Origin of the sequence: Chryseobacterium sp. 22532, assembly GCF_052044665.1 — a bacterium.
In the GTDB taxonomy this organism is placed as follows: Bacteria; Bacteroidota; Bacteroidia; order Flavobacteriales; family Weeksellaceae; genus Chryseobacterium; species Chryseobacterium lathyri.
In genome coordinates this window covers 288357-403699 of the sequence record NZ_JBQENJ010000004.1, presented here as the reverse complement: position 1 = coordinate 403699, position 115343 = coordinate 288357, and the positions used below count along the sequence as shown (strand labels likewise).

The 115343-nt window shown below is 37.3% G+C and carries 106 protein-coding genes and 1 tRNA gene (2 of these 107 cut by a window edge); 54 read left to right on the top strand and 53 right to left on the bottom strand.

Annotated elements, in window-relative coordinates; genetic code table 11:
- From ACTJIV_RS13155 to amaB, 4 genes are all read right to left on the bottom strand, one after another.
- Positions 1 to 439, bottom strand: the 5' portion of a protein-coding gene (locus tag ACTJIV_RS13155) for an N-acetyltransferase family protein (RefSeq protein ID WP_440627979.1). The gene continues 74 nt to the left of window position 1, outside the view; only the first 439 of its 513 coding nucleotides appear in the window; it begins with the start codon at positions 437 to 439; the stop codon falls past the left edge of the window.
- A gap of 290 nt (positions 440 to 729) precedes the next feature.
- Entirely contained in the window at positions 730 to 960 is a 231-nt protein-coding gene (locus ACTJIV_RS13150; protein ID WP_111953226.1) for a DUF2007 domain-containing protein, read from the bottom strand.
- 62 nt (positions 961 to 1022) lie between these two features.
- Positions 1023 to 2348: an L-lysine 6-transaminase gene (lat, locus tag ACTJIV_RS13145; protein ID WP_111953224.1), complete on the bottom strand. Its 1326-nt coding sequence runs from the start codon at positions 2346 to 2348 to the stop codon at positions 1023 to 1025.
- A gap of 102 nt (positions 2349 to 2450) precedes the next feature.
- Entirely contained in the window at positions 2451 to 4001 is a 1551-nt protein-coding gene (gene amaB / locus ACTJIV_RS13140; RefSeq protein ID WP_223559616.1) for an L-piperidine-6-carboxylate dehydrogenase, read from the bottom strand.
- A gap of 135 nt (positions 4002 to 4136) precedes the next feature.
- Between amaB and ACTJIV_RS13135 the strand changes: the two genes are divergently transcribed.
- Positions 4137 to 4289, top strand: coding sequence for a histidine kinase (locus ACTJIV_RS13135; RefSeq protein ID WP_040995320.1), 153 nt, complete (start codon positions 4137 to 4139; stop codon positions 4287 to 4289).
- A gap of 94 nt (positions 4290 to 4383) precedes the next feature.
- Here the strand turns inward: ACTJIV_RS13135 and ACTJIV_RS13130 are convergent, their stop codons facing one another.
- The 3 genes from ACTJIV_RS13130 to ccsA form a co-directional block, all read right to left on the bottom strand.
- Positions 4384 to 4581 carry an Arc family DNA binding domain-containing protein gene (locus ACTJIV_RS13130; RefSeq protein ID WP_111953220.1) on the bottom strand — a complete coding sequence of 66 codons (198 nt, stop codon included), beginning with the start codon at positions 4579 to 4581 and terminating at the stop codon, positions 4384 to 4386.
- 159 nt (positions 4582 to 4740) lie between these two features.
- Positions 4741 to 5604: an SPFH domain-containing protein gene (locus tag ACTJIV_RS13125; protein WP_111953218.1), complete on the bottom strand. Its 864-nt coding sequence runs from the start codon at positions 5602 to 5604 to the stop codon at positions 4741 to 4743.
- 212 nt (positions 5605 to 5816) lie between these two features.
- Entirely contained in the window at positions 5817 to 9086 is a 3270-nt protein-coding gene (ccsA, locus tag ACTJIV_RS13120; protein WP_440627975.1) for a cytochrome c biogenesis protein CcsA, read from the bottom strand.
- 557 nt (positions 9087 to 9643) lie between these two features.
- Between ccsA and ACTJIV_RS13115 the strand changes: the two genes are divergently transcribed.
- The 5 genes from ACTJIV_RS13115 to ACTJIV_RS13095 all read left to right on the top strand — a co-directional run bounded on the left by ACTJIV_RS13115 (position 9644) and on the right by ACTJIV_RS13095 (position 16140).
- On the top strand, positions 9644 to 12190 hold the full coding sequence (locus ACTJIV_RS13115; RefSeq protein WP_440627973.1) for a DNA translocase FtsK 4TM domain-containing protein: 2547 nt from the start codon (positions 9644 to 9646) through the stop codon (positions 12188 to 12190).
- A 65-nt stretch (positions 12191 to 12255) separates the two neighbouring features.
- Positions 12256 to 12903: a LolA family protein gene (locus tag ACTJIV_RS13110; RefSeq protein WP_223559619.1), complete on the top strand. Its 648-nt coding sequence runs from the start codon at positions 12256 to 12258 to the stop codon at positions 12901 to 12903.
- A 111-nt stretch (positions 12904 to 13014) separates the two neighbouring features.
- Positions 13015 to 14469, top strand: a complete 1455-nt coding sequence (locus ACTJIV_RS13105) for an LptF/LptG family permease (RefSeq protein ID WP_111953210.1) — start codon at positions 13015 to 13017, stop codon at positions 14467 to 14469.
- A gap of 149 nt (positions 14470 to 14618) precedes the next feature.
- Positions 14619 to 15410, top strand: a complete 792-nt coding sequence (locus ACTJIV_RS13100) for a hypothetical protein (RefSeq protein ID WP_440627970.1) — start codon at positions 14619 to 14621, stop codon at positions 15408 to 15410.
- Positions 15411 to 15498: 88 nt separating this feature from the next.
- Positions 15499 to 16140 (top strand): hypothetical protein, encoded by a 642-nt coding sequence (locus ACTJIV_RS13095; protein WP_440627968.1) that lies wholly within the window; start codon positions 15499 to 15501, stop codon positions 16138 to 16140.
- Positions 16141 to 16190: 50 nt separating this feature from the next.
- Here ACTJIV_RS13095 and frr read toward each other — a convergent pair whose 3' ends face one another.
- Both frr and pyrH read right to left on the bottom strand, forming a co-directional pair.
- Entirely contained in the window at positions 16191 to 16745 is a 555-nt protein-coding gene (gene frr / locus ACTJIV_RS13090; RefSeq protein ID WP_111953204.1) for a ribosome recycling factor, read from the bottom strand.
- A gap of 125 nt (positions 16746 to 16870) precedes the next feature.
- The gene (gene pyrH, locus ACTJIV_RS13085) at positions 16871 to 17578 is read right to left on the bottom strand and encodes a UMP kinase (RefSeq protein WP_111953202.1); all 708 of its coding nucleotides are present in this window, start codon (positions 17576 to 17578) and stop codon (positions 16871 to 16873) included.
- Positions 17579 to 17744: 166 nt separating this feature from the next.
- Between pyrH and porQ the strand changes: the two genes are divergently transcribed.
- The 5 genes from porQ to ACTJIV_RS13060 all read left to right on the top strand — a co-directional run bounded on the left by porQ (position 17745) and on the right by ACTJIV_RS13060 (position 20826).
- Positions 17745 to 18737 (top strand): type IX secretion system protein PorQ, encoded by a 993-nt coding sequence (gene porQ / locus ACTJIV_RS13080; protein ID WP_440627966.1) that lies wholly within the window; start codon positions 17745 to 17747, stop codon positions 18735 to 18737.
- An 83-nt stretch (positions 18738 to 18820) separates the two neighbouring features.
- Entirely contained in the window at positions 18821 to 19495 is a 675-nt protein-coding gene (gene cmk, locus ACTJIV_RS13075; protein WP_440627964.1) for a (d)CMP kinase, read from the top strand.
- Between the two features lie 91 nt (positions 19496 to 19586).
- Positions 19587 to 19937, top strand: coding sequence for a YtxH domain-containing protein (locus ACTJIV_RS13070; RefSeq protein WP_040999207.1), 351 nt, complete (start codon positions 19587 to 19589; stop codon positions 19935 to 19937).
- Between the two features lie 79 nt (positions 19938 to 20016).
- Positions 20017 to 20325, top strand: coding sequence for a phage holin family protein (locus ACTJIV_RS13065; RefSeq protein WP_111953196.1), 309 nt, complete (start codon positions 20017 to 20019; stop codon positions 20323 to 20325).
- Positions 20326 to 20328: 3 nt separating this feature from the next.
- Positions 20329 to 20826 (top strand): phosphoribosyl-ATP pyrophosphatase, encoded by a 498-nt coding sequence (locus ACTJIV_RS13060; protein ID WP_223559622.1) that lies wholly within the window; start codon positions 20329 to 20331, stop codon positions 20824 to 20826.
- Positions 20827 to 20966: 140 nt separating this feature from the next.
- Here ACTJIV_RS13060 and ACTJIV_RS13055 read toward each other — a convergent pair whose 3' ends face one another.
- Positions 20967 to 21692: a TrmH family RNA methyltransferase gene (locus ACTJIV_RS13055; protein ID WP_111953192.1), complete on the bottom strand. Its 726-nt coding sequence runs from the start codon at positions 21690 to 21692 to the stop codon at positions 20967 to 20969.
- On the opposite strand from ACTJIV_RS13055, the gene tamL reads away from it, so the two are divergent.
- Positions 21678 to 24284, top strand: a complete 2607-nt coding sequence (gene tamL, locus ACTJIV_RS13050) for a translocation and assembly module lipoprotein TamL (protein WP_111953190.1) — start codon at positions 21678 to 21680, stop codon at positions 24282 to 24284. The genes ACTJIV_RS13055 and tamL overlap by 15 nt on opposite strands.
- Here the strand turns inward: tamL and ACTJIV_RS13045 are convergent.
- Together ACTJIV_RS13045 and ACTJIV_RS13040 are read right to left on the bottom strand one after the other, a co-directional pair.
- Complete coding sequence (locus ACTJIV_RS13045; RefSeq protein ID WP_223559625.1) at positions 24281 to 24871, bottom strand: SanA/YdcF family protein; 591 nt, start codon at positions 24869 to 24871, stop codon at positions 24281 to 24283. The two genes, tamL and ACTJIV_RS13045, sit on opposite strands and share 4 nt — an antisense overlap.
- Before the next feature lie 23 nt (positions 24872 to 24894).
- Entirely contained in the window at positions 24895 to 26019 is a 1125-nt protein-coding gene (locus ACTJIV_RS13040; protein ID WP_111953186.1) for a ferredoxin--NADP reductase, read from the bottom strand.
- A 32-nt stretch (positions 26020 to 26051) separates the two neighbouring features.
- Between ACTJIV_RS13040 and ACTJIV_RS13035 the strand changes: the two genes are divergently transcribed.
- The 12 genes from ACTJIV_RS13035 to ACTJIV_RS12980 all read left to right on the top strand — a co-directional run bounded on the left by ACTJIV_RS13035 (position 26052) and on the right by ACTJIV_RS12980 (position 37107).
- Positions 26052 to 26612 (top strand): TlpA family protein disulfide reductase, encoded by a 561-nt coding sequence (locus tag ACTJIV_RS13035; RefSeq protein ID WP_111953184.1) that lies wholly within the window; start codon positions 26052 to 26054, stop codon positions 26610 to 26612.
- Between the two features lie 22 nt (positions 26613 to 26634).
- Complete coding sequence (locus ACTJIV_RS13030; RefSeq protein WP_111953182.1) at positions 26635 to 27606, top strand: iron ABC transporter permease; 972 nt, start codon at positions 26635 to 26637, stop codon at positions 27604 to 27606.
- A gap of 95 nt (positions 27607 to 27701) precedes the next feature.
- Positions 27702 to 28625, top strand: coding sequence for an ABC transporter ATP-binding protein (locus ACTJIV_RS13025; RefSeq protein ID WP_440627959.1), 924 nt, complete (start codon positions 27702 to 27704; stop codon positions 28623 to 28625).
- Between the two features lie 166 nt (positions 28626 to 28791).
- Positions 28792 to 29244 carry a MarR family winged helix-turn-helix transcriptional regulator gene (locus ACTJIV_RS13020; RefSeq protein ID WP_034727924.1) on the top strand — a complete coding sequence of 151 codons (453 nt, stop codon included), beginning with the start codon at positions 28792 to 28794 and terminating at the stop codon, positions 29242 to 29244.
- Between the two features lie 6 nt (positions 29245 to 29250).
- Positions 29251 to 31644: a 3-hydroxyacyl-CoA dehydrogenase/enoyl-CoA hydratase family protein gene (locus tag ACTJIV_RS13015; protein ID WP_440627958.1), complete on the top strand. Its 2394-nt coding sequence runs from the start codon at positions 29251 to 29253 to the stop codon at positions 31642 to 31644.
- Positions 31645 to 31691: 47 nt separating this feature from the next.
- Positions 31692 to 32045 (top strand): four helix bundle protein, encoded by a 354-nt coding sequence (locus tag ACTJIV_RS13010; protein WP_223559629.1) that lies wholly within the window; start codon positions 31692 to 31694, stop codon positions 32043 to 32045.
- Between the two features lie 47 nt (positions 32046 to 32092).
- On the top strand, positions 32093 to 33271 hold the full coding sequence (locus tag ACTJIV_RS13005; RefSeq protein ID WP_223559630.1) for a thiolase family protein: 1179 nt from the start codon (positions 32093 to 32095) through the stop codon (positions 33269 to 33271).
- A 36-nt stretch (positions 33272 to 33307) separates the two neighbouring features.
- The gene (locus ACTJIV_RS13000; protein WP_111953172.1) at positions 33308 to 33664 is read left to right on the top strand and encodes a four helix bundle protein; all 357 of its coding nucleotides are present in this window, start codon (positions 33308 to 33310) and stop codon (positions 33662 to 33664) included.
- Between the two features lie 52 nt (positions 33665 to 33716).
- Positions 33717 to 35498 carry an acyl-CoA dehydrogenase family protein gene (locus tag ACTJIV_RS12995; RefSeq protein ID WP_440627955.1) on the top strand — a complete coding sequence of 594 codons (1782 nt, stop codon included), beginning with the start codon at positions 33717 to 33719 and terminating at the stop codon, positions 35496 to 35498.
- A 166-nt stretch (positions 35499 to 35664) separates the two neighbouring features.
- Complete coding sequence (locus ACTJIV_RS12990) at positions 35665 to 35973, top strand: hypothetical protein (RefSeq protein WP_223559631.1); 309 nt, start codon at positions 35665 to 35667, stop codon at positions 35971 to 35973.
- A gap of 35 nt (positions 35974 to 36008) precedes the next feature.
- Positions 36009 to 36344 carry a YegP family protein gene (locus tag ACTJIV_RS12985; protein WP_440627953.1) on the top strand — a complete coding sequence of 112 codons (336 nt, stop codon included), beginning with the start codon at positions 36009 to 36011 and terminating at the stop codon, positions 36342 to 36344.
- Positions 36345 to 36660: 316 nt separating this feature from the next.
- Entirely contained in the window at positions 36661 to 37107 is a 447-nt protein-coding gene (locus ACTJIV_RS12980; RefSeq protein ID WP_111953164.1) for a phosphohydrolase, read from the top strand.
- Here the strand turns inward: ACTJIV_RS12980 and ACTJIV_RS12975 are convergent.
- The gene (locus tag ACTJIV_RS12975) at positions 37104 to 37820 is read right to left on the bottom strand and encodes a DUF2490 domain-containing protein (protein ID WP_111953595.1); all 717 of its coding nucleotides are present in this window, start codon (positions 37818 to 37820) and stop codon (positions 37104 to 37106) included. The genes ACTJIV_RS12980 and ACTJIV_RS12975 overlap by 4 nt on opposite strands.
- 71 nt (positions 37821 to 37891) lie before the next feature.
- Positions 37892 to 39703: a TonB-dependent receptor plug domain-containing protein gene (locus tag ACTJIV_RS12970; RefSeq protein WP_440627950.1), complete on the bottom strand. Its 1812-nt coding sequence runs from the start codon at positions 39701 to 39703 to the stop codon at positions 37892 to 37894.
- A gap of 633 nt (positions 39704 to 40336) precedes the next feature.
- Here ACTJIV_RS12970 and uvrA point away from each other — a divergent pair.
- A complete protein-coding gene (uvrA, locus tag ACTJIV_RS12965) occupies positions 40337 to 43129 on the top strand; it encodes an excinuclease ABC subunit UvrA (protein ID WP_111953162.1) in 2793 nt (930 codons plus the stop codon).
- 253 nt (positions 43130 to 43382) lie between these two features.
- On the opposite strand, the gene ACTJIV_RS12960 is transcribed toward uvrA, so the two are convergent.
- Positions 43383 to 44018: an NAD(P)-dependent oxidoreductase gene (locus ACTJIV_RS12960; protein ID WP_440627948.1), complete on the bottom strand. Its 636-nt coding sequence runs from the start codon at positions 44016 to 44018 to the stop codon at positions 43383 to 43385.
- Between the two features lie 880 nt (positions 44019 to 44898).
- On the opposite strand from ACTJIV_RS12960, the gene ACTJIV_RS12955 reads away from it, so the two are divergent.
- A tRNA-Arg gene (locus ACTJIV_RS12955) sits at positions 44899 to 44970 on the top strand.
- Positions 44971 to 45068: 98 nt separating this feature from the next.
- On the opposite strand, the gene ACTJIV_RS12950 is transcribed toward ACTJIV_RS12955, so the two are convergent.
- The 4 genes from ACTJIV_RS12950 to ACTJIV_RS12935 form a co-directional block, all read right to left on the bottom strand.
- Positions 45069 to 45896, bottom strand: a complete 828-nt coding sequence (locus ACTJIV_RS12950; RefSeq protein ID WP_440627946.1) for a hypothetical protein — start codon at positions 45894 to 45896, stop codon at positions 45069 to 45071.
- A gap of 68 nt (positions 45897 to 45964) precedes the next feature.
- A complete protein-coding gene (locus ACTJIV_RS12945) occupies positions 45965 to 46879 on the bottom strand; it encodes a helix-turn-helix domain-containing protein (RefSeq protein WP_336379388.1) in 915 nt (304 codons plus the stop codon).
- A gap of 76 nt (positions 46880 to 46955) precedes the next feature.
- The gene (locus tag ACTJIV_RS12940; RefSeq protein WP_440627944.1) at positions 46956 to 47753 is read right to left on the bottom strand and encodes an SDR family oxidoreductase; all 798 of its coding nucleotides are present in this window, start codon (positions 47751 to 47753) and stop codon (positions 46956 to 46958) included.
- Positions 47754 to 47959: 206 nt separating this feature from the next.
- A complete protein-coding gene (locus tag ACTJIV_RS12935; protein ID WP_111953152.1) occupies positions 47960 to 49018 on the bottom strand; it encodes a 3-oxoacyl-ACP synthase III family protein in 1059 nt (352 codons plus the stop codon).
- Positions 49019 to 49258: 240 nt separating this feature from the next.
- Here ACTJIV_RS12935 and ACTJIV_RS12930 point away from each other — a divergent pair, with 240 nt between their 5' ends.
- Positions 49259 to 52603: a DEAD/DEAH box helicase gene (locus ACTJIV_RS12930; RefSeq protein WP_440627941.1), complete on the top strand. Its 3345-nt coding sequence runs from the start codon at positions 49259 to 49261 to the stop codon at positions 52601 to 52603.
- A 111-nt stretch (positions 52604 to 52714) separates the two neighbouring features.
- On the opposite strand, the gene ACTJIV_RS12925 is transcribed toward ACTJIV_RS12930, so the two are convergent.
- The 5 genes from ACTJIV_RS12925 to ACTJIV_RS12905 form a co-directional block, all read right to left on the bottom strand.
- The gene (locus tag ACTJIV_RS12925; protein ID WP_440627939.1) at positions 52715 to 54013 is read right to left on the bottom strand and encodes a GEVED domain-containing protein; all 1299 of its coding nucleotides are present in this window, start codon (positions 54011 to 54013) and stop codon (positions 52715 to 52717) included.
- A 379-nt stretch (positions 54014 to 54392) separates the two neighbouring features.
- Positions 54393 to 54893, bottom strand: a complete 501-nt coding sequence (locus tag ACTJIV_RS12920) for an endonuclease V (RefSeq protein WP_440627937.1) — start codon at positions 54891 to 54893, stop codon at positions 54393 to 54395.
- Positions 54890 to 55273, bottom strand: a complete 384-nt coding sequence (locus tag ACTJIV_RS12915) for a VOC family protein (RefSeq protein WP_440627935.1) — start codon at positions 55271 to 55273, stop codon at positions 54890 to 54892. Before ACTJIV_RS12915 ends, ACTJIV_RS12920 begins: the two co-directional genes overlap by 4 nt.
- A complete protein-coding gene (locus tag ACTJIV_RS12910) occupies positions 55270 to 55719 on the bottom strand; it encodes a GNAT family N-acetyltransferase (RefSeq protein ID WP_223559640.1) in 450 nt (149 codons plus the stop codon). The genes ACTJIV_RS12915 and ACTJIV_RS12910 overlap by 4 nt, the downstream gene beginning before the upstream one ends.
- A gap of 221 nt (positions 55720 to 55940) precedes the next feature.
- Entirely contained in the window at positions 55941 to 56993 is a 1053-nt protein-coding gene (locus ACTJIV_RS12905; protein WP_440627934.1) for a M28 family metallopeptidase, read from the bottom strand.
- 88 nt (positions 56994 to 57081) lie between these two features.
- Between ACTJIV_RS12905 and ACTJIV_RS12900 the strand changes: the two genes are divergently transcribed.
- Positions 57082 to 58221 (top strand): aminotransferase class I/II-fold pyridoxal phosphate-dependent enzyme, encoded by a 1140-nt coding sequence (locus ACTJIV_RS12900; RefSeq protein ID WP_440627932.1) that lies wholly within the window; start codon positions 57082 to 57084, stop codon positions 58219 to 58221.
- Positions 58222 to 58345: 124 nt separating this feature from the next.
- On the opposite strand, the gene ACTJIV_RS12895 is transcribed toward ACTJIV_RS12900, so the two are convergent.
- From ACTJIV_RS12895 to ACTJIV_RS12840, 12 genes are all read right to left on the bottom strand, one after another.
- A complete protein-coding gene (locus ACTJIV_RS12895; RefSeq protein ID WP_223559642.1) occupies positions 58346 to 61081 on the bottom strand; it encodes a sodium-translocating pyrophosphatase in 2736 nt (911 codons plus the stop codon).
- A 243-nt stretch (positions 61082 to 61324) separates the two neighbouring features.
- A complete protein-coding gene (locus ACTJIV_RS12890) occupies positions 61325 to 61936 on the bottom strand; it encodes an inorganic pyrophosphatase (protein WP_111953138.1) in 612 nt (203 codons plus the stop codon).
- A 16-nt stretch (positions 61937 to 61952) separates the two neighbouring features.
- Positions 61953 to 62465, bottom strand: a complete 513-nt coding sequence (locus ACTJIV_RS12885; RefSeq protein ID WP_440627929.1) for a hypothetical protein — start codon at positions 62463 to 62465, stop codon at positions 61953 to 61955.
- 24 nt (positions 62466 to 62489) lie between these two features.
- Positions 62490 to 63653: a hypothetical protein gene (locus ACTJIV_RS12880; RefSeq protein WP_440627927.1), complete on the bottom strand. Its 1164-nt coding sequence runs from the start codon at positions 63651 to 63653 to the stop codon at positions 62490 to 62492.
- A gap of 84 nt (positions 63654 to 63737) precedes the next feature.
- Complete coding sequence (locus ACTJIV_RS12875) at positions 63738 to 64670, bottom strand: phytanoyl-CoA dioxygenase family protein (RefSeq protein ID WP_111953132.1); 933 nt, start codon at positions 64668 to 64670, stop codon at positions 63738 to 63740.
- 92 nt (positions 64671 to 64762) lie between these two features.
- A complete protein-coding gene (locus ACTJIV_RS12870) occupies positions 64763 to 65674 on the bottom strand; it encodes a hypothetical protein (RefSeq protein WP_440627926.1) in 912 nt (303 codons plus the stop codon).
- Entirely contained in the window at positions 65671 to 66348 is a 678-nt protein-coding gene (radC, locus tag ACTJIV_RS12865; protein WP_111953128.1) for a RadC family protein, read from the bottom strand. The genes ACTJIV_RS12870 and radC overlap by 4 nt, the downstream gene beginning before the upstream one ends.
- A 34-nt stretch (positions 66349 to 66382) precedes the next feature.
- Positions 66383 to 66961: a murein L,D-transpeptidase catalytic domain-containing protein gene (locus ACTJIV_RS12860; RefSeq protein WP_440627924.1), complete on the bottom strand. Its 579-nt coding sequence runs from the start codon at positions 66959 to 66961 to the stop codon at positions 66383 to 66385.
- Between the two features lie 16 nt (positions 66962 to 66977).
- Positions 66978 to 67646, bottom strand: a complete 669-nt coding sequence (locus tag ACTJIV_RS12855; protein ID WP_111953124.1) for an ABC transporter ATP-binding protein — start codon at positions 67644 to 67646, stop codon at positions 66978 to 66980.
- Between the two features lie 128 nt (positions 67647 to 67774).
- Positions 67775 to 68359: a DUF6705 family protein gene (locus ACTJIV_RS12850; protein ID WP_440627922.1), complete on the bottom strand. Its 585-nt coding sequence runs from the start codon at positions 68357 to 68359 to the stop codon at positions 67775 to 67777.
- A gap of 24 nt (positions 68360 to 68383) precedes the next feature.
- Positions 68384 to 68962, bottom strand: coding sequence for a DUF6705 family protein (locus ACTJIV_RS12845; RefSeq protein ID WP_440627920.1), 579 nt, complete (start codon positions 68960 to 68962; stop codon positions 68384 to 68386).
- A 10-nt stretch (positions 68963 to 68972) separates the two neighbouring features.
- Positions 68973 to 70484, bottom strand: a complete 1512-nt coding sequence (locus ACTJIV_RS12840) for a hypothetical protein (protein ID WP_440627918.1) — start codon at positions 70482 to 70484, stop codon at positions 68973 to 68975.
- A 145-nt stretch (positions 70485 to 70629) separates the two neighbouring features.
- On the opposite strand from ACTJIV_RS12840, the gene ACTJIV_RS12835 reads away from it, so the two are divergent.
- A complete protein-coding gene (locus tag ACTJIV_RS12835) occupies positions 70630 to 70992 on the top strand; it encodes a hypothetical protein (RefSeq protein ID WP_440627916.1) in 363 nt (120 codons plus the stop codon).
- A 117-nt stretch (positions 70993 to 71109) separates the two neighbouring features.
- Here ACTJIV_RS12835 and ACTJIV_RS12830 read toward each other — a convergent pair whose 3' ends face one another.
- Complete coding sequence (locus ACTJIV_RS12830) at positions 71110 to 72723, bottom strand: 2-oxo acid dehydrogenase subunit E2 (RefSeq protein ID WP_440627914.1); 1614 nt, start codon at positions 72721 to 72723, stop codon at positions 71110 to 71112.
- 87 nt (positions 72724 to 72810) lie between these two features.
- Positions 72811 to 73812 carry a pyruvate dehydrogenase (acetyl-transferring) E1 component subunit alpha gene (gene pdhA / locus ACTJIV_RS12825; protein ID WP_111953105.1) on the bottom strand — a complete coding sequence of 334 codons (1002 nt, stop codon included), beginning with the start codon at positions 73810 to 73812 and terminating at the stop codon, positions 72811 to 72813.
- A 124-nt stretch (positions 73813 to 73936) separates the two neighbouring features.
- On the opposite strand from pdhA, the gene ACTJIV_RS12820 reads away from it, so the two are divergent.
- The 3 genes from ACTJIV_RS12820 to ACTJIV_RS12810 are packed head-to-tail and all read left to right on the top strand — an operon-like array spanning position 73937 to position 76843.
- The gene (locus ACTJIV_RS12820; RefSeq protein WP_111953103.1) at positions 73937 to 74539 is read left to right on the top strand and encodes a phosphatase PAP2 family protein; all 603 of its coding nucleotides are present in this window, start codon (positions 73937 to 73939) and stop codon (positions 74537 to 74539) included.
- Positions 74540 to 74548: 9 nt separating this feature from the next.
- On the top strand, positions 74549 to 75034 hold the full coding sequence (locus ACTJIV_RS12815) for a BlaI/MecI/CopY family transcriptional regulator (RefSeq protein WP_440627913.1): 486 nt from the start codon (positions 74549 to 74551) through the stop codon (positions 75032 to 75034).
- Positions 75035 to 75052: 18 nt separating this feature from the next.
- On the top strand, positions 75053 to 76843 hold the full coding sequence (locus ACTJIV_RS12810; protein ID WP_440627911.1) for a DUF4153 domain-containing protein: 1791 nt from the start codon (positions 75053 to 75055) through the stop codon (positions 76841 to 76843).
- A 174-nt stretch (positions 76844 to 77017) separates the two neighbouring features.
- On the opposite strand, the gene ACTJIV_RS12805 is transcribed toward ACTJIV_RS12810, so the two are convergent.
- Positions 77018 to 77386: an RNA recognition motif domain-containing protein gene (locus ACTJIV_RS12805; protein ID WP_111953097.1), complete on the bottom strand. Its 369-nt coding sequence runs from the start codon at positions 77384 to 77386 to the stop codon at positions 77018 to 77020.
- 310 nt (positions 77387 to 77696) lie between these two features.
- Between ACTJIV_RS12805 and ACTJIV_RS12800 the strand changes: the two genes are divergently transcribed.
- The 11 genes from ACTJIV_RS12800 to ACTJIV_RS12750 all read left to right on the top strand — a co-directional run bounded on the left by ACTJIV_RS12800 (position 77697) and on the right by ACTJIV_RS12750 (position 89440).
- The gene (locus tag ACTJIV_RS12800) at positions 77697 to 77900 is read left to right on the top strand and encodes a helix-turn-helix domain-containing protein (protein ID WP_111953095.1); all 204 of its coding nucleotides are present in this window, start codon (positions 77697 to 77699) and stop codon (positions 77898 to 77900) included.
- 59 nt (positions 77901 to 77959) lie between these two features.
- Complete coding sequence (locus ACTJIV_RS12795) at positions 77960 to 78370, top strand: DUF6157 family protein (RefSeq protein WP_440627910.1); 411 nt, start codon at positions 77960 to 77962, stop codon at positions 78368 to 78370.
- Between the two features lie 95 nt (positions 78371 to 78465).
- Positions 78466 to 78858, top strand: coding sequence for an acyl-CoA thioesterase (locus ACTJIV_RS12790; RefSeq protein ID WP_111953091.1), 393 nt, complete (start codon positions 78466 to 78468; stop codon positions 78856 to 78858).
- Complete coding sequence (locus ACTJIV_RS12785) at positions 78855 to 79415, top strand: helix-turn-helix domain-containing protein (RefSeq protein WP_440627909.1); 561 nt, start codon at positions 78855 to 78857, stop codon at positions 79413 to 79415. Before ACTJIV_RS12790 ends, ACTJIV_RS12785 begins: the two co-directional genes overlap by 4 nt.
- 199 nt (positions 79416 to 79614) lie before the next feature.
- Positions 79615 to 82473, top strand: coding sequence for a heavy metal translocating P-type ATPase (locus ACTJIV_RS12780; protein ID WP_440627908.1), 2859 nt, complete (start codon positions 79615 to 79617; stop codon positions 82471 to 82473).
- 4 nt (positions 82474 to 82477) lie between these two features.
- Positions 82478 to 83206 (top strand): DUF72 domain-containing protein, encoded by a 729-nt coding sequence (locus ACTJIV_RS12775; protein WP_440627907.1) that lies wholly within the window; start codon positions 82478 to 82480, stop codon positions 83204 to 83206.
- 334 nt (positions 83207 to 83540) lie between these two features.
- Positions 83541 to 84407, top strand: coding sequence for a polysaccharide deacetylase family protein (locus tag ACTJIV_RS12770; protein ID WP_440627906.1), 867 nt, complete (start codon positions 83541 to 83543; stop codon positions 84405 to 84407).
- 116 nt (positions 84408 to 84523) lie between these two features.
- Positions 84524 to 85183 (top strand): YggS family pyridoxal phosphate-dependent enzyme, encoded by a 660-nt coding sequence (locus ACTJIV_RS12765; RefSeq protein ID WP_440627905.1) that lies wholly within the window; start codon positions 84524 to 84526, stop codon positions 85181 to 85183.
- Between the two features lie 56 nt (positions 85184 to 85239).
- Positions 85240 to 86424 (top strand): sigma-54-dependent transcriptional regulator, encoded by a 1185-nt coding sequence (locus tag ACTJIV_RS12760; protein WP_111953079.1) that lies wholly within the window; start codon positions 85240 to 85242, stop codon positions 86422 to 86424.
- A 103-nt stretch (positions 86425 to 86527) separates the two neighbouring features.
- Entirely contained in the window at positions 86528 to 87889 is a 1362-nt protein-coding gene (locus ACTJIV_RS12755) for an MATE family efflux transporter (RefSeq protein ID WP_440627904.1), read from the top strand.
- 537 nt (positions 87890 to 88426) lie between these two features.
- The gene (locus ACTJIV_RS12750; protein WP_440627903.1) at positions 88427 to 89440 is read left to right on the top strand and encodes a terpene synthase family protein; all 1014 of its coding nucleotides are present in this window, start codon (positions 88427 to 88429) and stop codon (positions 89438 to 89440) included.
- A gap of 396 nt (positions 89441 to 89836) precedes the next feature.
- Here ACTJIV_RS12750 and ACTJIV_RS12745 read toward each other — a convergent pair whose 3' ends face one another.
- Positions 89837 to 90340, bottom strand: coding sequence for an N-acetyltransferase family protein (locus tag ACTJIV_RS12745; protein WP_440627902.1), 504 nt, complete (start codon positions 90338 to 90340; stop codon positions 89837 to 89839).
- Positions 90341 to 90609: 269 nt separating this feature from the next.
- Positions 90610 to 91176, bottom strand: a complete 567-nt coding sequence (locus ACTJIV_RS12740) for a Crp/Fnr family transcriptional regulator (RefSeq protein WP_111953073.1) — start codon at positions 91174 to 91176, stop codon at positions 90610 to 90612.
- A 77-nt stretch (positions 91177 to 91253) separates the two neighbouring features.
- Here ACTJIV_RS12740 and ACTJIV_RS12735 point away from each other — a divergent pair, with 77 nt between their 5' ends.
- Positions 91254 to 91925, top strand: coding sequence for an HAD family hydrolase (locus ACTJIV_RS12735; protein ID WP_440627901.1), 672 nt, complete (start codon positions 91254 to 91256; stop codon positions 91923 to 91925).
- A 46-nt stretch (positions 91926 to 91971) separates the two neighbouring features.
- Here ACTJIV_RS12735 and ACTJIV_RS12730 read toward each other — a convergent pair whose 3' ends face one another.
- The 3 genes from ACTJIV_RS12730 to era all read right to left on the bottom strand — a co-directional run bounded on the left by ACTJIV_RS12730 (position 91972) and on the right by era (position 95898).
- Complete coding sequence (locus tag ACTJIV_RS12730) at positions 91972 to 94374, bottom strand: prolyl oligopeptidase family serine peptidase (RefSeq protein ID WP_440627900.1); 2403 nt, start codon at positions 94372 to 94374, stop codon at positions 91972 to 91974.
- A 152-nt stretch (positions 94375 to 94526) separates the two neighbouring features.
- Positions 94527 to 94955, bottom strand: coding sequence for a DoxX family protein (locus tag ACTJIV_RS12725; protein WP_111953067.1), 429 nt, complete (start codon positions 94953 to 94955; stop codon positions 94527 to 94529).
- Between the two features lie 67 nt (positions 94956 to 95022).
- Complete coding sequence (era, locus tag ACTJIV_RS12720) at positions 95023 to 95898, bottom strand: GTPase Era (protein ID WP_223559662.1); 876 nt, start codon at positions 95896 to 95898, stop codon at positions 95023 to 95025.
- A gap of 130 nt (positions 95899 to 96028) precedes the next feature.
- Here era and ACTJIV_RS12715 point away from each other — a divergent pair, with 130 nt between their 5' ends.
- The 3 genes from ACTJIV_RS12715 (at position 96029) to ACTJIV_RS12705 (ending at position 97479) form a co-directional block, all read left to right on the top strand.
- Complete coding sequence (locus ACTJIV_RS12715) at positions 96029 to 96361, top strand: hypothetical protein (RefSeq protein WP_336379363.1); 333 nt, start codon at positions 96029 to 96031, stop codon at positions 96359 to 96361.
- Between the two features lie 5 nt (positions 96362 to 96366).
- Complete coding sequence (locus ACTJIV_RS12710; RefSeq protein ID WP_223559663.1) at positions 96367 to 96930, top strand: Crp/Fnr family transcriptional regulator; 564 nt, start codon at positions 96367 to 96369, stop codon at positions 96928 to 96930.
- Positions 96931 to 97152: 222 nt separating this feature from the next.
- Positions 97153 to 97479: a DMT family transporter gene (locus ACTJIV_RS12705; protein WP_111953059.1), complete on the top strand. Its 327-nt coding sequence runs from the start codon at positions 97153 to 97155 to the stop codon at positions 97477 to 97479.
- 68 nt (positions 97480 to 97547) lie between these two features.
- On the opposite strand, the gene ACTJIV_RS12700 is transcribed toward ACTJIV_RS12705, so the two are convergent.
- The 5 genes from ACTJIV_RS12700 to gpmI form a co-directional block, all read right to left on the bottom strand.
- Positions 97548 to 98315: a class I SAM-dependent methyltransferase gene (locus tag ACTJIV_RS12700; RefSeq protein ID WP_223559664.1), complete on the bottom strand. Its 768-nt coding sequence runs from the start codon at positions 98313 to 98315 to the stop codon at positions 97548 to 97550.
- Positions 98315 to 99124, bottom strand: a complete 810-nt coding sequence (gene map, locus ACTJIV_RS12695) for a type I methionyl aminopeptidase (protein WP_111953055.1) — start codon at positions 99122 to 99124, stop codon at positions 98315 to 98317. The genes ACTJIV_RS12700 and map overlap by 1 nt, the downstream gene beginning before the upstream one ends.
- A 178-nt stretch (positions 99125 to 99302) precedes the next feature.
- On the bottom strand, positions 99303 to 99734 hold the full coding sequence (locus ACTJIV_RS12690) for a BT0820 family HAD-type phosphatase (RefSeq protein ID WP_111953053.1): 432 nt from the start codon (positions 99732 to 99734) through the stop codon (positions 99303 to 99305).
- A 91-nt stretch (positions 99735 to 99825) separates the two neighbouring features.
- Positions 99826 to 100806 carry an acyl-ACP desaturase gene (locus ACTJIV_RS12685; protein WP_111953051.1) on the bottom strand — a complete coding sequence of 327 codons (981 nt, stop codon included), beginning with the start codon at positions 100804 to 100806 and terminating at the stop codon, positions 99826 to 99828.
- A 152-nt stretch (positions 100807 to 100958) separates the two neighbouring features.
- A complete protein-coding gene (gpmI, locus tag ACTJIV_RS12680) occupies positions 100959 to 102500 on the bottom strand; it encodes a 2,3-bisphosphoglycerate-independent phosphoglycerate mutase (protein WP_223559666.1) in 1542 nt (513 codons plus the stop codon).
- Positions 102501 to 102850: 350 nt separating this feature from the next.
- Between gpmI and ACTJIV_RS12675 the strand changes: the two genes are divergently transcribed.
- Positions 102851 to 103174, top strand: coding sequence for a translation initiation factor (locus tag ACTJIV_RS12675; RefSeq protein ID WP_111953039.1), 324 nt, complete (start codon positions 102851 to 102853; stop codon positions 103172 to 103174).
- Between the two features lie 2 nt (positions 103175 to 103176).
- On the opposite strand, the gene ACTJIV_RS12670 is transcribed toward ACTJIV_RS12675, so the two are convergent.
- The 3 genes from ACTJIV_RS12670 to ACTJIV_RS12660 all read right to left on the bottom strand — a co-directional run bounded on the left by ACTJIV_RS12670 (position 103177) and on the right by ACTJIV_RS12660 (position 108396).
- Positions 103177 to 104076, bottom strand: a complete 900-nt coding sequence (locus ACTJIV_RS12670) for a leucine-rich repeat domain-containing protein (RefSeq protein ID WP_223559671.1) — start codon at positions 104074 to 104076, stop codon at positions 103177 to 103179.
- A 54-nt stretch (positions 104077 to 104130) separates the two neighbouring features.
- Entirely contained in the window at positions 104131 to 106284 is a 2154-nt protein-coding gene (locus ACTJIV_RS12665; RefSeq protein ID WP_440627894.1) for an alkaline phosphatase PhoX, read from the bottom strand.
- Positions 106285 to 106566: 282 nt separating this feature from the next.
- A complete protein-coding gene (locus tag ACTJIV_RS12660; RefSeq protein WP_440627892.1) occupies positions 106567 to 108396 on the bottom strand; it encodes a cytochrome-c peroxidase in 1830 nt (609 codons plus the stop codon).
- Between the two features lie 322 nt (positions 108397 to 108718).
- Here ACTJIV_RS12660 and ACTJIV_RS12655 point away from each other — a divergent pair, with 322 nt between their 5' ends.
- Positions 108719 to 109174: a hypothetical protein gene (locus ACTJIV_RS12655; RefSeq protein WP_223559674.1), complete on the top strand. Its 456-nt coding sequence runs from the start codon at positions 108719 to 108721 to the stop codon at positions 109172 to 109174.
- Between the two features lie 19 nt (positions 109175 to 109193).
- A complete protein-coding gene (locus ACTJIV_RS12650; RefSeq protein WP_223559675.1) occupies positions 109194 to 110048 on the top strand; it encodes a nucleoside phosphorylase in 855 nt (284 codons plus the stop codon).
- Positions 110049 to 110212: 164 nt separating this feature from the next.
- Here ACTJIV_RS12650 and ACTJIV_RS12645 read toward each other — a convergent pair whose 3' ends face one another.
- Positions 110213 to 110995, bottom strand: a complete 783-nt coding sequence (locus tag ACTJIV_RS12645; RefSeq protein ID WP_440627890.1) for a hypothetical protein — start codon at positions 110993 to 110995, stop codon at positions 110213 to 110215.
- Between the two features lie 576 nt (positions 110996 to 111571).
- Between ACTJIV_RS12645 and ACTJIV_RS12640 the strand changes: the two genes are divergently transcribed.
- The 4 genes in view from ACTJIV_RS12640 to ACTJIV_RS12625 are tightly spaced (at most 11 nt apart) and all read left to right on the top strand, a layout consistent with a single transcriptional unit that may run on beyond the window.
- Entirely contained in the window at positions 111572 to 113761 is a 2190-nt protein-coding gene (locus tag ACTJIV_RS12640) for a type VI secretion system Vgr family protein (protein WP_440627888.1), read from the top strand.
- A gap of 2 nt (positions 113762 to 113763) precedes the next feature.
- Positions 113764 to 114606, top strand: a complete 843-nt coding sequence (locus ACTJIV_RS12635; protein WP_440627886.1) for a hypothetical protein — start codon at positions 113764 to 113766, stop codon at positions 114604 to 114606.
- On the top strand, positions 114587 to 114859 hold the full coding sequence (locus ACTJIV_RS12630) for a hypothetical protein (RefSeq protein ID WP_111953022.1): 273 nt from the start codon (positions 114587 to 114589) through the stop codon (positions 114857 to 114859). The genes ACTJIV_RS12635 and ACTJIV_RS12630 overlap by 20 nt, the downstream gene beginning before the upstream one ends.
- 11 nt (positions 114860 to 114870) lie before the next feature.
- Positions 114871 to 115343: the beginning of a DNA/RNA non-specific endonuclease gene (locus ACTJIV_RS12625; RefSeq protein ID WP_440627884.1), read on the top strand. The gene runs 1105 nt beyond the window's last position; 473 of the gene's 1578 nt are visible here — the first part of the coding sequence; the start codon lies at positions 114871 to 114873; its stop codon lies off the right edge, out of view.

The window sequence follows — 115343 nt, the reverse complement described above, 5'->3', positions numbered from 1 at the left end:
TACTTTCAAGGATCTTCAGCATGGCATTATTATCATAATTTGTATCTACTTTTATACTTTGAATTCCATGAGATCTTGTAAAATCTTCAATGTGATCAAATAATTTTTTCACCATACCCTGGCCGGCAAATTTTCCATCAACCGCCACTCTATGTACAACAACAAATTCTCCATCGCTTAGCCAGGCTCCTTCAATAGTACTGTAGGCAGGTTCGTCATTTAAAATCAATGCTACATAAACGGCAATTTCCCCATCAATGGTAAGGACATACCCAAAGCCTTTTGCAATATCACTTTCTACGGTTCCTAAATTAGGGTATCCATTCTGCCATTGGGTACTCCCGTCCTGTTTTCTTCTTTCAATGGATTGTTGGATAATTCCCCAAATTATATCCCTGTCATTAATTTCTGCTTTTCTAAGTTTGGTCTCTGAATTCATTGTTAGTTGTTTATTGAATTGAATGATTTAAGTATTTAAAAGATTTGGATATGTTTTTAAGTTTTGGCTAAAGCCAATTGTAATTTTTTAATTTTTAAGACGGGCTAAAGCCCGCCTCTATTGAATAATGTAGTCTAATTGAGTCATGATCCAATATTTCTAATCTCTACATCTCAAATTTTTAAATACTTAAATCTTTAATAATTAATATTATTTGAATCAAAAAACCGAAAACTAATTAAAATTAATTTTCGGTTCGAAGTAGTAAAATTTAAAATTATGAAATTGTTTTATTGATTTTCACTTTGTTGAAGATAAGCATCTATAACTTCAAATGCATTCTTCTCGTCTTCCAACTTTACCATAATTTTTAATGACGTTGCGGTAGGCGTTGTCGTAAATGTAAGATAATTGTTCTCGACGCTGTTTGTAATTTGTGCATCATCCAATTTAGACTTTATTAGCTGGATTTCTGAAGGCTTGTCACTTTCAAAAACCGATACTCTCGTACTTCTTTCCATATTCTATATCGTTTGAGTATCTAAATATACGATGTATTTTTTAAAATTACAAATCTTTGAATTTAAATTTTATTAATATTGTTCTCTATTTTATCAAGAGCCAATTGAATTTCTTGCTGAGTAACATTCAGATGCGGTCTGAAGCGAAGGGAGTGATCTCCACACTGAAGAATGATCAGTCCGTCTTTGAAAAGCTCGTTCATCAAACGGTTACGCTGTTCTGCAGAAGGAAGATCAATGGCACACATAAGACCTCTTCCTCTTGCATTTGATATTTTATCTGGGTATTTCTGAGCCAGCTCTTTTAATCTTTCCAACAGATAATCTCCAACTACTCTTGCATTTTCAACCAGGTTTTCCTTTTCGATAACTTCCATCACCAATTGGAAACGAAGCATGTCAATAAAGTTCCCTCCGAACGTAGAATTGATCCTTGAACTTTCTCTGAAAACGTTATTTGGAATCTCATCAAATTTTTCTTTATTAGCCAAAACACCACAAACCTGGGCTTTTTTCCCGAAAGAAATAATATCCGGTTTCGCTGTAAAATGCTGAAACGCCCACATTTTTCCTGTGATGGCAATACCTGTCTGAACTTCATCAAAGATCAGTAAGATTTCGTTCTGATCGCAAAGTTTTCTCAGCCCCATTAAGAACTCATCTCTGAAATGATTGTCACCACCTTCGGCCTGGATAGGCTCAATGATGATGCAAGCTACTTTATCAGGGTTCATAAGAATTGCTTCTTCGATCTGAAGAAGAGCCAGCCTTTCATTCTTGATGGTTTCCTCTAAATTTTCTTCTGTAATTGGAAAAGATAGCTTAGGGTTTAAGATTCTTGGCCAGTCAAACATTGGGAAATACTGATATTTTCTAGGATCGGAAGTATTGGTTAAGCTCAAAGTATAACCGCTTCTTCCGTGGAATGCCTGTCTGAAATGGATACAGATTCCAGCTTCTGTCTGAAGGCCTTTTTCAAAATTCTTACGGGTTTTCCAGTCGAAGCATGCTTTCATTGCATTTTCTACTCCTAATGTTCCTCCTTCGATAAAGAAAGCATACTGTAGTTCTTCAGGAATCACTACTCTTTCAAAAACTTCCAGAAAGTGGGCATATTCCTCTGAATACACGTCTGCCAAAGTAGGTTTGTTGACAGCCATTTTCCCCAGCCACTCTGATCTTTCTACCAGATAAGGATGGTTGTAGCCTATTGAAGCTGATGCAAACATAGAGAACATATCCAGGTATTCTTTGTCTGTAAGCTTGTCATACAGCCATGATCCGTGAGATTTTTCTATATCCATCACAAAATCAAAGCCGTCTGCCAAAACGTGTCTTCCTACGGTTTCCTTTACTTTATTTGCTTTTATATCAATTGTTTGTTCCATAATTAAAATAGTTGTGTGATTTAATAATTGAATGATTAAAAGTCTTAAACATTCAGGTTATTAATTTTTAGTTTTTTTGTTGAATTGATTTAAACCTAATTTTTACAAATCAAATTTAATTCCTTGTGCTAAAGGAAGTTGAGCTGTATAATTTATAGTATTGGTTTGTCTTCTCATATAGTATTTCCAAACGTCAGAACCGGACTCTCTTCCGCCTCCTGTTTCTTTTTCACCACCAAAAGCACCCCCAATTTCAGCACCTGAAGTTCCGATGTTTACATTGGCAATACCGCAGTCTGAACCTGCATGAGAAAGGAATAATTCTGCTTCTCTCAGGTTCTGAGTCATGATAGCAGATGATAATCCCTGGGGAACATCGTTCTGGATAGCAATAGCTTCCTCCAATGTTTTATATTTGATCAGATACAGGATCGGCGCGAAAGTTTCGTGCTGAACGATCTCGTAAGAGTTTTTCACTTCTGCGATGCATGGTTTCACATAGCATCCTGATTCGTATTCTTTTCCGCTTAAAACACCTCCTTCAACTACAAATTTTCCGCCCTCTTTCTTACATTTCTTGATAGCTTCTTCATACTGATTCACTGCATCTACATCAATAAGCGGCCCTACATGGTTATTTTCGTCTAATGGATTTCCGATTTTCAACTGTCCATAAGCTTTTACCAATCTGTTTTTTACTTCATTGTAAACACTTTCATGGATGATCAGTCTTCTTGTTGATGTGCATCTCTGTCCTGCCGTACCTACTGCTCCGAAAACAGCTCCGATGATTGACATGTCGATATCTGCATCTTTGGAAATAATGATCGCGTTGTTTCCTCCCAATTCAAGGATAGATTTCCCGAATCTTTCTGCCACTTTGGAAGAAACCATTCTTCCCACTCTTGTAGAACCTGTGAAGGAAACCAGGGAAACCCTTTTATCATCAACCAGCTTCTGCCCGATCTCATGATCAGCAACCAGTACACTTGAAATACCTTCGGCAAGATTGTTCTCCTTTAATACTTCAGACATAATGTTCTGACAAGCGATAGCACATAAAGGTGTTTTTTCAGACGGCTTCCAGATGGTAACATTTCCGCAGATCCAGGCTAGAGCTGTGTTCCAAGCCCAAACTGCAACCGGGAAATTAAAAGCAGTGATGATTCCCACAACGCCAAGCGGATGATATTGCTCATACATTCTGTGACCTGGTCTTTCTGAATGCATGGTATAGCCGTGAAGCTGTCTGGATACCCCTACTGCAAAATCACAGATGTCGATCATCTCCTGAACTTCCCCAAGACCTTCCTGAAGAGATTTACCCATTTCATAAGAAACAAGTTTTCCAAGGTCATCTTTATATGTTCTTAATTTCTGACCTAACTGTCTAACGATCTCCCCTCTTTTAGGAGCAGGGATGGATCTAAATTCCTGAAACGCCTTCTGAGCCGTCTCAATTACTTTGTCATAATCACTTTCTCCGGAAGTCTTAATTTTAGCGATTAGCCTGCCATCTACGGGAGAAAAACTTTCTATCGTTTTCCCCGAAGCAAAATATTTTCCGCCCACTGAAGTCCCCTTATTTTCTTCTTTAATACCAAGGTTTTTGAGTGTTTTTTCGATTCCGAAATCCTTTACTTTTTTAGACATAAAATGTTTACTTTTCGTTTCCTCTAAAGATAGAAATATTATGCGAACCTCAAAATTTTAATTTTTAACATGCTTTTTATTTGGACTAATTATAAACATGCTTATCTTTGTCATGTAATTTTTTGATATTCAGACATGGAAAATTCACAGGAAAATAATAATTCGAAGTTCAAGAAGTGGTTCAAACGTGTAGGCTGGGCAGGATTTGCTTTTTTCACGATCAAAGGCTTGATTTGGCTCGTTATATTCTACTTCGGAGCTGATACGCTTCAGAGTTGTATAAAATAAAAAGCAGAGAAATTTCTCTGCTTTCCTTTTTAGTAAGGTTAATTGGAGTGTTATTGTCCTTTTATTGGATTAATAATCTTCATCTTATTTTATCCTATCCTTCTTGGTCTTTCTTTTTCCTTCCTGAATTGACCAGGCTTTGATGCAGCAGATACTCGATCTGCCCGTTTACACTCCTGAATTCATCATTCGCCCACTTTTCCACCAGCTTATAGGTCGCTTCATCGATTCTTATGACGAATGACTTTTTGCCTTTAGCTTCAGAGGATTTTGAAGTTTTTTCCGATTTCATCCTTTTCTCTTTGCCTGTTTAGTAATACTTTTTTAATAACATAAAAGACGCAAAGATTTCGTTTAAATAAACTTTTCTATCTGTTCGCAAGGCGTTTTACCCGGCTAAGTTTTTTATGAAATCTAAGTATTTATTCTTCATTTTTCTCTCTTTATTTTACTAATAAAGAGTTCCTGCATTTAAGATGGGCTGGGCTGCTTTTTCACCACATAGCACCACCATTAAATTGCTGACCATGGCTGCTTTTCTTTCATCATCAAGCTCTACGATATTTTCTTCTGAAAGCTTTTTCAATGCCAAATCCACCATTCCTACAGCACCTTCCACAATCTTGGTTCTTGCTGCAACAATTGCTGTTGCCTGTTGTCTCTGAAGCATTGCTCCTGCAATTTCCGAAGCATAAGCAAGGTGAGAAATTCTCGCTTCCTGAATCACAATTCCCGCTTTTGAAAGACGATCCGTAAGCTCCTGCTCCAAAATAGAATTGATCTTATCACCTCCTTCTCTCAAAGTAATCGGCGCATGGTCATCTTCTAAATTGTCGTACGGAAAACTCATCGCCAAATGACGTACCGCAGCTTCACTCTGCATTCTTACAAAGTCTGAATAACGCTCAACGTCAAAAGCTGCTTTGTAGGTATCTCCTACTTTCCAGACCATTACCACTGCGATTTCAATAGGGTTACCCATTTTATCGTTTACTTTCAGAGTTTGCCCTTGTAAGTTTTCTGAACGCAATGACATTTTCTGTGAAGAATACAGAGGGTTGATAAAAAACAGTCCGTTGTCTTTCACTGTTCCCACATACTTTCCAAAGAAATTCAACACTCTTGAATGGTTCGGCTGAATGATCATCAGTCCCTTCAGAAAAAAACAGAACAGCAGAAAGCACAGCATTGCAATGATCACGAATGTAATACTCTGTTCAACTCCGGAAATAAAAAAATAAACTGCTCCGGCAAATAAAACCAGACAGAATACTAACGCCAGATAGCCTGACATAGGCTTTAATACTTTTTCCATGATTGTAATTTAATTTGATATTGTTTTGATATCATAAAGATATAAATAAACTTTAAGATTTTGAGCTATAATCTAATTTTTTTTAGTGCGGATTTCTGGATGTGAGTTTGAATATTATGAGGTCATTAGTTTCAGGTTATTTAGATCCTAAAACGTGAAAAAAAAATCCCGGAAAATGAATTCCAGGATTTTGATTTTATATTGAAAGAAATCTATTTCTTCGTTAAAACTTTAAACTTGAAATAAGAAGCAGCTGATAAAGCCAGCATAGTTCCCAATCCAATGTATACCCATGCCGGAACCGGAACCGGATCTCCTGCTGCATATGAGTGAAGTCCGCTCAGGTAATAATTAACTCCGAAGTAGGTCATTACCATAGAACAGAAAGCAAACATTGTGGCTACATGGAATGCCCATCTGCTTCTCAGTCCGGGAACCAATCTCATGTGCAGGACAAAAGCATACACCATAATGGAGATGAAAGCCCATGTTTCTTTCGGGTCCCAGCTCCAGTATCTTCCCCAAGATTCATTGGCCCAGATACCTCCTAAGAAGTTTCCAACAGTCAAAGCAAAAAGACCGATCGTCAGCGACATTTCAGAAACGATTACCAGTTCTTTCAATGTGGTGTCGTGGTGAAGCTTATATGTTTCTTTATTTGAAATAATATAAAATACTAAAGAGATTACAGCAATAATCATTGACAGGGCAAAGAAGCCGTAACTTGAGGTAATAATCGCTACGTGAACAATCAGCCAGTAAGATTTCAATACCGGAACAAGTGGCGTAATCTGAGGGTCAAGTGCTGAACCTCCGTGTGCAAATCCCATCATGATAACTGCTACCATAAATCCGGCTGCAGGAATAAGAGCGTTCGCGTTTCTGTAAAGGATCAACCCGGCTGTAATACCTACCCAAGAGATAAAGATGATTGCCTCGTATCCGTTACTCCAAGGTGCGTGTCCTGAAATATACCATCTTGCTACAAGGCCTAAGAAATGGCATAAATACCCTACTATGCCTATAGCAATAATTACTTTGATTACTTTATTTAAAATCTTATTGGATTTGAACAATTCTACAAATCCTAAGATCAGAAGAAGTCCTCCGATTATAGTATAGAAGATCAATAATTTGAAGTTGATGTTCACTTTATTCATGAAAACCTCAAGATCCACTTTAGATTTTGCAGGAACTACTGCTTTACCCCACTTCTGCTGGTAGTCTGAAAGTTTTGCAAGCTCAGCATCGGCTTTACTCCAGTCTCCTGTTTTTTGCGCGGTAAGAGCTTCTGCAAAATAAGGACCCATCACTTGTTGAGATTCCATATCCGGCTCAAATTTCTGATCCAGCCATGAATGCCATGTATGGTTGGCATCGTTCTTCACAGGAACGATTCTCATAAACTGGCCGCTGAAAAACTCGTTGAAGATCTGTACTCTTTCGTTTACAGAAATCACTTCTTTATCATAATTGGTCTGCTCAGAAGGTTTCTTACGGAATGCCGTGTTGTAATCGTGTTCCAGGATATAGGTAAGATTACCGTTAGCATCTGCCGGAAAAAGGTTCATCAGTGAAGTATATCCTTCATCATCAGCCTTCGTTTTATTTTTTAATTCGTCACCTCCTTTTGTTCCTACTTTAATCATAGGAACCATAGTCCAGCTTGGCGTATCTGTATTGATCGACAGGAACCATTGGTTAGCCGTAAGAGACTTTCCATCTGTTCCCTTGAACTCGTCTTTCTTATATAATTTTCTTAAAATATCCAGTGCTTCCGTGTTGATAGGAACAATTCTTCCTTCAAAATTCTGAACCAGAAGATATCCGAATTTATCTGCATGTTCTTTGCTGATTTTGTTTCTGGCAATAATCTCGTCCGGAGAAATAGATCTCATTTTGCCCATTGGTGTTGCCAGAGAGTTCTGCTTTGGAGCAGTTCCATCAAGCGGCTGGGCAGACGGAGCCGGAGCGTGAGAATGATTGTCTCCTTCCACATGAATATGTTCTCTGCTCCCGTCTGTTGTGCCATGGGTTTCAATTTTCTGTGCATTTAATCCTAAACTTAATAGCACTAAAAGCACTGCTGCCGTCTTCTTTTTATTAACATCAGTCAGCATTTTATTCAGTTTCCAGAAGTGAGTTCCTTTCCAGAAGAAGATCACAAACATTCCTAAGAACAGAAGTCCGTATCCGATGTAAGAAATAATGGTTCCCCAGAAATCGTGGTTTACAGAAAGTACGGTTCCCATTCTGTCCGGATCAAAACTTGACTGGAAGAAACGGTAACCTTTATGGTTAAGAACGTGGTTCATGTAAATTTTATAAGGGGTTTCTTTTCCTTCATCAATGATCTTTACGTGGCTTTCATAAGCACTTGGAGATGTACTTCCCGGATAGGTTTCCATCACAAAATCATCCAATTTCAATGCAAAAGGTGTAGTATATACTTTAGGTCCGAAACCTACCATAATATTCAGGCCATCCATTGTTACCTGTTTGTATGCATTCGGGTTTCCTTTTTCTACAGAAAGATCTACCATTTGTCTTGTTTTTGGCCCTTGAAGTTCTATTCTCATTACATCCGGTACCATAGCATCTTTCTTTTTATCGCCTTCAAAAGCCATAAGCCTCCCTTTTTTAAGACCTTCAGGAACAACCAGTTTCAATTCGTTGATCGTATATAAACTTCTCAATACCAAAGGCTGGAATTCATCTTTCTTGGTACTTCCGGTAGCCTGCGTTGCCATAGTCATAAAGGCTGCATCAACAGGCGTTTTAATGAACAGTTTTCCGTCCTCTTTTTTAAATTCTACCGCACCGTCTATCGCTCTGTTGAACGTTACTAAAGTTCCGTTGATAGATTTTGTTTCTCCCGGTTTGATGTAAATATTCTGTCTTCCGGTAGTTCCTGTAGACACTAGGTGAAGATATTCTGCGCCGTTGGGCTCAGCAATTAAGCTGTCTTTTTTTCTCTGGATATAGTCTTTTGTAAACACCTTTATTTCCTTTCCGTGGAAATCATAGGTTGCCTTAAAGTCTTTATGCAAAGGAGACATCAGATAAGGAACATCCTGATAGTTAAGAACATCCCCTTTCTCTTCAATCTGGATTTTAAAGAAATTTTTGTCAGTTACAATCTCATTGGAAGTTTCACCTTCTCTGATATGCATTGTCCCTTCAAAACTGATGTATCTTGTAATAGCACCTCCTATAAATATAAGGATAAAGGCAAGGTGAAATACCAGAACCGGCCATTTTTCTCTTCTCCACAGTCTGTATCTTGCGATATTTCCTATAAAGTTGAGAATGAGCAGAAACATGATTAATTCAAACCATTTTGCTTCATAAATTAGCGCTTTAGCTGTAGGAGTTCCGTAGTCGTTTTCTAAGAACGTTGCATACGCCATTGCAAATGCATACACCAGTAACAGCACAGCCATTGTTCTGGTTGAGATAAGAATATCTTGGAGCTTCTTCATGATTTATTTTACTTGACATGCAAAAATAAGGATGATAAACAACAAAGAGGCTAAAAAAAGCTGTTTTTTGTCATTTAAAGGCCTATTTTGGTTATTTTGAATCATTCTTAATAATATATAATTCATTAAGGAAAATTCGATTTTAAGATCATGAAATTCCGGATCTAACTTACTTATCTGTGGTCAGTTCTGATTACTACAGGCAAATAATCATTTTATTACGTCAATAATTATAAGACTGTGTCCTTCATCTTCTTTATTATTTTGTGTTGATTGGTGATAACGAAATTAAGGCCAGGCAAAAATGCCGGGATGTTTTTTGACCATATTTTTTGATTTTTTTTTCACTTTTACACTTTATGGAACAAAATTAGCGGAGCAATAGCTGGTGCATTTTGAAGGAGTTTAAAAGTACCTGCTGCAGTACATTTCAGGAAAAAAAATATCTTAAAACTGATGTTTAATTTTAAAAAATAACCCTAAATTACGCTATCTTTTTTGCAGAAAAAAAGATTCTATTAATGTTGAAAAAACATTAAATTTGCCACATTGATATTATGGATAAAAAGACACAGACAAAACAGACTGAATCGCCTGATAAAGGCAGAATACTATCTAAGCCACGTATATTTTTCGGGCTTACCTTTATACTTTTCTCTGTCGTTCTGGCATTTTCGTTCATCTCCTATTTGATGAACTGGAAAGCAGACCAGAGTCAGGCAGGAACTATGACCGACAAAACGATAAAATCTTCAAATATCTTTGGGAAGGTAGGCGACTGGCTGGGAAATATTTTTATATTCGAAAGCATCGGGATCGCATCCTTCATTATTGCCTTCTTATTTTTGGTTGTGGGAACGCTTATCCTTAAAAAAAGAACCTTCAAACCATGGAAAACCATCGGACACTCTTTGTTTTTTATCTGCTGGCTTCCTATTTTTATGGGAGCTGTAACTAAAGGCCAGGGTGTTTTAGGAGGCGTTTACGGTTACCAGATCATGGATTATCTGAATGCCATCATCGGACCTGTAGGACTTTGGGTAGTACTTGTTTCAAGCATTCTTTTATATTTTATTTTAGAATTCAATCTTCGCCCAAGCTCTATTAAAGCCAAACTGGACAAGATCAATGACAGTACGATCGGCAAAGTTAAATCCATGATGCCAAGCTCAGAGGAAAACTTTGAAGCAGATGCCGAACTTGAAGAGGAAGCTGCAGAAGCCGGCCAGAATGTTACCGTTACAGACGTTTCGAATAAGGCAAAAACTAAAGAGCAGGAACCGGTAAACGTTCCTAAAGGATTTCCGGAAGTTCAGCCTGTAACAGATTTAGAACCTATTGTAACGCCTAACCAGACTTCTTTTGAAGAGGAAGAGAAACCTGTCAGCTTAAATCTGAATGCCAAACCTTCTGTTCCTACTTCAACTCCGGAACAGGCATTTGATATGACACCGGTAAGTCCGGCGATTAGTCCGGTTCCTCCAGTTTCTACTCCTGCTCAGGACAATATTAAATTTAATGTAGAGATCGCTCCGGTAGTAGATGTATTGGATGATTCTGACAGGAAATCACAGGAACTTGTAGAAAAACACGGACTGTATGATCATAAACTCGATCTGGCAGGTTTCCAAATGCCTACAGTGGAATTGCTGAAAGATTACGGAAGCGAAGAAATTTCAATCAATCAAGAAGAATTAGAAGAAAATAAAAATAAGATTGTAGGACTTTTAAAGAACTTCAATGTCGGCATCTCTGAGATCAAGGCAACGATAGGTCCAACAGTTACTTTATATGAAATTGTTCCGGAAGCCGGAATCAGAGTGTCAGCTATTAAAAAACTTCAGGATGATATTGCCCTGAACCTTTCCGCCTTAGGAATCAGGATCATTGCCCCAATGCCTGGAAAAGGAACAATCGGAATCGAGGTGCCGAGAAAAAATCCTACGATGGTTTCCATGCGTTCGGTTATTGCTTCCCACAAATTCCAGAATACCGATATGGATCTTCCTGTGGTTTTCGGAAAGACGATTTCTAATGAGGTATTCATGGCCGATCTTTCAAAAATGCCTCACTTACTGATGGCAGGTGCTACAGGTCAGGGTAAGTCTGTAGGGATTAATGCCATTCTTACTTCTCTCCTCTATAAAAAACATCCAAGCGAATTGAAATTCGTTATGGTGGATCCTAAGAAGGTTGAACTTTCATTATATTCAAAAATTGAAAGACATTATCTGGCTAAGCTTCCGGATGCTGAGGAAGCGATCATCACAGACACGAATAAAGTGATCAATACCCTGAATTCTCTTTGTATAGAGATGGATACAAGATATGACCTTCTTAAAAATGCATTCTGTAAAAACTTAAAAGAATACAATAAGAAATTTACGGAAAGAAAATTAAATCCAGAGAATGGACATCGTTATTTACCATACATCGTTTTGGTAGTGGACGAGTTTGCCGACCTTATCATGACAGCAGGTAAAGAAGTTGAGCTTCCGATCGCCAGACTCGCGCAGCTTGCAAGAGCAGTAGGAATTCACCTGATTGTTGCCACGCAGAGACCTTCTGTCAATGTAATTACGGGTATGATTAAGGCCAACTTCCCGGCAAGGGCTGCCTTCAGAGTAATTTCCAGTGTGGATTCAAGGACTATTCTGGATTCTCCGGGTGCAGACCAGCTGATTGGTAAAGGTGATATGCTTTATTTCAACGGAAATGAGATCTTAAGACTTCAGTGCGCATTCGTAGATACACCGGAAGTGGAAAGACTTGCAGAATATATCGGCGAGCAGAAAGGCTATTCATCTGCATTCCTGCTTCCTGAATTTGTTTCTGAAGATTCTACCAGTACGGTAGGCGCTTTTGATCCGAATGAGAAGGATGCTTTATTTGAAGAAGCGGCAAGAATCATTGTTTCTACACAGCAAGGATCTACTTCCATGTTGCAGAGACAGCTGAAACTGGGGTATAACAGAGCAGGAAGAATTATGGACCAGCTTGAGGCTACCGGTATTGTAGGAGGATTTAACGGAGCAAAAGCAAGAGAGGTGATTATCAGCGACCTTCATTCTTTGGAACAGTTTTTGGAAGATTTGCGTAGTTAAAGGAAAGATGCTTTATAAATTAAACCTTGAAGCATTAGAATGTTTAAAGTTTATTAAATAAAAAAATGAAAAATATTATTTCAAAAGTTATAGTCGGAAGTTTTGTAATAGGTGCTGTAGGATTTGCCGATGCACAGAAAATTGATGCGAAAGCTAAAAAAATTCTTGACGATATCACAGCCAACTACAAGTCTAAAAAGAACTCTTACTTCAAATTTTCTTTCGGAACTGGTGTGAACGGACAGGTAACCAAAACAGAACCGGGAATTTACTATTCTGCAGGAGATAAATATAAGCTGAAGATCATGGATACGGAACAGATCTTCGATGGAAGCAAAATCTACAACATCAATGCAGACGATATGGAGGTAACCATTGCAAAACCTAACGGAAGCAGCAGCATGTTCTCCCCTATCAATTATCTTTCAACCTACAGAAATGATTATAACGTAACCTATAATGGGAAAAAGAATGTAAACGGAGTGAATGCAGATTTCATTAAGTTGACCCCTGTAAAATCCAACGGAATCCAACATGTCTATCTTTTTGTAGATTCTGCTAAAAAGCAAATGGTAAAACTGGAGCAGCATGGCAACAATAAAGATGTAGCTGTAATTGCCATCAAAGAATATAAAGAAAACCAGACACTGGATCCTAATATGTTTGTTTTTGACAAAAACAAGTTCAAAAACTACATCATTACAGAGCTTTAAAAAGACAAAAATGGGACAAGAGCAATTACCTCTTTACCTGTTAATATAAAAAGTAATAAAAATTATAAGAGCCACAAGTAAACTTTGTGGCTTTTTGATTAATTTTGACACATGCTAAAAATACTAGACCGATATATCATAAAAACCTTCTTTGGTCCTTTTTTCTTTATATTCAGTGTTTTGTTTTTCATTTTTATTGTAAACATTATCTGGGTTCAGCTGGGGCAGTTTATGGGAAAAGGATTAAGCTACTGGCAGATCCTCAAACTTCTTTTTTATCTTGGGGTAAGTGTTATCAGTCTGGTACTTCCGCTTACTATCCTTTTGGCAAGCATTATGTCCTTCGGGGAATTTGGAGAACGGTATGAACTTGCTGCGATGAAGGCTGCAGGAATTTCCCTGACACGGGTAATGGCACCCCTTATGGGAGTGGCAACGGTATTGGCAGTCATGCTTTTCTTTTTCTCCAATAATATCATTCCGGACTTCCAGAAGAAGGCAAAGAATATGCTTTTCAATATTGCACAAACCAAACCTGCTTTAAACTTTACACCGGGACAATTCATTGACCAGCTTCCGGGATATATGGTGAAATTTGATAAGATCTATGGGGAAAACGGGGAAAATATTGAAGGGGTTTTTGTTCACAGAAAAGCCGGCACCTATGAAAACCAGCAGTCTATTGTCGCAGAAAAAGGGAAATTTGTCCCTGCAGCTAATAAAAACTTCCTGAAGCTGGAGCTTTATAACGGTTATATATTTGAAGATAATTTCGCAGGCAAAGGTGAAAATGTAAGGCTCAAACAACCGGATCAGGCTATTAAATTTGATACCTTAGTTTCACATTTTGATATCAGTGAAGTTATTAATAAAGCTATTGAAAAGGAGCAGATCACAGATGATTACCGTTTTCAGACGTATGGACAGCTTAATGAAACCGTTGCTAAAAACAAGAAAGAGAATGCTGAATTCTTTTCGAATATCGGTGCCGATGTTTTGAGCCAGACTAATTCGGTGATCAGCTATATGGATAAAACAAAATCCAAAGCGGTTGCCAAACAACAGATTAAGCTGGATACCGTAAAGGAACAAAAAAAGCTGGAGATTATTTCTAATGCCTATAACAGGCTGGATAATCTGAAATCTACATCCATGGGTAAAAAGAATGAATTCAGTTCAAATGTTAAATATTTCAGCAAGGTCGTTATTTACCAGCAGAGAATTGTTTCTTATTCTGTAACATGTATCATCTTTTTCCTGATTGGGGCCAGCTTAGGATCCATCATCAGAAAAGGAGGAATGGGGCTTCCGGTAATCATCGCAATCGTTATTTTTATCATTTTTTATGTAATGAATCTCGGTATTGAAAATATTGCATGGGGAGGAGGAATGAGCCCTTATCTGGCAGCGTGGCTTCCTAACCTTATCCTTCTTCCGTTCGGAGTATGGATGACGTATAAAGCCCTTACCGACTCACAGCTGTTTGATGCCGAAAAATATAAAGCGCTCTTCAAACCAATTACAAAGAGATTCTCAAAAAACAAAGAACATCAGAGATATCAGTAATTGTATTGAAAGATTAAAAATTAAATCATTTTAAAATATTCAGGCCCGGAATTTCCGGGTCTTTTTATTGGAAGTTGTGGTATTTATTTCAACTCGTCATAAGGTATAAAAAGCTATATTTACAAAAATTTGTTAAAAACGATAATTACATGAAGAAAACATTACTATTTAGCCTGTTTACATTGATGTCATTCAATGCCTATGCACAGGAAGACAACACAGATTATGAATTAAGAACCGATGAAAAATACGGTTATATCATTGATAAAGGTGGAAAGAAAATTGAAGGAATTGTAAGGCTGAACGGAGATGCCATGAGTCCGTGGAGCAATCAGAAAAAAGTAAAATTCGTGGCAGTGTCGGATATCGATAAGTCCAAGAAGAAACAAAAGTTCAAGACCCTCGATCCGGACGATATTAAAGAATATGTTGCTTTTGATGAGAATAACGATGAGAGGCATTTTGAAATGATCAAGTATACCAATACCAAAGAAGGCTTCAATACAGCCACCGGAGGTTTAAGCGGGAATATCAAAGCATTCAACAACCTTACAAAAAGTAATCAGTTTGCAGAAGTCGTGAAAGACGGTAAAATCAAAGTCTATAAATTATACGGCTACCCTACTACATTCTCTGCCGGCGGCCAGATCGCAGTAGCAGAAAAGGAAACAGAAAGAATGAGAAATTCCCCTTCTTACATTTATTCTAAGAAAGGAGGTAAGATCGAGGAACTGACTTTAGCCAAAGCCAAAATGATCATTGCAGACTGCAGCTATGCAAAAGGCAAGTTAACAAGCGGTTCTTATACTTCGCTTAAAAATGATGAAAAGAAACGATCCGGGTTAGGAAAACTGATCAAAAGCCAGATTGACGATGTGATGTCCAATGTCCCGCAAATTGTGGAAGAAGTGATCACGGATTACAACGAAAACTGTAAATAAAAACTAAGTACAGAGACTTTCCATTGAAAGTCTCTTTTTTGTTGCTGTAGATTTTTTGTAATTTTAGAAACCACCAAATAACTATCATATGAAAACAATGCTTATCGCAGCCATACTGTTGCTTGCTGTTTCGTGTAAAAATGACAAAGATAAGGCAGCTCATACGACATCTGTTTCCTCTGACAGCATGATTGTAAAAAAGGATTCACCCCAACAAAATACAGATAATCCTATAGCTGAAATCAAAAAGGAATATAGTATGCTTCTGGCACAACTGGAGACAAAAAAACTGAGGTCCAATGGTTTTACATACAATTGTAACGAAGAACCCTCAGGAAAGGTTACTTTCTTTTCCGACAAGGGTGAAATTAAGGTGATAGAGCATTTTTATACTGAGCACAGTCATTTTTCAGCATCTGAAAGATACTTTATTAAAAACGGAGAACCATTCTTCATATTCAGAGAAGAAACCGTGTGGAATTTTGATGGCGGAACTCCGGAAAAACCGATCACTAAAGATGATATTACAGAAACGCGTATTTATCTTCAGCATAATAAGCCGCTGAAATGCCTTGAAAAGAAATACAGCATAAGATCGGATAGCAAAGAAAAAAGTATTTCTGATCAGATATCCGGAAAAGAAATTCAGTGCAATACCGATGAACTGTTAAAAACCTATCAGTCCCTATTGAAACATAAAGATCAGAAAGGAGAAATAAAATGTCTGTAAACAAAAAGAGGCTTCACATAAGAAGCCTCTTTTTTATTTTAAATCTAAAATTACACTTTCATAATTTCAGCTTCCTTAGTCTTAAGATGCTCATCGCAAAGCTTCACATATTTGTCAGTAAAACCCTGGATTTCTTCCTCTACTCCTTTCACAACATCTTCAGAAACACCTTCAAGTTTTTTAAGTTCTTTCAACCCATCCTGTCTTGCATTTCTTACTGTTACTTTAGTACTTTCAGCTTCTACTTTAGCCTGCTTTGCAAGTTCTCTTCTTCTCTCCTCTGTTAAAGGCGGAACATTAAGAATAATATTTTCCCCGTTATTAGAAGGTGCAAAACCTAAGTTTGAATTGATGATCGCTTTCTCAATAGCACCAATAGCAGTTCTGTCCCAAGGCTGAATAGAAATCGTCATGGCATCCGGTACAGAAACATTCGCAACCTGGTTGATAGGAGTCGGAGCCCCATAATATTCTACCATTACATCCTGAACCATTGCCGTAGAAGCACGTCCTGCTCTAATTCTTTGAAATGCATGATCCAAGTGCTTTACAGCGGCGTCCATGTCGTGCTTTACAGATTCTAATATAAGATCTAATTCTTCCATTATATAGTTAAAATTTGATAAATTACACATTTTTATAAATGATGACTGATAAGTGATAATTGATCAGTAATGAGAAATTTTAAATTATTAAATCTTTTAATTTTTCAATTACTTTAATCTGCCACCTACAAATCAACTAAAGTTCCTACATTTTCTCCATCCACGATTTTCTCTAAATTCCCATCCTTATTCATATCAAATACGATAATCGGTAATTTATTTTCGTGACTTAAAGTGAAGGCAGTCATATCCATTACTTTAAGATTTTTAGCATATACCTCGTCGAAGGACAGTGAATTGTATTTTACAGCATCCGCATTCTTTTCAGGGTCCATATCATAGATTCCGTCTACTCTGGTTCCTTTTAAAATCACATCTGCCCCGATTTCGATAGCTCTCAAAGTCGCTGCCGTATCCGTTGTAAAATAAGGGTTTCCTGTTCCTGCCCCGAAGATCACTACTCTGCCCTTTTCAAGGTGTCTTACTGCTCTTCTTTTGATGAAAGGTTCAGCTACTTTATCCATTTCAATCGCAGACTGAAGTCTGGTTTTGATTCCTGCATCTTCCAGCGCTCCCTGAAGAGCCATCCCGTTGATCACCGTTGCCAGCATTCCCATATAATCTCCCTGTACCCTATCCATTCCTTTTGCAGCGCCTGCTACTCCTCGGAAAATGTTTCCTCCTCCAATAACGATCGCAACTTCGCAGCCTTTTTTCACTACTTTTTTGATCTCTGCTGCATATTCCTGCAGTCTTTCATTGTCTATACCATATTGTCTGTTCCCCATTAAGGCCTCACCACTCAATTTCAGAAGGATTCTTTTATATTTCATCTTTAATTTTTAATAAGCTTTACCGGAGTAATTTTCTCCGAAATTTAATTTTGCAAATATAATCATTAAAAATATTGAATAAAGAAAAATATTTACGCAGAAATAATGGCAGAAATATTTTGATAAGTACGAAAAAGGATTATTTTTGCATTAATTATAAATTGAATTGAAGAAAATTGTCATTTTTTCATTATTTCTGTCAGGAATTGTTTCTTATGCGCAAACAGGAACAAATGTTTATCCTTTCTTAAACATCCCTGTATCTGCCAGACAGGCTGCCTTAGGTGGCGATGCAATTTCCATCAGAGACTATGATGTTTCCTTTGCTATTGCAAATCCGGCCCTTTTAAATAAAGATTCAGACAAACAGCTTTCAGTGAATGCCGCAGCTTATCTTGCTGATTCAAAATATGGAACTGTTGCCTACGCCAGAGATTTTGATAATGGACATATGGCAACCATCAATGCCCGATACATGACCTACGGAAGCATTCCAAGAACCGATGAAAGCGGTGAACAAAACGGCGAGTTCAAAGCTTCAGACGTAGCAATAGGTGCAGGCTATGCTTATCAGTTCGAAGAAGACTGGACCATTGGCGGTGGCATTAATTTCATCACTTCAAAAATTGACAACTATACTTCTTCTGCGATCTCCGGAACCGCAGGAGTTACCTATCATAATAAAAAAAACAAAGAAGTTCTTTCCCTTGTGATGAGAAATTTTGGATTTCAGCTGAAATCCTTCAACGGAACCAGGGAAAACCTTCCGTTCAGGGTAGATCTCGGATATACCAGAATTCTTAAGGCTATTCCACTTGCCGTTACCATTACTGCACATGATCTTCAACAGTTTGATATTTCTTCGGAATATAACATGAACGGTCAGGAAGTAGGTTTCGGAAGAAAGCTGGCAGACCACTTTTCTATAGGAGCAGAACTTTTCCCAGAAAAAAGCTTCAATATAAGGCTTGGGTATAATGCGAAAAGAGGAAACGAACTTGCCGTGGCAGATCAGAGAAACTTTTCGGGGCTTTCGGGCGGATTTGGAATTAAATTACGAAGATTCCGCATAGATTATGCCCATATCCGTTATCATAACTCATCCAACGTGAACCAGATAGGCATCTCTATGGACCTTAGCAGCCACGCGGGAGAGTAATTTCAACACGAAAATTGACATAACAATGTAGATTTTTTTCTGTACAACCTTGATTTTTTAAAAAAATTCTTGAAATTTGCGGTATGAAAAAACCTGTAATAGCTATCGATGGGTACTCGTCTACCGGAAAAAGTTCAATCTCCAAAATCATTGCCGATAAACTGGATCTTATACATCTGGACACCGGTGCGCTTTACAGGGGGATTACATGGTTTGCCATACAGAACTGCATGAATGATGACGGCTCTATCGATCTTCAGAAATTATTCTCTTCCTTAGATCAGATCAAGCTTGAATTCAGAAACAGTGACAACGAACTGATTCTTTACCTGAATCATATTGATATTTCAAAACAGATCCGTACCACAGAAGTTTCCGATAATGTAAGTATTGTCGCAAAACAGAAAGAAATAAGAGACTTTCTTCTTCACTCACAGCGTTCATTGGCAGAAAAAGGAGGTATTATTATGGACGGACGTGACATAGGGACAGTAGTTCTGCCAAATGCGGACTATAAATTTTTTCTTACTGCCAGTATTGACGAAAGAACCAACAGGAGATATTTTGAGTTAGCAGGAATGGGAATACAGGCAGACAGAGAACAGGTAAAGCAAAACCTTACAGATCGTGACAAGATCGACAGCGAAAGGGAAATAGCGCCTTTAAGGCAAGCTGAAGATGCTATTGTTATTGACAATACGAAACTTACCAAAGAAGAAACAATAGATCTTATTCTCTCACATATCCATAAAATTTAACATTTTTTAATAATACAATGCCTCCTTTGGTATACAAATTGTACATTTTCACATAGAAAACTAATATTATTAACTATTAAAAAAGCTTAAAATGTCGAAAAACGGAAAAAATACAGCAGGTATATTGGCAGGACTTCTTGCAGGTGCTGCAGCAGGTGTAATCTTAGGAATGCTTTATGCGCCTGAAGAAGGTAAAGAAACAAGAAAAAAAATCAAAGATAAAGCAGGTGACCTAAAAGACCAGGCTAAAAACAAATATGGCGAAGTCTCTGAAAAAGTAAAAGATCAATACAGCAATATCTCTTCTACTTTCAAAGAAACAGCCAGCAGTGTAGCCCATACGGTAAAAGACGGATATGATAAATACAAAGATCAGATTGTTTCCAAAACTGCAGACGTAGTAAAGGATGTAGAAACGGAACTGAACGATCTTAAAAAATAAGTAGTTTATTTTTTGAGTAAATTATGGGAAGGAACTTTTTGCACGAAAGTTCCTTTTTTTGTAACTTTAAAAAAAAACAATGATAGAGACTATTAAAGAATATGCATCAAAGAGAATAGATCTTCTGAAAATTGAAGCTACTGAAAAATCCTCTCTTTCTGCAGGGCTCATTACCTACTTTGTAGTGCTGCTAGTTGCTTTTACTTTTTTTATTATCCTTTTTAATTTTGGAATGGCATTTCTTATCGGCAAGGCGCTGGATAATACTTCTTACGGTTTCCTGATCGTTGCCGGGTTTTATGTTGTGGTAATGGGATTTATCATTGCTTTTAAAAATAAGATTGTCAATATGGTGGCGGACCAGGTTATTAAATTTTTAAATCATTAAGCTATGGGCAGAAATTACGAAAGCATTGAAGAACTAAGAAGAAAGAAAAAACTGCTTAAAAGCGAGATCAATGATCTGGAAAACCTTCTTACCTTTAAAAACACAAAAGAAAGCCTGAGTGCATTCACCAATGGTCTTACAGATCAGTATCTGCAGGAAAAAGTAGATGATGACGGTGATGAAAAGGTTGTTCTAAGAAAAGATGTCATTGCCAGGCATCTAACTTCCGAAGTAAAAGATATGTTCATCAATAAACAAACAGCTGTAGGAATTGCAAGTACTGCATTAGGTGGTAATGTGACAGATAGCCTGATAAAACTGGGAATTACCGCTTTGGTTGGAAATTACGCCAAAAACAACATGAAAAGCCCTAACTGGAAGAAAAAACTTCTGGGTGCGGCTATGATTTATTTGGCTCCTATTGCCCTTAAATACGTCAGAAAGAAGCTGGAAGTATACCAAAAAAACAAGAGTGTTTCAAGTCTGGAACAGTTGATATAGAGAAACTAGAAGTTAGATATTAGAGGTTAGAAATTTTCATGAATAAGAAAATTTTCTCATTGTTAAATTGTTCTAAATTAATAGTGATATTTAGACTTCATCAGCTAATTTATAATATCTAACTTCTAGTTTCTTAATTTCTATTTAGAAAATAGTTGCCCTAAAATTATTCCCGCCGCCATAGAAACATTCAGGCTTTCTGTAGACTGGGATTTACCAAATCTTGGAATGGTAATGCACTTTTTAAGGAGTTTCTCCGTCTCGGGCCTCATACCGTTTCCTTCATTACCTAAAATAAGGTTGAGTTTTTCAGGTTTTTCAAAAGTATAGATATTTTCTCCTTCCATATCCGTACCGATATTGATATTCTCCGTTTTCGAAAGATATTCCACAAGATCAGTATACATAATATTTACCCGGGTGAAAGAGCCCATAGTGGCCTGAATCACTTTAGGGTTGTAAACATCCACAGTATCTTCACTGCAGATAATCTGTTCTATTCCGAACCAGTCTGCCAGCCGGATAATGGTTCCGAGATTGCCCGGATCCTGAATACCGTCCAGGACCAACTGAACATCCTTATCCTCCTTTTTTTCTTCTTCGGGCAGATAACAAACTGCTACAGAATCTTTAGGTGTTTTAAGGAAACTGATTTTTTTCAGCTCATTTTCAGTGATCTGGGTAACGGGTACATCTGTCCGGTCCAATTTTTGCGGATCGGTAGAAAATATTTCTTTAACTTTAAAATTAGATTCAGAAAGTTCACAAATGATTTTATTACCTTCAACCAAAAACAAATTGTATTTTTGTCTGAACTTCTTTTTATCTAAAGACTGTAAAATTTTTATTGTATGAGCTGTAAGCATTATAAGAATTCTCCTCAAAAATATTATAAAATTATCTCATTTGCAACATTTGTTGGTCTCCTTTATGCGTGCAGTACAACTAAAAAAGTTCCAGACGGCGAATATCTGCTTACCAGGAACAACTTTAAGTTTGAAGACAAGAAAGAATCTTTCGATGAGGAACTGAAAGATTATGTACAGCAGAAGCCCAATAAAAAGCAACTCCTTTTCATTCCGCTGGGTTTAGGATTTTACAATATGGCGAATCCTAAATATGATACTTTACTCAACGAATATATGACTTATCCCAGTGAAATGAGAAATCAAAAGCTGAGAGACTCTCTTTTCATTAAATATAATATGAAAAACAGTGTGGGAAAAACATTGTTTTTAGACCGTTTGCTTCATAGCTGGGGAACCCCGCCTGTAATCCTCGATCAGACGAGAAGTGAAAAAAGTGCTGAGTCTATTGAGAAAAGGCTTGTTTACAGAGGATTTTGGGATGCTGATGTCACTTTCAAGCATTCTATGGATTCTGCTTCCAAGAAGGCAGCCGTTAATTATTTCATCAAGCATAATGATCCCACCTATATTAAAGATTATTATTACAATATTACAGATCCCACTGTGAAAGGCCTTTACTGGCAGAAACTAGACAAGAGCCTGATAAGATCCGGACAGAGACTTGACCAGACCGTTCTTGAAAAAGAAGTAACGAGAATTACTGAGCTGATGCGGGAAAACGGTTACTATAGATTTAATAGTTCCAATGAAGAGATCTACTTCGTAGCAGATTCACTGAAAAGCAGGAAACAGGTTCCCCTTACCCTGGAGATCCATAAAGATTCTGCTGACCATCCTTATAAAGTGGCAACCATCGGGAATATTGACGTGGCCATTGTAAACGAAGCCGGCGATTTTCCGAAAAATACCATTAAGGACAGTTTAAGGAGGATAAGGTTCCATAAAATGGACGAAAGCTATAAAACATCTTCTTTATGGAGAGCCGTGATTGTAGACAGTAAGAAAGTGTATGACCAGAAAGCTTTGGATCTTACAAAAAGAAACTTCATCGCGATGAATAACTTCAGTATTCTGAAGGCAAGAGATTCTTTAAGAAGAGGTGGTGGTACTTCACCGAATGACAGCATTGTTGATGTTCTGTATCTCTTGAAACCGCTTCCTAAATATGAGCTTAAAGTGGGAACAGATATTAATTATTCTCAGATTCTGAACCTTGGGATATCCCCTTCTGTAGACCTTACCACAAGGAATGTTTTCAGAGGTGCAGAAAACCTTTCTACAAGCATTTCAGGAACATTCGGATCAATAAGAAGTACAAAAGATATTGATAAGAGAGATCTTGCTTACGAAATTTCAGCGCAGGCTTCTCTTAATTTTCCAAGACTTCTGCTTCCATTCAATTATTATAAGCTTCTTCCCAAAAGATATACCCCAACCTCTTCTATCCTGTTGGGAGCTTCAGTACAAAACAATATCGGCTTAGGAAGAGTGAACTTCAATACGGGATTGAATTACCAGGCAAACGTCAATGACCAGGTGTCACACAGGCTTACCCTTTTCAATACGCAAATTAGTCTTACGAAGAATAAGGATGCTTATTATGACTATTTCAGTAATGATGAAATTATAAAAGACGATATACTTGCGAGTTATTTTGCCTATGACCCGATTACCCAACAAAAATTCCTTTCAGGTGAACTCAGCCTTGACAATGTTTCCAGGCAGATTGTTCAAGATACAAACTATCAGGGAGCGCTTGACCAGAAGGGGCAGGATCTTCTTACAGCCTTCAAAGGAACCCTTGTGAATAAAGACAGACAGACCCAGGATGTGATTATTTCTTCCATGATCTATAATTTTGTTTATAATGAGATTGGTAAAAAAGATTATCCCAATGCCTTCTATTTTAACGGAAAAATAGAGCTTGCAGGTAATATTTTAAGCTTATTCAATCAGAAAAGAGATGACGGGGGCGTTGTGGTAAGTCCGCAGAGAACAATCTTCGGAATTCCCTATGCTCAGTTTGTTAAATTTGATATTGATACTAGAAAATATTTCAAATTCAATGGCAATCAAACGTTGGTTTTACGTCAGTTCATAGGAGTGGGTGTTCCTTACGGAAACTCTACCGATATGCCTGTTATTAAGTCTTATTTCAATGGTGGATCCAATGATATCAGAGCATGGGTAGCATTTGGAGGACTAGGTCCATCCGACTCACAGGTCGACGAAAGAGTCCGCACCTATATGACGAATAATGTAAAGCTAACCACGAATATAGAATACAGAATCCCTTTTAATGAAATGTATGAAGGTGCCATATTTACTGATATAGGAAACACCTGGAGTATTAGAAAGCCTGGTACAGACAGCAGTTATGGTGATGAATTCAAATTCAATAAGTTTTTAGGACAAATGGGAATCGGCAGTGGATTTGGTTTAAGGGTAAATGTAGCCTACATTACTTTCAGACTTGATCTTGCCTATAAGATTTATGATCCGAATAAACCTGAAGGAGACCGATGGAGATTCAAGAATTTCCAGCCTTTCAAACCAACATTGAATATCGCGTTCGGGTATCCTTTCTAATCCGGAGAAATTCCCAATATGAAGTAGACTACAGCAATCACTCTGGCGAGTATTTCCCTGAACTGATTCCTGTAGTAACTTTCCGGTTTGCTGACATCCTGCGCATCAAAACCCAAGGCATTCATAGTGTTATTCCTTGCAAAAAATAAGGCACGGAGATTATGGAAGCCTTGTGATACAATGATCACATCTTTCTTTTTGTAAACATCTTTACAGCGCAGAATACTTTTATAGGTATTGAATCCTTTCGGATCTTCTATGATGATGTCTCCCGGAACTCCTTCTTGATTGACCAAGTAATTTTTCATAGCAGCAGGCTCGTTATAGCCTTTACTTTTTTCTCCGCTTACAATAATCTTTTTAATCTTACCATGATGATAAAGAAGTGCTGCAGCATCCATTCTTTTCGTAAAATAAGGATTAGATTGGCCAGATCTCATCTTTGGAGAAGTTCCCAGTACCAGGGCAACTTCCCGTGGCGGAATTTTAGAAATCTTGGTATAGGTACGCCCATTGGTAAGTCCGAAAACCCATGCATTACAAAGACATATCAGCAGAATTCCTATTTCTGCTGATACAAACCCCAAGTTAAATATGTTCCTGATAACTCTCAACTAAGGTCAAAGTTAAGCTTTATTTTCTTACTTTTTACAATGGACATGCATGCCAGTATTTTGCCTTGTGCTTCTTCTTTTTCAGTCAGATATTCATTTTCAAGCAGCTCCACCTCTCCTTCTTCAAGATAGCATTCGCAGCTTCCGCATATTCCGGATTTGCATGAATAAGGAACCGGAAAATTCTGGATCAGAAGCTGTTGAAGAATCTTCTCTCTGTTATCAGGAAGATGGGTTGCATATTCTTTTCCAAGCATTTTAAACTTAACTTCCACATTTTCGATCAGCGGAAATTCTTTTTCTACAGGATAAATGTCATCATTATATTCTTCAAAAAGTTCAAAATGAATATTCTTTTTCGGAATTCCGTGGTGATAGCAGGCATTCGCAAGCGATTTTATCATCTCTCCTTTTCCGCATATCAATACTTCATCTACCGCATCCCAGATTGTAGATTCCTCATCCGTATCATCCAGATGAAGAATTTGATTAATAATCAAACTCAATTTCTTTTCGTCCAGCCTTCCGTAGAAAAACTGGTCCGCCGTTTTTTCCTTTGAAAAAAAGTAAAAAATCTGAAGTCTTTCACCGTGCATTCTGGCAAGATTATCCAATTGCTCTCTGTAAATAACTTCTTCAGAGCTTTTATTTCCAAAAAATAAAAAAAGCCTGGTGCGCGGTTCCTTATGAAGGATATTCTTAAAATGACTCAGGATCGGGGTAATCCCTATTCCGGCTGCAAAAGCAACAATGGTCCGGAATTCGCTTGGTTTGGAGACCAGTGTAAACCTACCGGAAGGCTCTCCTACCATCAGCTCATCTCCAACATTATAATTTCTGAACAACTCCGAAGTGGCTCCATCAGAAGAATTCACCTTGATTCCAAGGCATATTTTTTTCTCATAAGGCGCTGAAGTCATTGAATAATCGTTGATGACTTCCTCACCGTGAGCAATAAATTTTATGCTTACAAATTGTCCCGCTTCAAACTTGAAATTCTCCTTCAAATTCCCTGGAATCTCGAATTCCAGAGAAAAAGTATTTTTGGTCAGTTGTTCCTTTTTCGCTACTTTTAACGGATGAAACTGTATCAGTTTCCCTTTATAGATTTGTTGTTCCATACTTCAATTCAAAAATAGTCAAAAAATAATTTATGAAGAAGATAATTTTATCCACGCTTATTCTTACGGCTCTTTACAGCTGCAAAAAAGAAGGTCAGAAAACCGTTGAAACCACTGTGAAAGATTCAGTTTCCGTTGCAGACAATACAGCTTCTGAAACAACAGCTTATACATCTAAGGAACTTTCTCCGGATAATCTGGGAAAATATTTAGCTCAGAAGAATGACACTTTATACGTTACCAATTTTTTTGCAACATGGTGCGGACCGTGTATGAGAGAAATCCCTCATTTTAAGAACAAAATGGAGGAATTAAAAGATAAGCCGGTAAAGTTTACTTTTATCAACCTTGATGATAAGTCTGAATGGAATACTTCTGTGAAAAAATTTGCACAGGAAAATAACCTTGCAGCAAATATCATTCTTTTGGATGGTCAGAAGCTGGACGCGAATTTTTTCACAAATAATTTTAAACAATGGGACGGCGGCTCAATTCCCTTTACTTATTTGAGAAAAGGAGATAAAGTTGACGAATATTTAGGAATGATGACCGAAGAAGTATTAAATTCCAAGGTTGATGCTCTTTTAAAATAAAACATCCAGATTCTTTCTGATCATGTCAAAAAAATTCAAAATCCTGTGTTTACTGCTGACGGCTGCTATTATTCTTACTGCAGTGATCAACCTGAACACAGGGTTTTTAAATTTAAACTTTCAGGATTTCTTTCAGGATTCTGCCCAAAGCCAGATCGCCGAGATTCGTATCAACCGGGTACTGGTGATGCTTCTGGCGGGAATATCAATTCCAACATCCGGTTTTCTGATGCAGGAATATTTTCAAAATCCTCTGGCCGGTCCGGATATTTTAGGAATTACGTCTGTAGCCAGCTTATCCGTAGCTTTTTATATTTTCTTCTCCCACGATTTTCTAATCCCGGAATTTCTGCAGAACAGTTTCCTCAGTCTTTCAGCCATTGTAGGAAGCCTTGTATTGATGCTGGTTTTACTATCCATGTCGAATAAGTTTCAGGATAAATCTTATCTCATTATATTCGGTTTCCTTATTTCGGCATTTGCCGGCGCTGTCGTTTCTTTATTACAGTTCTATGCAGAAAATCAAAGTCTGAAAAACTATATTTTATGGTCTTTCGGAGCTAATAATATGGTAACCAGAAACCAAATTTATGTATTATCAATTTTAGTTTTTATAGGCGTGTTTTTCTGTTTTAAAACAATAAAGCCATTGATCGGAAATTCATTGGGAACATCGTATGCTCAGAGCTTAGGAGTCAATCTTAATCAGTTGAAGATCCTTATTATTGCAGCCTCTTCCCTGCTTTCAGCTTCTATTACGGCATTTCTGGGACCTATTTTATTTATCGGAATTATTGTTCCGCATTTTTGCAGACTGATCTATAACCCTTCCAAATTATGGCAGCAATGGATCCTGAATATGTTTCTCGGAATGCTGATCATGCTGGTATTTTCTATTACAGCAGAAAAAACCCAGATTCCCATGAATGTGATAAGCTCTGTATTTGGGATACCGGTGATTTTGCTGATGCTTTTGAAACAGAATAAAATTTAAAAGTCAATAAGTCAATGGTAAATTGTGAATTTAATCAAGCAGATTTAAAATAGTATTTTTGTAAACAATGCATCTGGGCAATTAATCAATATCCAATGTTCCTACAAATCAAACAAGCTAATATAGGCTACGATAAAACTTTAATTTCAAATGCTTATGCAGATTTGAAACTGGGTGATGTGTGTCTTTTGATTGGTAATAACGGTGTAGGAAAAACAACGCTTATCAAATCCATTTTAAATCAGATCTCTCTTTTAGGCGGAGAAATTTTAATTAATCATAAAAATATAAAAGACCTTTCCGTTAAAGAAACTGCGGAAAATATTGCTGTTGTTTTCTCAAAATCAAATGTTCCGCAACATCATACTGTTGAAGACCTTATTTCATTAGGAAAATACATCTATTACCCTTTTTATTTCGAGCTTAAAAAAGAAGACAGGGAGGAAATTTCCCATATCATAGACGAATTGGATCTTGCTCAATACAGACACACTCTTCTTAAAAACCTTTCGGATGGTAATTTGCAGAAAGCATTTATAGGCCGGGCTATCGCTCAGAATTCTCCTGTTGTTATTCTTGATGAGCCGACAACCCATCTTGATGAAAAAAATAAGCTCATCATCTTAAAAACCCTTCGCAGACTGGCCAAGGAGCAGCATAAAATCATATTATTCTCTTCCCACGACTGGCGACTGGCCAAGGAATTTGCAGACAAAATATGGTATGTAAAGGATAATCAGCTTTTTTCCGGACTTGTAGAAGATGTACTGCTTCAGCATGATGAACTTACCAATGTTTCATTGTTTCAGGTGAATGAGAATTTTGTTCCGCCTTCTATTAATGCACCGCAGGTTCACAAGGAAATGCTTTATTCTTTACTGCAGAAAAACTTCGAAAAAGACCTTTCTGCCCTGCATTTTGAATATAAGAACGGTTTTTGGGGAATTCTCACCGACACTTCCAATCAACAATACGAATCCTTTGAAGAAATAGTTGATTTCATTAAAAACATTCACTAATACAGCATTTCTGTTACGTATTTCATATACTATGCATGCATAGTATTATGCTAATCATACAATTTAATCCATTTACTATCAGTTAATTAACAAAATTTAACGTTAATAAATACTATGCATGCATAATATTTACTAAATTTGGGTAACACCATTAGTGGATAGAATGATGGATAATAATAAAGAAAAAATAGAAAACGTAGATTTAGTTTTAAAGCAGACCTGGTTGGCTGTTTCAAAAATGTACACAGAACTTGCCCAAGAGCATGATTCTACTGCTGTACAGGCCCTCACTCTTCTTAAAATTGACCCCAAGGAAGGCACCAGAAGTACCAATTTAGGTCCTAAAATGGCTATTGAACCCACCTCTTTGACCAGAATCATTAAGCTTCTGGAAGACAACGGATATATCTATAAGGAAAAGACGACTGCCGATAAAAGGGAGGTGATCATTAAACTTACGGATAAAGGTCTGAATTCAAGGAATATGTCCAAAGAAGTGGTCGTCAATTTTAACAAAAAAGTGATGGAAAAGATTGCTCCTGAGAAAATTGAAACCTTCAAGGAAGTGATGTCCGAAATCATGAAAATTGCAAACGAATTATTAAATAACAGAAAATAAATTATAATGAAAAGAAGAATCAAACATGTAACGGTTCTTGGTTCAGGAATTATGGGCAGCGGTATTGCGGCACATTTCGCCAACATTGGTGTGGAAGTGTCTCTTTTGGATATCGTTCCTTTTGAACTGACGGAAGCTGAACAAAAAAAAGGTTTGACCAAAGATGACAAGGTGGTAAGAAACAGAATTGCTTCTGAAAACTTTGAAAAACTGAAAAAAGCAAGTCCTGCCCTTCTCTATTCTCCAAAATTTGCAGATAGAATTAAAGTAGGTAACTTCGATGATGATCTTAAAAACATCAAGAATACAGACTGGATCATTGAGGTAGTCGTTGAAAAGCTTGACATTAAGAAATCTGTTTATGAAAAAATTGAACAGTTCAGAAAGCCGGGAACATTAATTTCTTCTAATACATCGGGAATTCCTATCCATTTCTTAACGGAAGGAAGAAGCGATGATTTCAAAAAATATTTTGCGGGAACACACTTCTTCAACCCGGTAAGGTACCTTCCTCTTTTAGAGATTATACCAACAAATGATACAGATCCGGAAATTGTAGATTTCTACATGACTTATGGAGCTAAATTCTTAGGAAAAACTACCGTTTTAGCTAAAGATACTCCAGCGTTTATCGCCAACAGGATCGGAGTTTTCTCGATGATGGATCTTCTTCACAATGTACAGAAATTAGGATTGACGGTTTCTGAAGTTGATAAATTAACAGGTCCTGTCATCGGACGTCCAAAATCTGCAACATTCAGAACAGCTGATGTGGTAGGTCTTGACACCTTGGTAATGGTAGCTAACGGCGTTCGTCAGAGCGGTGCTGAAGCCAATAATTTCAATGATGTTTTTGCCCTTCCTAATTATATCCAGAAAATGATGGATAATAAATGGCTGGGTTCTAAAACGGAACAGGGATTCTACAAAAAAGTGAAAAATGCAGAAGGAAAATCTGAGATCCACGGATTAAACCTTGATACATTAGAATACGAGCTTCAGGGAAAATCTTCTTTCCCTACTTTAGAATTAACTAAAAATATAGACAAGCCAATTGACAGATTCAAAGTTTTAATTGATGGAAAAGATAAGGCCGGCGAATTATATAGAAAATCTTTAGGTGCCCTGTTCGCTTACGTTTCTCATAAAGTTCCGGAAATCTCTGATGAAATCTATAAGATTGATGATGCCATGAGAGCTGGTTTCGGCTGGGAAAACGGCCCGTTTGAAATCTGGGATGCCGTAGGTGTTCAGAAAGGTATAGAATTAGCAAAAGACGCAGGCTATGAAGTTTCCGATTGGGTTAAAAATGTAGAAACTTTCTATAAAGTTAATGATGAAGGTCAAAGCATCTTCGTGGATAAAAACTCAGGAGAATACAACAAAATTCCTGGGCAGGATGCCTTTATTATCTTAGACAATATCAGAAAGAACAAAACACTTTGGAGCAACTCAGGAGCTGCTATCGAATATCTTGGTGATGGTATCATCAACTTTGAGATCCGCTCAAAAATGAACTCTCTTGGAGGCGAAGTTCTTGACGGACTAAACAGAGCTATTGATTTAGCAGAAAAAGAATACGATGGATTGGTTGTTGGAAACCAGGGAACAAACTTTTCTGTAGGAGCCAACCTTGCTATGATCCTGATGATGGCTATCGAACAGGACTGGGATGATCTGAATATGGCTATCGCCTATTTCCAGAAATCGATGATGAGAGTACGCTACTCCTCTATTCCTGTAGTGGTTGCCCCTCACGGAATGACGCTTGGTGGCGGTTGCGAAATGACTATGCATGCAGACAGAGTGGTTGCGGCAGCAGAAACTTATATCGGATTGGTAGAAACCGGAGTTGGAGTAATTCCTGGTGGTGGTGGTACTAAAGAACTTACCTTGAGAACTTCCAGAGAATTCCACAGCGATGACGTTAAAAACAACAGGCTTCGTGAAGCATTCATGAATATCGCAATGGGTAAAGTAGCTACTTCTGCTTATGAAGCCTATGATATGGGAATTCTTGAAAAAGGAAAAGATATTGTATCCGTAAGCAAAAACAGACAGATTGCTGAAGCTAAAAAGGTTGCAAAACTATTGGCAGAGCAAGGATATACACAGCCTATCGAACAGAAAGTAAAAGTTTTGGGTAAAGATGCTTTGGGAATGTTCTACGTTGGAACTGATCAAATGTTAACAGGAAATTTCATTTCTGCACACGACAAAAAAATTGCTGACAAACTGGCCAACGTTATGGTCGGAGGAAATCTTTCCGAACCAACTGTCGTAACTGAACAATATCTATTGAATCTTGAAAGAGAAACATTCCTTCAGCTTTGTGGTGAAAGAAAAACACTGGAGAGAATTCAGTACATGCTGCAGAATGGAAAACCGTTGAGAAACTAATTTTTCTGTAAAATGTAAAAAGTATTAACGTAAAAAGTATTTTTAACATGCATGATTTCAGACAGCTTGAAGTTTGGAAAAAATCAATTCAACTTTGTAAAACGTATTATTTCTTTTCAAAGGAATTTCCAAAAGATGAATTATTTGGACTTACTTCCCAATCAAGAAGATGTTTATATTCCATTCCTTCTAACATAGCGGAAGGCGCGGGAAGAGATACCAAGCCTCAATTTTCACATTTTCTGAATATTGCATTGGGTTCTTCATTTGAATTTGAAACTCAAATTATAATTGCAAAAGAATGTGAGTTTCTTCCGGAAGACAGATTTCAAAAAACACTTACTGAAATACAGTATATACAAAATATGATTATTAAACTGAAACAAGTTTATTCAAGTTAACACTTTAAAATACATTGTACATTATACATTAATACATTATACAATTTATGAAACAAGCATATATAGTAAAGGGTTTCAGAACTGCCGTAGGAAAAGCTCCAAAAGGAAGTTTAAGATTTACAAGACCCGACGTGATGGCCGCTACAGTTATTGAAAAATTAATGGCTGAGCTACCACAATTAGATAAAAACAGAATTGACGACCTTATCGTAGGAAACGCAATGCCGGAAGCAGAACAGGGTTTAAACGTTGCCCGTTTAATTTCTTTAATGGGATTAAATACCGATAAGGTTCCGGGAGTTACTGTCAACAGATACTGTGCATCAGGAAGTGAAGCTATCGCTATTGCTTCGGCAAAGATCCAGGCAGGAATGGCAGACTGTATCATCGCAGGAGGTACAGAATCTATGTCTTACATCCCGATGGGAGGTTACAAGCCGGTTCCGGAAACGGATATTGCCAAAACGAACCCTGATTATTACTGGGGAATGGGCTATACTGCTGAAGAAGTAGCTAAGCAATATAATATTACAAGAGAAGAACAAGATCAGTTCGCATTTGAATCCCATATGAAAGCTTTGAAAGCTAATGCAGAAGGAAAATTTGCCAATCAGATCGTTTCAATTCCTGTAGAATATAATTTCCTGGATGAAAACCAGAAAATGCAGTCTAAAAAGTTTGATTTCTCTGTAGACGAAGGACCAAGAAAAGATACTTCTCTGGAAGGTTTGGCTAAATTAAGACCTGTATTCGCGAACGGAGGAAGTGTAACAGCCGGAAATTCATCCCAGATGAGTGACGGAGCTGCTTTCGTAATGGTTATGAGCGAAGAAATGGTAAAAGAATTAGGTCTTGAGCCGGAAGCAAGATTAGTGGCTTATGCTGCAGCAGGTCTTGAGCCTAGAATCATGGGTATGGGACCGATTTATGCGATTCCAAAAGCTTTAAAACAAGCCGGTCTTGAATTAAAAGATATTGAATTAATTGAATTGAACGAAGCATTTGCATCACAGTCTGTAGCGATCAAAAAGGAATTAGGTCTAAACCCTGATATCCTGAATGTCAACGGAGGTGCTATCGCTCTTGGCCACCCCCTTGGATGTACCGGAACAAAACTGACCGTTCAGCTTCTTGATGAAATGAGAAGACGCGGCAACAAGTACGGAATGGTTTCTATGTGCGTGGGTACAGGACAGGGAGCAGCAAGTATTTTCGAACTTCTTTAATTAATTATAGATTTTAAATTATAAATTTTAGATGAAATGAGTTTCAAAGAAGACAATTTGATTCAGATAAAAACTTTTGACTTTGCTTTAAGAATAATTAAATTTTATACTCAATGTAAATCTCAGAATGAATTCATTTTATCTAAACAAATTCTTCGCTGTGGAACTTCAATTGGCGCAAATGTGGAAGAAGCAATTGCTGCACAATCTAAAAAAGATTTTATCTCAAAACTTTCTATAGCCAACAAAGAAGCACGAGAAACAAAGTATTGGCTAAGACTTTATCAATCTTCAAATTTAGTTCAAATTGAAATAGACTCTTATTTGAAAGAAATTGAAAGTATTATTAATATTTTGACCAAAATCATCAAAACTTCATCCGAAAATTTATAACAGAGAATCAATAATTTAAAATTTATAATCTAAAATTTAAAATCATAAAATAATGAGTAATACACTTAATAAAACACTGAAGGGAGGTGAATTCCTCATCAAGGAAATTCCTGCAAATGATATTTTCACTCTTGAAGAACTTTCAGAGGAACAAAAAATGCTTCGTGATTCTGCGAAAGAATTTATCGACAGAGAAGTAATTCCTCAAAAAGAAAGATTTGAGAAAAAAGATTATGCTTTAACTGAGGAAAAAATGCGTCAGTTGGGCGAAATGGGACTTCTAGGAGTTGCTGTTCCTGAGGAATACGGTGGTCTTGGAATGGGATTCGTGAATACTATGCTGGCATGTGATTACTGCTCAGGAGCAAATGGTTCATTAGCTACAGCTTATGGAGCTCACACGGGCATCGGAACCCTTCCTATCCTATTGTATGGTACAGAAGAGCAAAAGAAAAAATACCTTCCGGATCTGGCAACAGGTACAAAATTCGGAGCATACTGTCTGACTGAGCCTGATGCTGGTTCTGATGCTAATTCAGGAAAAACAAGAGCAAAACTTTCCGAAGACGGGAAACATTATATCATCAACGGGCAAAAAATGTGGATTTCCAATGCAGGTTTTGCAGAAATCTTTATTGTCTTTGCTAAAATTGATGATGACAAAAACATCACCGGTTTCATCGTAGAAAAAGAAGGAACCGAAGGGCTTTCTTTCGGTGAAGAAGAGCATAAACTGGGAATTCGTTCATCTTCTACAAGACAGGTTTTCTTTAATGATATGAAAGTTCCTGTTGAAAATCTTTTAGGTGAAAGAAACAACGGTTTCAAAATCGCTCTGAATGCTTTGAATGTCGGAAGAATTAAGCTGGCAGCTGCCAACCTTGACGGACAGAGAAGAATCTTAAACCACTCTCTTCAATATTCTAACGAAAGAAAACAGTTTGGAGTTTCTATCTCCACTTTTGGAGCGATCAGAAAGAAACTGGCAGAAATGGCAACTGGAATTTTCGTTGCTGAAGCTGGTTCTTACAGAGCGGCAAAAGATGTTGAAGATAAAATCAACGAATTGGTTGCTGGTGGAATGAACCATCAGCAGGCTGAATTAAAAGGAGTTGAGGAATTTGCTGTGGAAGCTTCTATTCTGAAAGTTTTCGTTTCAGATTTAACACAGCATACTGCCGATGAAGGAATCCAGGTGTACGGAGGAATGGGATTCTCTGAAGATATGCCGATGGAAGCAGCCTGGAGAGATTCAAGAATTGCAAGAATCTATGAGGGTACCAACGAGATCAACCGTCTTTTAGCAGTTGGAATGTTGATTAAAAAAGCAATGAAAGGAGAATTGGATCTGCTTTCTCCTGCAATGGCGATCAGCAAAGAACTGATGGGAATTCCTTCATTTGATGTTCCAGATTACTCAGCATTTATGGCTGAAGAAAAAGCGATTATCGCTAACCTTAAGAAAGTATTTCTTATGGTTTCCGGAGCGGCTCTTCAGAAATACATGATGGATATTGAAAAACAACAGCATTTATTACTGAATGCTTCTGAAATCCTTAATCAACTTTATATGGCAGAATCTGCTATTTTAAGAGCTGAGAAACATTTCTCTGCTGATTCTGTAGAAGCAGCAATGGCACAGCTTAACCTTTACAAAGCTGTTGAAAAGATCATCGCAGCGGCTAAAGAAGGAATTGTTTCTTTCGCGGAAGGTGATGAACAGAGAATGATGCTTTCAGGTCTGAGAAGGTTCACGAAATATACCAATCATCCGAATATAGTGGCTTTAACTGAAAAAGTTGCCGCACACTATATCGGTAAAGGAGCTTATTAGTCTTTTATAACATAAATTTTGATTGAAGCGTCTCATTTTTTTGAGGCGCTTTTTTTTAGCTTATATTAAGACATAACAGACAGGATTGTAAACCAATAAGTAAAATCTATGGTGCTTGTGAACTTAAATTCCAATATTTTTTATATTTTTATTTTAAATTAAAAACATGAAGATTTTATTATTTCCTTTCCTTCTTATTTCTATTATACTAACTGCTCAGAAAAAAGAAAGAAAGCTGATCCTGCTGAAAACAGATACCACCAAGATTCTCAAGCTTAATGATCCTAAAGAAATTCAGGAAAAAATGGGTATGGATCGGAAGGAACAGTATAAAATGCTTACTGTAACCCCAAAAGATACAGCAGCATATATGGCTTTAAAGGAACCCAAAAAGGATTATTCAAAATACAAAATACTGAACCCTGACATTCCTGAAAAAATTGCAGACACAAAAAAGGCTCAGCCTTCCAAATAATTAAAAAAAATAAACAAACCACAAAACCAATTACTATGGGAAAATTTATTATCTCGAAGAGAAAAGACAGTGACTTCAAATTTAATCTGAAAGCCGGCAACGGACAAGTAATTTTAACAAGCCAGGGATATGGCTCAAAGTCATCTTGTGAAAACGGAATAGAATCTGTACGTACCAATTCTCAGGACGATTCAAAATTCGAAAGAAATACGGCTAAAGATGGCCGTTGTTATTTCAATTTAAAAGCAGGAAATGGGCAAATCATAGGAACCAGCCAGATGTATGAATCTGAAAATGGAATGGAAAACGGTATAGAATCTGTAAAAAACAACGCGCCAGGTGCTTCAATAGAGGATGAAACCCTGCTTTAAACTGAGTCCGGGATAAGACATTTCAATTTATCATGATGTAAGGAAGTCAGAAGCTGGAAGAGGGAAGTTATTGAAGTCCAAAGATAGAAATACAGGGTATTTTTAGTAATCTTTATAAAACTACTTCAATAAATTTAAAAGAAATTGTTAATACCGGCCAATAGTAACTTCCATCCTCCAACTTCCATCTTCTAGCTTTTTAATTTTAACTTTTTATCCCTAAATCAGCTTATTTGATATTCCTTAAAATATTCTCAATAAAAATGTCTTATTTTTTAAGGCATTTTTTATTTTTGTATTCTATTTTCTATTAGAAATGACAAAAGAAGAAATGCTCAACAGAGCCATAAAGATAGCTGATAAGGCACATAAAGGTCAAACCGACAAGTACCACGCTCCCTACATCGCTCATGTGATGCGTGTCATGGAGTATGGTAAAACCATAGACGAAAAAATTGTAGGGGTGTTGCACGATGTGGTAGAAGATCATCCGGAAGAATTCAGCCTCGATTATCTAAGAACCGAAGGTTTTCCGGAATACATTATTTTTGCTATAAGCTGCCTTACCAAATTTGATCCCGAAGAGGATTACGATGAATTCGTTAAAAGAACAGAAAGATCACCTCTGGCTGTCGCTGTAAAGCTTAATGATCTCCGCGATAATATGGATCTCCGAAGAGTAAACAGGGAGCTTAGCCCTAAAGATATCAAAAGGTTCAACAAATACCTGAAAGCGTATCGTTATCTGATAGAGAAATATTAATCCGCTCCCGGGAAATCATAGGTTTTTGTAGGATGGTTCGTACCGTCGATATTAATGTTTAAGGCCAGATAGATAAAGTGAAGGTTTTTATTGCCTTTTGCTTCGAATTCGCGCTGCCACAGATAACCCGTCAGGATTCCGAAATAATCATCAATCTGATAGCCAAAACCACCATATACCCTGTTTCTCGCGAAAGTAGGCTTCATTGGACTTACCAGGAAGATCTCGTCATAAGCATTCGCGAAAACAGTTCCTTTTTTAACGGTTTTTGCATTCAGGGGAACACTTATGTTCAGACGGTATCTGTAACGCATTCTTTGGGAAGCTTTATCTGTTGCCGGCTCATAGAACCAGCTTTTCTCTGCACGGAAACGGTTTTCAAACTTGACGATCCCTTTTTTGAGGTCAATAACGTCCTGTAGCCATACTCTGAACTCTTCTCTGCTCAGGCTGTGTTCTTTATAATTCACGTATCTTCCAAGGCCAACAAAAGGTTTGTGATTTTTGGTAAGATTGTATCCCACTCCCCCTTTGATTTCGTAATAATCCGGGTAGGTGTAATCTTCATTTCCTCTCAGCTGACCTTCGGCATAAAGAAAAAATTTGGGATGAAACTTGTAGGTGAGAGTCACTGCATTGAAGCTGGAAACGTGGTCCTGTGCTTTGAAAAAGGTCATACTCAAAAGTAAACTCAGACTTAAAAAAAGTTTCATAAAAAATTTTTGCAAAAATAAATTATTTAACAATTTGTTAATATTAACTTTCATTCATTTCAAATTAACATTTACTTAATATTGATCGTATAGGAGAAGCCTAAGTGGAACCATCTCTGAGGCATTTCTACTCCGAAGGCTTCCGTATATTTTGTATTGGTCAAATTATTGATCAGCACATATACGGAAAAATCTTTTTTCGCAAAACTCAGCTTTTCATCAAGAAGGTTATAAGTTCCAAGATTCATTCTTTCATTATACCTGTAAACCAACTCATTCGTAAAATATTGAAAGAATCTCGTTTCAAGCTTCGCGACAACCTGATGCTTCAGATTATCAAGAATATACCTGGATACAAACTCATTAGACTTCTTCATTTTGCTATCCAGATAAGTATATCCTGCTGTATACTTCAGCCAGTCAAAAACCCTGTGGCTCAATTCTACCTCAATTCCTTTTGTATCTATTTTTCCTACATTCTGAGCGTACCATACCGGATCGGTCATGCTTTTTTTAACCCAATCGATAGAATTGTTGGAATTTCTCATAAATCCGCTCACTTTTGCCAAAATTCTACTGTTCTGGTACTGGTAACCAATTTCAGATGAAACCGCATTTTCCGGAAGCAGATCAGGATTTCCCTGTTCCGTTTTGCTTACATAATAAAGATCGGTAAATGTCGGAACACGGTGAACCTTTGCGATATTTCCATAGATTTTATTGTTCTGATTGAAATTATAGCCAACATCTAATCCAGGATAGAAAAAGTTCCCCTCTTTGGAATAATTCGCCCATGAAATTCCGGGGCTGATGTTCAGCTTTTTATCCAGTAATGAAAAATGATGCTCAAAGAAAACCTGCGAAACAAAACGGTTTCTCTCTCCTAAATTGTTACTGGCCAGAAACTCCTTTCTCAGTTCAACACCGACACCCGTAGTGCCCAATCCCCACTGGTAGCTGGAGTTTATTTCCCCGCCTACATTATTCCCGATATGCATATTTCTGTAACCATCCGGCTTATTCCTGTCATACAAGTACATATCCTGCCCTCTTCTCCAGTATACATTCGAACTTAGTTTCAAATGACTAAACGTCTGCTGATGGGCTAAACTTACTATAGAAGCCTGCGTTTCCTCATATTGCTCGGTAGCACTTTTAGAAGCATAAAAACCGTTAGCCCCAAATTTCTTTTCAGAAAAGCCCGCTTGCAGCTTCAGATCACCGTTTTTAATATTGAGCTTGCTTTGATAGAAAACATTTCGGATTTCGTAATCCGTATTGTACATATAGCCCTGTGATGAGGCAGAATTAGCCTGAAGAGAGTTAGAAAACTTTTCATTTCCCAGCTGTGCGTTGAAGCCGAAGCCGTAGGTTTCGTAATCTCCGCCTTCAGCACTTATTTTCACCCGTTTTCCGGGAGTTGTTTTCGTAATGATATTGATGACGCCGGCATAGGCATTCTGTCCGAATCTTCTGGCAGCCGGACCTTTGATGATCTCAATTCTTTCCACATCATCCATATCTACCGGTACATTCATAGAATTGTGTCCGGTCTGGGAATCATTCATTCTGATGCCATTCAGCAACAGCAATACCTGCTCAAAAGAACTTCCCCTGAAACCTATGTCACTCTGTACACCATTGGCTCCTCTTCTTCTGATATCCATTCCCGGAACCTGTTGAAGAACCTCGTCAATACTTTTTGCAGGAGAATTGGCAATATCTTCTTTCGTAATAACCGTAATATTCTGATTGGCATTTTTATAAGGTGTAGAAATAAATTTTCCCTGAAATTCAATGCTTTCAATATCTGTGGTCTTTTCCTGTGCATGAGCACAGAGCATTGATCCTAATAAAAATATACTTCCAATCTTCTTGATCATAATAGTTCCCGTTTTGTTTTGAATCAGTTTCTTTAATAACGGACCCAAAAGTAAGGGAGTTCCCCAAGAAAGACAAATGATAGTTATCATAAAAAAGATGCAGTAGGATATACTGCATCTTTTGAGGGGAATAACTTCATCTTTTTCTCATTAAATGTGTAACAAGATCTCTGAATAATTTTCTCATTTCTATATTACATATTTATGAATACAATTTTAACTAATTTTAAAATACAAAACAAGAGCAAAATGCAAAAACATATTGAAAATCATAAATTATTTTTCAATTTTATAATTATAAAATAGTTAACATAATCTTATGGATGTTAACAGCTTATCCATCAATTTTTTTTCTGACTGAAAATGGAAATATTTTATTTTTTTTGGCTTGTTGATAATTGAATATAATTATCTGGAAGCAAATATTTAAACGTCTTATTTTCACTAAAATTTTGTAATTTTGTGAGTCTTAATTTTGCGATGAAAATAATCATCTTTCCATACTTTTACAGGCACTTTTAATCAATGCTCAATCTTGGACGGATACAGAACAATTTATCAGGCAGCAGAATTTACACAAGAAAACAGTCACACTGGCACAGATGATTCTCAGTCAGTATATATTTTATGAACATGACTAAAACAGTAGAAATAGATATAAAAAAACAGATCTTCGTTAAGAATGCCCATCTTAATAATCTGAAACATATAGACGTTCTGATCCCGAAAAATAAATTAATCGTAATCACGGGGGTTTCCGGAAGCGGAAAATCTTCCCTGGCATTCGATACCATTTATGCAGAAGGACAGAGAAGATATGTGGAAAGTTTAAGTTCCTATGCACGTCAGTTTTTGGGTAAACTGGAAAAACCCAAAGTGGATGATATTAAAGGGCTTGCCCCTTCCATTGCCATTCAGCAGAAAGTGATTTCTTCCAATCCCCGTTCTACGGTGGGAACTTCTACGGAGATCTATGATTATATGAAACTTCTTTTTGCAAGAATCGGGAAAACTTTTTCTCCGGTTTCAGGCGAAGAAGTAAAGAAGGATTCCGTTTCTGATGTAATCGATTTTATCAAGGCTTCAAAAAAAGACACTTCGTTTTTACTGACAGCTCCCTTGGAATATGACGCAGATAATTTTAAGGAAGCACTGAATGTTTTAAAGCTAGCAGGTTTCACAAGACTTGAGATCAATGGTAATGTAGCAGGTATTGAAGACCTGGAAAGCTTCGGCTTTACTCCTGAAAAAGGGATGACCATTAATCTTGTGATCGACCGTTTTTCTTATGAAGAAGACGAAAGTTTCCTTCAAAGGCTGGCAGATTCTATCCAAATGGCATTTTACGAAGGTCATGGCTATTGTTCACTAAAAAACCCGGATACCGGAAAGGTAAAAGAGTTTTCCAATAAATTTGAGCTGGATGGTATGGAGTTCCTTGAACCGAATGTTCATTTTTTCAGCTTCAACAACCCTTACGGAGCATGTCCGGCATGTGAAGGTTACGGAAAAGTGATCGGAATAGATGAAGATCTTGTTATTCCTAATAAAACACTATCCGTTTATGAGGATGCAGTCGTTGCCTGGAGAGGTGAAAGCATGAGTGAATGGAAAAAAGCATTTATTAAAAAAGCCGGAGACTTCCCTATCCACAAACCTTATCATCAGCTCACCAAAGAGCAAAAAAGTTTTCTGTGGAAAGGAGACGGTAAAAGCAGTTTCCCTTCTATTAATAATTTCTTCAAAATGCTTGAAGAAAATCTGTACAAGATCCAGTACCGAGTTATGCTTTCCCGATACAGAGGAAAAACACTCTGTCCTACTTGCGAAGGCCTGAGATTAAGAGAAGAAACGAGCTGGGTAAAGGTAAACGGGCACAATATCCAGTCTATGATTGAGCTTCCTCTTGATGAATTGTATCCTTTAATAGATGGGCTGAAACTTTCCGAGCATGATCAGGATGTAGCCAAAAGGTTATTGTACGAAATCAAAACCCGTATCGAATTTTTATTAAAAGTAGGTTTAGGTTATTTAACGTTAAACAGAACCTCCAATACCCTTTCAGGTGGTGAAAGTCAGAGAATTAACCTTGCAACAAGTTTGGGAAGTTCTCTTGTAGGATCTATCTATATCCTGGATGAGCCTTCTATCGGTCTTCACTCAAGAGATACCGAAAACCTGATCGAAGTTTTAAAAAACCTTCGGGACCTGGGAAATACCGTAATTGTTGTTGAACACGATGAAGACGTTATGAAAGCTGCTGACTATATTATTGATATTGGCCCTGAAGCAGGCTATCTTGGTGGTGAACTGGTATTTGCCGGAGATTATAATGATCTTAAAAATGCGGATACGCTTACTTCAAAATATTTAACCGGAAGGATGGAAATTGAGGTTCCTAAAAAGCGCAGAAAAGCCAAGGAATGGATCCACATCAAAGGAGCAAGACAAAATAATCTGAAAAATATAGATGTAGATGTTCCTTTGGAAAGCCTTACGGTGATCTCAGGAGTTTCCGGAAGCGGAAAATCTACGCTGATGAAGGAAATTTTAACCAACGACATCCAGATCCAACTTGGGATGGGTGGCAAAAAAGGAGATTATGATTCTGTAGAATTCCCAAAGAAACTGATTAAAAACATTGAGCTGATCGATCAGAATCCGATTGGAAAATCTTCACGATCCAATCCTGTTACTTACTTGAAAGCGTATGATGACATCAGAGATCTTTTTGCCAAACAGAAAGTTTCAAAAATGATGGGTTACAAGCCCAAGCATTTCTCTTTCAACGTAGACGGCGGAAGATGTGACGAATGCAAAGGAGAAGGTGTGATCAACGTATCCATGCAGTTCATGGCAGATATTGAGCTTGAATGTGAAGTATGTAAAGGTACCCGTTTTAAAAACGAAATCCTGGAAGTGAAGTTCGATGAGAAAAGCATTTCTGATATTCTTCATATGACGGTGGATGAAGCTTTGGAATTCTTTAAAGACAATAACGAAGAAAAGATCGTCACAAAACTGAGACCGCTTCAGGAAGTCGGATTAGGCTATCTGCAGCTGGGGCAGAGCTCTTCTACCCTTTCCGGTGGTGAAGCACAGCGTGTAAAACTGGCATCATTCCTTGTCAAAGGGGTTACGACAGACAAAACCCTGTTTATTTTTGATGAACCTTCTACAGGACTTCACTTCCATGATATTCAGAAGTTACTGAAATCCCTACAGGCACTTATTGATCTTGGTCATTCGGTAATTGTTATTGAACATCAGCCGGATATTATCAAATCTGCAGATTATATTATAGATATTGGCCCGGAGGCAGGAAAATATGGCGGTGAAGTTGTTTTTGCCGGAACCCCGGAAGACCTGGCGAAAGATAAAAAATCGCATACCGCAAAATATATCAAGGAAAAACTTGAAAGCTAAATATGAATAGAGAGCCAATAAATGGCTCTCTATTTTTTTAACCATTGAGGTTTATTTAATTTGTTTAAAATGTAAGTTGAGTTTCGCATGAAAACTTTTTTAAACCACAAAAGTCACAAAAGCTTTTTGACACTTAAGTGATTAAAGATTTAATGCTTTATGAATAAGAAGTTCACTTAAGTTTTAAAAAATCATAGATTTTTTGTATCAGATCTTCAAAGCTTTAAACCTTAAACGTTGAACTCTAAACCCTTCAAAGATTATACAAAAACGGGCTTTGTTTAATGTAAGCTTCATCATCGATCTGGGACACCAAAAACTCAGACAGATCTGCTGCACTGATTTTCTCTCCTGGACAATCCGTCAGATTCGTTTCTGTTCTGAAGTGCTCGGAAGTAGAAATTATTAACGGAAGTCTCACCAATGTCCAATCCAGATTACTCTTCACAAGAATTTCATATTCATCCTGTTTGTCTTTTGTTGTCTTTGGATAATTCTGATACATCCACTCAGTTGCCATTTTTACTTTATCATTTTTATGATCAAAAGGCGTGTTAACGTTCAAACCGGTGATAGTAATATATCTTTTAATTCCGTGAGAATTCATCGACTGTATAATATTTTTTGTAGCATCCGTGAATATCGGTTCTTCTCCGGCAGGCTGTCCTATTTTACTGATTACCGCACTGCAACCTTTAATAAGACGGTTCACAGCTTCAGAATCTCTTGCATCTCCCTGTACGATTTCAATTAAAGGATTTTCAATAGTAAAATTTTTAGGAGTCCGAAGTAACAGTTTCATGGGATGTTTTCTTTTCAAAAGCTCCTGGACAAGGTAATGTCCTGTTTTTCCTGTGCCACCTATTACGGCTATTGTATTTGTTTTCATAATGATCTCTTTTGTTGGTGAAATATGATCCAATAATGAATGAGAATGCCTCATCAGTTATCGTCAGATTTCTTTTTGGGTATTAAATAATAGAATAACAGGGTTCATAAAATTTGAACCTTAGGATCTCAAGTACTTAGAAATGCACTTGAATAATGATATTTATAAAGAGATTTTAATGAGTCAAATATAACTATTTATTTTAAAAAGATAAAACTTTAGAATCAAACGCTATTTAGCCTTAATTTTTTATCTTAGAAAACAAAATCATTTATTATTCATTCACTGGTTTTTTACCTTTTTTAATCTGATTAAACAATATGAATTATAAAATTCTATCTGCTCTTCTGTTTATTCTGTTATTATGCAGAGCGCATCAAAAAAATGATCAATTCAGATAATAATCAACGATATGGATCACTGGTATATTGATAAAAAGAAGTGACAAGGGAAAAACACTTGAAAAAACACCATTGTAAACATTCTGAATAACAGTTGATTACAAACTTATCCACAATAAACTGTGGATAAGTTGTGAATTTTAACATTAAATTCATGTTTCGTATTAAAAATTGTACTACATTTACTATGTAATACAACTGAAATGAAATCATTTTTTGCTTTTTTCAGCTTTGAAATTGCAATTAAATTTGAAATAAAAATTTAAGCACAGCATTGTCGGCTGTGCTTTTTTATTGTTGTCTAATTAAAAAAATGAGATGTATTTATCTACTGGATCCGCTCCTAAAGAGCGGATTCTTTTTATGCACAGGTTCAGTTCCTGTCCTGAATGAATTCTGAATAAAATCATTGAAAAACAAACCGCAATTATTGGAAAGTTTTTATTTATTTAAATTAATTAGTATTTTTATTTTTCCAAGGCCTCATAGTTCAACGGATAGAATAGAAGTTTCCTAAACTTTAGATCCAGGTTCGATTCCTGGTGAGGCCACAAGTGTAAATAAACAATAAAATACCGGCAGCCCTGTTATATTTATCGTAGTTGTATGTATTCCTTAAAGCCAGGCAAGTAGCTGCATGTCAACTTTATTATTTTTTAGGTATTTTCATTACATTTATAAAATCCTCCCGCATTACCTTAGTCATGTGTTTTGCGATAGTTGTGCCAGGCCAGAGGAGACGGGCGCCGACCGCCGAATAATCTCCGGTACTACTGCAACTTGAGTATGTGAAACCTTCTCCCCCTCCAGCTTCATCACTTAAATTACACATCACTTCATATTTGTGTTGATATACGTTCCGGTCATAGTTATTGAAGTCAATTACTTCACCATTCCACACGGCTTTATTTGCTTTCCATAATCTGAACATAGAGATAGCAGCCTCTTTATCCTCTATAGTATATGCAGATACGTCAGGTTCCAGATCGGGATCTATATTAAGGATTTTACAGATATCCTCGTAGCTGTTGACTTCTGATTTGGAATTTATTGTACTTATTTTTAATGATTCATTACCCGTTTTTATTATTTTTTCAGGTATTCTCATCATATTCATAAAATCCTGCTGCATCACCTTAGTGACGTGTTTTGCTATGGTAATGCCAGGCCAGAGGAGGCGGGCACCGACATGGCTCCTGTTGCTGACAGGACGGTAAGTAAAGTACATCAAACCTGAATCCGGATCAACTTCATCACCCAGATCAAACAAAATTTCATACTTCTCCTGATCATCGTCATTGAAATCAATCATTTCGCCATTCCACGCAGCCTTATTTGCGTTCCACAATCTGAACAGGGAAACAGCAGCCTTTTGATCCTCTTCATCATAGGCAGATACATCTGGTTTCAGGCCAGGATGTATGTTCAGTATTTTACAAATATCTTCATAACTGTTCATTTCCAATTCGAAATTCATTTTTAATTAGCTAATGATAGGTAGTCCATTCTTTTCCTCCCAATATTACTCATCCTATGAAATATACCTCAATTAAATGATTGTCTGTAACTTAAAGGAGTTTTTTCCATTTTCTTTTTAAAAAGCTTATTGAACGATTGAGGATGCTCAAATCCTAAAGCATAAGCGACTTCCGATACTGAAAAATTCGTAGCTATAAGATATTCTTTAGCCTTTTCGATCAGTTTTTCATGAATGTGCTGCTGGGCATTCTGTCCCGTAAGGTTCCGGAGCATATCACTCAGATAATGCGGCGAAAGGTTCATTTCTGAGGCCAGGAACTCCACGGTGGGAAGTCCTTTGGTTAATGTTTCCTGTTTATTGAAATAGTCTTCCAGTATACCTTCCATTTTAGATAAAATATCACTGTTGACTGCTTTTCTGGTGATAAACTGTCTTTTATAAAAGCGGTTGCTGTAATTCAGCAGAACCTCAATATAAGACACAATAACGTCCTGGCTGACTTCGTCAATCGCTGTATTCAGCTCATTCCTGATATTATCCAGTAATCCGGTGATGATTGTTTTTTCCTGATCAGATAGATGCAGTGCCTCATTGGTATCATAGGAAAAGAACCCGAATTTTTTAATGTTCTTGCCCAAAGGATAGGTCCGTATAAAATCCGGATGTACAAGCAGCGTATATCCACAGTATTCTGCGTCTGCATCGGTAGAAAGAATCTGTCCCGGCGCCGTAAACATCATGCCTCCTTCGTTAAAATCATAATATCCCTGTCCGTAGCCCATCTTTCCATGTTCAGAAAACTTATACGAAATCTTATAAAAATTCAGGTAAAAGCTTCTGTTCAGCAATTCCTTATTCACAATCATTTTTGTATTATCTACCAGGCTTACTAACGGATGAAGCGGTTTAGGAAGTTTCAGCAGGTCGTGAAGCTCCGATATGGATGAAATTTTCATAGGTGTATTATCCTTCTTTTCCATGATATAAATGTATTAAATATTTGAATTAAAAGACAGCATAAATAAAATCTATGCCGTCTCAATATTTAAAAATATCTTAAATAAACTGTTTGCCGAACTGCTCTCTGAAAGCTTCAGCTCCCAGTTCAAGACGCTGGGCATATAATGCTTTTGCATCCTCTCCTGCTACGTATCTTAACTGCTTCTTGCCATCTGTAGCTGCTTCATATACCACTTCAGCAATCTGTTCAGGTTTGGAAGCCGCTTCCATCATTCCTTCCATACTGGAAAAAAGGGAATTGGTAATCTCTTCATAGGCCGGGCTCGTTGCGGAATCTAAAGAACGACTTACAAAATCGGTCTTAATTCCTCCTGGAGATACAGTTTTGATATCAATGCCGAATTTATTCAGTTCATAAGATAGACTCTCGCTCCAACCCTCCAGCGCCCATTTGGTTGCATGATAGGTTGAACCCAAAGGAAATGCAATCAATCCTCCGATTGAGGTGGTAGAAATAAACATTCCGCTCTTTTTCTCTCTGAAATATGGAATAAAAGCTTGTGTTACACGAATCACCCCAAGAAGGTTGGTATCCAGCTGTTTTAAAATCTGCTCATCTTTTAAGGCTTCCAAAGGACCAATAAGCCCATATCCTGCATTATTGAAAACCACATCTACATTCCCCAGCTCAAGGGCTTTATTTACAGTCGATTTTATCTGTTCCAGATTGGTAACGTCCAAAGGAAGCAGGGTTACATTGTCCAAGGCGGCAAGTTCAGAAGCTGCTTCCGGGTTTCTCATAGTAGCAATAACGTTCCAGCCTCTGCTTTGAAATAATTGGGCAGCCGCTTTTCCTAATCCTGTTGAAGCGCCTGTTATAAAAATTGTTTTCATTTTGTTCTGTATTAAATTAACAGGACAAAGGTCAGGATTCGAATAAAGGCTGGAGTTGCCAAATTGGACTAACGTGTATCCAAAATGGATTTTAAATAGTTTTTTGAAGGAATTATCTCAAAATAGAAAGGCCCGGATTTAAAATCCAGGCCTTGTTTATTAAAAAGAGAAATGCAGTATAAGCTGTGAATTCTCTTCAGATTATCTTAAAATTTATAGACAAATGAATTGATATTCATCCCTGCTCCTACAGAAGCAAATAAAACCACATGTCCTTCTTTTATTTCATGGGAAGGAAGTTCTCCATTCAGGATCATCGTAAGCAACGTTGGAATGGTAGCCACACTGCTGTTCCCTAATTTATCGATTACCATCGGCATGATATTCTCAGGCATTGTCAAATCATAAAGCTGATAAAAACGTTTTACAATCGCCTCATCCATTTTCTCATTGGCCTGATGGATGATAATTTTATCTAGCTGATCTATAGAATATCCGCTTGCATCCAGACACTTCTTCATAGCATCCGCCACATTTACAAGAGCAAATTCATAAATTTTTCTGCCTTCCATTTTGATATATTTCGTATCAGGACAGCTTTCATTGTTATATGACTTACCAAAGAAAAGGTAATCTTTTTCGTTCAGGGTATAAGAAGCCGATAAATGGGACTGTATTCCTTTACCATCTTCACTTATTTCCATGATAACTGCTCCTGCACCATCCGCATAGATCATACTGTCCCTGTCGTGAATATCAACGACTCTGGAAAGTGTTTCTGCACCAATAACCAGGCAGCGTTTTGCTATACCCGATTTGATGAAGGCATTAGCCTGTATCACACCTTCTATCCAGCCCGGACATCCGAACAGAACATCATAGGCTACACAGAAATTATTTTTGATCTTTAGAAGATGTTTTACTCTTGAAGCCAGACTTGGCACACTATCCGACTGAACGGTGCCAAAGCGGACATCACCAAAATTATGGGCAAATATGATGTAATCCAGGGTCTCCGGATCTATTTTTGAATTTTCTATTGCTCTCTGTGCTGCAATCAGCCCCAGATCTGAAGTCACCTGATCCTCAGATGCGTATCTTCTTTCTTCTATGCCGGTAATTTCCTTGAGCTTTCTGGCAATAATATCATTCGCTTCCTTTAATGACTCCCCGTTTTTATTAATAAAATGATGCTTGTCAAAAAATAAATTTGTAATTGTTTCCGGCGGAATATAATTGCCGACTCCTATAATCTTGCTTGTCATTAAAAAAAAATTATAATCTTCTTAAATTCATTTTGGTTTTTTCATGAATTTAAATATTGTACAATATTAACGATAAAATATCTATTAATCGTATGATAAAATAGAATTGAATATTTATATTGGTATTCAGAGCATAAAATGAAACATTACCATCCCTCAGATCGCTTTCTATCATTAGATTTTCACTTCATTCTCAATCCCTTAGATTGTTGTTTTCATTTTTTGTAAATTCGCATGCTTATGGCAGCCTATATTCTTGAAAATACAAGCATCAATATACTTTCCGTTTATGATCTCCTGAAACATACTTCAGGCAGCGCATTCCTGGAGATCAGAGATTTTCATAATATCTATCCTACTGCCATCGAAAACAATATAGGCGTTTTTACTAAAAGATCCCCGTTAAAAGATTTCCCGGAGGTTTCCGTCAGCCAGATTGGCAGCTCTATAATAAGCACATGTACCTGCCATACCCCTAAAGACAAACTTTGTGAGCATCAGGCAGAAATCATCCACTGTATCATAGAGGAGAAAAAATTCAGGACTTTCTTTGATCCTTTTCTTCGTAAGAAACTGTTTATTGCTAAAGCTAAAAGTTACGGCTTAGAAAATGAACCGGAACTTGATATCTATTTTGAGCTTGAATATGTTAATGACAAAATCGAAGTAAAGCCTAAGATCAGAGAAATGTTACCTATAGATGAGGATATTTTTAAACAGCAGCTTCTTCCTCAACGTTCTTCAGTAATCAATCAATTAGCATTACAGGACAGTGGGAAGAGAAAAATACTGGTCATCGGAAGGCACCGTTATTACAGCCACCTGAATTTTTCACTCATGGAAGCTGAAACTACCCAGGCAGGAAAACTCAAAAATCCTGTCCATCCTGTTGATGCCATGCAGCTTATCTGGAAAGCTGAAGAGCCACAGCATATTAAATTCTACACTGCTGTTTCAGCGTTTCAGAATAATTATAATGAGGATTACAATACTGCAGAGCTGGAAGCTCTAAAACTGATCGTACAGAATCCGCTTGGGCTGGAAACTTATTATCATGACCGTGAGCTGTCCGAGACCGTTTCATCAAAATCTCTTGTCCCTGTACATCTTGAGGTTTTGCAGGCAGAAATACAGCTTAGCGTATTCAAAAAGGAACCTTTTTATGAGATAACCGGAGCGTTAGAATTCAATGATGTATCCATTCCTTTTAAAAATATAATGATCAGGAATGAATATTTTGTCTACAGCCGGAATACTTTCAGTTTTGTAGATGATCCGGATATGCTGAGGATAATTAAATTTTTTAAAACCAATAATGAGATCCTGCTTGTTCATTCCTCGAAATATGAAGGATTCATGAAAAATATTCTTTCTTCACTGGAAGAACGTATTCATATCAATTATAGCTACATACAGCCTGCAACACCAGTACAGCTTGAAGAAGAAAGCCACAGTAACGAATGGGTCATTTATCTTCGCCAGCAGGGAAATTACATTGCTTTGACTCCGGTCATGAAATATGGACAGGCAGAAGTTGCCGTCTATTCCAGGAAACAGCTTTTCGGAACGGATCAGAATGGAAATGTATTTAAAATTGACAGAAATGACGCAGAAGAAGCCCGTTTTACCTATCTCATTATGAAGCAGCACCCCGACTTCGAAGCACAGATGGACGGCTATGATTATTTTTATCTGCATAAAGATAAGTTCCTGGATCAGGACTGGTTTCTTGGTGCTTTTGAAGTATGGAGACGTGAAGGTGTTGTCATTCTTGGATTCAATGAGCTTAAAAATACTAAACTCAATTCTTACAAAGCAAAAGTCAATATTCAGATTACCAGTGGGCTGGATTGGTTCAATGCTAAATTAAAGGTAAGCTTCGGACAGAAGGATGCCACATTGAAACAGCTTCATCGCGCTATACGCAACAGAAGTAAATTTGTACAGCTGGACGACGGGACGCTCGGGGTTCTCCCGGAAGAATGGATCAACAGGATGAATGAATTTTTCCGGATCGGGGAAATTGATGCTGAGGAACTTAAAATTCCAAAGATCAATTTTACGGAAGTGTCTTCACTGTTTGAAAAGGATATTTTGAGCAGCGAGGTACAGGAAGAGCTTTCTTCTTATTCACTTCAGTTCTCATCCGTTAAAGATATTCCCCAAATCGATATTCCTTCAGAATTGAAAGCTGTTTTGAGGGATTATCAGCATGACGGACTGAACTGGCTGAGCTTTTTGGACAGGTTTAATTTCGGGGGATGTCTTGCGGATGATATGGGTCTTGGAAAAACACTTCAGGTGATCGCGTTTATTCTTTCTCAACGTAAAAAACGAGGCCATGTTACCCATCTTGTCGTAGTTCCTACTTCCTTGCTCTTCAACTGGCAGGAAGAGATTAACAGGTTCGCTCCTTCAATAAGTGTAATGACTCATTATGGAGCCGAAAGACTGAAAACTGCAGAACATTTTTCTGAATATGAGGTAGTACTTACCAGCTATGGAATGTTACTTTCGGATATCCGTTTTCTGAAAGACTTCCGTTTTAACTGTGTTTTCCTTGATGAATCACAGACAATTAAAAATCCTAATTCAGAAAGATATAAAGCAGCCCGCTTGTTGAATTCAAGAAACAGGTTTGTTCTTACAGGGACTCCTATTGAAAACAACACTTTCGATCTTTACAGTCAGCTTTCTTTTGCCTGTCCGGGACTTTTGGGAAGCAAGCAGTATTTTAAAGACATTTATGCCGTTCCCATTGATAAATTTGAATATGGTAAGCGTGCCCAGGAGCTTCAACAGAAAATAAAACCTTTTATTCTCCGCAGGACAAAAAAGCAGGTTGCCAAAGAGCTTCCTGAAAAGACGGAAATGGTGATCTACTGCGAAATGGATACTGAACAGCGTAAAATCTATGATGCTTATGAAAAGGAACTCCGTGAATTTATTGCCGCGAATGATGACGATGATCTGAATAAAAACAGCATGCATGTTCTTACCGGGCTTACCAGGCTCAGACAGATCTGTAATTCTCCTGTACTATTAAAAGAAGGATATTCCGGCGATCATGCCGTGAAAATAGAAATACTGATGGAACAGATCCAAAGTAAGTCGAAAGATCATAAAATCCTTGTATTCTCACAATTTGTAGAGATGCTGGACTTGCTTAAAGCTGAACTTGAACGTAAAAAGATTCCTTTTGAATATCTTACGGGACAAACCAAAAACAGAGGCAAGACCGTTAATACTTTCCAGGAGAATGAAGAGATCCGGGTATTCCTGATCAGTTTAAAAGCGGGCGGCGTAGGCCTTAACCTTACTCAGGCAGATTATATTTACCTCGTAGATCCGTGGTGGAATCCTGCAGCGGAAAACCAGGCGATCGACCGTAGTTATAGAATCGGTCAGACTAAGAATGTGATTGCAGTCCGGCTGATCTGTTCAAATACTGTGGAAGAGAAGATTTTAAGTCTTCAGAAAAAGAAAAATGAGCTGGCCCAAAATCTGCTTCAGACTGACGGAACAGGCATTCAGAAGCTGTCGAAGCATGATTTATTAGAAATACTGGAATCAAAATCATTGTAAAACCTTTCAACACAATATTCAGTTATACCTGACTAAAAAGAAAACCGACAGATAGAATCTGCCGGTTAAAAAAAACAAAAATTGATATGGATATGATTAGATAAAGTGTTCTTATTTTTTAATGATCTTTTTGATGATGCTTTTTTTATCTTTAGTGTAGATCCTGATCAGATAAGTCCCGGGAGTAAAGCCATTCATATTAACAACACCGGATATTCCTTCTAAAAGCTTCTGTCCAGATACGCTATAAACTTCATATTTTTCAAGTCCGCCTTCTGTTTGTACCGTTATGGAACCTGATGTAGGATTTGGGTATATTTTTGCAGATGATTTTTTTGTTACCTCCGATGTAGCCAGATTGGATGCCAGCACATTTAAAGTATAATCTTCAACCTGTCCAATGAACCACCCTGCTGGACATGGGAGATTTTCCAAAGTTCCCATCCATGAATTAGATTCATAAGCTTTAACAATTCTGAACCGGGTTGATCCCAGCATTGCATCAGCAGGAATGCTGATCGTTCCAGACGTTACTCCAGACTGTCTGCCGGGAATAGGATCAGAATTATCCAGATAGCCTAAATTAAACGCTTCGTTCGGATCAAAAGCATTATTGTGATTAAGATCGATATAGGCATACACTGAGACGGTTGTCTGTCCCTGAGTTCCTCCAGTGACGGTTATTGGATAAGAATTACCTCTGTTCACACTGAAAACTGTAGATGTAAAGTTCTCAACTGCGTCTGAAGTTCCGTCTATATGACTTTCGTTGGAAATTCCTGTAAATTCTATCTTTGTAATTTCACTAACAGTCAGGGTTGTGACATTTTCAGCTCCGCAGTAGGGCCATGGGAAAACCATATTATTTCCTGCAATATTTACAGTGTAATCTTCGGTTTGTCCCGCTCTTAAGCTGGTATCACAAGCTGTAGTGATCGAATTCGGTGCGTTGGGATCAGAATAAGCAGCTGTATTGGTATTTTTCAGTACTCTCATTCTTGTGGCACCGGATGCTGCATTCGCGGGAACTGTAATGGTACCGTTAATCGTAAAGGCATTAAAAGGATTCGCTGCTGCCAGTCTGCCTATATAAAAATTTTCTCCCGCATCATCAAAATTACCGTTCTTGTTAAAATCAATAAAAACCACAACGTCACTTGGAAAAGTACCGGAGGGCCCTTTTATAGAAATCTGATAACTGTTTCCGGCCTGAAGATCTACAGACAGTGAGGTAAAATCCTCATAAGGCTGCGCATTCCCTGATTGTGAAGTTGAGGTATTATTGATATTTCCAAAACTTACATTGGTGATCATATTGCTATCTGTACCATATTGAAATGCAGGAGTACAGTATTGTGCATTCATCATCATATAGAATACCACAGCAGAAAAAGTAGATAATTTCTTCATTTATTCTTTTATTTTGTTGAGACAAATTTATATTTATTTAGAATCAATAAAAATAAGAATCGAATGATATTTATCACTTTTAAAAGAATAATTAAAAAAATAAGGCAGATAATTTAATAATTCTCAGATAAAATTACCAGTCAATACGCAGTAAAAAAGTTATCACAGCAAAATAAACATCTGCTAAAAGTAAGATAAAATTAACCAAAAAATAAAAAGCTTTGTTTTTTGAGAATTTTAGAATAAGATAAAAATTATAACATAAAGCAATAAAAAATAAGGGTGTGAGCCAGAAAAAAAAATCACGTTGTAACAGAAAATATATTAATAAAAATATAAATGATACTATCAAGATATATAAATAATTTTTCATACGAAATTAAGCTCTGGAAAGCTGATCCAGCTTTTTCAACAGTGCTGGTATCCGGTAAGCTCCGGACATCTGCTCTACTTTAGGCAGTAGTTCATCTACATCTGCACCTTTTGCGGTAAGAAATAACGGAGTTTTGCTTTCTCCTCTTAAAACACTTCTTCTTTGGGAATCCGGAGAAGCAAACTCGTTCTTTGCAATTCCAATGATTGCATATTTTCGGTCTAAGGCTTCATAGAGATATCCTCCAAGACCTATTTTACCATCATTATCAAGGGTAACATAACCATCTACGATAATAATGTCTCCTTCTTTTAAGGATATTTCCTTTAATAGGCTCAAAATGCAGGGCAGTTCCCGCTTGTAGAAAGCACCACTTTCATATCCGGAAGGGACTTCTGTTTTTTCAGTATAAATACCAGACTCATTTTCTGAGGTCCAGTCTTCAAATGCGATACACACAGTGTTTGCATGGTCCTCATAATAATAGGTATCAAAAGCGTAAATCATATTTTCCTTCTATCATTAAAAAAAAATTCACCGAAATGCCACAAAATCCCGGACGGATCATGTACAAAGCATTCTTTTCCCCAGTCCATTGTTCTTACGGGGGTAAACTTTACTTTTTCATATTTGTCAGTAAGACGCAAAGCCTGAAGTTCCTTCCAGAAATCATCTGTATTCTCTACTTCCATAAAGACCATGGTATTGTCTATCCAGTCTTTAGCATAGTAATCCTGAAGATAGAATCCGGTTTCCTGCCTTTTAAACAGGGATAATTTAGGTTCCAAGATTACTTCTTCAAATCCCAGATCTCTATAGAAGTTCCTGCTTATTTCAAAATTTTCAGCCCCGATAAATGGCCTGATGGATTTTACATGCTGTCTCATTGTTTTCTGTTTTTCCAGTTATTATAAGTCATTTCAAATTTGATTTCTCCTTTTCCATGCATACCTCTCTCCTGCCATCCGGACTTCCTGTAAAATGCTTCCGCTCTTGTTCCCGGTGCAGTTCCCAGCCATACATCTTCTTTGGTTTGTTCAAAATACCAGTCAAGCATAACATCATGAAGCTTCCTTCCAATTCCGAGATTCTCAAAATCAGGATGTATAAAAAGTGCCCAGATATTATTTTCCTTCAGATCTACAATAGAAAAACCAATAATCCGGGATTCTATCTCACCTACCCAGCCTTTTCCTCTTTCAAACAGAAATTCTTCACAGTCTGCGTCAGTTACCAAGGCGGGATCAGAAAGCATATTCTCTTTTACTGAGTTCCGGACGATCTGGATCTGTGGAATGTCTTCAGTCCTAGCTTCGCGAATTGCTGTTTTCATTTGGTTATTCTTATGTTGGTTAGCTATTTTTATAAAATTGAAGTTGGTTAATGTAAAGGCACAATTTTATGTGCCTGATGCTTGATTAGGAATCTCCGATAAAATGTACCTTACTAAAAAACACACATTAAAAAATCACAAACCATTGGTTTATTAAACTTTAAGCATTATTAATTAATGCAATTTTTATCTTGTGTTTTGTGATGATTCAATAAAATATTTTATTTTTTATCTACTACAATTCTTTCTGCTCTGTTGGCAATTTCCCAGGCAGTGGCAAAAACCAGCTGGGCTCTTTTTTCCAGCAATGGATAATCAATTTTCTCAGGATCATCGGTTGGTTTATGATAATCTTCATGAATACCGTCAAAGAAAAAGGCTACCGGAACATTGTTTTTAGCGAAATTATAATGGTCTGAACGGTAATATAGCTGTTCCGGATCCGCAGGATCATCGTATTTATAGTTTAATTCCAGATTATTCGTCTTTTTGTTGGCAGCTTCATTAATGACTTTGAGCTGGGAGCTCAGCATTTCAGAACCTATCACATATACATACTGTTTTCCTCGGTTTGCGGCATCATCACGCCCAATCATATCAATATTGAGGTCAACAACAGTATTGGCAAGCGGGAATACGGGATTGCTGGTATAGTACTCAGATCCGAACAGGCCATGCTCTTCTCCTGTTACATGAAGGAATAGAATTGATCTTTTTGGCCCGTTTCCAGCCCTTTTAGCTTCCTGGAATGCTTTCGCGATCTGCATAACGGCTACAGTTCCGCTTCCATCATCATCAGCTCCGTTGTAAACAACTCCGTTTTTGGTTCCGACATGGTCGTAATGTGCAGAAATCACTATTATTTCGTCAGGTTTCTCACTTCCTTCAATGAAAGCAAGGATATTTTCAGAATCCGGAAGGTTTCCGCCTCCTCTTTTCTTCATAAATTCTGCAGGAACCTTTTGATAATAGGAACCTAACGCCTTTGGAGAAGTAATTCCTAAGCTTTTATAATAATCAACCATATACTCACCCGCTTTTTTCTGTCCAGGACTTCCGGTATCTCTTCCTGCCATTTCATCGGAAGCGATCACATATAAGTTTTTCTTTAGTTCATCAGATTTAATGGTCTTATATGCAGCAAGAAAGGCTTTATCCCCTTTTGCTACAGACACGGATTGAGTGGATTGGGCCGAAGCACCTTCAGAAGTTTTCGCCGTTCCGCAGCTCACCATAACAGCCAGCCCTAACAACGGGATAAGTATTTTTTTCATACAATAATAATTTGCTTAAAAATAACAAATTTTATTTAACCTTCAACGGATGCCTATTTTTCTTATATTTGATATAAATGCAATATAGATGGAAAAAATTTACGGATTTACACACTATTCCTTTTTCACGGAAATGTCTGAGCTGGCTACAAAACATAATAGCTTTGACCTGTCTTTAGGACTTCCCGACTTTGATATTGATGAGCGATTAAAATCATTTTTAAAGGAGGCTGTAGATTGTAATAAACATCAGTATGAGCCACTTGCAGGAAATCCGATGCTCATTAACAATATCATTACTTATAACACAGCACGTAAAAACAGCATCAGACTTAAAGAAAATGAGGTGACTGTTGTTCCCTGTGCAACTTTTGCTTTAAATACAGCCCTTAAATCTATTCTAAATCAAGGAGATGAAGTTATCATTATTCAGCCTTCCTATTATACTTACGCACCTTCAGTTGTTCAAAATGGCGGTATTCCTGTTTATTATGACCTTGATAATGATTTTACCATAAACTGGGAAAATTTTCAAAAATGCATTTCCGGAAAAACAAGAGCCGTTATTGTTAATTCGCCACAAAATCCTACGGGAACAATCTGGAAGCAAAATGACTGGAACCAGCTTTATGAATTGATAAGACATCAGGAAATTTACCTTATTTCGGAAGAAATTTACGATACCTATTGCTACGACGGACTTGAACATTACAGTTCTTTTCTTCATCCTGAGCTGAGAAACAGGACCTTCTGTATCTTCTCTTTTGGAAAAATGTTTCATACTTCCGGTTGGAAGGTGAGTTATTTACTTGCCTCAGAATATCTTACCTCAAAATTCAGATGTCATCAGCAATATATTTCCTATAGTGCGAATGCTCCTGCCCAATATGCTCTTGCTAAATATCTGGAAGTATTCGATTCCAGTGAAAACAAAAATATAATGCAGCGAAAAAGAGATATTTTTAATGAAATGATTGCATTTACACCTTTGGAAGCTATCAAAAAGGCTGAAGGAAGCGTCTTTCAGATCGTTAATTTCAGGAATGTTTCTAAAACTATGACAGATGTAGAATTTTCAAAATGGCTGACGGTAGAGAAAGGAACAGCATGTCTTCCACTTTCTACTTTCTATAATTCACGGCAGAACTCCGATTATGTGCGGTTCAGTTTTGCCAAAAAAGATGAATTGATCATCCAGGCTTTGGAACATCTGCAGAAAAACCTTTAATATTTGAAACCTGTCATTACAAAGAATCATAGTTTATGCATAAAGAAGATTATTAACTAAAAAATCTTCATATCAATGAAAAAGCACCGCCTAAGACGGTGCTTTAAATATTTGTTATTTGATTTTAAAGAGCGAGAACTCTTACATCAATTCTTCTGTTTTTTGCTTTACACTCATCCGTGTCATTCGCTTCACAAACCGGGTGCTGTGAACCATAGCCTTCTGCCTCTACCCTGTCTGATGAAATTCCCAGCTCCAAAAGCTTCAGTTTTGCAGTCTGAGCTCTCAGATTCGATAATTTCTGATTGCTTTCTTCATTGCCGGTATTATCTGTATACCCTCCCAATTTAATTTTCACGTCAGGATAGGCATTTAAGATTTCAGCAAGGTTATTAAGCTGAGCATCTGATCCGGCTTTCAGATCACTGGAACCAGTTTCGAAATAAAGGTTTTCCAGAGTATACCAGTTATTAGGATCTATGACAGTCTGATCTTTTTGATTTACCGAATTATATAGCTGGAACAGTCTGCTTCCTTCTCCTAAAGCGATTGTTTTTCCGCCTTTCAATTTTATTTCCTGAATGTTTCCTGTCTCATAAACAAAATCCCCGTTTTCATTAAGATGTCCTTTGATTTCTTTTGGAGAAGCGGGAACGGTTTGAAGATCTGTATGGGTTGCAGTTGAAGTCGCATTATAAGCTCTTGTCAGGCTTTCCAGTTTCGCTTTCCTGTTGGCTTCAATTTTATCTTTATGCAGTACTGCCAATGTTGGTGCAATAACTAATGAAACAATGGACATCAATTTGATCAGGATATTCATTGATGGTCCTGAAGTATCTTTAAAAGGATCTCCCACAGTATCTCCGGTTACGGATGCCTTATGAGGTTCTGAACCTTTATAATAGGTCTGACCGTTGATATCAACGCCTTTTTCAAATGACTTTTTAGCATTATCCCAGGCACCACCTGCATTATTCTGGAACATCCCCATCAGAACACCGCTCACGGTAGCTCCGGCTAAAAATCCTCCTAAAACTTCAGGTCCGAATATAAATCCGATCAGCAAAGGTGAAATAATGGCAATAGCCCCTGGAAGCATCATTTTTCTGATGGATGCATCTGTTGATATGGCTACACACTTCTCATATTCGGGCTGTGCTTTTCCTTCCAGAATCCCCGGAATTTCACGAAACTGTCTTCTTACTTCTTCTACCATGGCCATCGCTGCTTGTCCTACTGCAGTAATGGCAAGTGAAGAGAATATAAACGGTATCATTCCTCCCACAAATAAACCTGCCAGAACATCTGCTCTGTAGATATCAATTCCATCGATTCCGGCAATTCCTACAAAGGCAGCAAATAAAGCCAGCGCCGTTAATGCAGCGGAAGCAATTGCAAATCCCTTTCCTGTAGCTGCTGTGGTATTTCCTACAGCATCCAGGATGTCTGTCCTTTCACGGACTTCTTTTGGAAGTTCACTCATTTCAGCAATTCCTCCGGCATTATCAGCAATCGGTCCAAAAGCATCAATGGCGAGCTGCATGGCAGTAGTGGCCATCATTCCGGCTGCTGCAATTGCCACACCGTAAAGTCCTGCACATAAATAAGAACCGTAAATTCCTCCTGCCAATACAAGGATAGGAAGTAATGTTGATTCCATCCCTACTGCCAAACCACCGATAATATTTGTTGCATGACCTGTAGAAGATTGTCTTACAATACTTGAAACAGGCCTTTTGCCCATAGCTGTATAAAATTCCGTAATGATGCTCATTAAAGTACCTACTACCAGACCTACCATTATAGCACCGAAAACACCCATCTTAGTGAACTCGTGTCCTCTGAGCGTCATTTTCTCGGGAAGAAGGTAAGTGACCAGAAAATAAGAAGAGATCGCTGTAATGACAATACTTCCCCAGTTACCCAAATTCAGAGCATTCTGTACGCTGGAAGTAGATGAGCCTTCATTATCATTGATTCTTACAAATAGAGTTCCTATCATAGAGAAAATGATTCCTGTCCCGGCAATAAGCATTGGAAGAAGGATAGGTGCAAAACCACCGAAGGCATCATCAGACATTGTTTCTCTACCCAAAACCATTGTCGCTAATACTGTTGCAACATAAGATCCGAAGAGGTCGGCTCCCATCCCAGCTACATCTCCTACATTGTCACCTACGTTATCAGCAATAGTGGCTGGATTCCTTGGATCATCCTCAGGAATTCCCGCTTCCACTTTTCCGACAAGGTCAGCTCCAACATCTGCAGCTTTTGTATAGATACCACCACCTACTCTTGCAAAAAGAGCGATGGATTCTGCCCCAAGAGAAAATCCTGTAAGAATTTCAATGGTCCTTTCCATTTCATGGGAATCTACTGTTGCATCAGGAGCGAAAATCTGTTTAATGATCAGAAAAAGAGCACCTAACCCCAGAACTGCCAATCCGGCCACTCCCATTCCCATAACGGAACCTCCGGTAAAAGAAACTTTCAGAGCTTTGGAAAGTGATGTTCTTGCGGCTTCTGCTGTTCTTACATTGGCTTTTGTTGCGATTTTCATTCCGATAAATCCTGCCAGTGCAGAAAATACAGCTCCCACGGCAAAAGCAACCCCAATACTCCAGTGGGAATTGGAATTACTGGATCCCATCACAGCGAGTAATATCGCAACCACCACTACGAAATAGGTTAAAATCTTGTACTCGGCCTTTAGAAAAGCCATTGCACCGTCAGCAATATGTCCGCTGATTATTTTCATTTTTTCATTCCCGGCATTCTGCTTACTTACCCAGTTACTCTGCAGGAAAGTATACAATAAGGCGACAACGCCGAAAACCGGAATTAAATAGAACAAATCCATAGTTTATTATTTTAATATTAATAAATAGTAATTAGTTTTATAAATATAACAAAAATTCTATGGTTTTATTAAGTCTGATTCTATAATATATTTTCTGAAAATTTGAAACGGCATAAAAAGGTGCTATTCCTGGAAAGCATTAATATATTTAAGTTTTTATCCTCTATCAAAAAAGATGCTTATTAAACAAATAAAGGCAGATGAAATTCATCTGCCTTTATTATGAGTTGGGAATGCTATTTTTTAGCCTCCGAATTTTTCTGCGTAATCTTTTTGAGAAGCTTTGATCACTTTTTTAGCATGCTCAGCTCCATATACCTCATGAATTCTACATTTTGCAGGCTCATCCGGTAAATTTTTATACGTTAAGAAGTAGTGCATTAATCTTTTCACTTCAGCTTCCGGAAGTTCAGAAATATCTCTGAAATGTCCAAAAGCGTGGTCACCAATCATTACAGCAACAATTTTGTCATCTGCTTCTCCTCCATCGATCATTTTGAATCCACCGATTGGAATAGCTTCCATTAATAATCCTCCTGAATGAATATTGTGAGAGCTTAACACACAGATATCAAGCGGATCATGATCACCTTCCGTCACATCATCAGCGCCAGCTTCTACAGCTAATTTCATAACTTCATTATGGCAGTATGTTCTTGGAACAAATCCGTATAAAGCGGGAATAATATTGGAAAATTTCTGAGGTCTGTCAACCTTCAAAAATCCTGTTTCTTTATCTACTTCATATTTAATAGTATCTGAAGGAACGATTTCCACGAATACGTTTACAACATTTGGCGCATCTTCTCCTGCAGAAACCCCATGCCATGGATGTGCTTTAAAATTTGGAATCATTATTTATTTGTTATTTTTAAGTTAAAATTAAAATTTCTCTTCTAAGGTCTTCTATGGTAGCAGCAATATAGTCATCGCCTTCCATATAGTTCATAATGAAAATGGTTTTGAACTCTTCAAGATCTGCATTTCCATTCAGACCATCATATGTTTTATGAAGTAAATCGATCAAAGCATTTTTTGAGTCTACAATATTCTTCCATGAGCCTTTTGTAATATACAGCTGTTGTGAAGAATTATACTCAAACTCCTCATTAATGGTTTTTTCTGTAAGGAAAATAAACTCGTGTACTGCCAGACCTTTATCAAATTTCTGGATGATATTCGACGGTTTTATTCTTTCTAAAAAGAGGGTCATTCTTTCATAGGAATGTGCTTTGTTTTCAGCGTTTGATTTCACGGAAAGAAGCTTGATCTCCTGATTTTTAAGGGTAATGTACGAGTGTACGAATTGTCTCAGCAAAACCAAAAAAGGAATTGCGATAATTAATGCAAAAGCATACGGTAGATATCCTGAAAAATTAGCCATAATTTTAGACCGCAAAATTACTAATTATTTTCCGGCTTCTAAAGAGTTTTTAAATATATCAGTCTTAGAATTCTGAATATAGATGAGAGACAGAACAATGATCAGATAAAAACCTATCATCATTCTGTTGGCCAGGCTTGGAAAAACCAGATATCTTACAAAAACTGCTGCATAAACAGCTCCGAAAAACAAGCATTGAGCCCAGCTTTTTTTGCTGTTCAAAGAAAATTTATTGGCCAGAATAATAAAGATAAACAATAAAAGCAGCGGGAAATATGATCCGTTAAAGTCCAGCATCATTGTTTTTTTTATAAAATTCAGATAATCCGGAAAATAGAACGGATCAGGATTCGATATCGGATAAATCTGAACTTTTGTAAACTGATTCATAAATAAAACAGACCATGAAATCTGATTGAAATACTGGATCAGAAAAAAGGAAAGGAAGATATATCCGTAAGATAAAAATACTTGCGCTGTTTTAATCTGAAGGGTGTTTTTATAAAAATAAATCAGAATATAAAGAAGTGAATATAAAATAAAATATTCCGGTCTTGTTAAAACACAGAGCATCGCAAAAACTGTTGCTGCAAGATGATTTTTCTTAATTATAAAGGTATAAAAACTTAACAGAAGCATTAAACAGGCTAAACTGTCTGCCGAAGCATACCGGCTTGCCTCCAAAAGAGGTTTGAATAATGAAATAATAACCGTTATAATGAATGCTAAAGGGTAATTCTTTAAAATCCTGATCAGGAACCCAAATATTAAAGTAATGATAAAAACATAAGAAAATATTGAGGTTAAAGTTATTGAGGTTAAAACATTAAAACCTAATTTATAAAACATCAGGTTCACAAAATTATAAAATGGTTTCACAGAGAACAGCTGAAGTTCTTCTTCATAAGCCTTGGGATTTTTTGACAGCGTATAATAATAAGTGTTTCCCCCTATTGCAATTTCTTCAGCTTTGGAAATTTCAGAAAGTTTAGGATTTATATTTTTTAATTCTGTATAAACTTTTTTATGAATATCTTCTATTTTAAGATCAGAATGTTCGGTTTTGTAAATAAGGCCCATGTAGGCTTCTAAATCTGCATTATAATACTGATGGGTATACAAATAGTAGGACATCAGGCATACATAGATCGAAAAAATAAAAACAAGAATATTTCCAGTTTTTTTCATCTGCGTTTGAGTTTATTCTGTTAAGGATGCAAAAGTAAAAAAACTATTCTTTCAGCTGCTATTATTCAGGTATTTTTATAGTAATTACAATTCAAATAGTGCAGGTCTTTGCGTTACTTCATGATAACATACACTGTTTTCATCAAAAAAGTGATATACAAGGCTTTTTCTGGTTTTGTTTTTGTCTGTATGTGGTTCTCCACCGTGAAGGATATTGGCATGCCATATTAGCATATCCCCTTTTTTTGCTTTAAATATTTCTTTTTTCAGACCAAGTTCTCTGACTTTAGATTCCAAAAACTCTTCATAGGCACGGTAGCTTTTTTTACCGATTTTAAATGCACTACCTTCATTCTCATAATCAGAATTAAGAAAATAAGGAAGTTTATGACTTTTAGGAATATAATGTAGTGCACCATTGGTTTCATCCACATCCTCTAATGCAATCCATACTCCTAAAAGCCCGCCTAGAGGATAAGTCGTCATATGAATACTGTCAGAATGCGTTTTCTGCTGGCTGCCATTAATGAAGTTGATACTCTGGAAAAGCTTTGCCTTGCCATCTAAAAGGACAGACAGAAAATCCAGCAGGTTCTTATCATTTCCAATATTTTTAATGATTTCAGAATGATGAATGGCAAACATCAGCTTTCCTCCGTAAATAAATTTCAGGGTGCCATTTTCCATCAGCTTTTCAATTTCATTATTGATCCTGTCTGCATCATCTGGACTAATGAAATTTCTTACAATCATATATCCGTTTTCATCATACTGAAGGGCACTTTGTTTATTTTCAGCATTGAGTTCTTTGAAAAACGTAGTGTCAACAAGTCTATTCTGGTCTATTCCTCTTTTTGAAGCAGGAAGATGGGCAAAATCAGTGCTGGAAATGCTGGAATAGTAGTTTTTTTTGAGGCCATACTTTTTATACAAGGGGATATTATGCTGTAATTTCTTCTTATTAAAAAAATTATAAATAATATAGGGCAGTTTATAATAACGGATCTGCTTTAGCATGGCTGGATTATTAGGATAAATACTTTATAAAGGTACGGAATAATATTTAATTAAAATCATTCTAAATAACGAAAATAGACATGATATTCATCTTAAGAAAGTTTACCTCTCATTAGAAAACGGGCAAAATCCCTGATCAATGTCTTTTTAGAATTTTCTATAACTGCGTAGTGTTTTAATTCCGGTCGGAAGCCTCTGAAAAACTCCTCAATACTCGGAAGGTTTCCTCCTTCAAAATCAAAAATAAAATTTTCAATATTCTCTTTGATTACGTGATCAATAAGTGTAGATGCCCCGGCCATTTTAATATATTTTTTATCATTAAAAGTTCCTAAAAGAGCAATGGTATCGTAATCCGAATAAATGGCGATCATATTAGTGATTTCGTGATGATAATAAAAGGCCAGAAATTTTAAATGCTTTGATGCATGAAATGTCTCAAGCGTTTTCAGTAGAGTGTCTGTATCATGCTCTTTATCCAGCCCTATCACATTGTTTTTTATGAAAGTTTCTGCTTCTTTGTACTGTATTTCCTTAAGCTCTGAATTTTCCGTCACTTCATCATCCAATCTCAGTTTTCTTTTTCTTTTGGGAGAATATTTAGCAAATACTTTAGCATATTCATTAGGATATAAAAGAAAATTCTTCTTTGTCTTTAGCTTTGAATCGAAACTATTGGTTTCATTAAAATGATAAGCTCTTATCAGGTAATTTTTCTGGAGAAAATACAAAAACTTTTCGTTGAGCTTCTTATCATCTTTTTCTGAAAAAACGCCAAGCTGTTGGCATATCAACGGATTATGCACAATTTTAATTCCTTTTTTGAGGATAAAAGGAACAGGCATTACAGCATTATAATCATTATGCACCAAAACATCCCATTGCTTATCCGTCGTCACATCTAAAAAGCTTTTTGATGCTGAATATTTCTTCTGTTCTGACTTTTCCAGACAGTCAGTATATTTTTTAAAATCAATCTCGTTATATTTCAGTCTTCTAATCATAATAATCCTTCATCTGAGAAACTAAAGTAGGCATCCTGCGTCACAATGATATGGTCTAAAAGCTGTATGCTTAATGTCTTCCCTGCCTCATTTATTTTTTTGGTAATGTTGATATCCTCTTTACTGGGTTTCAGGCTTCCCGACGGATGATTGTGCGCGATAATAATTCCTGTTGAAAAATGGTCCAAGGCTGTTTTAAACAAAATTCTTACATCTACGATTGACTGGTTTATACCACCCTGTGTCAGTTGTGAGATATGAATTACCTTATTGCTTTGATTCAGGAATATTGCCCAGAATTCTTCAGTTCTTAAATCTGATAACTGGTTTTTAAGGATAAAATATGCATCATCACTATTAGATATCACAGCTTTCTCAGGTATTTCCTGAACGGTTCTTCTCTTTCCTATTTCTAATGCAGCAATGATGGAAACAGCTTTTACCTGCCCAATTCCTTTGAATTTCATAAGTTCTTTATTGGAAAGAAGGCTCAACTGGTGCCAGCTGTTGTTTACTGAAGCAAGGATTTTTCTTGCTAACTCCAATGCACTCTCGTCCTTACTTCCGCTACCCATAATGATCGCCAGAAGTTCAGAATCGGAAAGGGAATTCTTTCCTTTCAGCAAAAATTTTTCTCTGGGCCTATCGTCTTCGGCAAGAAATTTTATGGTCATTTGTGTGTTATAAAGTTATAAATAAGGAATCAATTTAATAAAATGCATACAATATCACCGGATATTTTGACTTGTCGAGATATTTTGCAGTCAGTACTAATGCATTGGCAGAGAGCATAGGACATCCTAAGCTTAAGCAGGCAGGTGTCGGAGATTCCTGATCCGGAATGCATCCGAAAGAATGCAGGACTATTGCCCTTTGCATCGCATTGCTGTTATCAGTATCCAGACCGTTTAGCCTGTAAGCTTTTCCAAATTTTCCGTTATAGCTGTTCAGAATTTCATACTTTCCCAGTGAAGACTGGTAGGATCCTTCTATATTGCTGAATTTCAAAACATCTGAATTCTTAATAACCGAACCTGAACCATGTGAAACAATTGCTTTCTGCAATATTTTATTGTTTTTCAGATCATAAACAAAGTAACGGTACTTTCCAGAATGAATCCTAAAATTGATAAAAACAGCAATATCCTGGTTATAGCTCTTCTCTTTCACAAAATTTTTAATTTCCAGGACCTTTGCTGCCGGAAGACTACCGGAAGCATTACTTTTCTGAGACTCAGCTTTGGAGCAGGAAATCATAAAAAGGAACAGGAAAATAAATTTTTTCATTGAGGTAAGATGATTTTTATTCGATGATCATTCCATCTTTCATAACTAGTTTACGGTCTGTGATCTCGGCAAGGTTTGGGTTGTGGGTTACAATAACAAAAGTCTGGTTGTATTTATCTCTAAGATCAAAAAATAACCTGTGAAGATCATCCGCATTTTTTGAGTCTAAGTTTCCTGTAGGCTCATCTGCAAAAATAATCTTGGGAGAATTGATCAGCGCTCTTGCTACGGCTACCCTTTGTGCTTCTCCACCCGATAATTGGTTGGGCTTATGATGCAGTCTCTGTTCTATTTTAAGGTCTTCAAATAAGGCATATGCTTTATCTAAGGCCTCCTTTTCATTGGCACCTCCAATTTTTGTCGGAAGCAAAACATTTTCTAAAGCAGTAAATTCCGGAAGAAGCTGATGGAACTGAAAGACAAAACCGATATTCTGGTTTCTGAATTTGGAAAGCTGCTTATCATTCATATTAATGAAAGACTCTCCTGCAATGCTGATTTCGGTGTTGTATTTATTGGAATTGCTGGGATGATCCAGCGTTCCCAAGATCTGAAGCAACGTAGACTTCCCTGCCCCGGATTCGCCTACAATAGAAACCACTTCACCTGTTTTAATGTGAATATCAACTCCTTTCAGTACTTCTAAATTTCCATAAAATTTATGGACATTACTCGCTTTAATCATGATTCAAAAATAGTGATTTACCTGCAAATAAAAAACCGCTTTTCAGCGGTTTTTTATTTTATTGTTTTGTGAAAATTAATTATTTTCTCCTAGCCTTATCTTGATTTTATTTTCAATAAAGAGTTGCTTTACATTTTTGTAAATATTAATCCTCTTTTCGTAGGTATATGTACTGTAAGATCTGTGTTCTTCGGACAGCCGCCCCAAACTCCGCAGATTCCTGTATAGCTCCATGTAAAGTGTGTTGAATCTACCATACTTAGATCTACTCCGCCGGCTCCTGACCCGCAGTTTGCTCCTGAATAGTAAAAAAATGCCGTTTTTCTAACTTTACTATATCTTTGAGATAAAATTTTATATACTTTAAGATTAGGTGAAAAATAATCTTCAATAACATTTCCTGCTGAATCTAAAATGACATGCTGCATGATAAGTACATCTTCAAAATATTCTCTCTTATCTTCCCTAAAGCCTTCTTCTGAAAGCATCTTAGAAACTTTTCGTATTCTAAGAAGAATTGTCATATTATCAAAACCAGCCTTCCAATCTCCGACAAAAGGTTTATAATCATTATCAATATCTTTCAAATAATCACCAGCTTTTATACTGTCTTTTGGAGTTGTATCTAATGGAAGTATTCTTTTTTGAGCAGAATAAAAAATACTGGTCACTAATAATATTAATAGAAATATTTGAGAATATAAATTTTTCATATCTTATTATTTGAAAAATTTATTTTATTGCTTAGTAAAAATTAAGTCCTTTGTTTCAGGAAGATAAATATTTATATCTGTTCCCGGAGGACATCTGCTGTCATCAAGTATAATATCATTGGGCCTATATTCCCATGAAATTTGCGTAGAATTTATTTTCTTTAGTTCTATACTTCCCCAACCAACCTTACAATTTGTACCTCCGTAATTAAACCATACAATATTTTTGCTAGGATATGTTCCGTGACTATATATTGTATGTCGAAGTTGATTAGGTTCAAAAATCATATTTTGTGTATTTTGAAGGATATTTCCAGCTGAATTTTTAACAATGTATCTAACTGATAGTACATCTTGATAAATGTTTAATGACTTAAAAAATTTCATTGTTTCATTGCTAATAAATAATAAAATTTCGTTTCCTTGAAAATTAGCTTTATATTCCCCTGTATAGGATGTTAATTCATTATTTAAATCTTTTAAATAAGAACCTTGTGGTATTTCTTCAAAATCGGTATTAAGAGGATAAGTTTGTTGTGCTTTGCAAGAAAAAATGCAAAAAAATACAAACGTAAATGTCAATTTTATAATTATTTTATTCATAATATTGTTTTTAGGGACAAGGAACAGCTGTTGTAGTTCCATCATTATTTTTAGTGACTGTTTTTATGGTTCCATCATTTTCTATTCTTTGCAAATTTATTTTTCCATCTAATCCCATATCTTTAAGGCTTTTCAAAAAAAAATTTTCAATCGCTTCATTACTCATATTACCACTAGCTGGCTTGTGCATTCCATATCTAGTTTGATATTTGTCTGTATATTCGTCTAATTGCTCTTGTGAAAAATTTGTCAACGCATCCAGATAAGTTCCGTTAAACAAGATTACATAATGCATGCCATTAGGTGCAACCATTCCTAAAAATGCATTACTTGGAGTTCCATAATTCCCTTGTGCTCTTGCAAAGCCTAAAAGCTGATCTATATCCGGAACAGAAAGCATAGGTATTCCTGCAAGAGTATGATTGTGATAACCTCCGGCATACCCTGTCTTATCACCAAAATTCACACTGTGGGCACCTCCTATAATTTTTGCAGATGGAGTTCCGTCTGCCTGAAATTTATATCCAATTTCTCCGTAATTAGGATCTGATGGAGGCAACCCTGATTGATTTTTCATACCATCTATTGCAGGTTTAGATGTGACATTATTCACAATACTTTTTGTTTTCTCACAAGGATTATCATTAAAGGCTATTGCTTCATCATAACTCAGCTTACAGTCATTGTTAGTATCACCCGGTATATTACAGTTTTCACAGTCCAGATTTTGTACACAATCAGCTGAGGTAAAATCATATTTGGGAGGGCCTCCACCACCTACAGGGGAAGTACTGCTTCCGCCTGCCGGATGTCCGCCTGAAGATCCATCCCCACCTATCGGTGTTCCACCGCCACCACTTCCTGTTCCGCCACATATGCCGTTTATTTTAAATAATTTTGGAGGCGTACCTCCCTGTAGGTTATGCCAAAACTCGCATTGATATGCATTTCCTGTTTCAAAACTGTGCTGCCCTGAACTACAGGTTTCATACACTACTTCCTCACATAAATCATCACTTTTGCCCGCTATGCTGGATTTCTTTGAAGTGGGAGAAGCTGGAAGTTCTTTCCCATCGTCTCCTATCTTCACTTCCTTCAGAAGGTTTCCGTTGAGGTCCGTTATATAAAAAAGCCTTTGATCTTCCGGATTGGGATAGGTCAATAGAACAGCCATGGAGTTTCCGTTTCCAGATATAGACAGGAGCGACCTTTTGTAGCTTCCAAATGTTCTTACAGGCACATGAAAAACTTCTTTCCCATTATTGGAATTCAAGTGGGCTTTTTCCAAGTCCAGTCTTTCTACCAGCTCTTCTGCTGTGAGGGCAGAGGCTACATTTTTGGAGCTGTTGCTTTTCAGACCTGTGACAAATAAACTTCCCATAAAGACTTCTTTGGATATGCCATACCGCAAATTTCCGGCTTCACCGTTTTTGGGGTTCAGCTCCTCTTCTGTCCGGCAGGAGTACAGCGAAATGCTGAAGGCTATCAATAGAAATAGCCGGAGAACTAAATTTTTTCTCATGGATTGTTTGTGTTTTTAAGTTGTTAAATATAATAAAAATTTATACTCCCAAAGATGTGAGAAAAAAATAAAATAGCAATGCCCTATTTCTGATGCATCATTATGTTCGAAAAAAAATTATATTTGTTCATCAAATTATTTAGCAATGAATGCAACCATCGGGAAGAGAATAGTACAGAGAGGACAAAGGAATCTCCCAGGAAGAACTGGCAGAAAAGCTGCATATTTCACGCTCCACGTACCAAAGGATAGAAAATGGGTAAATCATATCGAAAATATCTGCACTTCTCTGGATGCGACAATGGAAGAGATTCTGAAACCGGAAGAAGGCTATTTACAGGTTAATAACAATAATGAATCGTCTAATGATAATGCAAGCGGTGTAATTCAAAATCAGACAATTAATTATAATACTCCCGAAAAACTTATAGTGCAGTACGAAGAACGTATCAAAGAGCTAAAAGAACAGGTTGAATACTGGAAAAATAAGGCAGAAGGCACCAAATAGTCTTCTACCCTCCCGGAAAAGCAGTTTCGCTCCTCGGAAAACAATTCTGTATAATTAAAATTTAAATACAAAAAAACCTCTCAAAGCGAGAGGTTTTAATATGTACAATCTGAACTGTTACAGTAACAGGGTTAAAGGACTTTCCAGATATGTTTTTAAAGTCTGTAAGAACTGGGCTCCCGTAGCACCGTCTACCACTCTGTGGTCACATGCTAATGAAAGCTTCATGATATTTCCTACCACGATCTGCCCGTCTTTAACGATCGGCTTTTCGATGATCGCTCCTACTGAAAGGATAGCAGAATTCGGCTGGTTGATGATACTTGTAAAGGTCTCGATTCCGAACATACCCAGGTTGGAGATTGAGAATGTAGAACCTTCCATTTCATTGGCTTTAAGGCCTTTACTTTTAGCTCTTGAAGCCATATCTTTTACTGCTGCAGAGATCTGAGTGTAGTTCATCTGATCTGTATTTTTAAGTACAGGAACCACTAATCCGTCAGGAATAGCCACTGCTACCCCCACATTGATATTTCCTCTGTGGATGATCTTATCCCCTGCCCAGCTTGAATTCACCTGAGGGTGCTTTCTTAAAGCAACAGCAGTTGCCTTAATGATCATATCATTGAAAGAGATTTTCGTATCCGGTAAAGAATTGATTTCTTTTCTGGCCTCAATTGCTTTATCCATATTGATCTCCACCATCAGATAATAGTGAGGCGCTGAGAATTTACTTTCAGCAAGACGTTTTGCAATAATATTTCTTACCTGAGAGTTTGGAGTCTCCGTATCTTCACCCTGAACAAAGCTTAGTGCAACCTGAGCCGCTGCAGGAGCAGAAGCCGCCGGTTGAGCCTGTGCCTGGGAAGGCTGATAGTTTTCAATATCTTTTTTAACAATTCTTCCGTTTTCTCCTGAACCGTGAACATTGTTGATGTCAACACCTTTATCCTGAGCCATTTTCTTAGCTAACGGGGAAATTGCTACCCTGTCTGAAGATGAAGAACTTGCTGCCGGACCCTCTTTTTCTTCTGCTTTTGCTTCAGTTTTCTGTTCAGCCGGTTTTTCAGAGGCCTGAGCCGCTGCTTTTGGAGCACCTACAGCAGAAACATCTGTTCCTTCCGGACCGATGATCGCCAATACTGAATCTACCGGAGCAGCACCACCTTCTTCTACGCCCTGCTTCAATAATACCCCGTTGAATTCAGATTCAAAATCCTGAACCGCTTTATCTGTTTCGATCTCAGCAAGAAGATCTCCTTCTTTTACGGTATCGCCTACATTTTTATGCCATTTTGCCACTTTACCTTCCGTCATCGTATCGGAAAGTCTTGGCATTGTAATAATTTCTACACCTGCAGGAACTTCCGCAGTAGTCTGCTCAACACTTGTAGCCTTATTTTCTGTTTTGGATTCTTCTTCAGATTTCTTCTCTTCAGAAGCACCTGCAGCAGGAGCAGCAGCTCCGCCAGTCAGTCCTGAAATATCCTCACCTTCATTCCCAATAATCGCTAAAACAGAATCTACAGCAGCAGCAGCGCCTTCTTCCACCCCAATATATAAAAGAGTTCCTTCTATTTCAGATTCGAAATCCTGAACAGCTTTATCTGTTTCAATTTCGGCTAAAATATCTCCTTCTTTTACTTTATCTCCTACTTTTTTATGCCATTTCGCCACCTTACCTTCCGTCATAGTATCAGAAAGGCGGGGCATCGTAATTACTTCTGCCATAATTTATTGTATTATTTTTTTAATATGGTGATTAATAATAGAAATCAATGCTTTTCGCATCATCTATCATTGGATCAGCAAATTATTTTAGTTTTCTAATTTATCTAAGAATGGATAGTTTTCCTGAGCATAAACATATTCATACACCTTATCCGGATCCGGATATGGAGAATTTTCCATGAATTCGATACATTCGTCTACAAAATCTCTTGATTTATTGTCGATCGTTTCTAATTCTGCTTCAGTAGCCCAACCGTTTTCCAAAATTCTGTGCTTTACCAGTTCCATAGGGTCATCATTCTTGTGAATCGCTACTTCTTCTTTGCTTCTGTAAGGCTCGGCATCAGACATAGAGTGTCCTCTGTAACGGTAAGTTCTGGCTTCAATGAAAGTAGGTCCGTCTCCTCTTCTTGCTCTTTCAATAGCTTCGTAAGCTGCTTCAGCCACTTTCTCAGGATCCATTGCATCTACGGCAAGGCAAGGCATTTCGTATCCTAAACCTAATTTGTAGATATCTTCATGGTTGGCTGTTCTTTTTACAGAAGTTCCCATCGCATATTGGTTGTTTTCTACAACAAATACTACAGGAAGCTTCCAGTTCATCGCCATATTGAATGTTTCGTGAAGCGATCCCTGTCTTGCAGCCCCGTCTCCGAAGAAACAGATATTTACAGCTTTTCTGTCAAAATATTTATCTGCAAAAGCAATTCCAGCTCCCAAAGGAATCTGTCCGCCGACAATACCATGTCCGCCATAAAAACGGTGCTCTTTGCTGAAAATGTGCATAGAACCGCCCATACCTCCGGACGTTCCGGTAGCTTTACCGCAAAGCTCAGCCATGATTCTCTTCGGATCTACTCCCATCGCCATTGGATGGATGTGGCATCTGTAAGCAGTAATCATACTGTCTTTCGTTAAGTCCATTGCATGCGTGAAGCCGGCAGGGATAGCCTCCTGACCGTTATACAAATGTAAAAAACCTCTGATCTTTTGTTTTAGATAAAGAGAACGGCATTTGTCTTCAAACCTTCTCCACATAGTCATATCTTCATACCACTTCAGGTATACCTCTTTAGAAAATTCTTTCATGTGCTAGCTCTTGCTTTTTTATGATGAATATTTGAGCAAAATTATAAAAAAAACTTTGTTTTTATCGTATACATACTAATTGTTTTTTTGCTTATAGTGTTATATTTGAATTTTAAACTTGAACATGGAAGAAAAACAGCCTTCAACAGTACATAAAATTTCAAAAATCATCTCAGATTTTTTCAATCCGCTAATTTCTTTATTTATTTTTTTCGTTTATATGAGTATAAAGGAATATTCACTCGAAGATTCTCTTCTTTATTTTGTTCCTATATTATTAATGATTATTGCACCGGTTGTAATCTGGCTGGTTTGGAATGTAAAAACCGGAAGATATACGAATATGGACGTTTCGAACCGTATTCAAAGGAAAACACTCTATATTTTTATTGCGGCCTGCGTGGTCACTTATCTTATTTTCAATTATGTAAGAAACGGGTATATTGATCTCGTCATGCTGTTTGTCCTGATCCTTGTTTTTACTATGCAGATCAGTAACTTCTTTATTAAAAGCTCGATGCATACAGCATTTAATGTATTTGTTGCTGCCTTATTTTTCACATTGGACTGGAAAGCAGGACTGGTATGGCTGGGAATTGCTGCTTTAGTGGGAATTACAAGAATCATTTTAAAAAGACATACAATAAAGGAAGTATTTATGGGTGCCGGAATAGCATTTGTGGTATCTTTTATTTATCTTTATTGCAATATACAATTTCAACATTAAGAACTTTCTATGAAAATAAATCATCTTACCGGTGCTGAGGAAAATTTTATGAAGCTGTTTTGGAAGCTTGAATCTTTTTATCTTAAAGACATCATGGAGCAGCATCCTGAACCAAAGCCGCACCAGAACACTGTTTCTACTTACCTTAAAATATTGGTGGAAAAAGGTTATATCACCACTCAAAAGGAAGGAAGAATCTTCAAATACACCGTAGTTGTCCCTATGGAAGAATACCGTAAATTCTTGCTGAAAGAGCTTGCTCATAATTTTTTCAATGATTCAGGAAAGGAAATGCTGGAGTTTTTGTTCAATGAAAAATTAATATCACAGGATGATCTGAAGAATTATTTTGATCTAAAAATTGAGATTATTCCTACAAGAATTGAGGAACCGAAATTTAAATATGCAGATGAGATCTTAAATCCTAAAAAAGTTAAAAAGAGTAAAACAAAAGATAAGGATAAAGACAAGAAGAAAAAGAAGAAAAAAGACTAAGCAAAAAATACACGAATCATGAAAACGAAAATCCGGGAAATAACAGGGAAGGCACAGGATGTTCTGTCGCGCTATCCGATGGTTTTATTAATGGGACTGCTCTCTTCTGTGGGAGCCATCCGTATGCTGGACAGCAAATATGACCGTGAATCGTTATTCATTCATTCGAAATTTACTATTTGCTGCTGTCTCGGTATTTCCCTTATGTTTGCTTTGAAAATCCTTTCCCAAAGGATCGGAAAAAGACTTTTACTGGAAATATTGGGAACGGCTTTCCTGATAGGATTTTTTTTCATTTTACCTGCAAAAGAGAGGGATTTTACCGAAGTTCATGGCTTCATCATCGCTATTACTCTTCTTCTTTCTCACTTACTGGTTTCCTTTGGCGCCTTTCTCGAAAAGAACAGGGAGCTTAATTTCTGGCAGTACAATAAAAATCTTTTTGTTAATATTTTCCTGACCGCTATTTTTACAGGAGTACTTACGGGAGGTGTAGAACTGGCCATCCTGGCAGTTGACAAATTATTTGATTTTAATTTCAGTGATAACCTATATGCCGATACGTTCTATGTCCTGGCCATTTTCGGGAGCAGTTTTATCTTTCTCCTTTTCAATGAAACCGGGCTAAGCTATCTGGAAAAAGACAGTATCTATCCGGTGATCTTAAAGTTTTTCACCCAGTTTGTCCTGATTCCGCTGCTTTTCATTTATCTGGTCATCCTGTATGTTTACTCATTTAAAATAGTTATCAACTGGGAACTTCCGAGAGGCTGGGTTTCTTATCTGGTCCTGGCTTACAGTATTATTGGTATCCTTGCTTTATTGCTTGTCTATCCGCTTAAAGAGGAAAAAGCAAAATCGTGGGTCAAAGTATTTTCAAAACTGTTTTACTACACCATCATTCCGTTACTTGTTTTATTATTTACGGCCATATTTACAAGAATCCTGGAATACGGCTACACAGAACCCAGATACTTCGTCTTGCTATTGGCACTATGGCTGCTGAGTGTAGTTTCTTATTTTGTTTTAAATAAAAAGGCAAGCATAAAATTTATTCCCATCAGCTTATTTGCGTTTGGAGCTTTTTCGTTGATCTTTCCTTATTTAAATGCATTCAGTGTAGCCAAAAGAAGCCAGAAAAACCAATTGATCACTCTTCTGGATAAAAATAAACTTCTGGTTAATAACAAAATAGATTTTCAGAAGAAAGTATCTGACACTCTCGTTAATGAAATTGCTGATAAATTTGAGTTCCTGACTGAAAGAAAGCAAAAAGATTTTTTACTGAATCTGACTGCCGGCAAAACGCACGATCTTTTAGCAGGAGACTTTGAGAACGTTCGTTCTTCTCTGATCAGCAGTACTCTTAGAAATGCTTTTATACATGTCAATAAAACTTCGGATGGATCAGAATATGAAAGGCTTGTTTTAGACTCGGAATCAAAAGTAATCAACATTCAGGGTTATCAGTATTTAATTAATTTTGACAGCTATAATCAGCAATCGAAAGATATTAATGGAGATACATTTTTGATAGACAGCCAGACCGGAGTTAATAATGGAAAAACGATAAAGGTGATTCTCAATTCAGAAGAGACGGTAGATTTCAGTCCGGTGATAGATAAGCTATTCGAAAACAACGCCAGCCATTCGGGAACCATAAAAATGAAAGAAATCTCTATGGAAAGCGATTTGGGGAAATACCACATCAAAATAGTTTTTCAGAATATCTCAAGAGACAGCTCTCCTTACAACAAACAAAAGACCATATTTTATAATAATGCAGCATTATTGATCAAAGAAAAATAAAACTCATAAAGTGGCTTTTTAGCCGCTTTATTTATTTAGTGTTCTATAATTCAGATTAAATTAATATGGTTCTCAATAGAAAACAGATAAAAATAAGTATCCCTTCCTGCAATTACATCAGGAAGGGATAAATAATCCATAAAAAAAGCGGCTAAAAAGCCGCCTTATATTTTTTTACCAACGGTTTCCGCCGCCGTTACCACGGTTATTTCCACCGCCGTATCCGCCGCCGCCATTACCACGGTTGTTTCCACCGCCGTATCCGCCGCTTCTGTTGTTGTCAAAGCTTCTTCTTGGTTTTTCTTCTCTTGGTTTAGCTTCTGATACGTTTAACTCTTTTCCGTTAAATTCTTTCTGGTTAAGAGCCTCGATAGCTTGCTTTCCTTCTTCATCACCCATTTCTACAAAACCGAAACCTCTTGAACGGCCAGTTTCTCTGTCTGTAACAATTTTAGCTGATGATACATCACCAAATTCTGCAAATAGATCGTGCAACTCATACTCTTTAGTTGCGTAATTGATGTTTGAAACAAAAATGTTCATTTTAAATAAAAATTAAAAATTAATAAAAATTTGGTATATAAAAGAAAAACAACATAAATTAATGAACAAATATTGATTCCAAATATAAACGTATGCAAGATACAATTAAAAATTTTAAATCAAAGTTTTTTTTAAAGTATTTGTCACGTTTCAAGGAGTCAAAAGCTGTTTTTTATTGATTAATAATAAATAAGTATTGTTTTATAATAAAATTATATTGAAATTTACCAAAAGTTAAAGTTAGTTAACATAATAAAAACGATTCTGTAAACGTGCAAAAAACATCCTTTTTAAAGATAAATACAGCCTTATGCCTATTATAATAAACCTTGATGTGATGATGGCTAAGAGAAAAATGTCACTGAATGAGCTTTCAGAAAAAATAAATCTTACGTTATCCAATCTATCCAATCTAAAAACCGGAAAAGCAAAAGCGATCCGCTTCAGTACGCTTGATGCCATCTGCAAAACTCTGGACTGCCAGCCCGGTGATATTTTAGAATTCAAAGAGTGACCTGAATTTATAATCAGGAATAATGCCATTAATAGTTAACCTTTATTGACAACATCTTTATGAAACATACTACAAATTATACCAACACCTTTATTGAAGTTGCCGATGATTGTCCTGTTTCCCAGGCCGAGACACCGCCTGAAAAGAAAATAAAGACACTGGCAGAGCTTCAGTATGAGCAGATCATGAAAAATCCTTACCGCTACACTTCGGATGATATCATATTCGAATGTTATGCTCTGAAAAATGATATTCCGGAAAGCGAAAAACAGCAGGCAAGGATACAGTTCTTCTCCAAAGGACAGCCCTGCCTCAGATCCTCTCCCCTATCCAAACGTTATGGGTTCGGAACCCATCACAATGACGAAGGTAAAGTAGCAATATTCCCCGTTGAGAGTAAAGAATATCAAAAATTTTTAAATGATCCTACCGTGAAAAAAGTAAAAGCGATGCGTTCCAAGAAAATATGATTGAGAAAATGAATCATTTCCTTAAGATCAGTAAATACTGTTTCTTTGATAAAACCAGTTTTTAACACTAAATTTGTGAAGTAAATTATTAAAACATGAACTATCATACCAGAAAATGGGTAAAACCCGAAGACCTGAATCCCAATCATTCTCTTTTCGGAGGGAGACTTTTACAGTGGATCGATGAAGAGGCGGCGCTTTACGCAATTATTCAGCTGGAAAATACAAAAGTGGTTACAAAATTTATTTCGGAAATTAATTTTGTGAGCTCTGCAAAACAGGGAGATATTATAGAAATCGGGATTGAAGCTACGCACTTCGGATCTTCATCCGTCACCTTAAAATGTGATGTAAGAAACAAAATGACCCACCAGACCATTATTACCGTTGATAAAATTGTCATGGTGAACCTGGACAACGAAGGAAACCCGGCTCCTCACGGAAAAACACAGATTGAATTTGTAAAAGACAGACTGAGCAAGCCATGAAAATTTTTGTGAAGAATATGGTCTGCAACCGCTGTATTTCTGCAGTGGAAAAAATATTCAGCGATGCTGATATAGCAGTAAGCTCTGTTACATTAGGAGAAGTTGAAACCGGAACCCACATTTCAGCTGAGAAAATGAAGGCTATAGAAAAGAGTCTGCTGGATACAGGTTTTGAAAGAATCAAGGATTCCGCTCACCAGCTTGTCGATAAGATCAAAAACATCATCATCATCAAGATCAGTGAGCTGGATATTGATGAAAACTTTCTTCTCTCTGAGTTTTTAAGCTCAAAAATCCCAAAAGATTACAGTTCTCTTTCCAAAACCTTTTCGCAGAACGAAAACATTACCCTAGAACAGTTCTTTATTCTTCACAAAATCGAAAAAGTAAAAGAACTGCTTCTTTATAATGAATTCACCCTTACTGAAATCGCTGGCAAGCTCGGCTACAAAAGTGTTCAGCACCTTTCTTCCCAATTCAGGAATATCACCGGATTTACGCCTACCGAATTTAAGAAACTGAAGGATCATCAAAGGAAAACATTGGATAGTTTCTGAGTTTGAGTGTGAGAGAGTTCTAGAGTAAAGGTGTTTTAAAATACTCAATAATTACGGTGTTAAGCTCCCCCACTCGAAGACACTCAAACCCTCCGATTCACCCACCCACACCGCAGGCAAAATTCTATAACTATTATCCTTAAATTTATAACAGCCTTACCAATTCATTTTGGAAATTTGTAGTATAAATTCAAGGATCATGAACAGACAATATAATATACTCGGAATGACGTGCTCCGGCTGTCAGAAAAAAATTTCTGAAAAGCTCAACGCTATTGAGGGAGTTAGCGCCGATGTAAATCTGGAGAATAATACAGCAACCATCACTTCCGATAAAGAAATTGAACTATCGGTTTTAAATAACGCTTTAGGAGATAAATACAGACTGGAAGACCCTAAGAAACCCGAAACTACATTTGTAAAACCTCAGGACAGGGTTTCTCCGTCTTCAGTTTATTATTGTCCAATGGAATGCGAGGGTGACAAAGTATACTTTAAACAAGGTGAAAGATGCCCGGTTTGTAATATGTATCTGGTGCCCATCGAGGAAAAACAAGCTAAAGATCCAAATCATAAACCCACCTACTCTTCTTCAAATCTACCAGCCAATTTTAAAGACGGCATGGGAAAATACTATTGCCCAATGTTCTGTGAAGGGGATAAAGTATATGACGAAAAAGGTGACTGTCCGGTTTGCCATATGCATCTGGAAGAAATCACAGAAGATCTTGCGAAAAATGCAGCCTCACAAGGCCATCAGCATGCTCATTCCCACCATCACGATCACAGCCATCATCATGAAGCTCCCAAAGTGACAGATGATATGGCTGGAAAGTATTACTGTCCGATGTACTGTGAAGGGGATAAAACTTATGATTCTAACGTAGGTTGTCCTGTCTGTGGAATGGATCTGGTAAAATATCCGGAAAAGAAAACTGCAAAATACACCTGTCCCATGCATCCGGAGATCATTCGTGACGAGCCTGGAGACTGCCCGATATGCGGAATGGATCTGGTAAGAATGCCAGACAGCGGAGAAGATGAAGAGGATGAAACCTACAATATCCTGAAAAGGAAATTCATGATTTCTCTTGCCTTCACTATTCCGGTTTTTATTCTTTCCATGGGTGGAATGTTCATCAATTTTCCTTTTTCCCATACAGTACAGGGATTCATAGAACTTGCCTTGACGCTTCCTGTGATGTTTTATTCAGGATGGTTCCTGCTGAAAAGAGGCTGGGTTTCGTTTAAAACCTGGAATTTAAATATGTTCAGCCTGATTGCTTTAGGGGTTGCAGCAGCCTTTATTTTTAGCATTGCTGCATTGTTCTTTCCTGATATCATTCCTCATGAAATCAGAGGTCATAATCATGAAATTCCATTGTATTTTGAAGCGGTCTGCGTTATTCTAACCTTGGTAATTTTAGGACAGCTGATGGAAGCCGCTGCTCATAAAAAAACAGGAAATGCCATCAAGGAGTTGATGAACCTTTCTCCTGACGAAGCCAATCTCATCATCAACGGAGAAGAAAAAAGAGTATTGCTTTCCCATGTAAAAATCGGAGATCTTTTAAAGGTAAAACCGGGTGAAAAAATCCCTGTGGACGGCAAGATCACAGAAGGAAGCTCTTTGGTCGATGAAAGCATGATCACCGGAGAACCTGTACCCGTAGAGAAAAATATCGATGATAAAGTTTCTTCGGGAACCATCAATGGAAACAAAGTATTCATCATGAAAGCTGAAAAAGTAGGTGATGAAACCCTTCTTTCGCAGATCATTAAAATGGTGAATGAAGCCAGCCGAAGCAGAGCCCCGATACAGAAACTGACCGACAAGGTTTCTAAAGTTTTTGTTCCTGTTGTGATTTTGATTGCTGTTCTTACCTTTGTTTTATGGCAGTTTTTCGGGCCGGAAGGGAAAAGAAGCCTATTTGCTTTTGTCAATGCGGTTGCAGTTCTCATTGTTGCCTGTCCCTGTGCGCTTGGTCTGGCAACTCCGATGTCCCTGATGGTTGGAATCGGGAAAGGAGCTAAAAGCGGAATACTCATCAAAAATGCAGAGGCACTGGAACAGATGCATAAAGTTAATGTTCTGATTACAGACAAAACAGGGACTTTAACAGAAGGAAAACCGTCTGTAGAACATATTGAAACTACAGGAAACGAAAATAAAAATGAGATCCTGAAACTTGCTTTTTCCCTAAACCAAAACTCAGAACATCCCTTATCCAATGCCGTGATCAAAAGAGCAAAAGAAGAAAATTTAACGGCTGAAAAGGTAGAGCATTTTGAAAATATTTCAGGAAAAGGAGTTCAGGGGAATATCAATGGAAAAACAGTTTATTTAGGAAATGAAAGCCTTCTGACCTCCAGCAGCCTCTCTATCCCCCAGGAATTAAAACAAAAAGCTGTAGAAGTGCAGTCAAAGGCACATACCATCTCTTATATTGCTCAGGAAAAAACGGTATTAGGTTTTATCAGCTTTACCGATAAAATTAAAGAAACTTCCAAAAAAGCTGTTCAGCGTCTGATGAATGAAGGAATTGACGTGATCATGATGACCGGAGATAATGAACATACGGCTAAAGCGGTTGCTGGAGAATTGGGAATCAAACATTATAAAGCAGGCTGCCTTCCGGAAGACAAGCTGAATGAAGTAAAAAAACTTCAGCAGCAGGGTAAAATTGTAGCCATGACCGGAGACGGGATTAATGACTCCCCTGCTCTGGCGCAGTCTGATATAGGAATCGCCATGGGAACAGGGACCGATGTTGCCATGGAAAGTGCTGAAATCACTCTTTTGAAAGGCGATATTTTAGGCGTAGCAAAAGCTAAATTATTAAGCGAAAAACTTCTTAGGAATATTAAAGAAAATCTGTTTTTTGCATTTATTTATAATGTGCTGGGAATTCCGGTAGCGGCAGGATTATTGTATCCTTTCTTTGGAATACTGCTGTCCCCTATGATTGCAGCCGCCGCCATGAGCGTCAGTTCACTCTCTGTTATCCTGAACTCACTACGGCTGAACTCTGTAGATCTGGATGCAGATATAAAATAAAGTTATGAAAAAAGGAAGTCTTTACATTGGATGTTCGGGATTTTATAATAACGACTGGAAAGGGTCGCTATACCCTGAGAATGCTCAAAGTAAAGACTTTCTTACCTTATATTCCCAGGTTTTCAATACAGTGGAGATCAATTCCACTTTTTACAGAAAACCAACCGCAAAAACCCTTTTAAAATGGCACGATGAAACTCCTGAAGAGTTTAAGTTCTTCATCAAAATTCCTAAAGCCATTTCCCATGAAAAGCGGTTGAAAGATTCTAAAGAAGATATTTCTGAATTCTGCACCCATATCCAGGCTCATTTAAAAGAAAAGCTTTCCGGATTTCTGTATCAGTTTCCGCCTTCTTTTAAAAAATCGCAGGAAAACATCGATCTGATCCTGACCAGTCTTGATTTTAATTATTTAAATGTTATAGAATTCCGTCACAATTCCTGGTGGACTGAGGAAATTTTCAGTGTTTTAAAAGAAAATAATATTGTTTTTTCCGACGTCAACTTTCCCGGCGATCTTCCGGAAGAAATTATTGACAATCATCCTGAAGTTTTGTACTACAGGCTTCACGGAAAACCGGTCCTCTACAAATCGGAGTACAGCTTGGATTTTCTTGATGATCTTGCTGAAAAAATCAGCCATTCAGAAAAAAAAGCATTTGTATTTTTCAATAATACATGGGGCACTGCTGCAATTAAAAATGCACTATATCTGAAGAAAGTTTTAGAATAAGCCTCGCACACAAAATCTTTCGGTCATCTTTCGTGCTTATTCTAGCCAAAAAACAAATTCATCTGTTTACTTTAAAATAATTCCCCAATAAAGGAGGAATGTTTTAATTTCAACAAGAATAGAAAAAAGCTATTGTTTTTACAATTATAAATGTTAAATTTCAAGAATAAGAAAATAGAATTGAAAAAGCATTTCGTTCTACAAAATATCGTTTAAAATAAAGTTATTAAAATAAAATTAAAAAGCAGTGTTTTATCAAATACTGGCATATAATTTGTTAACATTTCAGCAATATTTTTAACAATTTTTAACGATTTAAATCTCCATTATCTTTATGAAAAAAAATTTTGGGGAAAAGTCAAAAAACATGGCTTTTCTGGGAATGACTGCATTGGTGAGTGCAGCTTCAATTGTATTCAACGGCTGTAACAGCAAAACTGATGTGAAAGAGTTTGAAAAAACTGTCTCACTGGAACCTCCCACCGTACAAACGGTCCCCAAAATAGATGATGAGAGCGTAGAATCTGATAAAAGAATTATCTACCTTACTTTTGATGACGGCCCCAACCAGGGAACGGAAAATCTCCTTAAAATATTAAACAAAAGGAATGTATGTGCAACTGCTTTTCTGGTAGGAAAACATGCCTACGGAAGCAAAAGACAAAAGGATGATATGGAGCTTTTAAGAAGCAATCCGCTGATTGAGCTTGCCAATCACAGCTTTAGCCACGCCCATAATAAATATACTGATTTTTACAAGAATCCTGAGGCTGTAGTCCATGATTTTGATATTGCTAAAGACAGCCTTAAGCTTTACGATAAGATAGCAAGAACTCCGGGAAGAAATATCTGGAGGCTGAGCAATATTAATGTTACTGATATTAAAAGCTCCACCGATGCCGCAAACGGCCTTAAAAAAGCAGGCTATAAAGTAATTGGCTGGGATCTGGAATGGAGACCTTCTCAAAAGATGACTTTAAAGGGAAGCCATGAAGCCATGATTAAGAAGGTGGACAGCATCTTTCTTAATGATCTGGAAAAAACATCAAGACATCTGGTTTTTCTTACACATGACCAATACCTCAGAGATGCAGATTCCATCAATGAACTGGATATGTTTATTGAAAAGCTTCAGAAAAGCAATAAATTTGTCTTCAGAAAGATTTCTCAGTATCCGCAGATCAATGACATTCTTAATTAATGTAATATTCTATCAATGTAACAATTACATTGATGGTAACCACCAACTAGCAACTAGAAACAACAATTTTACAGATTCATTAGTTTTTTGCTTTTAAAATTCAGAAATTTGCATTCATGGATATTAAAGAAAATTATACAGCAATACAAAATCAGCTTCCATCGGGAGTTCAGCTTGTAGCAGTTTCAAAAACGCATCCGGTTGAAGCCATTCAGGAAGTCTATAACCTGGGGCAAAAAGTCTTTGGCGAAAATAAGGTTCAGGAGCTTATGGAGAAATACCCTCTCCTTCCAAAAGATATCCAATGGCACCTTATCGGACATCTGCAGACCAATAAAGTAAAGTATATTGCTTCTTTCATTGATACCATCCAAAGTGTGGATTCTGAAAAGCTTCTTATAGAGATCAGTAAGGAAGCCGGAAAAAACAACAGAACCATTAAAGTACTGCTTCAGGTTAAAATTGCAGCAGAGGAAACTAAATTCGGACTTAAGATTGCTGAAGCAAAAACATTATTCCAAGAGTATATTGACGGAAAATTTCCCAATGTTGAAATAACCGGCCTGATGGGAATGGCCACATTTACAGCTGATAAAGAACAGGTGAAAAGAGAATTTTTAATTTTAAAAAGGCTTTTTGATGAATTAAATCAATTAAAAACCCTCGAAACTTTATCTATGGGAATGAGTGACGATTTCCCGGCTGCCATTGAATGTGGTGCCAATTCCGTAAGGGTTGGATCCGCCATTTTCGGCAGAAGAGATTACTCAAAATAGTATATTTAGGTATAGTTTTTGCTAATAATTGAATCAAAAAATCTAAATTTGCAACTATGCAAAAAATCCTTATTGTAGAAGACGAAAAAGCAATCTCGGGAGTATTACACAGTATCCTTTCTGATGAACTTACCGATTACGAATTTGTTATCGCTGAAGATGGCCTTGAAGGCTACAAACAGATAGAAAAAGAAGATTTCGCATTGGTGATCTCTGATATCAAGATGCCTAAACTTTCAGGAACAGAACTTTTAAAGCAAAGTATGATCTTAAAACCTGAAAGCACATTCATCATGATCTCTGGCCACGCGGATATTGATTCTGCTGTTTCCTGTCTGAAGGAAGGTGCATACGACTTTATTTCTAAGCCTATCGACATCAACAGACTGATCACAAGTGTAAAAAATGCTTTAGCCAAAGAAAGTCTGAAAAAGGAAAATAAAAATCTTCAAACTGAAAATAAGACCTTAAAGAAAAAGGTTAACAAAAAATACCAGATGATCGGCGATTCTCCTGCTTTGAAGAAGATTCAGGATATGATCGAAAAGGTAGCTGCTTCTGATGCCCGGGTTTTGATTACAGGGCCAAATGGTGCTGGAAAAGAACTCGTAGCCCATGCTATCCACAATCAAAGTGAGCGCGCAAGAGGCCCGATGATCGAAGTAAACTGTGCCGCTATCCCTTCTGAGCTTATTGAATCTGAACTTTTCGGACATGTGAAAGGTTCTTTTACAGGCGCTATTAAAGACAAGCAGGGAAAATTCGAGCAGGCAACTGGCGGTACTATCTTCTTGGATGAGATCGGAGATATGAGCCTTATTGCTCAGGCCAAGGTTTTGAGGGCATTGCAGGAAAGCAAAGTTTCTCCTGTAGGAAGTGATAAGGAAATAAAAGTTGATGTAAGGGTAATTGCAGCAACCAATAAGAACATGCAGAAGGAAATTGAGGAAGGGAAATTCAGGGAAGACCTTTACCACAGGCTTTCTGTAATTGAAATTTATGTTCCGCCGTTGGATGACAGAAAAGAGGATATCAAATTATTGGTAGATCATTTCTCTGGATTAATTGCCGATGAGCACGGTACTGCCGTGAAAAAGTTTGATGATAAGGCGATTGAGGCGCTTAAAGTTCTTTCATGGACTGGAAATATCAGGGAATTGAGAAATGTTGTGGAAAGATTAATTATTCTTGGTGGAAATACTGTTTCCGAGGAGGATGTTGCAAGTTTTGTAAGGAAATAATTTAATTGAACATTAAATATATGATAACAATTTGCAGTAGCCTTACTGCAAATTTTTTTTTGCCCTACTTTTAAATATTAAACTATATGAATCATAAACTATTATGAACTTTTTAAACAAAAACTATACGAAAGAATGCCTTACCCTGGCTCTTCCTGTCATGCTTACGCAGGTTGGGCAGGTCTCGGTGAATCTGTTCGACAATATCATTGTCGGGAAACTTTTAGGTGCTGATGCACTGGCTTCCGTTTCATTGGGGAATGCTGTATTTTTCTCGGTGTTCGTGCTGGCACTAGGATTTTCATTTGCTATTCCTCCTCTGGTTTCTGAAGCACACTCTAAGGAGGATCACGGAACTATTAATTCCGTATTTAGTCACGGATTTGTGATCAATATGTCTGTGGGGATTATTTTAATGGCTATTCTGCTTTTAGGGATGCCGCTACTCTATCATTCCGGGCAGCCGGAGAAGATCATTCCGAATACGGTAGATTTCCTGGGTATTATGGCTATCAGCATGATCCCGTTTATGGCTTTTCAGACGCTTCGTGAAGTTTCTGAAGGATTATCCTATACCATAGGCGTTACCAAGGCTACGATCATTGCCAATATCATCAATATTGCCCTGAACTATGTTTTCATCAAAGGACTTTGGATCTTCCCTGAAATGGGGGTAAAAGGTTCCGCTTTAGCAACATTAATCTCCAGAATATTTATGGTGGTATTCCTGTATGTGGTATTGGTTAAAGAGAAAAAAACAAGACGTTATATCAAAGACTTCTCTTTAAAAATACAGGTTTTCTCCAGAAATATGTTTGATAAAATGGTGAAACTGGGGCTGCCTACCGCTTTACAGATGTTCTTTGAAGTTACGGCTTTCGCAGGTGCTGCATTTATTTGTGGTCTAATTTCGGCTCACGATATTGCTTCTCACCAGATCGCCCTAAGTATGGCTTCATTTACCTTCAACCTTTGTGTAGGATTCAGTGTGGCTTCAACGGTCATGATCGGAAGAAAATTGGGTGAGCAGAACTTTGTTGAATTAAGAAAGGTCGGGATCAACAACCTGAAAATAGCCTTTATTTTCATGTGTATCTGCGGAATGATCTTCATTTTGGGAAGAAATATTTTACCGACTTTCTTTACCAAAAAAGAGGAAGTTGAAGTGATTACTCTAGCATCGAAATTGATGATCATTGCTGCTTTATTTCAGCTTTCGGACGGCGTTCAGGTAACGGCTTTGGGGATGCTCAGAGGACTTCAGGATGTAAAGATCCCATCGATCTATACTTTTATCGCTTATTGGGTGATTACCATTCCTTTAGGGTATTTCTTATGTGTCACTTTAAAAATGGGGGCATTCGGAATGTGGATCGCTCTAGGACTGGGCCTCACAGTTTCTGCAGTTTTCCTGGTGAAGCGGTTTTTAAACATGTCTGCGAAGAGAATTAAGCAGAATTCTTAATTAGATAATAATTAACTAAAAAAACTGCGCGAAGTCTTCGACTTCGCGCAGTTTTTTTATCCAAGAATAAGAAAATATTGGAAAAATCATCAATATTAATTAACCTACAATCACATCACCTACGAAATTATATTTGATAAATATTGAATATTTTAAAATAAAATTTTATTACGGATAATAAATTCTTATTTTAGTATTCAAAACTAAACCAAAAAACATCACAATATGAACATGAAAATTTCAACACACTTGAGCTGCTTTACAAATAATTTCAATATCCTTTTCCAGCATTAAAAAATCCCCAACCTGGTTATTTTTTTCAATGAAGTACAATCGGTAATCAAAACGAGGTAACCAGACAGTATGCATTACAATATCTTAGGGTAATCCAGCATGAACATCTGAAAGAAGCCTGTCTTGAAGATTTACTTCTACAATGAACACCAGAAAAAATTTGTGGAGCATAACAACTTAGAAGATAATCACATATTGAGTATAAATACAATTTTTTTTCATTTTAAACTAAAACCATATATTATGAATCAATTTAATGTGCCCAAGCCAGTATACCCTTGGGAAACCCTCTCAAGCCCTTTCGCTGGAACTTTCTATGAAGAAGAAACCAGTTGGTATGACCAGGATTATCAATTCTTATCAAAAGAGGCAATGACCCGGTACAGAAAAATGCGATTAGTTGATGTAGGCCCCTTTATGGTACCTGCAGCTACCGAAAAGGACAGAATTCTCCATGCAACGCGTTTTGCTATTTATATGACAGTGACTGATGATTATGTTGAACTTTTGCCCGTAAAGGAAATTGCAACAATCAGAGACCGTATTTTTGAGGTGATGATGGGAGATGATCCAAAACCGGGGGAAATAGGCATGTTCCGTCAAATGCAAACAAATAGAAAGGAATGGATTGCGCTTGGGATGCCAGACTTCTGGCTTGAGCGGATCGCTAAGAATTATAAATACCGTTTCGTTACTGATGGAATTATGGAAGAATCACCATATAAAATCAGTAAAGATATTCCTCCTATTCCTCTTTTTCATTTAATCCGTGCAAATTCCATAGGAATGATTCCATTTGTTGATTTGATTTGCCCTTCAACTGGTTTTGCTTTACCTGATTACATTTATAATCATACTGTTATACAGCGTATTATTATGCTACAGTCAATCATTGTTGCTCTTCAGAACGATTTTGCAACTATTGGCAAAGAGCTCGCCATAGAATCAGAGATTTTCAATATCATCAAATTATTACAGCATCACAATAAAATTTCTTTTGATGAAGCCTGCAAAGAAGGAATGAGGATTCATGATGAGCTTGTAAATGAATTTGTAACATTATCAAATCATCTACCGGATTTCAGTCCATATCAAAAGGAGACAGAGGAATTTATTTATTACATAAAACAAATGATCAGTGGGTTAAATAATTGGTACTATAAAAGCGGAACGGAACGATATGAACCTGGTGGATTTGCTGTGCCACCCAATGGAAAAGGTGAGACAATGGACAGAGTAGAAATTAAATATTTCTAGGACTGATAGTTAATATTTTACAAATTTAATCTTAACCAGAAGAATATAATTCAAAAGATCATATGCTATGTAGCCATTACCCTGGCCCGACTTTATCCATTCACATGCAGAGCAGATGGGGAAAGATACAGGATGGATAATGGCTACATTTTCCTGACAGAACAATAGCCTGAAATATACAAAAATGAGCTGCATGCGTACTGCTAGTATGGGGCCTGACTTAACGTTTCAGCAATTTTTTTTATCCAAGAATAAGAACTCTACAAACTTAAATTATAATCCTCCATATAACTAAGCTTTGTCCCCCTTCCACAAATTCTTTAAAGCTTGTATTTTTCATCTGTATTTTCCTTTAGAAGTTAAAAGGGATTCACCCTACTCTGTACATAAAGATATTTAACTCACCTTTTTCCCTAAAATCGTCAGGCTCCTTTCTATTCCATCCAAAATGGCCACATCAGGAAACATTCCCCAATCTTCAAATCCAAAATTCCTGAAAAGTTTCAGGCTAGCTTCATTATGTGAAAAGATAAATCCAAGAAGTGTTTTTATTCCTAAACTTGGAGCCTTATCAATACAGTATTCCATTACTTTTTTCCCAAAACCTTTTCCTCTGCAGGATTCATCGAGGTAAATACTCATTTCAACGGTTCCATTGTATGCAGGCCTTCCATAAAATGAAGAAAAGCTCACCCATCCTACCGTTTCATGATTATTATTCTCAATGATCCAAAGCGGCCTTGTTTCAGGATTATGTTCATCAAACCATTTTTTCCTGCTTTCTACAGTAACGTTTTCAGTATCGGCAGTCACCATTCTTGACGGAATGGTAGAATTGTATATCTCAACAATTCTTTCTAAATCTTTCAGGTCAGCATTTCTGAATTGCAGTTCTCCCATTTTATAAATTCCGGTTTTATCTGTGCAAAAATACGGAGGATAATGTTTTTATGAGCAGAAATTCAATCAATAATTGTAATTAATGGGAAGGATGAAAGATGGTTACTATTAGTCTTCCAGATAGCCTTGTCAAGGTTTTGAACCTTGACAAGGCTATTGCTCGATATTTTTACAGTAAAAAAGTAATCTAATTGTTCTCCTATGAAAACATACTGGTTGTCTTTTTACACTCAATAACCTCCCTCTCCCATCCTCTATCCTTAACTTGTTTACTTCCCTAAATTCTTCAAAGTCCGGTTCAGACTTCTTACTGTAATTCCCAGGTAAGCAGCCATGTCCTCTTTTGAAATCTCAATTTCTTCATGTTTCTGCAGTTCAAGAAGCTGGGACAAAGTATGTTCAGCCGCGTACAACTGCTGATAAGAGGCTCTTTTGGATGTATTGACAATGCGTTCGGCAAATACGTCCAGCAGCAGATTATTCAGTGAGAGGTCAGTTTTAATCAGAGTCCTGAAATACGGTATAGCTACAGCATACACAGTGACGTCAGTGACTGCTTCAATACTGCAGAGGCAGGAAATATTCCGGATCAGTTCTATTTCCCCGATGATCTCACCTTTTCCCAGAAATTCAACAATATATTCCTTGTCGTTTTCTTCAACGAAAAAACATTTGGTAATTCCCTCTTTGATCAGCATTACTTTAGAGGGTTCTTCATTTTGCGTGAATATTCTATCACCTTTGGAAAAAGATCTTATCACAATATCTTCTTTTCGTTCCTGTTTTTTGTATAGATCTTCCAGATAATTTAAAAATAGCTGATTGGTCCGTAACATATTTTATCCGGGACAAATGTCCTTTTCTGTTTGAATTTTTATATTGAATTTTGTCACGAGAAAAATACAAAAGTAAAATGAATAATCATATAACAACCATCGCTTTTGATGCAGATGATACACTGTGGATCAATGAACCTTATTTTCAGGAAGCAGAAGAAGAATTCTGTGTACTTCTTGAAGATTATCTGCCACAACATTCTGTCTCTCAGGAATTATTTAAAACTGAAATAAAAAATCTTCATCTGTATGGCTACGGGGTAAAAGGATTTATGCTTTGTATGATAGAAACCGTGAGCAGAGTTTCAGACGGTACAGCATCGATGCAGCTGATTGACAGAACTATTGAAATTGGTCAGGAACTCCTGCAGAAACCTATAGAATTACTGGAAGGTGTTACCCAAACATTAGATGCATTAAAAGGAAAATACAGGCTGGTTGTGGCCACAAAAGGAGATCTGTTGGATCAGGAACGAAAGCTTAAAAACTCCGGACTGCAGGACTATTTTCACCATATAGAAATTATGAGTGACAAAAAGGAAAGTGACTATCAAAAGCTGTTGAAACATCTGGACTGTAAACCAGAGCAATTTTTAATGCTCGGGAATTCTATAAAATCAGATGTTCTTCCAGTACTGGAGATCGGAGGCTTTGCAGCACACATTCCTTATCATGTGACCTGGAGCCATGAGCAGCATGAACATCATCTGGAACTGACAAGTATTGATGAAGTACTGAAGTATTTATAAAAAAAAAGCCCGTTCTAAATAATGAACGGGCTTTTTTTTAACTATTTTATTTTTTCAGACACTTCTCAAGGAACTGATCCTGTTCCCATAAAAGGTGTAGAATATTTTCTTTAGCCACATAACCATGTGCTTCTTTTGGAAGAAGGACCATTTTTACAGGAGCTCCCAAATTTTTCAGAGCCTGGAAATATCTTTCCGTCTGCAAAGTAAAGGTTCCCGGGTTATTGTCGGCATCACCATGAATTAAAAGCATTGGTGTTTTCATTTTATCAGCATTCATGAATGGTGACATTGTGTTATAAATTTCCGGAACATCCCAGTAATTTCTCTGCTCGCTCTGGAACCCAAACGGAGTCAGCGTTCTGTTATAAGCTCCACTTCTTGCAATACCACAGGCATAGTCCTTAGAATGGGTTAAAAGATTAGCCGTCATAAATGCACCATATGAATGACCTCCAACAGCAACTTTAGTTCTATCAATATAGCCTAACTTGTCTACAGCATCTATAGCTGCTCTTCCATTTGCTACCAACTGTGAAATGAAAGTATCATTTGGTTCCGTCTTACCTTCTCCAATAATCGGGAAAGCAGCATCATCCAGTACAGCATAGCGTTTTGTAGTCCAGTACACGAAAGATCCGTAATATGGAAACGTAAAGTCGTTCGGGTTCTGGGTATTCTGCCCTGCTGTATTTTTATCCTTGTATTCAGTAGGATAAGCCCAGATCAGTAAAGGAAGTTTTTCTTTTTTAGCTTTTCTGTCGTAATTGGCAGGCAAGTATAGGGTTCCCGTTAAAGTAACACCGTCATTTCTTTTGTATGTAATTACCTCTTTATAAACGTCTTTAATACTTTCAAAAGGATTCGCAAATTGAGTTACTGCTTCTGCTTTATTGGTTTTAATATTCTTTTTAAAATAATTCGGGTACAGGCTTGGGGACTGCTGGGTTGTCAGAATTTCACCTTTTGAAGGATTTAGGATATCTATGATCTCTTCCTTACCATTCTTAACGTTAGATGTATATAATCTTTTCTTTTTTAACGACTTTACATCCATTTCATCGATGAAAGGATGCTGTCCGTCTTTGGTAAATCCGTCTCCGATCAGATAGGTTTTTCCTCCTTTCATATCAATAACATATCTCCCGTATTGATTTTTTGTAGTACTAAAGTTCCCAGGGTCACTGTAAACATCCTGGTAATTTCTGTCATCAATCACTTTTGATTCGCCGTTATTAAGATCCACAAGGAAAGATTTTGTATTTCTTGTATCATACCAGCCTTCAGAAACTATGGCATAGTGATCGTTGGTCCAGCTTACACCTTCATATCTCTGTTTTGTTTTAAAGAATGATTTTGGAGCAGCAGTAAAAGGTGCTTCCCATGTAAAGATCTCATCCCTGTACTCTGCAGATTTAGACTGGTCACCTCCATCCAATGCTTCAGCAAATACTAAAGTTGCCGGTACATCATTTCTCCAGCCCATGCTTCTTTTTCCTGTTCTTACAGACGAAAATCCTTTTGGCATTATTTCGTTCAAAGGAACATCATTTACTATTTTTACTGCATTTCCTTTCATATCATACACCGTAGTTGTCATTGGAAATCTGCTCAAAGGGACAATGTATGAAAAAGGTTTTTTGATCACCGTAGCCATCAAATAATTTCCGTCCGGAGAAAAGCTTAAACCGGAATACATATCCTGGTCTTTTACTTTTTTAAGGGTTCCATTCAGGTCTACACTATAAATTTCTGAAGCGGTAAGAACCTCAAAGTTTTTTTCATCCTGAGGATTTTTTAAAAGATCCTGATAGGTTCTGTTTTGCGACACTTTACCGTCAGCTGTAGAAACGATGGGTCCGGTTGGAAGATCTTTGCTGGCATCTATCAGAGCTGGTCTGTTCTGGGGAAGAGTCCTGATCAGAAGACTTTTGGAATCATTGTACCATGTATAGGGCGTTCCTAAGTTAGCATTAAGATTATCACCGGTAATTTTTTTGGCAGTAGCAGTTTCCATATCTACGGCCCAAAGCTCAACTCCCTTATTGGTTGTGTTGGTAAATGCCAGTGTTTTTTCGTCCGGCGAAAATGAAATATAAGTGATTTTAGCATTGGAAGGTAGGTTCTTCACCTGAACCTCGCTTTTATCATTAATCTTTCTGATCTTCAGATTATCGGAGTAAGTGACACTGCTTGAAATATTAGTAACCGGATTAATTCTTAAACCGGCAAGTTTCATTTCCTGCTGATTAAGGTCTTCCAGTGTTTTATAGGTCGGACGGTAAGTGAAAACCACCCAGTCTTTTTTGCTGTTCATCAGGACGCTTGGCGGTCTTTCATAATCTGCAAGCTTTAGAATTTCAGCAGATGGTTTTTGATAAGTAATATTCTCCTGTGCATCATAGAAATTGAGAAATGCCAGAAGGCAAATGGTCAGTTTTATCTTCATATAAATTCGTTTTCCACGAAATTAGTGATTTTTAGGATACAACTAATTGCTTTATGAGAAACATATTACTGGAAGTAACAAACAGTTCCATTGACATCAAAATAAAAAAGAGCACTATTTCTAATGCTCTTTTATCTTTTATCTGAACCGGGCTACCAATCCGAAGCTCTTTTTCTTTTTTCTATCATATGATCTACCGATACTTTTCCTGCACCAAAAACCATGAGAAGCAGATAAACAGACAAATAGATCAGACTCATTTCTTTTTTCTCAAAAGGATCTCCTCCATGAACTACAAAAGCAGCAATGACCATTGTAAAGATCAGAAATCCTAAAGAAATCCTTGTAAAAAGACCTAATATAAGAAGTATTGAACAAACAAATTCAGCAATAACCGCAAGAACCAGGGTCACTGTAGGGCCTAACCCTATAAAGTCGAAAAATTCAATTTTGCCGCCTTCAAGCAGCATCTGAAGTTTCGGAAACCCGTGAGATAGCATGGCAAAACCAACAAATACTCTTACTACTAATAAAATAATATCTTTAGGTACTGAGCTGGAATTTGAGTTAAAATAGTTCATTTACTAAAAATTTAGATTAAAGTTAATAAAAATCTTTTAATAGAACGGAATTCCGGGCATTTTTAGTTTATCTGTATCCGAAATTTTTCAAATCCCTGTCGTTTTTACGCCAGTCCTTTTTCACTTTTACAAAAAGATTCAGGTGAATTTTCTTGGAAAAGAATTTTTCCAGATCCAATCTGGCTTCAGTTCCTACTTTTTTGATAGCTTCTCCCTTATGCCCAATGATAATTCCCTTCTGGGTATCTCTTTCCACATAAATAATAGAATCGATGAAAATAATACCTTCTTTTTCTTTAAACTGCTCGGTCACTACTTCTACAGAATAAGGAATTTCTTTCTCATAGTTTAAAAGGATTTTTTCACGGATCGCCTCGTTGACAAAAAATCTTTCCGGCTTATCGGTGTACTGCTCTTTGTCATAATATGGAGGGTTTTCCGGCAACAGAGATCTTAATTTCGGAAGAATGATATCTGTATTGAAGGCATTAAGGGCAGAGATAGGAAGAATCTCAGCTTTAGGAATCCTGTTGTGCCATTCTTCTACCAGTTTTTCAAGTCCTTCCTGGGTAGTCTGGTCTACTTTGTTCAGCAGAAGCAATACCGGAACCGGAATCTTATTAAGTTTATCAATTAAGAATTCTGAAGGTTCGGCCTTATCTGTAACATCTACAATAAACAGAAATACATCGGCATCCTGTAAAGAATCCTTTACAAAATCCATCATTTTTTCCTGAAGACCATACTTGGCGTCTAAAACTCCGGGAGTATCTGAAAATACGATCTGTAAATCCTCCTCATTATAAATTCCAAAAATCCTGTGGCGTGTTGTCTGTGCCTTTTGTGTTACGATAGCCAATTTTTCCCCCATTAACTGGTTTAATAAGGTAGATTTTCCCGCATTGGGCTTTCCGACTATATTTACGAATCCTGCTTTGTGCATATAATATTTTTTAGGCTCAAGATTGAACCGGGCTGCAAAGTTAGTGAAAACAAAATTTAATTGGGTTTGGTTTCCATGAAAAGTACGTGCAGCCTTTGAAAAAGTAATATATTTATAGCAAAATTCATCTATGGCTGAAGCAGAAAAACATTTTGCAGAATTAGCGGCAGAAATTCCGGAGGCCCAGCAGGGAAAAATGTTTGGCGCTCTTTGCCTGAAAGCTCCTAATGGTAAAGCATTCTTATTATCAAAAAATGGAAGTATTGCGATAAAACTCAGTGGATCAGTCTTAGAAGAAGCTTTAGGTTTAAATGGAACTTCTATTTTTGAACCTTCTGAAGGGAAAAAGATGAACGGATGGGTTCAGATACCGGCTGAACATCAAAACAAATGGAAAGATTTTGCCCATTCCGCATTAACAGAAGTTAAGAACATAGAGAAGAAAATTTCAAAAAACAATTAAAATTCATGGATATAGATCAGATCCTTGACCGTATTTATGTTTTGCCAGAAGCTTCTAAAAATGCTTTGAAACAGCATATTCAAGAAGTATCACACCCCAAATATTTCTGCCTTATGGAAGCAGATAAAATTATCCCGCATATCTATTTTATCAGGAAAGGTATTGTACGTGCTTATGCTTCTACTGCTGAGAATGATATTACATTCTGGTTCGGAAGCGAAGGAGAAACGATAGTTTCCATGAAAAGTTATGTAGAAGACAGACCCGGCTATGAAAGTATTGAGCTTCTGGAAGACTGTGATCTGTACATTCTGGAAACGGAAAGCCTGAGAAAACTTTTTAATGAAGATATCCACATCGCTAACTGGGGAAGGAAATTTGCAGAAAGGGAACTTGTGAAAACAGAAGAACTGATTATTTCAAGACAGTTTAAAACCTCCCTGGAACGTTATAAAGATCTGATGACGAATAAATCCGATCTTTTAAAAAGAGTTCAACTGGGACATATTGCCTCTTATCTTGGCATTACACAGGTAAGTCTGAGCAGGATCCGGGCGGAAATAAAATAAGAAGGCTGGAAGCTGGAAGCGGGAGGCTGGAAGTTACTATTAGTCATTCATTTTTAACAGCTTCTTTAAAAACAAATAAATTTGCACTGCAGTTGTTCTTTTAAATTTAATAACTTCCCTCTTCGAGCGTCCGACTTCCCGACAAATAAATCTTTTTTTAACAAATGTAAAATTGTTTCTCCTTTCAAATGCGGAAATTTGCAGGAGAGAAAATTTAAAAAAATGAATTGGATTATTTTAATCATCGCCGGATTGTTTGAGGTTGCTTTTGCATCTTGTTTGGGTAAAGCCAAAGAAACTTCCGGATCTGAGATGTACTATTGGTATGCCGGTTTTCTGGTGACTATGACGATCAGTATGGTACTGCTGATCAAAGCTACGCAAACGCTTCCAATTGGGACAGCTTATGCAGTATGGACAGGGATAGGAGCTGTAGGAACAGCGCTGATGGGAATTTTCTTTTTTAAAGATCCCGTGAGCTTCTGGAGGGTATTTTTTATCGTAACCTTAATTGGTTCTGTAGTAGGACTGAAATCTGTTTCTCACTAAGATCGAAAAACAACTTCTATCTATATTTAAATAAACCCGTCTTCAACATGAGGACGGGTTTATTGTAATCATTTTTTGAAAACTACAGGCAAGATCTCATTTTGTCTCAGCCCGTATTTTTTGATTTCTTCTTCTGAAAAATTCTGGGAATAGAAATTGGGTTCAGTTTCAAAACCGGCCTTCCTCAAACGGTCGAAATAATCCATTCCGTACCAGCGGACATGGTCGTACTGTCCGAAATGTTTCTGACGTTCTTTCGGATCCTTTATTGAAAAATCTTCATAGGTCTTTTCCATAGAATTTCTCATGGGAACCTGAAAAATTCCCCAGCCTCCGGGCTTCATTACTCTATACAATTCACTGATCGCCTTTGCATCGTCTTCAATATGTTCCAGGACATGATTACAGAAAACAATATCAAAACTTTCATCAGGAAAAGGTAGATCCAGAATATCCGCTTTCACATCTACGATGGGGGAAAAAAGATCTGCAGAAATATAATTCAGATTTTTCATCATCTTGAATTTTCTGAGGAATTCCTGTTCAGGAGCGATATGCAGAACTTTGGCGTTTTTAATGAAAAAATCGGTCTCATTTTGAAGATAGAGCCACATCTGACGGTGTCTTTCCAAACTCAGCGTCCCGGGAGAAAGCGCATTTTCGCGTTGTTTTCCATAGCCGTAAGGAAGGAATTTCCGATAGGATCTTCCGTCGATAGGATCATAGAATTCCTCTCCTTTAAAAAACTGATAAATAAGCGGCCTCGCCCAGATACTCATTTTAATAAGCATTGGACGAGGTATTTTATTGAGTAAAAGTTTAGTTACTTTTTTCATTAAAAATCCAATTGGAAAGGCTTTTCTTCATCACTTACGATACCCAGGGCCTCATAAACATATTTGAATGTAGAAAGCAGCACAGGTTTCCCGTTAATTACCGCTACATCATGCTCAAAATGGGCAGAAGGCAGGTTATCCAAAGTAGTGACCGTCCAGCCGTCATTATGGAATTTCACCTTTTCCGTACCCAGATTCACCATCGGTTCTATAGCAATGGCAAGACCGTCTTTGATGACTTTTCCGCTTCCCTGTCTTCCGTAATTCGGAACCTGAGGATCTTCATGCATTTTTCTTCCAAGACCATGTCCTACAAGTTCTTTCACCACCCCATATCCTTCTTTTTCACAATGTGCCTGAATGGCATGGGAAATATCCCCTATTCTTTTTCCTCTTACGCACTGCTCAATTCCTTTGTAAAGGGATTCTTTGGTTACCTGCAATAGTTTTTTAACCTCAGGTTTCACTTCCCCAATCTCAAATGTATAAGCATGATCTCCTACAAAACCGTTGAGAATAACCCCACAGTCTACAGAAAGAACATCTCCTTCTTTGATAATATCATTATTCGGAAAACCGTGAACAACCTGATCGTTTGGAGAAATACATAAAGAATTCGGGAAACCGCCATATCCTAAAAAAGCAGGTTCTGCCCCATGATCTTTAATGAAATCATGAGCCAGCTTATCAAGATATAAAGTATTGATTCCAGGTTTTATTTCTTTTGCAAGCATTCCCAGTGTTTTTGAAACCAGGTGTGCACTCTCCTTCATCAGGCGGAGCTCCTCTATTGTTTTTAATTGAATCATTTTTATAGATGTTAGATATTAGATGTTAGAAGTTAGACTACAACTTAATGTATATTTTAAAGTAAGATTAAATGATAGCCTTCCCAACATCTACGGTTTTCTGATAAAGTTTTAAACGAAGCAGCAGCATTAAAAAACTAATTTCTAATCTCTAGCTTCTAACTTCTATTTTAAATTGTTACCAGAAAAGTCCTTTTTTCTTTTCTTTTTTAAGTTTTGAATAGGCCAGAACTTCTTTTCCTTCTACACGGAATTCTATTCTTTCCTGGATAATATTGTAGATTTCTCCCCAACCTGGAAATCCTCCTAAATTCCTGTCATCGATGAACCAGTCTGCATCCAGTTTTCTTGACTGATTTTCAGGATCAAAAACTTCTCCTTCAAAACTGGAATTCACTGCGTAAAATTCTACGCCATTATTTCTGCAAAATTCTACAGCTTCATCCAAAGTCTTTCCGTGTCTGTATGTCCAGAGAATTAACCTGTACCCTTCTGCCTGAAGTCTTTTTAATGTTTCGAAAGCAAAGATTTTTGCTTTACCAATTGCCGGGTATGCATCATCAACAATAGTTCCGTCGAAATCAACAGCAATTTTCTTGTTATTTAACATTTTGTCTTTTTTTAGCTTTGCAAAGATAAGAAATAAAAAGAGTGCCGAAAACGATGGCACTCTTAAGTTTTATAATTTAATGTTTGTAAAGTTAGCCTTTTACCCACTTAAACTGAAACTGTAAATCCGGAGTTGAAATTCTGTCCGTAATTTTCTGAAGTCTCGCAGGCAGTTTCATCAGGTATTCCTGAGCTTTTTCAGCTTGTTCAGTAAGTCCTTTTACATGCTCTATCTTCCATTCATCCAATAAGTCTTTCATAATATTGATATAATCCTGACCTGTATATACCATACATCTTTGTGCTGCATCTGAGAAATGCCCCCAAAGCTCTCCGGCTTTTTGTCCGGACTGTCTCATCATATGAGCAGGCATTACGATTTTTTTACGCATCATATCTTCAAATGCAAGGATCATTTCTGATGGGTCTATTTCTAAAATTTTAGCAACGAAATGTTTGTATGCTTTTGCGTGTCTGGCTTCATCTGCAGCAATTACACCACACATTTTTGCTAACTTTCCGTTTCCTGACTGTTTTGCCAATGTACCCACTCTTCTGTGCGATATATTGGTAGCCGTTTCCTGAAAGCTTGTATAAACAAAGTTTCTGTATGGATCCATACTTGTCCCTAAATCGAAGCCGTCATTAATTAAATACTGAGTGGTCACTTCCAGTTCTCTCATATTCACTCTTCCGCACAAATAAAGGTATTTGCCCAAAAGATCTCCATGTCTGTTTTCTTCACCAGTCCATGCTCTTATCCAGTGGGCCCAGCCCACTTCTTTCTGCTCCTGATCTATTCCGTCTACTCCCATTAACCATGATTCATAAGAAGGCAATGCTTCTTCTGTGATACAGTCGCCGATCAGAGTTACAAACAAATCATAAGGCATTTCACGGGCAAAAGTCTGAATTTCTTCTAAGTCATATTTAAAATCAGCACTTGATGGATCCGGAAGATAATCGGAAGGCTGCCAGATTTTTTCAATTGGCGTTAAAAATTTATCCAGAAAAGAACCTACTTCCTTTTCCAATATTCCCATTACTTCTTTTCTGACAAGCTTTTGATACATCTTACTATATGGATTTTAATTTACAAAGATATGATTTATTTATTATTTGCCGCATAATAACCTATGCAACTCATACAATGACTGATATAAATCATACAAAAATACCGCCATCTATACCATAACGGCATTTTTCGGACAATATTATTGAATTTTTAACTAACTAAGATATCTCCTGTCATTACTTCCGGAATCTCTACTCCCATTACTTTTAAGATAGTCGGTGCTACATCTCCAAGTTTCCCAGGTTTTAAATTCCATGTATGGTCTTTATCCATCACAATAAATGGTACAAGGTTCGTAGAATGCTGTGTGTTGGGAGTACCGTCCGGATTGATCATTACGTCTGAGTTTCCGTGGTCAGCCAGGATAAATACGGCATAGCCATGCTCATAAGCTGCAGTTGCTACTTTCTCAATACATTTATCTACTGTTTCAGCGGCTTTTACTGCTGCTTCAAAAACTCCGGTATGACCTACCATATCAGTATTGGCAAAATTCAAACAGACAAAATCCGCTGTTCCGTTTTCCAATTCGGGCACAATGGCATTGGTGATGTCATAAGCAGACATTTCCGGCTTAAGATCATAAGTGGGAACATCTTTCGGACTTGGACAAAGCAGTCTTCTTTCTCCGTTGAATTCTTCTTCCCTGCCTCCGGAGAAGAAAAACGTTACGTGAGGGTATTTTTCTGTTTCGGCAATTCTGATCTGTGTTTTACCGTTTCTTTCAAGAATTTCACCCATTGTTTCCTTCAATACTTCTTCATCAAACACAACCTGTACATTCTGATAGGTTTTATCATAATTGGTTAAAGTGATATAATGAAGGTTGAGTTTACGCATAAAGAAATCAGGGAAATCTTTCTGGGTAAGAACTTCTGTGATCTCACGCCCTCTGTCTGTACGGAAATTGAAACAGATGACCACGTCACCATCTATAATTTTGGCTACCGGAACTACGTTTCCTGTTTCTGTTGTTTTAACCAGAATAATAGGCTTTAAGAATTCATCAGTCACATTATTATCATAAGACGACTTAATAGCGGTCAAAGCATCTGTCGTCTGTAGCCCTACTCCTTCTACCATCGCATCATATGCCAGTTTTACACGTTCCCATCTTTTATCACGGTCCATTGCATAATATCTTCCGATCACCGTTGCCAGCTTGCCTACTGTAACCTCCATATGGTTCTGAAGCTCTTCTATAAACCCAAGCCCGGAATGTGGATCACAATCTCTTCCGTCTGTAAAGGCATGTACAAAGACATTTTCGTGCAGGCCAAATTCATGTGCGGCAGTCAGCAAGCCTTTTAGGTGATTGATATGTGAGTGTACCCCCCCATTGGAAACCAATCCAATGAAGTGCAGCTTTTTATTTTCTCTTTTAGCGTAGTCGAAAGCATCCTGAATGACCTGCTGTTGTCCCAGTGTTCCGTTCTCAACGGCCATATTCAGTTTTACAAGATTCTGATAGACCACTCTTCCTGCTCCCAAATTCATGTGCCCTACTTCAGAATTCCCCATCTGTCCTGCAGGAAGTCCTACAGCCAGTCCGCTGGCTTCAAGTGTTGTATGTGGAAATTTTTGATAACAGCTGTCTATAAATGGAGTGTTTGCTTTATCTAAGGCAGACACCTCTGGATTTGTTCCCAGTCCCCATCCGTCAAGGATTGCTAATATTGCTTTTTTTGACATTTCGTATAACTTTTTGTTACACAAATTTACCTAATTTCGGATGAATGGACGAATTTGAAGGATTTATTTTAAAAACATCGGCGTAAAACAGTACTACTATGAATATTTTCCTTTATCTCCTGCAAATTTTGCTGACGACACAGATATATTATTCAAAATGTTTTTAACTATTCTATTCCGGCTGTTGGCTGCAGTACTCTAATCCAACGCCTGTGGTGACTTCGAGTATTTCAGTCACCAAGCCTTCTTTTTCTCTGTATTGATTACTACCAGTTTCTTAGGTTTCCTTTTTCGTGTTAAATTATTTACGATCTGACACACTTTTCTAAATTATTATTTAATTTTGCTATATGGATTTAAGAGATCAGTTAAAGAACCTTTTCCCTGAACATGAGGAAAAGGACTTTGAAATGCCTAAGGAAGAGTTTAAGCAGCAGGAACCTTTGGTGTGTAAATTTGAGAAAAAAGGCAGAAACGGTAAGCCTGTAACGATTGTTGAAGGCTGGGAAGGGAGTGAGGAAGATTTAAAGAAAATCTCAAAAAAAATAAAAACCACCTTAGGAATAGGCGGTTCAGAGAAAGATGGAACGATCATTATTCAGGGCGATAACCGTGATAAAATAATGAATATCCTTAAAGAAATGGGATATAAAACCAAAAGAGTCGGCGGGTAGATCTAGAAATAGATCTGGGTTTCCGGCATCAGGCTTTTCAATCGTTCAATCTTAGTTTTTTCTATAGGATTTCCTGTCAGGATAAGGGTTTTCAGTTTTTTCAACTGCCCTATTTCTTCGGGAATATCTTTCAGATTATTATTGGCAAGATTCATACTGACAATATTTTTCAGTCCTTTTATTTTAGGGGATATTTCTGTGATATGATTGCTGCTTACGTTCAAAAATTCAAGATTCTGAGCCCTGAACAGGTTTTCCGGCAATTTTACAATAGCATTCTGCTGCAATTCAAGATATTTTAAATATTTAGGGAAAGAAAGATTCCCCAAATCATTAATCTGGTTTTCAGATAAATTCAGAAATTTTAGATTTTTTATTCTGTATAAACGGTCCGCGATGATACTGATCTGGTTTCCCTGAAGGTTAATTTCTTCCAAAGCCGGTATTTCCATCAGGGCTTCGGGAAAAATATTCAGGTTATTGGCATCAAAATGTACTGCTTTTAAATTCTGAAGTTTTGCAACGTTGGGGTTAATGCTTGTCAGGCCGTTGAGATTCATGGAGAATGTGTTCAGCTTTTTCAGGTTTCCAATTTCGTCTGGAATATATTTGATGCTGTTTTCATTCACATTTAAGATCTCCAGCTTCGTTAATGCAAAGATTTCCTGATCCATTTTTTCAAGCTTATTTCCCATGATATTAAGGAAAAATAAGGATTCCAGCTTTGAAATTTGAGGAGGCAGGTTGAAAAGTCCCTTTTCTCTGAAACTCATACTGTAAACCGTTTTTTCACTGTTCAGCGCTTCATCAATATTGGTAAATGTAGGATATTTCACGGGATCTATCTGTGCCTTTGCAAGACAGAGAGAGAAAACAGAAATCAATAGAACAAGCTTTTTCATAGAGATAAATTTCGGGCGGCGGCTTTGCCGCCGCCCGAAATGAGTATTAATAATTTACTTTTTTACTAGCTTCACAGTTTTCTGGAAACCTCCTTCTGCTTCGATATTCAGAACCAGAATGCGGGATCCTTCAAGCTGATGTGTGAAGTCAAGATCCAATGATCTGTTAACTCCGCTGAATTTCTTCGTATAAACGATCTTTCCATCCAGGCTGTATGCTGTTACAGAAATGTCTTTCAATCCTTTTGGTGAGTTGATTTTAACAATTCCTGAAGTAGGATTCGGAGCTACCTCAACGGTATTTTCAGCATTATGACTTTCAACAGTCCCCAATGCACCAGCTGTTCCTAAGTTTTGTTTTAAAGCAATAACAACTGTAGCTGATTTCCCTCTGTAATCAATTGTATTTCCTGTAGCGTCAATATCCGTAGAAATTGTAGAATCAGGATGCTGAATCGAGAAGAAACCAAATTTATAATCCGGTGTGAATGTCAGTCCTGTAGGTTCTGATCCTGCAGGCATAGAAGCAAAAAGTCTCACTTTAGGATTAGCTTGTGTATGATCCGGAGCGATTACCCAGATGTAGTTTTTTCCACCATCCTGAAGAACCCAAAGGTTTCCAAGTTCGTCAAAAGTAAGGTTGTCATTTCCATCGCCCCATGCTTCAGATTTCATTCCCTGAGGAGTGTTAAAAGAATATGCTGTAGAAGCACCTCCTGCAAAAGTTTCTACCTGGGAAGCAGTTGCTCCGTTATCCTGCAGACGGTATATTTTATCCAATCCTTTTGCTGTAAAATAAATTTTTCCGTCTAAAGGGCTGATGTCTACATCTTCCACTCCGTTAAATCTTGTTCCTCCTAAAGACTGGGCAAGTGCAGTTGTATTATTCTGATCCGCTTTTATTTTATTTGGAACCTGAACCCATGTAGCTGTAGTTCCCACAGGATCTCCGGAAGTACTTAATCCCTGATCAAGCTTTAATACATAAAGGTTTCCAGAAGAAAGATCATTTGGAGTATCCATTACATATTTGTAGACCATGTGCGTTCCCCCGTCTTCTCCGTAATAGGCTGTAGTTCCTGCATTATTTACCACTACATTTTCGTGGTTCATAATTCCCATCTGCCAAAGCTTTCCTTTGGATCCGTCTGTATTTTTGGAAATAACCTGCGCTGTGGCTGGATCAATTTCCACTAACCATCCGTAATCTTTGTAGCCATCACTGTTTACGTCATTGGAAGTAACAGATTCTTCGGCAGTAACAACAGTTCCCCAAGGAGTAACTCCACCTGAACAGTTTCTGATCGTCTGAACCAAACTTGGATCGGAGAAACTTACTGCTCTTGATCTTGTCAGCTGCCAAAGTTTTGTGGAAGAATTGTAGTTAACCTCAGCCATCGTAACCCCTCCAGGATTGGTTTCATGGTTTACAGAAAGATATCCGTTCGTGCTGCTTCCTGTCTTGGCAACATAGGCAGTAAAGTCATTCTGACCTCCTACCATTCCACCTCCTTCGGTGTAACTGTCACCTTCTTTTAAGATAAGCTGGTATTTATGTTCAGCCGGAATGATCAGTTTATTGGTTTGTGCCGTAGGAACAATAGAAGTAAAACAGCTGATGTGCGTTCCTGTACATGCAGGAGGTGGCGTAACAGTAGCTGTTGTCTTTAAATAAGCATCAATTCTAAGGTCTGAGCTGGCCCCGGTTCTGTTGTGAAGTTCTACAGAGATCCTGTTGGTTCCGTTTACAAATTGAGCTTTCGGAATAGAAAAGATATTATAAACGCTTTCTGCAGCCCCGTCAATTGTTGTACTGGAAGGTGTATTGAAAGCAATAGCCCCTGTTGGCATATTATCTCTCACTACCTCAACTCCGTTAAGATAAACAACGATTCCGTCGTCTCTCATTACTCCTAATTCCATATTATTTGAAAGGGTTAACAAGTCTACGGTGAAATCTTTAGCAAAATAAGCAGTTGTAAGACCTGAACTGATGGTAGTGGTTACAGGATCTCCATAACCCAGAGGTCCGTTCCCTGCGGTCCATGTTGAAACATCAAATGTCTGATCTTTCCACGAATCTGCCAGAGCCTGGTTGTTATCCTTATAGCTCCAGGACGAGTTCTTGTTGAATAAAAAGGTCTGTGCCTGTGCACTAAAACCAGCCACCATAGCCAGCGCCGCAATTGTAAGTAATTTTCTCTTCATTTTAATTGATTTATTAGACTCTGCAAAGCTATTTTTTTGGCGAGGTACCTCTGTTAATAGGAGTTTAAATATAGACTGGAGAATATTAATTAATTTATAACCCAATGTTAAGGGAATTAAATATTTGTTAAATATTTGAGTTTGAGAGTGGGAGTGTTGGAAGTGTAAAACTCAATAGTAATATTATTCAAAGTTCATCCTTTAGTAAAAGTAGTTGCAGATAATAAATCTTATATCCAAATTCATTTAAACCTCAACCCTCCCACTCTCAAACTCTCCAACTCATCTAGCCTTACTAATATCGGTCAGTGAATTCAGGAAAGCAATGACCTGCTTGATCTCTGTTTTTGTAAGTTCCAGTTTATCCGGTGGCAGCGTTTGATTTTTCATCTTTAAACCGAGGCCTTCTCCTCCACCTTCGTTATAGAAGTCCATAACTTCTTCCAGAGTATTGAAAGCTCCGTTATGGAAGTAGGGTTTGGTAAGAGCAATATTTCTTACCGTAACGGTTTTGAAAGAGTAATCATAGATCCATGACTTCTCTTTTTTCACAGGGCTGTTGCCTCTTCCAAGATCCTGATCCAACTGAATAGGAAGCTGATGGATGGGTTTTGTAGTTACCCCTAAAACTTCTGATTCATTTTCATTAAAGAACGGCGGCACAAGACCCGAAAAATGTGGTGCAAAATGACATGTTGCGCAGTTGGCCTTTCCCATAAACAGATTATATCCTTTTTTTACATCTTCGGAAACATCTTTTTCATTTCTCATAAAACGATCGAAATCACTGTCAAAAGAATACAGGGATGAAACATAAGAGCTTAAAGCTTTGGAAAAATTTTCTTTATTTATTTTACCATTTTGAAAAGCAGCACGGAAAGCTCTTTTGTACTCAGGCTTTGTTCTCAGTTTTTTGATGATATCTTCATAGCTGGTATTAAACTCATCATCATTGTAGATTACATGTTCTGCCTGTTGCTCAAGGTAAAATGCCCGCAGATCATAGAAAAACCTTTTGGCAAAAACAGCATTGTATAAAGATGGAGAATTTCTCAGAACTGTTTTACCTTCCACATTGCTCTGGGACTTTACTTTAAGGTCCGTAAAAGCATTTTCCTGAAGATGGCAGACCGCACAGCTCATTTTACCGTTTTGACTCAAATTCTGGTCATAGAAAATAGATTTCCCTAAACTGCGAAGCTCATTACTATCTTCAGTAGACTGCAGCAATGTGTAGAAATACGGATCCAGAAAATCACTGCTGAAAAGGTTTTTACTCTTTACGTTCCAACCGGAAAATTCTTTTAGATCATCTGCCCTTCCGTCCCATTTTCCGAATTCTTCATACAGAGGCTGAATGTATTTTTTATAAAACTCAATTCTGTCAAAATTTTCAAAATCTTTATTCACAGCGACATAATTGATTCCTTCATTAAGGATCTTGTTGGCTTTCTGAACATTATAGTTTTTAAAATACACATCGTCATTAATGTATTTTTTTATTCCGGTAAAAGCATGGCCGGCTTCCTCTGAAACATTCAGGGAACCTGGTGTATCAAAGCCTGTAATTCCCAATGTATAAATTCTTATCAGTTCTATCCTTAGTGGCAGCGTTTTATTGTTTCCGCGACTTAAACCGTTCTTTATGGTACTCAGATAAAAGCTTGAATAGGAATTGTACAGAAAATCCGTGATCGTTTTGATCTTCTCCTTTTCATCTCCTGCTTCATCGGAAAAGATCAGCTCATCCAGAACCTGGAGTCCTTCCGGTGGCAGTGTATAGGCAGAAGTTCCCGCAGCTTCTATATGAAACAGCGGAGCGGCATTAAGATGAGTTTTTGTGAATTCCGGATAATGATAGGCGATATAAAATTCGATTTCTTTAAACGAATTTCTTGTCCTCCTTAAGGAATTTCTAAGCTCTTCAAGAGAGATTTGATCCTCTGAGAATTTGTATACGTCTGATTTCAGCTGGTCAAGCCTGTTTTTAAAATCCGACAAACCTTTATTGACAAAGGTATTTTCATTTTCTTCTCCCTTATCAATCGGATTAAAAGACATGACAGCAAAACCTATCAACACAATCACAGCTAGCAGCGGATATAATCTCATTAATTTTTAGCGGCAAAAGTACCGTTCCGATGTTATCGCAACTTTAACGGCAGATTAAAAAATGTTTATGTTTTGACCACGTAATTATTATGGAGGGCTAGTTTTAACACAAATTTAAAATCCAGCAAGGCTATTTTAAAAGCGTAAAAATCTACAAACGGCAGTTTCTTATAGAAATATTTTTATTAATTTTAAACCCCGAAATCAAATTCATTATACTTAAGAACGGCTGATTTCTATAGGCCGCTTCAAAAAAGATGACGAAAGATATTGGGAGAGGATTTATAACATCATTTCAGCAAATTAAAAACAAGATATTATTATGAAAACAAAAGTATTATTTGCTTTTGCGGCGAGTTTCCTTTCCATTTGTGCATTTTCACAAAAAAAGAAGGAAATGGCCGTGTACGCAGAGAAAAAAGGCAATGATTATTATCTGGTACGCCTGGAAGAAGGCAAACAAGTTCCAAATGTTTATGTATATTCAAATGGTGTAACAAAACCTTACAAGAACTATACTGACCTCAAGGATATTGTTATGGATTTTCCGGGAATGATGGACTCTAACAATTCAACCAAGGAGGAAATGGTCTCTGTTCTAAAAAAAGGAGATAAGCTCTATGAAATTACAACCCAAAGAAAGGATCCGAAAAACTTTGAAAAAACCATTATTACAGTCTATGAGATTTTCCAGGGACAGAAAAGAATCGTAGAAGAATATGATACGATCTATGATCTTGCCGGATCGCCTTACAAAGAAGCTATATTCATTAATTAAAAAATAAAAAATATAAATTATGCTAAATAAACTTGCTGCCTCAGAACTGGTGCTGAATGACGACGGAAGTGTATACCACTTAAATCTTTTACCTGAAGATATTGCTGATAAGATCATCCTTGTGGGAGATCCGGACAGAGTGGCAAAAGTTTCAAAATATTTTGACAAAGTAGAAATCAAAAAAAACAAAAGGGAGTTCTATACCCATACCGGAACACTTCGCGGAGAAAGAATTACCGTAATGTCTACAGGTATCGGAACAGAGAATATTGATATCGTGATGAACGAGCTTGATGCCCTGGTGAATATTGACCTTAAAAACAAGGAGTTTAAAACTGATCATAAAGCCCTTGAACTTTTCCGTATGGGAACCTGTGGAAGTGTAAATCCGGACGTACAGGTTGATAATATGCTCGTAACCCAAAATGTTGTAGGTCTGGACGGACTGATGCATTTTTATCAAGACTATAGCTTCGAGAATGAGTTTTCCAAAAGTTTCATGGAAAAATTCCCGTATGAGAAGATCAAACCTATGCTTTATTTCTCAGACTGGGCAGAAGAAATGGGAGACTATTATAAAGATGCCAAATACCACGGGAATACGGCTACTTTCCCAGGATTCTACGCTCCTCAGGGAAGACAGCTGCGTTTAAAAGCAGTTGATGATAAGTTCCTGGAAACATTGAATGACCTTGGAGTAACTAATTTTGAAATGGAAACTTCAGCGATCTATGCTCTTTCAAAACTATTAGGCCACAAAGCCATTACAGTGAATAACGTTATTGCCAACAGAAGACGTGGAGAATTTTCTGCAGACCACCATGCTTCTGAAAAGAACCTTATTGATTGGGTACTGGAAAGAATTATCAAGTAAAATAACTCACGTTTTTATCCTTAAAATCAAACCTTATAGGTTTTAAAAATCTATAAGGTTTAGCTTAAATTATAGCAAGATCTGCTTAATTGGCTCAATCTGCAAGCGGTTTTTCTCTCGCAGATTGAACAGATCAAGCAGATTTTTTATTTCATCTAAGTTTTCTAGAGTAAAGAAGTATTTAAGTGAAATGCTCTCGGATCCGGATATTTAAATATAAAATCCAATTCTGAAATCAGCTTTGAAGACAGGATTATTTTCCCCTCACCTATTGTCACTGTTTCTTCAGAGGATTTTAAATTTTGCTGAGCATTGATCACCTGGGCTTTCGACGGATGTTCTGGAGCCGTTACATTGTACAGTTTTCCTTCTGATCCTGTTTCGATCATTTTTTTAATTACTCTACAGATATCTTCATAGTGAATATGATTCACCGGTGCTTCCAGGTTTGAGATATTATAATTTTTCAGAAGCCGGTTATCTCCCATCAATCCTGCTAATCTCAAGATATTTACCTGTGGATATTTACCTTTGATCATTCGCTCTCCCTGAACATGATCTGAAGAAAGATTTTCTTCTGCATATTCACCAGGAATATCCGGATAGACACCGGTAGAACTCATCACAAACATCTGGCCTTTAAAATCGCCGATAAATGAAAATAAATGCTGAACCCTGTTGTATAACGAACTTGCACAGCAGCTTTTACCGGAAATCGGAATAGTAATAATGAGAACATCTATGTCTTTAATCTCAGTCCACAGAGTAACCTTTTCTTCCAGCTGAAAATCCGGGAAGCTGGCGACAGAAGTATTAAATCCTTTAGAAGACAGCTCATCAGCTTTGTTTTTTGTAGTGGTGGTGGCATATATTTTATACTGTCCGGACATTGAATCAGCAATCCTTGATCCCAGCCAGCCGCAACCTATAATTCCTATTTTCTTCATAAATTTTCAAGTATATGCATTAAGGATTTAAATCTTCTTCCTTTTAATAAGCAGAACATTGGCAAAATTAAATCAATTTATGCTGTCCGCAATTTTCATTGCATTATATTCTTAAAATCTAAATCAGCCTTTCTTCAGCTGTATTTAATTTGTGCTTTTCTTTCCGTACAGCCCATGCATCTATAAGTTATTTTTTTGTCTCATTTTGAGCCTAACAACTGTTAGTAGTAAAACTACGACAAAAAGAAAAATAGCCTTTCATTTTTTTCCTCATTATGTCTTTGCTTCTTATATTTGTTTCACGTGGATGTGATTTTAATATCATCATTACAAAACTGTAATTCAGAATATTAAATTCATTAAAACTAAATATTAATTATATTTTAAAACTTAAAAATATACAGGGATCCATTCCCGGCATCAGGTGAAAGCAGAACGATAATTCCCTCACAAAAGATACTATTCTGTTGACATTAACAAGACAGTATTTTGATCTGTAGTGAGTAATAAGAACAACCATTATGCAGTCCGGCATGCCAGACTGTTGTTACATACATTAACCAGAAAAAATATGTTATGTTCCAGGACAGCAAATCATCAAAAAACCAGATTCCAAAATCTAAAAAAGATCTGGACAGTATAAAACCCGCAGATCTAAACCCAGTTAATAAAACTGAAAAAAAAGCTGAAAAAATAAAAAAAACGGTACAGACAGCCGGGCAGGCACTCTCCTATACCGATAATTTCATGAACAAAGCTACACAACCTAATACAGCTTTGGTTTCTGAAAATAAAATTTGGAACGAGCAACCCACTTCTAAAATATTCAATGCCGGATCAATTCCGAAAAGTGAGCTTTTAGGGATCAATCGTGTGGTTAAACTTGAAATCATTATTGAAGGAAAAATAATTAAGCATTTCAAGCATTTTACACTCACCCAAAGTGCTGTTAAACATCATGAATTCAATCTTATGCTCGCTCATGATGCTTTGGGAGGGGCAGAAAATCATAACCTGGAGCAGGCACAAAACTTTCTGGGCAAGAGGATCACAGTAGTATTTAAATATAAAGACGTAGAAGAAAGTCCTGAAAGAAACTTTGTAGGGGTGATTACCGAAGTAGGGTTCAGCCAGGAAAAAGGCAGTTTGGGAAATATTGTACTTACCGGAAACAGCCCTACTGTACTTCTGGATGCTGCCCCGCACATTCAGAGTTTCGGTGGCGCCAAAGAGATCAGCCTGAACAGCATTGCAGATTGGGTGATTAAAGAAGGACTTGGTTCCAATAAATTTGATTTCAGAGTAGATTCCCAGCACGGAAATGTTTCTTACAGCTCTCAATATGAAGAAACCCACTACAATTATCTCGCAAGAATAGCAGAAGCTTACGGGGAACAGTTTTATTATGATGGTGAGGTTCTTCATTTCGGAAAACTGCCTCCACAGGAAAAGCCGGTACAATTGGTATACGGAAGCAGCGTACATGATATTAAGATCAAAATGAGAGCCCAGCATGTAAACCCTGTTTTTTACGGCTATAACAGCAGCAAAAATGAAAAGCTCACAACAGGAAGTTCAAAAATAAATCATCAGTCAGATATTGCGAAACGAGCCTATGAAATATCCAAAGCAACTTTCACAACCCCTTCATTAAGGGTAGCTCCCATCAAAGCATCTACTTTTATGGATATTGATGCTTCACAGAAAGGTACAGCAGGAAGTAAAGCTGTAGACGTGTTTATCACATCCGGAAGTACTTCTGTCCCGTTTTTATATCCTGGATGTACCGCAGATGTAGAAATGCGGAAATCTGAAACCAACCAGACCTCCTATTTTACCAAGCTTATGATCACAGGGATCAGCCACGAGGTAGATGCAAGAGGTCATTACACCGGAAATTTTGAAGCAATAGCAGCAGATACCGGATACATGCCACGGCCTGAATTTGAGATGCCTAAAGCAGAACCTCAGTTCGCCAAAGTTATTTCAAATACTGACCCTCTTAACCAAGGCAGGATTCAAGTTCAGTTCGACTGGCAGAACGGGCAGGATACCACTGAGTTTATCCGCGTTATGACTCCTGATGCGGGCGGAAGCGATAAAGTAAGTAAAAACCGTGGTTTTATGGCTATTCCTGAAGTTGGAGATCAGGTGGTTGTCAATTTTGTACACCAGCATCCGGACCGTCCCTTTGTAATGGGAGGAATGTTTCATGGAGGTGTTGGCGGAGGAGGCGGACAAAACAATAATGTTAAAAGCCTGAGCAGCCGAAGCGGTAATAAACTGGAACTGGATGATGGTGCAGGATCTGTGTTTCTTACCGATCAGGGAGGAGCCAATATGAAATTTGATGGAGCCGGAAATGCAATGACCAATGCCAATAATGATAAAACAGTAACAGTTGGGAATAATAATACGGTAAATGTTGGAAGTGTAAGTTCTATTAACGTCGGAGGAAAAGAAGGCGGAGGAGCCAATTCTATGCTTAAAATGGATAATAGCGGAAAAATCACTCTGGAATGCGACACAACCATTACCATTAAAACAGGAAGCAGCTCAATAACCATGACTACGGGAGGAGACATCACCATAGAAGGTCTCAATGTGAAAGTCATAGGAAAAACGACTACAGAGTTAGGAAAAGCTGCTGCCAATCCTGGAATTAAGATTGATAGTGACATCAATGCCAATGCCGCCAAAATTAATACCTCATCTTCAGGACCTACCAATATCAAAGGGGCTGATGTGGAAATCAATAAAGGATAATTATGCAGGTTAATATAGAAAACAAGGGCGAATATCGTAACTATACCTTTCTCAGAGAAGAAAGATATCAATTTCAGGGACTCAGAAATGAAAACTATATTGAAGCTGAGCTAAAAGTCACCCTAACTTCTATTGAAAATGAAAAACCTGTTTTTACCGTTGAAATGCCATTGTATAAGCAATCCAATAAAGACGGTATGTACAAATGGGTCGGAGACCTGCATCAGCTGAGAGAAAAAATAGTATGCACCCTCAATGAAAACGGACAGCTTGGAAAGATCATCAACTTAACTGAGGTACAGAATAAATGGCTGGAAATAAAGCCTAAAATTATCCTGAAACATCGAAGTGAGCAATACCGTGAAATTTTCATCAAAGGTGTAGAAGAACTTTTGGAAGATAGCGAGCGCCTGGCAGAAGCTCTCCGTTTCGCAATGCCTTATCAATTGCTATTTCCCGGCATTCATTTCAAGGAGTTCAAAAAAAACGAGATCATCAACGGATACCGTGAGCTTCCCAACTTTATTGCTACCAAGAGCGTCCCTATTACTACAGAAGAAACAATTTCAGAATTAGAAGACGGCAGGTACCAGATTGATGTGAAAGGAAGCATAGATGAAGATAATTTTGAACAGGATAAAGTAACCGCCATGATCCGTGTTTTAAAGAACCGTCCCCGTGTGCCGACTCTCCTTCAGCTTAATTATATAGAACGCTATCTCCTGGAAGAGTGGCCATGGTCTGAACAGAGTATGTGTATGAGCCTGGCCCAGATTCCCGGCACATTATACCGTGAAGAAAAAAACATTTTAAAAGCTGCAGCCCATGACCATTCCCCTGCTTGATATTGTATTCCAGAATGACCGCTACTATCTTCTCTTCGATGATGAGAAGATCCTGGAGGCTCCGGCTGCCAGAGAATGGCATGTATATGCAGACGGACAATATATATGCTCTGTCAGTAACTGTAAAGTTTCGGAGCTGTTGAAAGTTCCGGGTAAGATTTTTCTGGAGACCCGGGAAAATCTTAATAAACTGGAAAATAGTTTCAGAAGATTGAAAAATGTAACCCTGAGCTCAGATAAAATTAACATCTAAATCATCGCATTATGGCAAAAAAATACGTACCTGAAGGTGCCTTTTTAGCTTGCGACAAAGGAACAAGCCCCTCTACCCTGCGGGTAAGCAACAATAAAAACACTACCATATACAGTGTTCCCATGGCTTCGGAACTGGATTTTCTTCCTTTTTTCAATATCAAACCTATGGGACTTTGTACCAACCCTTTGAAATGGGCAACAGGAGCTTCTTGTCTACCAACCATTCTTACCGGATGGCAAGCGCCAAAAGATGGGGTAAAGATAAATGGAAGCCGGATGCTATTGGAAGATTCTTTCTGTAATTGTATATTTGGTGGAAAGATCAACATCTTCTTTGATAGAGCAGCTGCCGTATCATATGGCGTCGGAGAAGGAAAAATGCCTTCCGACTATATCAAGGAAGGCTTTGACTGGATCGCCGAGCAAAACAAAAAAGGTCGGGAAATGCGGGACCAGATGCTTCCGGACTGGATGAAGCCCGT

Excerpts from the sequence above, each read along its gene's own strand:
- ACTJIV_RS12970 (WP_440627950.1), bottom strand. The coding sequence starts at position 39,703 with ATGATCAAGAAGATTGGAAGTATATTTTTATTAGGATCAATGCTCTGT.
- ACTJIV_RS12745 (WP_440627902.1), bottom strand. The coding sequence starts at position 90,340 with ATGGGAGAACTGCAATTCAGAAATGCTGACCTGAAAGATTTAGAAAGA.
- ACTJIV_RS12940 (WP_440627944.1), bottom strand. The coding sequence starts at position 47,753 with ATGAAAACAATTTTTATAACAGGCGCTTCAACAGGATTAGGAAAAGCG.
- ACTJIV_RS12855 (WP_111953124.1), bottom strand. The coding sequence starts at position 67,646 with ATGATTAAAGCGAGTAATGTCCATAAATTTTATGGAAATTTAGAAGTA.
- ACTJIV_RS12690 (WP_111953053.1), bottom strand. The coding sequence starts at position 99,734 with ATGTTAAATAACAAGAAAATTGCTGTTGATTTCGACGGAACTATTGTT.
- ACTJIV_RS12740 (WP_111953073.1), bottom strand. The coding sequence starts at position 91,176 with ATGTTACGGACCAATCAGCTATTTTTAAATTATCTGGAAGATCTATAC.
- uvrA (WP_111953162.1), top strand. The coding sequence starts at position 40,337 with ATGACTAAAACAGTAGAAATAGATATAAAAAAACAGATCTTCGTTAAG.
- ACTJIV_RS12870 (WP_440627926.1), bottom strand. The coding sequence starts at position 65,674 with ATGATTAGAAGACTGAAATATAACGAGATTGATTTTAAAAAATATACT.
- ACTJIV_RS13020 (WP_034727924.1), top strand. The coding sequence starts at position 28,792 with ATGGATAATAATAAAGAAAAAATAGAAAACGTAGATTTAGTTTTAAAG.
- ACTJIV_RS12650 (WP_223559675.1), top strand. The coding sequence starts at position 109,194 with ATGCTAAATAAACTTGCTGCCTCAGAACTGGTGCTGAATGACGACGGA.
- ACTJIV_RS12760 (WP_111953079.1), top strand. The coding sequence starts at position 85,240 with ATGCAAAAAATCCTTATTGTAGAAGACGAAAAAGCAATCTCGGGAGTA.
- ACTJIV_RS12830 (WP_440627914.1), bottom strand. The coding sequence starts at position 72,723 with ATGGCAGAAGTAATTACGATGCCCCGCCTTTCTGATACTATGACGGAA.
- ACTJIV_RS12905 (WP_440627934.1), bottom strand. The coding sequence starts at position 56,993 with ATGAAAAAAATACTTATCCCGTTGTTAGGGCTGGCTGTTATGGTGAGC.
- amaB (WP_223559616.1), bottom strand. The coding sequence starts at position 4,001 with ATGTCTAAAAAAGTAAAGGATTTCGGAATCGAAAAAACACTCAAAAAC.
- ccsA (WP_440627975.1), bottom strand. The coding sequence starts at position 9,086 with ATGAAGAAGCTCCAAGATATTCTTATCTCAACCAGAACAATGGCTGTG.
- ACTJIV_RS13030 (WP_111953182.1), top strand. The coding sequence starts at position 26,635 with ATGTCAAAAAAATTCAAAATCCTGTGTTTACTGCTGACGGCTGCTATT.
- ACTJIV_RS12845 (WP_440627920.1), bottom strand. The coding sequence starts at position 68,962 with ATGAATAAAATAATTATAAAATTGACATTTACGTTTGTATTTTTTTGC.
- ACTJIV_RS12735 (WP_440627901.1), top strand. The coding sequence starts at position 91,254 with ATGAATAATCATATAACAACCATCGCTTTTGATGCAGATGATACACTG.
- pdhA (WP_111953105.1), bottom strand. The coding sequence starts at position 73,812 with ATGAAAGAATTTTCTAAAGAGGTATACCTGAAGTGGTATGAAGATATG.
- era (WP_223559662.1), bottom strand. The coding sequence starts at position 95,898 with ATGCACAAAGCAGGATTCGTAAATATAGTCGGAAAGCCCAATGCGGGA.
- ACTJIV_RS13065 (WP_111953196.1), top strand. The coding sequence starts at position 20,017 with ATGATAGAGACTATTAAAGAATATGCATCAAAGAGAATAGATCTTCTG.
- ACTJIV_RS12945 (WP_336379388.1), bottom strand. The coding sequence starts at position 46,879 with ATGGAAAAGAAGGATAATACACCTATGAAAATTTCATCCATATCGGAG.
- ACTJIV_RS12875 (WP_111953132.1), bottom strand. The coding sequence starts at position 64,670 with ATGCTAAAGCAGATCCGTTATTATAAACTGCCCTATATTATTTATAAT.
- ACTJIV_RS12900 (WP_440627932.1), top strand. The coding sequence starts at position 57,082 with ATGGAAAAAATTTACGGATTTACACACTATTCCTTTTTCACGGAAATG.
- ACTJIV_RS12860 (WP_440627924.1), bottom strand. The coding sequence starts at position 66,961 with ATGAAAAAATTTATTTTCCTGTTCCTTTTTATGATTTCCTGCTCCAAA.
- ACTJIV_RS12820 (WP_111953103.1), top strand. The coding sequence starts at position 73,937 with ATGGAAGAAAAACAGCCTTCAACAGTACATAAAATTTCAAAAATCATC.
- ACTJIV_RS12935 (WP_111953152.1), bottom strand. The coding sequence starts at position 49,018 with ATGACAAGCAAGATTATAGGAGTCGGCAATTATATTCCGCCGGAAACA.
- ACTJIV_RS13130 (WP_111953220.1), bottom strand. The coding sequence starts at position 4,581 with ATGAAATCGGAAAAAACTTCAAAATCCTCTGAAGCTAAAGGCAAAAAG.
- ACTJIV_RS12840 (WP_440627918.1), bottom strand. The coding sequence starts at position 70,484 with ATGAGAAAAAATTTAGTTCTCCGGCTATTTCTATTGATAGCCTTCAGC.
- ACTJIV_RS12705 (WP_111953059.1), top strand. The coding sequence starts at position 97,153 with ATGAATTGGATTATTTTAATCATCGCCGGATTGTTTGAGGTTGCTTTT.
- ACTJIV_RS13135 (WP_040995320.1), top strand. The coding sequence starts at position 4,137 with ATGGAAAATTCACAGGAAAATAATAATTCGAAGTTCAAGAAGTGGTTC.
- ACTJIV_RS12675 (WP_111953039.1), top strand. The coding sequence starts at position 102,851 with ATGGATTTAAGAGATCAGTTAAAGAACCTTTTCCCTGAACATGAGGAA.
- ACTJIV_RS12800 (WP_111953095.1), top strand. The coding sequence starts at position 77,697 with ATGCCTATTATAATAAACCTTGATGTGATGATGGCTAAGAGAAAAATG.
- ACTJIV_RS12890 (WP_111953138.1), bottom strand. The coding sequence starts at position 61,936 with ATGATTCCAAATTTTAAAGCACATCCATGGCATGGGGTTTCTGCAGGA.
- ACTJIV_RS12685 (WP_111953051.1), bottom strand. The coding sequence starts at position 100,806 with ATGTATCAAAAGCTTGTCAGAAAAGAAGTAATGGGAATATTGGAAAAG.
- ACTJIV_RS13095 (WP_440627968.1), top strand. The coding sequence starts at position 15,499 with ATGAAAACAATGCTTATCGCAGCCATACTGTTGCTTGCTGTTTCGTGT.
- ACTJIV_RS12985 (WP_440627953.1), top strand. The coding sequence starts at position 36,009 with ATGGGAAAATTTATTATCTCGAAGAGAAAAGACAGTGACTTCAAATTT.
- ACTJIV_RS12810 (WP_440627911.1), top strand. The coding sequence starts at position 75,053 with ATGAAAACGAAAATCCGGGAAATAACAGGGAAGGCACAGGATGTTCTG.
- radC (WP_111953128.1), bottom strand. The coding sequence starts at position 66,348 with ATGACCATAAAATTTCTTGCCGAAGACGATAGGCCCAGAGAAAAATTT.
- ACTJIV_RS12805 (WP_111953097.1), bottom strand. The coding sequence starts at position 77,386 with ATGAACATTTTTGTTTCAAACATCAATTACGCAACTAAAGAGTATGAG.
- ACTJIV_RS12920 (WP_440627937.1), bottom strand. The coding sequence starts at position 54,893 with ATGATTTACGCTTTTGATACCTATTATTATGAGGACCATGCAAACACT.
- ACTJIV_RS12750 (WP_440627903.1), top strand. The coding sequence starts at position 88,427 with ATGAATCAATTTAATGTGCCCAAGCCAGTATACCCTTGGGAAACCCTC.
- ACTJIV_RS12850 (WP_440627922.1), bottom strand. The coding sequence starts at position 68,359 with ATGAAAAATTTATATTCTCAAATATTTCTATTAATATTATTAGTGACC.
- ACTJIV_RS12645 (WP_440627890.1), bottom strand. The coding sequence starts at position 110,995 with ATGAAGAAAATAGGAATTATAGGTTGCGGCTGGCTGGGATCAAGGATT.
- ACTJIV_RS12770 (WP_440627906.1), top strand. The coding sequence starts at position 83,541 with ATGAAAAAAAATTTTGGGGAAAAGTCAAAAAACATGGCTTTTCTGGGA.
- ACTJIV_RS12880 (WP_440627927.1), bottom strand. The coding sequence starts at position 63,653 with ATGAAAAAAACTGGAAATATTCTTGTTTTTATTTTTTCGATCTATGTA.
- ACTJIV_RS12700 (WP_223559664.1), bottom strand. The coding sequence starts at position 98,315 with ATGAAAAAAGTAACTAAACTTTTACTCAATAAAATACCTCGTCCAATG.
- ACTJIV_RS13005 (WP_223559630.1), top strand. The coding sequence starts at position 32,093 with ATGAAACAAGCATATATAGTAAAGGGTTTCAGAACTGCCGTAGGAAAA.
- ACTJIV_RS12660 (WP_440627892.1), bottom strand. The coding sequence starts at position 108,396 with ATGAGATTATATCCGCTGCTAGCTGTGATTGTGTTGATAGGTTTTGCT.
- ACTJIV_RS12765 (WP_440627905.1), top strand. The coding sequence starts at position 84,524 with ATGGATATTAAAGAAAATTATACAGCAATACAAAATCAGCTTCCATCG.
- ACTJIV_RS13055 (WP_111953192.1), bottom strand. The coding sequence starts at position 21,692 with ATGCTTACAGCTCATACAATAAAAATTTTACAGTCTTTAGATAAAAAG.
- ACTJIV_RS13060 (WP_223559622.1), top strand. The coding sequence starts at position 20,329 with ATGGGCAGAAATTACGAAAGCATTGAAGAACTAAGAAGAAAGAAAAAA.
- ACTJIV_RS12925 (WP_440627939.1), bottom strand. The coding sequence starts at position 54,013 with ATGAAGAAATTATCTACTTTTTCTGCTGTGGTATTCTATATGATGATG.
- ACTJIV_RS12635 (WP_440627886.1), top strand. The coding sequence starts at position 113,764 with ATGCAGGTTAATATAGAAAACAAGGGCGAATATCGTAACTATACCTTT.
- ACTJIV_RS13040 (WP_111953186.1), bottom strand. The coding sequence starts at position 26,019 with ATGGAACAACAAATCTATAAAGGGAAACTGATACAGTTTCATCCGTTA.
- pyrH (WP_111953202.1), bottom strand. The coding sequence starts at position 17,578 with ATGAAATATAAAAGAATCCTTCTGAAATTGAGTGGTGAGGCCTTAATG.
- ACTJIV_RS12975 (WP_111953595.1), bottom strand. The coding sequence starts at position 37,820 with ATGAAACTTTTTTTAAGTCTGAGTTTACTTTTGAGTATGACCTTTTTC.
- ACTJIV_RS12715 (WP_336379363.1), top strand. The coding sequence starts at position 96,029 with ATGGCTGAAGCAGAAAAACATTTTGCAGAATTAGCGGCAGAAATTCCG.
- ACTJIV_RS12790 (WP_111953091.1), top strand. The coding sequence starts at position 78,466 with ATGAACTATCATACCAGAAAATGGGTAAAACCCGAAGACCTGAATCCC.
- ACTJIV_RS12980 (WP_111953164.1), top strand. The coding sequence starts at position 36,661 with ATGACAAAAGAAGAAATGCTCAACAGAGCCATAAAGATAGCTGATAAG.
- tamL (WP_111953190.1), top strand. The coding sequence starts at position 21,678 with ATGAGCTGTAAGCATTATAAGAATTCTCCTCAAAAATATTATAAAATT.
- ACTJIV_RS12795 (WP_440627910.1), top strand. The coding sequence starts at position 77,960 with ATGAAACATACTACAAATTATACCAACACCTTTATTGAAGTTGCCGAT.
- ACTJIV_RS12950 (WP_440627946.1), bottom strand. The coding sequence starts at position 45,896 with ATGAATTTCGAATTGGAAATGAACAGTTATGAAGATATTTGTAAAATA.
- ACTJIV_RS12930 (WP_440627941.1), top strand. The coding sequence starts at position 49,259 with ATGGCAGCCTATATTCTTGAAAATACAAGCATCAATATACTTTCCGTT.
- ACTJIV_RS13150 (WP_111953226.1), bottom strand. The coding sequence starts at position 960 with ATGGAAAGAAGTACGAGAGTATCGGTTTTTGAAAGTGACAAGCCTTCA.
- ACTJIV_RS12780 (WP_440627908.1), top strand. The coding sequence starts at position 79,615 with ATGAACAGACAATATAATATACTCGGAATGACGTGCTCCGGCTGTCAG.
- ACTJIV_RS13010 (WP_223559629.1), top strand. The coding sequence starts at position 31,692 with ATGCATGATTTCAGACAGCTTGAAGTTTGGAAAAAATCAATTCAACTT.
- ACTJIV_RS12895 (WP_223559642.1), bottom strand. The coding sequence starts at position 61,081 with ATGGATTTGTTCTATTTAATTCCGGTTTTCGGCGTTGTCGCCTTATTG.
- ACTJIV_RS12725 (WP_111953067.1), bottom strand. The coding sequence starts at position 94,955 with ATGAACTATTTTAACTCAAATTCCAGCTCAGTACCTAAAGATATTATT.
- frr (WP_111953204.1), bottom strand. The coding sequence starts at position 16,745 with ATGGAAGAATTAGATCTTATATTAGAATCTGTAAAGCACGACATGGAC.
- ACTJIV_RS12670 (WP_223559671.1), bottom strand. The coding sequence starts at position 104,076 with ATGAAAAAGCTTGTTCTATTGATTTCTGTTTTCTCTCTCTGTCTTGCA.
- ACTJIV_RS13070 (WP_040999207.1), top strand. The coding sequence starts at position 19,587 with ATGTCGAAAAACGGAAAAAATACAGCAGGTATATTGGCAGGACTTCTT.
- ACTJIV_RS12910 (WP_223559640.1), bottom strand. The coding sequence starts at position 55,719 with ATGAAAACAGCAATTCGCGAAGCTAGGACTGAAGACATTCCACAGATC.
- ACTJIV_RS13110 (WP_223559619.1), top strand. The coding sequence starts at position 12,256 with ATGAAAAATATTATTTCAAAAGTTATAGTCGGAAGTTTTGTAATAGGT.
- ACTJIV_RS13015 (WP_440627958.1), top strand. The coding sequence starts at position 29,251 with ATGAAAAGAAGAATCAAACATGTAACGGTTCTTGGTTCAGGAATTATG.
- ACTJIV_RS12710 (WP_223559663.1), top strand. The coding sequence starts at position 96,367 with ATGGATATAGATCAGATCCTTGACCGTATTTATGTTTTGCCAGAAGCT.
- lat (WP_111953224.1), bottom strand. The coding sequence starts at position 2,348 with ATGGAACAAACAATTGATATAAAAGCAAATAAAGTAAAGGAAACCGTA.
- ACTJIV_RS12730 (WP_440627900.1), bottom strand. The coding sequence starts at position 94,374 with ATGAAGATAAAACTGACCATTTGCCTTCTGGCATTTCTCAATTTCTAT.
- ACTJIV_RS13000 (WP_111953172.1), top strand. The coding sequence starts at position 33,308 with ATGAGTTTCAAAGAAGACAATTTGATTCAGATAAAAACTTTTGACTTT.
- ACTJIV_RS12775 (WP_440627907.1), top strand. The coding sequence starts at position 82,478 with ATGAAAAAAGGAAGTCTTTACATTGGATGTTCGGGATTTTATAATAAC.
- ACTJIV_RS12960 (WP_440627948.1), bottom strand. The coding sequence starts at position 44,018 with ATGAAAACAAATACAATAGCCGTAATAGGTGGCACAGGAAAAACAGGA.
- ACTJIV_RS12755 (WP_440627904.1), top strand. The coding sequence starts at position 86,528 with ATGAACTTTTTAAACAAAAACTATACGAAAGAATGCCTTACCCTGGCT.
- ACTJIV_RS13105 (WP_111953210.1), top strand. The coding sequence starts at position 13,015 with ATGCTAAAAATACTAGACCGATATATCATAAAAACCTTCTTTGGTCCT.
- ACTJIV_RS13025 (WP_440627959.1), top strand. The coding sequence starts at position 27,702 with ATGTTCCTACAAATCAAACAAGCTAATATAGGCTACGATAAAACTTTA.
- ACTJIV_RS12655 (WP_223559674.1), top strand. The coding sequence starts at position 108,719 with ATGAAAACAAAAGTATTATTTGCTTTTGCGGCGAGTTTCCTTTCCATT.
- gpmI (WP_223559666.1), bottom strand. The coding sequence starts at position 102,500 with ATGTCAAAAAAAGCAATATTAGCAATCCTTGACGGATGGGGACTGGGA.
- ACTJIV_RS12995 (WP_440627955.1), top strand. The coding sequence starts at position 33,717 with ATGAGTAATACACTTAATAAAACACTGAAGGGAGGTGAATTCCTCATC.
- ACTJIV_RS12915 (WP_440627935.1), bottom strand. The coding sequence starts at position 55,273 with ATGAGACAGCATGTAAAATCCATCAGGCCATTTATCGGGGCTGAAAAT.
- ACTJIV_RS13100 (WP_440627970.1), top strand. The coding sequence starts at position 14,619 with ATGAAGAAAACATTACTATTTAGCCTGTTTACATTGATGTCATTCAAT.
- ACTJIV_RS12785 (WP_440627909.1), top strand. The coding sequence starts at position 78,855 with ATGAAAATTTTTGTGAAGAATATGGTCTGCAACCGCTGTATTTCTGCA.
- ACTJIV_RS13115 (WP_440627973.1), top strand. The coding sequence starts at position 9,644 with ATGGATAAAAAGACACAGACAAAACAGACTGAATCGCCTGATAAAGGC.
- ACTJIV_RS12630 (WP_111953022.1), top strand. The coding sequence starts at position 114,587 with ATGACCATTCCCCTGCTTGATATTGTATTCCAGAATGACCGCTACTAT.
- ACTJIV_RS12640 (WP_440627888.1), top strand. The coding sequence starts at position 111,572 with ATGTTCCAGGACAGCAAATCATCAAAAAACCAGATTCCAAAATCTAAA.
- ACTJIV_RS13035 (WP_111953184.1), top strand. The coding sequence starts at position 26,052 with ATGAAGAAGATAATTTTATCCACGCTTATTCTTACGGCTCTTTACAGC.
- map (WP_111953055.1), bottom strand. The coding sequence starts at position 99,124 with ATGATTCAATTAAAAACAATAGAGGAGCTCCGCCTGATGAAGGAGAGT.
- ACTJIV_RS12815 (WP_440627913.1), top strand. The coding sequence starts at position 74,549 with ATGAAAATAAATCATCTTACCGGTGCTGAGGAAAATTTTATGAAGCTG.
- ACTJIV_RS12885 (WP_440627929.1), bottom strand. The coding sequence starts at position 62,465 with ATGGCTAATTTTTCAGGATATCTACCGTATGCTTTTGCATTAATTATC.
- ACTJIV_RS12835 (WP_440627916.1), top strand. The coding sequence starts at position 70,630 with ATGAATGCAACCATCGGGAAGAGAATAGTACAGAGAGGACAAAGGAAT.
- ACTJIV_RS12990 (WP_223559631.1), top strand. The coding sequence starts at position 35,665 with ATGAAGATTTTATTATTTCCTTTCCTTCTTATTTCTATTATACTAACT.
- ACTJIV_RS12665 (WP_440627894.1), bottom strand. The coding sequence starts at position 106,284 with ATGAAGAGAAAATTACTTACAATTGCGGCGCTGGCTATGGTGGCTGGT.
- ACTJIV_RS13125 (WP_111953218.1), bottom strand. The coding sequence starts at position 5,604 with ATGGAAAAAGTATTAAAGCCTATGTCAGGCTATCTGGCGTTAGTATTC.
- cmk (WP_440627964.1), top strand. The coding sequence starts at position 18,821 with ATGAAAAAACCTGTAATAGCTATCGATGGGTACTCGTCTACCGGAAAA.